122 protein-coding genes and 1 tRNA gene (1 of these 123 only partly in view) are annotated in these 114325 nt (G+C 34.9%); 107 read left to right on the forward strand and 16 right to left on the reverse strand.

Going from position 1 to position 114325, the window contains the following annotated elements; translation table 11 throughout:
• Together HYQ40_10535 and mgtE are read left to right on the forward strand one after the other, a co-directional pair.
• A protein-coding gene (locus HYQ40_10535; GenBank protein MBZ6528199.1) for an RluA family pseudouridine synthase crosses the window boundary here: on the forward strand, positions 1-331 show its 3' end. 566 nt of this gene lie to the left of the window's left edge; the window shows 331 of its 897 coding nt (coding positions 567-897); the start codon falls outside the window, past its left edge; it ends in the stop codon at positions 329-331.
• Between the two features lie 4 nt (positions 332-335).
• Positions 336-1700 carry a magnesium transporter gene (mgtE, locus tag HYQ40_10540; GenBank protein ID MBZ6528200.1) on the forward strand — a complete coding sequence of 455 codons (1365 nt, stop codon included), beginning with the start codon at positions 336-338 and terminating at the stop codon, positions 1698-1700.
• A 58-nt stretch (positions 1701-1758) separates the two neighbouring features.
• On the opposite strand, the gene HYQ40_10545 is transcribed toward mgtE, so the two are convergent.
• Entirely contained in the window at positions 1759-2205 is a 447-nt protein-coding gene (locus HYQ40_10545) for a GNAT family N-acetyltransferase (GenBank protein MBZ6528201.1), read from the reverse strand.
• A gap of 103 nt (positions 2206-2308) precedes the next feature.
• Here HYQ40_10545 and HYQ40_10550 point away from each other — a divergent pair, with 103 nt between their 5' ends.
• The 29 genes from HYQ40_10550 (at position 2309) to HYQ40_10690 (ending at position 31223) form a co-directional block, all read left to right on the forward strand.
• Positions 2309-3367, forward strand: a complete 1059-nt coding sequence (locus HYQ40_10550) for a M42 family metallopeptidase (GenBank protein ID MBZ6528202.1) — start codon at positions 2309-2311, stop codon at positions 3365-3367.
• A gap of 96 nt (positions 3368-3463) precedes the next feature.
• Positions 3464-4114, forward strand: coding sequence for a DivIVA domain-containing protein (locus HYQ40_10555; protein MBZ6528203.1), 651 nt, complete (start codon positions 3464-3466; stop codon positions 4112-4114).
• Positions 4115-4206: 92 nt separating this feature from the next.
• A complete protein-coding gene (locus tag HYQ40_10560) occupies positions 4207-5790 on the forward strand; it encodes a peptide chain release factor 3 (protein MBZ6528204.1) in 1584 nt (527 codons plus the stop codon).
• A gap of 176 nt (positions 5791-5966) precedes the next feature.
• Positions 5967-6233: a phosphocarrier protein HPr gene (locus HYQ40_10565; GenBank protein ID MBZ6528205.1), complete on the forward strand. Its 267-nt coding sequence runs from the start codon at positions 5967-5969 to the stop codon at positions 6231-6233.
• Positions 6233-7957: a phosphoenolpyruvate--protein phosphotransferase gene (gene ptsP, locus HYQ40_10570; GenBank protein MBZ6528206.1), complete on the forward strand. Its 1725-nt coding sequence runs from the start codon at positions 6233-6235 to the stop codon at positions 7955-7957. Before HYQ40_10565 ends, ptsP begins: the two co-directional genes overlap by 1 nt.
• Positions 7958-8055: 98 nt before the next feature.
• Positions 8056-9060, forward strand: coding sequence for a biotin--[acetyl-CoA-carboxylase] ligase (locus tag HYQ40_10575; GenBank protein MBZ6528207.1), 1005 nt, complete (start codon positions 8056-8058; stop codon positions 9058-9060).
• The gene (locus HYQ40_10580; protein MBZ6528208.1) at positions 9060-9593 is read left to right on the forward strand and encodes a biotin transporter BioY; all 534 of its coding nucleotides are present in this window, start codon (positions 9060-9062) and stop codon (positions 9591-9593) included. The genes HYQ40_10575 and HYQ40_10580 overlap by 1 nt, the downstream gene beginning before the upstream one ends.
• Before the next feature lie 100 nt (positions 9594-9693).
• A complete protein-coding gene (locus tag HYQ40_10585) occupies positions 9694-10890 on the forward strand; it encodes a glycosyltransferase family 4 protein (GenBank protein MBZ6528209.1) in 1197 nt (398 codons plus the stop codon).
• A gap of 194 nt (positions 10891-11084) precedes the next feature.
• Positions 11085-11315, forward strand: a complete 231-nt coding sequence (locus tag HYQ40_10590) for a YkuJ family protein (GenBank protein ID MBZ6528210.1) — start codon at positions 11085-11087, stop codon at positions 11313-11315.
• A gap of 217 nt (positions 11316-11532) precedes the next feature.
• Complete coding sequence (locus HYQ40_10595) at positions 11533-12057, forward strand: YqeG family HAD IIIA-type phosphatase (GenBank protein ID MBZ6528211.1); 525 nt, start codon at positions 11533-11535, stop codon at positions 12055-12057.
• On the forward strand, positions 12029-13171 hold the full coding sequence (gene yqeH / locus HYQ40_10600) for a ribosome biogenesis GTPase YqeH (protein ID MBZ6528212.1): 1143 nt from the start codon (positions 12029-12031) through the stop codon (positions 13169-13171). Before HYQ40_10595 ends, yqeH begins: the two co-directional genes overlap by 29 nt.
• Before the next feature lie 15 nt (positions 13172-13186).
• Entirely contained in the window at positions 13187-13504 is a 318-nt protein-coding gene (gene yhbY, locus HYQ40_10605) for a ribosome assembly RNA-binding protein YhbY (GenBank protein ID MBZ6528213.1), read from the forward strand.
• Positions 13505-13556: 52 nt separating this feature from the next.
• Positions 13557-14201 carry a nicotinate-nucleotide adenylyltransferase gene (locus tag HYQ40_10610; GenBank protein MBZ6528214.1) on the forward strand — a complete coding sequence of 215 codons (645 nt, stop codon included), beginning with the start codon at positions 13557-13559 and terminating at the stop codon, positions 14199-14201.
• 29 nt (positions 14202-14230) lie between these two features.
• Entirely contained in the window at positions 14231-14827 is a 597-nt protein-coding gene (gene yqeK / locus HYQ40_10615; protein ID MBZ6528215.1) for a bis(5'-nucleosyl)-tetraphosphatase (symmetrical) YqeK, read from the forward strand.
• On the forward strand, positions 14827-15189 hold the full coding sequence (gene rsfS, locus HYQ40_10620; GenBank protein MBZ6528216.1) for a ribosome silencing factor: 363 nt from the start codon (positions 14827-14829) through the stop codon (positions 15187-15189). Before yqeK ends, rsfS begins: the two co-directional genes overlap by 1 nt.
• Entirely contained in the window at positions 15189-15938 is a 750-nt protein-coding gene (locus tag HYQ40_10625) for a class I SAM-dependent methyltransferase (protein ID MBZ6528217.1), read from the forward strand. The genes rsfS and HYQ40_10625 overlap by 1 nt, the downstream gene beginning before the upstream one ends.
• Positions 15939-15958: 20 nt before the next feature.
• Positions 15959-17131, forward strand: a complete 1173-nt coding sequence (locus HYQ40_10630; GenBank protein MBZ6528218.1) for a nucleotidyltransferase family protein — start codon at positions 15959-15961, stop codon at positions 17129-17131.
• 91 nt (positions 17132-17222) lie between these two features.
• On the forward strand, positions 17223-17774 hold the full coding sequence (locus HYQ40_10635) for a DUF177 domain-containing protein (GenBank protein MBZ6528219.1): 552 nt from the start codon (positions 17223-17225) through the stop codon (positions 17772-17774).
• A 29-nt stretch (positions 17775-17803) separates the two neighbouring features.
• Entirely contained in the window at positions 17804-17986 is a 183-nt protein-coding gene (gene rpmF, locus HYQ40_10640) for a 50S ribosomal protein L32 (GenBank protein MBZ6528220.1), read from the forward strand.
• A 189-nt stretch (positions 17987-18175) separates the two neighbouring features.
• Entirely contained in the window at positions 18176-20089 is a 1914-nt protein-coding gene (locus HYQ40_10645) for a metallophosphoesterase family protein (protein ID MBZ6528221.1), read from the forward strand.
• A gap of 292 nt (positions 20090-20381) precedes the next feature.
• A complete protein-coding gene (clpP, locus tag HYQ40_10650) occupies positions 20382-20981 on the forward strand; it encodes an ATP-dependent Clp endopeptidase proteolytic subunit ClpP (GenBank protein MBZ6528222.1) in 600 nt (199 codons plus the stop codon).
• Between the two features lie 321 nt (positions 20982-21302).
• The gene (locus tag HYQ40_10655) at positions 21303-22349 is read left to right on the forward strand and encodes a SorC family transcriptional regulator (protein ID MBZ6528223.1); all 1047 of its coding nucleotides are present in this window, start codon (positions 21303-21305) and stop codon (positions 22347-22349) included.
• Positions 22350-22377: 28 nt separating this feature from the next.
• Positions 22378-23382: a type I glyceraldehyde-3-phosphate dehydrogenase gene (gap, locus tag HYQ40_10660; protein ID MBZ6528224.1), complete on the forward strand. Its 1005-nt coding sequence runs from the start codon at positions 22378-22380 to the stop codon at positions 23380-23382.
• Positions 23383-23484: 102 nt separating this feature from the next.
• Positions 23485-24675 carry a phosphoglycerate kinase gene (locus tag HYQ40_10665; GenBank protein ID MBZ6528225.1) on the forward strand — a complete coding sequence of 397 codons (1191 nt, stop codon included), beginning with the start codon at positions 23485-23487 and terminating at the stop codon, positions 24673-24675.
• A gap of 33 nt (positions 24676-24708) precedes the next feature.
• On the forward strand, positions 24709-25467 hold the full coding sequence (locus tag HYQ40_10670) for a triose-phosphate isomerase (protein MBZ6528226.1): 759 nt from the start codon (positions 24709-24711) through the stop codon (positions 25465-25467).
• Positions 25467-26996 (forward strand): 2,3-bisphosphoglycerate-independent phosphoglycerate mutase, encoded by a 1530-nt coding sequence (locus HYQ40_10675; protein ID MBZ6528227.1) that lies wholly within the window; start codon positions 25467-25469, stop codon positions 26994-26996. The genes HYQ40_10670 and HYQ40_10675 overlap by 1 nt, the downstream gene beginning before the upstream one ends.
• A gap of 105 nt (positions 26997-27101) precedes the next feature.
• Entirely contained in the window at positions 27102-28403 is a 1302-nt protein-coding gene (gene eno, locus HYQ40_10680; protein MBZ6528228.1) for a phosphopyruvate hydratase, read from the forward strand.
• 227 nt (positions 28404-28630) lie between these two features.
• A complete protein-coding gene (locus HYQ40_10685) occupies positions 28631-30064 on the forward strand; it encodes an LPXTG cell wall anchor domain-containing protein (protein ID MBZ6528229.1) in 1434 nt (477 codons plus the stop codon).
• A 373-nt stretch (positions 30065-30437) separates the two neighbouring features.
• Complete coding sequence (locus HYQ40_10690) at positions 30438-31223, forward strand: hypothetical protein (protein MBZ6528230.1); 786 nt, start codon at positions 30438-30440, stop codon at positions 31221-31223.
• A 43-nt stretch (positions 31224-31266) separates the two neighbouring features.
• Here HYQ40_10690 and HYQ40_10695 read toward each other — a convergent pair whose 3' ends face one another.
• From HYQ40_10695 to HYQ40_10710, 4 genes are all read right to left on the reverse strand, one after another.
• Positions 31267-31881 carry an NUDIX hydrolase N-terminal domain-containing protein gene (locus HYQ40_10695; GenBank protein MBZ6528231.1) on the reverse strand — a complete coding sequence of 205 codons (615 nt, stop codon included), beginning with the start codon at positions 31879-31881 and terminating at the stop codon, positions 31267-31269.
• Between the two features lie 35 nt (positions 31882-31916).
• Complete coding sequence (locus HYQ40_10700; GenBank protein ID MBZ6528232.1) at positions 31917-32204, reverse strand: winged helix-turn-helix transcriptional regulator; 288 nt, start codon at positions 32202-32204, stop codon at positions 31917-31919.
• 131 nt (positions 32205-32335) lie between these two features.
• Complete coding sequence (locus HYQ40_10705) at positions 32336-33328, reverse strand: hypothetical protein (GenBank protein MBZ6528233.1); 993 nt, start codon at positions 33326-33328, stop codon at positions 32336-32338.
• A gap of 30 nt (positions 33329-33358) precedes the next feature.
• Positions 33359-34825: a DUF1538 domain-containing protein gene (locus HYQ40_10710; GenBank protein MBZ6528234.1), complete on the reverse strand. Its 1467-nt coding sequence runs from the start codon at positions 34823-34825 to the stop codon at positions 33359-33361.
• A gap of 443 nt (positions 34826-35268) precedes the next feature.
• Between HYQ40_10710 and HYQ40_10715 the strand changes: the two genes are divergently transcribed.
• The 5 genes from HYQ40_10715 (at position 35269) to smpB (ending at position 40369) form a co-directional block, all read left to right on the forward strand.
• Positions 35269-36138 (forward strand): AraC family transcriptional regulator, encoded by an 870-nt coding sequence (locus tag HYQ40_10715; GenBank protein MBZ6528235.1) that lies wholly within the window; start codon positions 35269-35271, stop codon positions 36136-36138.
• A gap of 235 nt (positions 36139-36373) precedes the next feature.
• A complete protein-coding gene (gene secG, locus HYQ40_10720) occupies positions 36374-36604 on the forward strand; it encodes a preprotein translocase subunit SecG (protein MBZ6528236.1) in 231 nt (76 codons plus the stop codon).
• Between the two features lie 149 nt (positions 36605-36753).
• On the forward strand, positions 36754-37503 hold the full coding sequence (locus HYQ40_10725) for an alpha/beta hydrolase (GenBank protein ID MBZ6528237.1): 750 nt from the start codon (positions 36754-36756) through the stop codon (positions 37501-37503).
• Positions 37504-37537: 34 nt separating this feature from the next.
• The gene (gene rnr, locus HYQ40_10730) at positions 37538-39886 is read left to right on the forward strand and encodes a ribonuclease R (protein MBZ6528238.1); all 2349 of its coding nucleotides are present in this window, start codon (positions 37538-37540) and stop codon (positions 39884-39886) included.
• 24 nt (positions 39887-39910) lie between these two features.
• Positions 39911-40369 (forward strand): SsrA-binding protein SmpB, encoded by a 459-nt coding sequence (smpB, locus tag HYQ40_10735; protein MBZ6528239.1) that lies wholly within the window; start codon positions 39911-39913, stop codon positions 40367-40369.
• Between the two features lie 59 nt (positions 40370-40428).
• Here the strand turns inward: smpB and HYQ40_10740 are convergent, their stop codons facing one another.
• The 3 genes from HYQ40_10740 to HYQ40_10750 form a co-directional block, all read right to left on the reverse strand.
• Positions 40429-41370 (reverse strand): 2-keto-3-deoxygluconate permease, encoded by a 942-nt coding sequence (locus HYQ40_10740; GenBank protein MBZ6528240.1) that lies wholly within the window; start codon positions 41368-41370, stop codon positions 40429-40431.
• A gap of 112 nt (positions 41371-41482) precedes the next feature.
• Positions 41483-43192 (reverse strand): ribonuclease J, encoded by a 1710-nt coding sequence (locus HYQ40_10745; protein MBZ6528241.1) that lies wholly within the window; start codon positions 43190-43192, stop codon positions 41483-41485.
• Positions 43193-43408, reverse strand: a complete 216-nt coding sequence (locus HYQ40_10750) for a DNA-dependent RNA polymerase auxiliary subunit epsilon family protein (protein ID MBZ6528242.1) — start codon at positions 43406-43408, stop codon at positions 43193-43195.
• 348 nt (positions 43409-43756) lie between these two features.
• Here HYQ40_10750 and tadA point away from each other — a divergent pair, with 348 nt between their 5' ends.
• The 47 genes from tadA to atpC all read left to right on the forward strand — a co-directional run bounded on the left by tadA (position 43757) and on the right by atpC (position 85933).
• A complete protein-coding gene (gene tadA / locus HYQ40_10755; protein ID MBZ6528243.1) occupies positions 43757-44806 on the forward strand; it encodes a Flp pilus assembly complex ATPase component TadA in 1050 nt (349 codons plus the stop codon).
• Positions 44772-45827, forward strand: a complete 1056-nt coding sequence (locus HYQ40_10760) for a type II secretion system F family protein (protein MBZ6528244.1) — start codon at positions 44772-44774, stop codon at positions 45825-45827. The genes tadA and HYQ40_10760 overlap by 35 nt, the downstream gene beginning before the upstream one ends.
• Before the next feature lie 16 nt (positions 45828-45843).
• Complete coding sequence (locus HYQ40_10765) at positions 45844-46149, forward strand: prepilin-type N-terminal cleavage/methylation domain-containing protein (GenBank protein ID MBZ6528245.1); 306 nt, start codon at positions 45844-45846, stop codon at positions 46147-46149.
• Positions 46150-46160: 11 nt separating this feature from the next.
• Entirely contained in the window at positions 46161-46592 is a 432-nt protein-coding gene (locus tag HYQ40_10770) for a prepilin-type N-terminal cleavage/methylation domain-containing protein (protein ID MBZ6528246.1), read from the forward strand.
• A 13-nt stretch (positions 46593-46605) separates the two neighbouring features.
• Positions 46606-46929, forward strand: coding sequence for a hypothetical protein (locus HYQ40_10775; GenBank protein MBZ6528247.1), 324 nt, complete (start codon positions 46606-46608; stop codon positions 46927-46929).
• Entirely contained in the window at positions 46901-47341 is a 441-nt protein-coding gene (locus HYQ40_10780) for a prepilin-type N-terminal cleavage/methylation domain-containing protein (protein ID MBZ6528248.1), read from the forward strand. Before HYQ40_10775 ends, HYQ40_10780 begins: the two co-directional genes overlap by 29 nt.
• A gap of 4 nt (positions 47342-47345) precedes the next feature.
• Entirely contained in the window at positions 47346-48131 is a 786-nt protein-coding gene (locus HYQ40_10785; protein MBZ6528249.1) for a hypothetical protein, read from the forward strand.
• A gap of 173 nt (positions 48132-48304) precedes the next feature.
• The gene (locus HYQ40_10790) at positions 48305-49369 is read left to right on the forward strand and encodes an aminopeptidase P family protein (protein ID MBZ6528250.1); all 1065 of its coding nucleotides are present in this window, start codon (positions 48305-48307) and stop codon (positions 49367-49369) included.
• A gap of 73 nt (positions 49370-49442) precedes the next feature.
• Complete coding sequence (locus HYQ40_10795; protein ID MBZ6528251.1) at positions 49443-49871, forward strand: Asp23/Gls24 family envelope stress response protein; 429 nt, start codon at positions 49443-49445, stop codon at positions 49869-49871.
• A 55-nt stretch (positions 49872-49926) separates the two neighbouring features.
• Positions 49927-50319 carry a transcription antitermination factor NusB gene (nusB, locus tag HYQ40_10800; GenBank protein MBZ6528252.1) on the forward strand — a complete coding sequence of 131 codons (393 nt, stop codon included), beginning with the start codon at positions 49927-49929 and terminating at the stop codon, positions 50317-50319.
• Between the two features lie 176 nt (positions 50320-50495).
• Positions 50496-52232 (forward strand): DUF1002 domain-containing protein, encoded by a 1737-nt coding sequence (locus HYQ40_10805; GenBank protein MBZ6528253.1) that lies wholly within the window; start codon positions 50496-50498, stop codon positions 52230-52232.
• A gap of 286 nt (positions 52233-52518) precedes the next feature.
• The gene (locus HYQ40_10810; GenBank protein ID MBZ6528254.1) at positions 52519-53409 is read left to right on the forward strand and encodes a bifunctional 5,10-methylenetetrahydrofolate dehydrogenase/5,10-methenyltetrahydrofolate cyclohydrolase; all 891 of its coding nucleotides are present in this window, start codon (positions 52519-52521) and stop codon (positions 53407-53409) included.
• A complete protein-coding gene (locus tag HYQ40_10815) occupies positions 53406-54788 on the forward strand; it encodes an exodeoxyribonuclease VII large subunit (protein MBZ6528255.1) in 1383 nt (460 codons plus the stop codon). The genes HYQ40_10810 and HYQ40_10815 overlap by 4 nt, the downstream gene beginning before the upstream one ends.
• 3 nt (positions 54789-54791) lie before the next feature.
• A complete protein-coding gene (locus HYQ40_10820) occupies positions 54792-55028 on the forward strand; it encodes an exodeoxyribonuclease VII small subunit (GenBank protein MBZ6528256.1) in 237 nt (78 codons plus the stop codon).
• The gene (locus tag HYQ40_10825) at positions 55021-55905 is read left to right on the forward strand and encodes a polyprenyl synthetase family protein (GenBank protein ID MBZ6528257.1); all 885 of its coding nucleotides are present in this window, start codon (positions 55021-55023) and stop codon (positions 55903-55905) included. Before HYQ40_10820 ends, HYQ40_10825 begins: the two co-directional genes overlap by 8 nt.
• Positions 55906-55913: 8 nt before the next feature.
• A complete protein-coding gene (locus HYQ40_10830; protein MBZ6528258.1) occupies positions 55914-56726 on the forward strand; it encodes a TlyA family RNA methyltransferase in 813 nt (270 codons plus the stop codon).
• 18 nt (positions 56727-56744) lie between these two features.
• Entirely contained in the window at positions 56745-58475 is a 1731-nt protein-coding gene (recN, locus tag HYQ40_10835; GenBank protein ID MBZ6528259.1) for a DNA repair protein RecN, read from the forward strand.
• Positions 58476-58496: 21 nt separating this feature from the next.
• Positions 58497-59444, forward strand: a complete 948-nt coding sequence (miaA, locus tag HYQ40_10840; protein ID MBZ6528260.1) for a tRNA (adenosine(37)-N6)-dimethylallyltransferase MiaA — start codon at positions 58497-58499, stop codon at positions 59442-59444.
• A 17-nt stretch (positions 59445-59461) separates the two neighbouring features.
• Positions 59462-60706: a GTPase HflX gene (hflX, locus tag HYQ40_10845; protein MBZ6528261.1), complete on the forward strand. Its 1245-nt coding sequence runs from the start codon at positions 59462-59464 to the stop codon at positions 60704-60706.
• A gap of 1 nt (position 60707) precedes the next feature.
• The gene (locus HYQ40_10850; protein MBZ6528262.1) at positions 60708-61274 is read left to right on the forward strand and encodes a peptide deformylase; all 567 of its coding nucleotides are present in this window, start codon (positions 60708-60710) and stop codon (positions 61272-61274) included.
• A gap of 89 nt (positions 61275-61363) precedes the next feature.
• Positions 61364-61437 (forward strand) — tRNA-Arg (locus HYQ40_10855).
• Between the two features lie 158 nt (positions 61438-61595).
• Entirely contained in the window at positions 61596-62129 is a 534-nt protein-coding gene (locus HYQ40_10860; GenBank protein ID MBZ6528263.1) for a GNAT family N-acetyltransferase, read from the forward strand.
• Between the two features lie 79 nt (positions 62130-62208).
• The gene (gdhA, locus tag HYQ40_10865) at positions 62209-63549 is read left to right on the forward strand and encodes an NADP-specific glutamate dehydrogenase (GenBank protein ID MBZ6528264.1); all 1341 of its coding nucleotides are present in this window, start codon (positions 62209-62211) and stop codon (positions 63547-63549) included.
• A 342-nt stretch (positions 63550-63891) separates the two neighbouring features.
• The gene (locus HYQ40_10870) at positions 63892-64344 is read left to right on the forward strand and encodes a winged helix-turn-helix transcriptional regulator (protein MBZ6528265.1); all 453 of its coding nucleotides are present in this window, start codon (positions 63892-63894) and stop codon (positions 64342-64344) included.
• 14 nt (positions 64345-64358) lie between these two features.
• Complete coding sequence (locus HYQ40_10875; GenBank protein ID MBZ6528266.1) at positions 64359-65303, forward strand: beta-ketoacyl-ACP synthase 3; 945 nt, start codon at positions 64359-64361, stop codon at positions 65301-65303.
• Positions 65304-65331: 28 nt separating this feature from the next.
• On the forward strand, positions 65332-65553 hold the full coding sequence (locus HYQ40_10880) for an acyl carrier protein (GenBank protein MBZ6528267.1): 222 nt from the start codon (positions 65332-65334) through the stop codon (positions 65551-65553).
• 29 nt (positions 65554-65582) lie between these two features.
• Positions 65583-66542, forward strand: a complete 960-nt coding sequence (gene fabK, locus HYQ40_10885; GenBank protein ID MBZ6528268.1) for an enoyl-[acyl-carrier-protein] reductase FabK — start codon at positions 65583-65585, stop codon at positions 66540-66542.
• 18 nt (positions 66543-66560) lie between these two features.
• Positions 66561-67511 carry an ACP S-malonyltransferase gene (locus HYQ40_10890; GenBank protein MBZ6528269.1) on the forward strand — a complete coding sequence of 317 codons (951 nt, stop codon included), beginning with the start codon at positions 66561-66563 and terminating at the stop codon, positions 67509-67511.
• A complete protein-coding gene (gene fabG / locus HYQ40_10895; GenBank protein MBZ6528270.1) occupies positions 67511-68233 on the forward strand; it encodes a 3-oxoacyl-[acyl-carrier-protein] reductase in 723 nt (240 codons plus the stop codon). Before HYQ40_10890 ends, fabG begins: the two co-directional genes overlap by 1 nt.
• A 10-nt stretch (positions 68234-68243) precedes the next feature.
• The gene (gene fabF, locus HYQ40_10900) at positions 68244-69479 is read left to right on the forward strand and encodes a beta-ketoacyl-ACP synthase II (protein MBZ6528271.1); all 1236 of its coding nucleotides are present in this window, start codon (positions 68244-68246) and stop codon (positions 69477-69479) included.
• A 20-nt stretch (positions 69480-69499) separates the two neighbouring features.
• Positions 69500-69955 carry an acetyl-CoA carboxylase biotin carboxyl carrier protein gene (accB, locus tag HYQ40_10905; protein ID MBZ6528272.1) on the forward strand — a complete coding sequence of 152 codons (456 nt, stop codon included), beginning with the start codon at positions 69500-69502 and terminating at the stop codon, positions 69953-69955.
• A gap of 7 nt (positions 69956-69962) precedes the next feature.
• Positions 69963-70400 (forward strand): 3-hydroxyacyl-ACP dehydratase FabZ, encoded by a 438-nt coding sequence (fabZ, locus tag HYQ40_10910; GenBank protein MBZ6528273.1) that lies wholly within the window; start codon positions 69963-69965, stop codon positions 70398-70400.
• Between the two features lies 1 nt (position 70401).
• A complete protein-coding gene (gene accC / locus HYQ40_10915; protein ID MBZ6528274.1) occupies positions 70402-71781 on the forward strand; it encodes an acetyl-CoA carboxylase biotin carboxylase subunit in 1380 nt (459 codons plus the stop codon).
• Positions 71782-71792: 11 nt separating this feature from the next.
• On the forward strand, positions 71793-72656 hold the full coding sequence (gene accD / locus HYQ40_10920; protein MBZ6528275.1) for an acetyl-CoA carboxylase, carboxyltransferase subunit beta: 864 nt from the start codon (positions 71793-71795) through the stop codon (positions 72654-72656).
• A 2-nt stretch (positions 72657-72658) separates the two neighbouring features.
• Complete coding sequence (locus HYQ40_10925; protein MBZ6528276.1) at positions 72659-73441, forward strand: acetyl-CoA carboxylase carboxyl transferase subunit alpha; 783 nt, start codon at positions 72659-72661, stop codon at positions 73439-73441.
• Positions 73442-73986: 545 nt separating this feature from the next.
• The gene (gene pdhA / locus HYQ40_10930; GenBank protein MBZ6528277.1) at positions 73987-75096 is read left to right on the forward strand and encodes a pyruvate dehydrogenase (acetyl-transferring) E1 component subunit alpha; all 1110 of its coding nucleotides are present in this window, start codon (positions 73987-73989) and stop codon (positions 75094-75096) included.
• Positions 75097-75098: 2 nt separating this feature from the next.
• Complete coding sequence (locus HYQ40_10935) at positions 75099-76076, forward strand: alpha-ketoacid dehydrogenase subunit beta (protein MBZ6528278.1); 978 nt, start codon at positions 75099-75101, stop codon at positions 76074-76076.
• An 84-nt stretch (positions 76077-76160) separates the two neighbouring features.
• Positions 76161-77798, forward strand: coding sequence for a dihydrolipoyllysine-residue acetyltransferase (locus HYQ40_10940; protein ID MBZ6528279.1), 1638 nt, complete (start codon positions 76161-76163; stop codon positions 77796-77798).
• A 13-nt stretch (positions 77799-77811) separates the two neighbouring features.
• Positions 77812-79218: a dihydrolipoyl dehydrogenase gene (gene lpdA / locus HYQ40_10945; GenBank protein MBZ6528280.1), complete on the forward strand. Its 1407-nt coding sequence runs from the start codon at positions 77812-77814 to the stop codon at positions 79216-79218.
• 480 nt (positions 79219-79698) lie between these two features.
• The gene (atpB, locus tag HYQ40_10950; GenBank protein ID MBZ6528281.1) at positions 79699-80415 is read left to right on the forward strand and encodes a F0F1 ATP synthase subunit A; all 717 of its coding nucleotides are present in this window, start codon (positions 79699-79701) and stop codon (positions 80413-80415) included.
• A 27-nt stretch (positions 80416-80442) separates the two neighbouring features.
• Entirely contained in the window at positions 80443-80661 is a 219-nt protein-coding gene (gene atpE / locus HYQ40_10955; GenBank protein ID MBZ6528282.1) for an ATP synthase F0 subunit C, read from the forward strand.
• Positions 80662-80691: 30 nt separating this feature from the next.
• Positions 80692-81204, forward strand: coding sequence for a F0F1 ATP synthase subunit B (atpF, locus tag HYQ40_10960; GenBank protein MBZ6528283.1), 513 nt, complete (start codon positions 80692-80694; stop codon positions 81202-81204).
• Positions 81191-81547 (forward strand): F0F1 ATP synthase subunit delta, encoded by a 357-nt coding sequence (locus tag HYQ40_10965; protein ID MBZ6528284.1) that lies wholly within the window; start codon positions 81191-81193, stop codon positions 81545-81547. Before atpF ends, HYQ40_10965 begins: the two co-directional genes overlap by 14 nt.
• Positions 81548-81579: 32 nt before the next feature.
• Positions 81580-83070 carry a F0F1 ATP synthase subunit alpha gene (locus HYQ40_10970; protein ID MBZ6528285.1) on the forward strand — a complete coding sequence of 497 codons (1491 nt, stop codon included), beginning with the start codon at positions 81580-81582 and terminating at the stop codon, positions 83068-83070.
• A gap of 15 nt (positions 83071-83085) precedes the next feature.
• Complete coding sequence (gene atpG, locus HYQ40_10975) at positions 83086-83991, forward strand: ATP synthase F1 subunit gamma (GenBank protein MBZ6528286.1); 906 nt, start codon at positions 83086-83088, stop codon at positions 83989-83991.
• A 20-nt stretch (positions 83992-84011) separates the two neighbouring features.
• On the forward strand, positions 84012-85466 hold the full coding sequence (gene atpD, locus HYQ40_10980) for a F0F1 ATP synthase subunit beta (GenBank protein MBZ6528287.1): 1455 nt from the start codon (positions 84012-84014) through the stop codon (positions 85464-85466).
• Between the two features lie 32 nt (positions 85467-85498).
• Positions 85499-85933, forward strand: a complete 435-nt coding sequence (atpC, locus tag HYQ40_10985; GenBank protein MBZ6528288.1) for an ATP synthase F1 subunit epsilon — start codon at positions 85499-85501, stop codon at positions 85931-85933.
• Between the two features lie 52 nt (positions 85934-85985).
• Here the strand turns inward: atpC and HYQ40_10990 are convergent, their stop codons facing one another.
• A complete protein-coding gene (locus HYQ40_10990; GenBank protein ID MBZ6528289.1) occupies positions 85986-86333 on the reverse strand; it encodes a hypothetical protein in 348 nt (115 codons plus the stop codon).
• Positions 86334-86422: 89 nt separating this feature from the next.
• On the opposite strand from HYQ40_10990, the gene HYQ40_10995 reads away from it, so the two are divergent.
• On the forward strand, positions 86423-86908 hold the full coding sequence (locus HYQ40_10995) for a cupin domain-containing protein (protein ID MBZ6528290.1): 486 nt from the start codon (positions 86423-86425) through the stop codon (positions 86906-86908).
• Between the two features lie 83 nt (positions 86909-86991).
• On the opposite strand, the gene HYQ40_11000 is transcribed toward HYQ40_10995, so the two are convergent.
• From HYQ40_11000 to HYQ40_11010, 3 genes are read right to left on the reverse strand one after another with little or no spacing between them, the layout of a single operon-like run.
• Complete coding sequence (locus HYQ40_11000) at positions 86992-88101, reverse strand: alpha-hydroxy-acid oxidizing protein (protein MBZ6528291.1); 1110 nt, start codon at positions 88099-88101, stop codon at positions 86992-86994.
• 22 nt (positions 88102-88123) lie between these two features.
• Positions 88124-88828 (reverse strand): LrgB family protein, encoded by a 705-nt coding sequence (locus tag HYQ40_11005; protein MBZ6528292.1) that lies wholly within the window; start codon positions 88826-88828, stop codon positions 88124-88126.
• The gene (locus HYQ40_11010; GenBank protein MBZ6528293.1) at positions 88825-89199 is read right to left on the reverse strand and encodes a CidA/LrgA family protein; all 375 of its coding nucleotides are present in this window, start codon (positions 89197-89199) and stop codon (positions 88825-88827) included. Before HYQ40_11010 ends, HYQ40_11005 begins: the two co-directional genes overlap by 4 nt.
• 156 nt (positions 89200-89355) lie before the next feature.
• Here HYQ40_11010 and HYQ40_11015 point away from each other — a divergent pair, with 156 nt between their 5' ends.
• The 15 genes from HYQ40_11015 (at position 89356) to HYQ40_11085 (ending at position 103836) form a co-directional block, all read left to right on the forward strand.
• Positions 89356-90249: a LysR family transcriptional regulator gene (locus HYQ40_11015; GenBank protein ID MBZ6528294.1), complete on the forward strand. Its 894-nt coding sequence runs from the start codon at positions 89356-89358 to the stop codon at positions 90247-90249.
• A 30-nt stretch (positions 90250-90279) separates the two neighbouring features.
• The gene (locus tag HYQ40_11020; protein MBZ6528295.1) at positions 90280-90594 is read left to right on the forward strand and encodes a UPF0223 family protein; all 315 of its coding nucleotides are present in this window, start codon (positions 90280-90282) and stop codon (positions 90592-90594) included.
• Positions 90595-91368, forward strand: a complete 774-nt coding sequence (locus HYQ40_11025; protein MBZ6528296.1) for an inositol monophosphatase family protein — start codon at positions 90595-90597, stop codon at positions 91366-91368.
• A 19-nt stretch (positions 91369-91387) separates the two neighbouring features.
• Positions 91388-93220 carry a translational GTPase TypA gene (typA, locus tag HYQ40_11030; protein MBZ6528297.1) on the forward strand — a complete coding sequence of 611 codons (1833 nt, stop codon included), beginning with the start codon at positions 91388-91390 and terminating at the stop codon, positions 93218-93220.
• A gap of 103 nt (positions 93221-93323) precedes the next feature.
• Positions 93324-93926 (forward strand): superoxide dismutase, encoded by a 603-nt coding sequence (locus HYQ40_11035; protein MBZ6528298.1) that lies wholly within the window; start codon positions 93324-93326, stop codon positions 93924-93926.
• A gap of 189 nt (positions 93927-94115) precedes the next feature.
• The gene (locus tag HYQ40_11040; protein ID MBZ6528299.1) at positions 94116-95372 is read left to right on the forward strand and encodes an FtsW/RodA/SpoVE family cell cycle protein; all 1257 of its coding nucleotides are present in this window, start codon (positions 94116-94118) and stop codon (positions 95370-95372) included.
• A 1-nt stretch (position 95373) separates the two neighbouring features.
• A complete protein-coding gene (locus tag HYQ40_11045) occupies positions 95374-95730 on the forward strand; it encodes a YlbG family protein (GenBank protein ID MBZ6528300.1) in 357 nt (118 codons plus the stop codon).
• A 13-nt stretch (positions 95731-95743) separates the two neighbouring features.
• Positions 95744-96316, forward strand: coding sequence for a 16S rRNA (guanine(966)-N(2))-methyltransferase RsmD (rsmD, locus tag HYQ40_11050; protein MBZ6528301.1), 573 nt, complete (start codon positions 95744-95746; stop codon positions 96314-96316).
• Entirely contained in the window at positions 96264-96809 is a 546-nt protein-coding gene (gene coaD, locus HYQ40_11055) for a pantetheine-phosphate adenylyltransferase (protein ID MBZ6528302.1), read from the forward strand. Before rsmD ends, coaD begins: the two co-directional genes overlap by 53 nt.
• Before the next feature lie 107 nt (positions 96810-96916).
• Positions 96917-97651, forward strand: a complete 735-nt coding sequence (locus tag HYQ40_11060) for a helix-hairpin-helix domain-containing protein (GenBank protein ID MBZ6528303.1) — start codon at positions 96917-96919, stop codon at positions 97649-97651.
• The gene (locus HYQ40_11065) at positions 97648-100002 is read left to right on the forward strand and encodes a DNA internalization-related competence protein ComEC/Rec2 (protein MBZ6528304.1); all 2355 of its coding nucleotides are present in this window, start codon (positions 97648-97650) and stop codon (positions 100000-100002) included. Before HYQ40_11060 ends, HYQ40_11065 begins: the two co-directional genes overlap by 4 nt.
• A gap of 138 nt (positions 100003-100140) precedes the next feature.
• Positions 100141-100704 (forward strand): N-acetyltransferase family protein, encoded by a 564-nt coding sequence (locus HYQ40_11070; GenBank protein MBZ6528305.1) that lies wholly within the window; start codon positions 100141-100143, stop codon positions 100702-100704.
• A gap of 164 nt (positions 100705-100868) precedes the next feature.
• Complete coding sequence (locus tag HYQ40_11075; GenBank protein ID MBZ6528306.1) at positions 100869-101729, forward strand: polysaccharide deacetylase family protein; 861 nt, start codon at positions 100869-100871, stop codon at positions 101727-101729.
• Between the two features lie 175 nt (positions 101730-101904).
• A complete protein-coding gene (locus HYQ40_11080; protein ID MBZ6528307.1) occupies positions 101905-102690 on the forward strand; it encodes a hypothetical protein in 786 nt (261 codons plus the stop codon).
• Positions 102691-103836 carry an alpha/beta fold hydrolase gene (locus HYQ40_11085; GenBank protein MBZ6528308.1) on the forward strand — a complete coding sequence of 382 codons (1146 nt, stop codon included), beginning with the start codon at positions 102691-102693 and terminating at the stop codon, positions 103834-103836.
• Between the two features lie 98 nt (positions 103837-103934).
• Here HYQ40_11085 and HYQ40_11090 read toward each other — a convergent pair whose 3' ends face one another.
• Complete coding sequence (locus HYQ40_11090; GenBank protein ID MBZ6528309.1) at positions 103935-104783, reverse strand: DegV family protein; 849 nt, start codon at positions 104781-104783, stop codon at positions 103935-103937.
• 177 nt (positions 104784-104960) lie between these two features.
• On the opposite strand from HYQ40_11090, the gene HYQ40_11095 reads away from it, so the two are divergent.
• The 5 genes from HYQ40_11095 (at position 104961) to HYQ40_11115 (ending at position 109137) form a co-directional block, all read left to right on the forward strand.
• Positions 104961-105593 carry a hypothetical protein gene (locus HYQ40_11095; GenBank protein MBZ6528310.1) on the forward strand — a complete coding sequence of 211 codons (633 nt, stop codon included), beginning with the start codon at positions 104961-104963 and terminating at the stop codon, positions 105591-105593.
• Between the two features lie 97 nt (positions 105594-105690).
• Positions 105691-107079, forward strand: coding sequence for a bifunctional metallophosphatase/5'-nucleotidase (locus HYQ40_11100; protein MBZ6528311.1), 1389 nt, complete (start codon positions 105691-105693; stop codon positions 107077-107079).
• A gap of 1 nt (position 107080) precedes the next feature.
• The gene (locus tag HYQ40_11105) at positions 107081-107740 is read left to right on the forward strand and encodes a YutD family protein (GenBank protein MBZ6528312.1); all 660 of its coding nucleotides are present in this window, start codon (positions 107081-107083) and stop codon (positions 107738-107740) included.
• Positions 107740-108510: a TIGR01457 family HAD-type hydrolase gene (locus HYQ40_11110; protein ID MBZ6528313.1), complete on the forward strand. Its 771-nt coding sequence runs from the start codon at positions 107740-107742 to the stop codon at positions 108508-108510. Before HYQ40_11105 ends, HYQ40_11110 begins: the two co-directional genes overlap by 1 nt.
• A gap of 3 nt (positions 108511-108513) precedes the next feature.
• Complete coding sequence (locus HYQ40_11115) at positions 108514-109137, forward strand: TIGR01906 family membrane protein (protein MBZ6528314.1); 624 nt, start codon at positions 108514-108516, stop codon at positions 109135-109137.
• A 34-nt stretch (positions 109138-109171) separates the two neighbouring features.
• On the opposite strand, the gene HYQ40_11120 is transcribed toward HYQ40_11115, so the two are convergent.
• From HYQ40_11120 to HYQ40_11130, 3 genes are read right to left on the reverse strand one after another with little or no spacing between them, the layout of a single operon-like run.
• Entirely contained in the window at positions 109172-109735 is a 564-nt protein-coding gene (locus HYQ40_11120; protein ID MBZ6528315.1) for a phosphatidylglycerophosphatase A, read from the reverse strand.
• 11 nt (positions 109736-109746) lie between these two features.
• Positions 109747-110751: an NAD(P)/FAD-dependent oxidoreductase gene (locus tag HYQ40_11125; GenBank protein MBZ6528316.1), complete on the reverse strand. Its 1005-nt coding sequence runs from the start codon at positions 110749-110751 to the stop codon at positions 109747-109749.
• A 21-nt stretch (positions 110752-110772) separates the two neighbouring features.
• Complete coding sequence (locus HYQ40_11130; GenBank protein ID MBZ6528317.1) at positions 110773-111279, reverse strand: divergent PAP2 family protein; 507 nt, start codon at positions 111277-111279, stop codon at positions 110773-110775.
• A 229-nt stretch (positions 111280-111508) separates the two neighbouring features.
• Here HYQ40_11130 and HYQ40_11135 point away from each other — a divergent pair, with 229 nt between their 5' ends.
• The 3 genes from HYQ40_11135 to HYQ40_11145 are packed head-to-tail and all read left to right on the forward strand — an operon-like array spanning position 111509 to position 113882.
• Entirely contained in the window at positions 111509-112096 is a 588-nt protein-coding gene (locus HYQ40_11135) for a peptidylprolyl isomerase (protein MBZ6528318.1), read from the forward strand.
• 29 nt (positions 112097-112125) lie between these two features.
• Positions 112126-112539, forward strand: coding sequence for a S1 RNA-binding domain-containing protein (locus HYQ40_11140; GenBank protein MBZ6528319.1), 414 nt, complete (start codon positions 112126-112128; stop codon positions 112537-112539).
• Positions 112539-113882, forward strand: coding sequence for a glucose-6-phosphate isomerase (locus HYQ40_11145; GenBank protein MBZ6528320.1), 1344 nt, complete (start codon positions 112539-112541; stop codon positions 113880-113882). Before HYQ40_11140 ends, HYQ40_11145 begins: the two co-directional genes overlap by 1 nt.
• Positions 113883-114325: the final 443 nt, after the last annotated feature.

Raw genomic sequence — 114325 nt, forward strand, 5'->3', positions numbered from 1 at the left:
GGAATCCATTATTAGTAGAATTGTTGATGTTAATGGTCAAGCAGCCTTAACTGAATATTGGGTAGAGGATAGAGTAGATCAGGCTAGTCTATTAAGAATACAGCTTCATACAGGTCGTACTCACCAAATCAGAGTACATTTATCTCATCATGGAGGTCCATTAGTGGGAGATGATTTATATGGAGGTGTTAAAGACTCTGATTTATCAAGACAAGCTTTGCATTGTGGAGAACTACAGTTCGAACATCCTTTTACAGGTGAACAAATTCATATAAAACAACCTATTCCTGAGGATATGCAAGGTTGGTTAAATATCAGAAAAGGGGAATAATGGCATGGAGATATTTGAAAGATCTTTTGAAGAAAGTATTGTAACCTTTAAAAATTTACTGAATGAAAATCGGATGACTCGATTTAGAACAGAGTATTTGGCCCTGCATAATTATGAACAAAGTAAAATATTCGCAACATTAGATCAAGAAGATCGCGAGAAGATTTATCAATATTTATCACCAACTGAATTAGCGGATGTATTTGATTTACTTGAATCAGAAGATGAATCCATAGATGTCTACTTTGAAGAAATGTCACACCCATACGCTGCGACAGTATTAGGCGAGATGTACGCAGATAATGCGGTAGATGTGTTGAATGATTTAAAAGACCGTGATCGTGTGAATATATATATGAACCTTATGCCGGCTGAAAGAGCACGCGAAATTAGCTCACTGATTAATTACCTAGATGAAACAGCTGGATCGATTATGACAACGGAGTTTATCTCGGTGAAGGAAGAATCGACATTAGGAGTAGCTTACCGCAGACTTAGAGAGCAAGCGATTAAAGCAGAAACAATCTATTATGTATATGTTGTTGACGAGAATGATCGTTTAGTCGGGGTAATCTCATTAAGAGATTTGATTGTTAACGACGAAGACAAGTTGATTCACGATGTGATGAATACGCGTGTTATCTCTGTACAAGTTAACGATAATCAAGAAGAAGTTGCTAAGATGGTTCAAGATTATGACCTACTTGCTTTACCTGTGGTTGGGTTTGACCGCGAGCTTTTAGGCGTTATTACCGTTGATGATATCTTGGATGTTATGCAAGATGAAGCGGATAGCGACTACTCTGGTTTAGCCGCGGTAGATGTTAGTGAAACCCATGATACACCATTATCAGCCGCAAAAAGTCGATTACCTTGGTTGGTGACTTTATTATTCTTAGGAATGGGGACTGCGACATTAATCAGTCAATATGATGCGCTGATTGCAGAAGCGAGTGTACTGTCTGCTTTTGTGACTTTGATTACCGGTACTGCGGGTAACGCAGGTACACAATCATTAGCCGTAGCTGTAAGAAAATTAACCAATAAATCTGAGGACGATGATTTTTTTAGTTCATTAACTTTCGAATTAATTACAGGAGTCATTACAGGTGTGATAGTCGGACTGACTGTGATGTTGATTGTTCTAGTTTGGAAGCAGAATCTAATATTAGGTATTGTGATTGGTGTAGCGATGATGGCAGCTATAATAGTTGCAAATATCGCTGGTTCATTCATACCTAAAGTAATGGATAAGTTAGGGTTTGACCCGGCTGTTGCCAGTGGACCATTTATCTCAACATTAAGTGACTTAACGTCTGTATTTATTTATTTTAGTATTGCACAATTATTTTTGTCAGCAATTATTTAACTTTCTAAATTAAACAATCGCCCTTAGACATGCAAATAATGTCTAAGGGCGATTATTTTTATTTTAATCTTTTTTCCATATCGTGATGAGGGATATTGGCGTCTAAGTATCCTTGTTCGTTTGTAATTGTATAATTTAGTTTCTCATAGAAGGGGATGGCAGTATCTTGAGCGGATAATGTAAGTACTTCAATTGTAGGGTATGTCTCTTTTGCCCAACGTTCAATTTCTTCCATTAGTTTATGACCGACGTGATTCCCACGTTGTTCTTTTACTACAGCAACACGTTGTATTTTTGCATTTGTCTTTTCATCTTTGAGATCGATTCGAGCAGTTGCAACCGCGATGTTGTCGATGTATCCAATAAGATGAATGAGTTGTTGATCAAGACCATCTAACTCTAATCCTGGATCTACGTTTTGTTCATTGATAAATACTTTTCTTCGAATATCGAATGCGTCTCTTATTTTTGTAGAATCTCCATCAAGTACCCAATTAAATTTCATTTAAAACCCTCCACGATTTCATGTATAATAAGTCACGTTGAAACTATAAACGTTATTTTACTATATTATAATATATAAATACAATCAATAAAGGATGATTTTTATGACAGAATTAAAAGAAGTATCAAAGAATAGATTAGAGAATGTAAAAAACTTAACAACTATTCCTTCACCAACTGGATTCACTGCAAATATTATTGAATATATTGGGGATCTTTTTGATGAGATGGGCGTAACCTATGAAGTGACTCCAAAGGGTGGCTTACTTGTGAGTATGGAAGGTAAGGATAATGACAGTCACCGTTTTGTAACAGCGCACGTAGATACATTAGGCGCAATGGTCCGTGGAATTAAACCAAGTGGAAGGTTAAAAATCGATCTTATTGGCGGATTCACTTACAACGCAATTGAAGGTGAGTATTGTACGATTCACTCAAGCTTGATGGATAAAAAGTTCAGTGGAACAATATTAATGCACCAAACAAGCGTCCATGTATATAAAGATGCACGTACAGCCGAACGTAATCAAGATAATATGGAAATACGTTTAGATCACATGGTTAAGTCTAAAGAAGACGTGGAAAAATTAGGTATTCAAGTTGGAGACTTTATTTCATTTGACCCAAGAGCTGTGGTAACCGATGAAGGATACATTAAATCACGTCATTTGGATGATAAAGTGAGTGTCGCTTTATTAATTGAATTAGTAGAAAATATTCAAAAGAACCAAATTGACCTAGCTCATACGACTCATTTTTATATCTCTACTAACGAAGAGATTGGCTACGGAGGAAATTCAAATATTGCTTCAGAAGTAAAAGAGTATCTAGCGGTTGATATGGGAGCAATGGGAGATGACCAACAAACAGATGAGTATAGTGTGTCAATCTGTGCAAAAGATGGATCAGGACCATATCATTTAGGCTTACGTAATCAGTTTGTGAATTTATGTAAAGATAATGAAATCGATTATCGATTAGATATTTATCCATTTTATTCGAGTGATGCGTCAGCAGCAATGAGGGCTGGAGCGGATGTTCGTCATGGATTAATTGGCGCAGGTATTGATTCAAGTCACGCTTATGAACGTACTCACTATCAATCGATTGATGCAACTTATAATTTAATTGAACGCTATTTGGAAGCAGTAATGATAGATTAAATTTATATTCAAAAATAACGTGTAATACGTCTAGGAATTTGCTACTATATTAAGTACATAACAGAGATAGACATAGAATATAGAGGAGTGACATGAGTGGTAGATATATCAAAAAGTTTATTTGGATATAATACAAGTCAAGTAGATTCTATTATGAGTCAGCAGACGAATAGAATTGATGAATTAGAAAAGAAAATTGAAAGCTTAGAGAGCCAACTTTCAACATATATTGAATTAGAGTCAGCATTAAAAGAAGGAATTGTTGATGCAAGACAAAAAGGTTCACAAATCATTGAAGAATCAGCAGGTCAAGCTGAACTAATTATTAGTAAAGCCAATGAACAAGTAACTCAAATCAAAGAGAATACAGTGATTCGTGGGAATGATTTATTAAATAGCGGGAATGCTTTAAGAGATCGCTTAACGTTCATGAAAGATGAAATGCGCGAAATGGTTGATCAAGTCTCTGAATTTATTGACGGAACAGACTTCGAAACTATCTTCCCGAAAAGTGAAATAGATGAATACACAATGAAAATCAATGAATTCTCGGATGGTCAAGCTGAAACAATCAAATCAGACGACGAGAACTCAACTTCTGAAAGCACATTAACTGATGAAGAGAAGCGCGAATTAGAGAAGTTGATTCACGAAGTTATCGCTAATGACGCAGCTGCAAAGGAAACTCAAGGTCCTGAAAAAAATATTGAGAAGAAATTAATTGAGTTAAGAACACTTAACGGATAATTTTTTATGATTTTGAACAATGCAATGATGAGCACTATCACATTGTATTGTTCCATTTTTTTGAATAGGGCAATATGAAAGGAAGTAAGTATTTGGTAAATAATCTAGAACAAGAAGTAAAAAGAAGACGTACATTTGCAATAATATCCCATCCGGATGCGGGTAAAACAACAATTACGGAAGCTATGCTGTTATATAGTGGAGCCATTCGAGAAGCAGGGACGGTTAAAGCAAAGGGGAAAAAATCAAACAAATTTGCGAAGTCTGACTGGATGGAAATTGAAAAGCAAAGAGGGATTTCTGTAACGAGTTCGGTAATGCAAGTTGATTATGATGGGCATCAAGTTAACATTGTGGATACGCCAGGACATGAGGACTTTTCAGAGGATACTTATCGTACATTAATGGCCGTAGATGCGGCAGTCATGGTAATCGATTCTGGTAAAGGGATCGAGCCACAGACTAAGCGATTATTCGAAGTTGTAAGTCATCGTGGCATTCCAGTCTTTACGTTCATTAACAAATTAGACCGTGATGGGCGTGAGCCATTAGAGCTAGTTGCTGAATTAGAAGATGTCTTAGGAATTGATGCATATCCAATGAATTGGCCGATGGGTATGGGACGCAATTTAATCGGTTTATATGATTTATACAATGAGCGCGTAGAGTTAAGAGGTAATGATGAGGAAGAGGAAGATATATTTATTCCTTTAGATGAGGATGGGGAAGTTCAAGGAGAACATACCTTCAAGTCATCTTCAATATATTCACAAGCTTTAGAAGATGCTCAATTATTACATGAGGCTGGAAACGAATTTGATTTAGATAAGATTGCTAATGGTAAGTTGTCACCCGTCTTTTTTGGATCAGCTTTAACAGGTTTTGGTGTTCAAACGTTTTTAGATGCATTCGTTGAATTAGCACCGTCACCAGGTGCCATTGCACTTGAAGGCGAGGGCGAAGTAGATCCAGTAAGTGATGAATTCACAGGATTTATCTTTAAGATTCAAGCGAACATGAACCCAGCTCACCGAGATCGCATTGCTTTTATTCGTATTGCATCTGGTCAGTTTGAACCTGGAATGAATGTGATTTTAAATCGTACACAAAAGAAAATGCGTATGGCTCATACAACACAGTTCATGGCAGATACACGTGAAGAAGTGAGTACAGCGGTCGCTGGTGATATTATTGGATTATATGATACAGGAAACCTTCAAATTGGTGATACTATTTATAGTGGTAAAAAACCAGTTGAGTTTCCTTCTTTACCTCAATTTACACCCGAAATGTTTATGAAGGTAAGTCCGAAGAATGTTATGAAGCAAAAATCATTCCATAAAGGGATTGAACAATTAGTACAAGAAGGTGCCATTCAATTGTACAAAACATACCATACTGAAGAATATATAATTGGTGCTGTTGGACAGCTTCAATTCGAAGTGTTCCAATATCGTTTACTGAACGAGTATAATGCAGAAGTAGATATGACACCAATGGGAAGCAAAATAGCTCGCTGGATTAAATCAGAAGATTTAGACCCGAATATGTCATCTAGTCGGAACTTACTTGTACGTGACCGCTTCGGCTCACCAGTATTCTTATTTGAGAATCAGTTTGCTGAACGTTGGTTTAAAGATAAGTATCCAGATATTGAATTAGAGCAACTATTATAATAATATTATAAAGCAAATAAATGGTGGTATTAAGCTAGGAAGTTGACTTTGTATATCAATCAAAATAAAAATAGAGTTTTATATTGTTGAAACTCAAAATAAATGGTATTCTTATAGAAGTAAGGGTTTTATTTTAAACTCATATTAAAATTTCATTTATAAAGGAGATTTTTCGAATGGAAAAGAAAGAATTTAACGTAGTAGCTGAGACAGGGATTCACGCACGTCCCGCGACTTTATTGGTACAAACTGCAAGCAAATTTGCATCAGACATTAACTTAGAGTATAAAGGTAAGTCAGTTAACCTTAAGTCTATTATGGGAGTTATGTCTTTAGGTGTTGGTCAAGGTGCTGATGTAGTTATCACTGCAGAAGGTGACGACGAGAAAGAAGCGATCGAAGCAATTGCTGAAACAATGAAAAACGAAGGATTATCTGCATAATGGCAAAATTCGAAGTAACTGGAATTGCAGCTAGTGATGGTATAGCAATTGCGCCAGTCTATCTATTGACAGAGCCAGATTTAACTTTTGAACGTACGACTGTAGCAGACGCTGCTGCTGAAGCAATTCGCTTAGATAAAGCGGTTGAACAAGCAACAGCTGAAATTACACAAATTCGCTCAATTGCTGCAGAATCGTTAGGTGAGGAAGAAGCACAAGTTTTCGATGCTCACTTAATGTTCTTATCGGATCCAGAATTTACTGGTCAAGTAAGAGAAAAAGTATCGAATGAAGGCTTAAATGCTGAAGCCGCATTAAATGATGTGAGTGAAATGTTCATTCAAATGTTTAGTGCAATGGAAGATAACGCTTATATGCAAGAACGTGCAGCGGATGTTAAAGACGTTTCAACACGTGTACTTGCAGCTTTATTAGGCGTTAAATTACCTAGCCCAGCAACGATTAGTGAAGAAGTTGTAATTATAGCACATGATTTAACACCAAGTGATACTGCTCAATTAAACAAGCAGTTTGTTAAAGCATTCGTTACCAATATTGGTGGACGTACTTCTCACTCGGCAATCATGGCTCGTTCTTTAGAGATACCTGCAATTGTTGGTACCAAAACGATTGTTTCTGATGTTAAAGATGGTGACTTAGTTATCGTTGATGCAATGGAAGGAACAATTATTGTTGATCCTACTGAAGAACAAATCGTACAATACCAAGAAAAAGCAAAAGCTTTCGAAGACCAAAAAGCAGAGTGGGCAAAACTTGTAGATGCACCATCAGAAACTAAAGATGGTCATGCAGTTGAACTTGCTGCGAATATTGGTACGCCTAAAGATGTTGCTGCTGTACTTGAAAATGGTGCTGAAGCAATCGGTTTATACCGTACTGAATTCTTATATATGGATTCTGCTGACTTCCCAACTGAAGATGAACAATACAATGCTTACCGTGAAGTGCTAGAAGCAATGAATGATAAGCCAGTGGTTGTTCGTACGATGGATATTGGTGGAGATAAAGAATTACCATACTTAGAACTACCAGAGGAAATGAACCCATTCTTAGGTTACCGTGCTATCCGTATCTCATTAGATAAAAAGGATATGTTCAAGACACAATTACGTGCATTACTACGTGCTTCTGTACATGGTAAATTACGTATTATGTTCCCAATGATTGCTACTTTACAAGAATTCCGTGAAGCAAAAGCATTCTTACTTGAAGTTAAAGAAGAATTACTTTCTGAAGGTGTTGAAGTTTCAGAAGAAATTCAAATTGGTATTATGGTTGAGATTCCAGCTGCAGCAATGTTAGCTGATCAATTTGCCAAGGAAGTTGACTTCTTTAGTATCGGAACAAACGACTTGATTCAATATTCTATGGCAGCAGACCGTATGAACGAACGCGTATCTTACTTATACCAACCATATAACCCATCAATTCTACGCTTAATCAAAAACGTTATTGATGCTTCACACGCTGAAGGAAAATGGACAGGTATGTGTGGTGAGATGGCTGGAGATCAAACAGCTGTACCATTATTACTAGGATTAGGTTTAGACGAGTTCTCTATGAGTGCTTCAAGTGTTTTAAAAACACGTAGTTTAATTAGTCGCTTAAACTTAACTGATATGCAAGACTTAGCTGCTAAAGCAGTTAATGAATGTACATCGGCTGACGAAGTTGTAGCATTAGTTGAAGAAGCAACAAAATAATTTTTATAATGAACCTAGGTTATTAATTTAGCCTAGGTTTTATTTTAAATCCAACGTCAACCATAATTTTTATATTGGTTGACCAAAGAGGTGTAAAAATGACTTTAAAAAATAAATTATTAAAACGATTTACTGAAGGAAAGAATATGACACTATCTGGCCAACAATTGGCAACTGAATTTGGTGTAACTCGAAGTGCAATTTGGAAAGCCATTGAAGAATTACGTGAACAAGGTTATGTTATTCAAAGTGTTCCAAGAAAAGGATACCAATATGTCCAAAGTTCGAAAGATATTGATGCGCAGCAAATATCTTTATTATTGGATGAAAACTTGAAAGATTTAACGATTCAATTTTATGATGATGTGACATCCACTAATGATGTGGCAAAAATCTATGCGGTGAATCACCCAAATGAAAAAAACTATGTCATCGCTAGAAAACAAACGAAAGGTCGAGGCCGTTACGGAAAAGTATTTCACTCAATGATTAAAAATGGTATTTATTCATCGCTAATAGTACCTGTGAATAAAACACAGCCTGAACATATACCACTCTTTACGATAGCGACTGCCACAGCTATGTCACAAGCTATTGAGGAAGTTTGTGGTAAGAGAATAGATATAAAATGGGTCAATGATTTATTCTTTAATGGCAAAAAAATTAGTGGGATTCTTTGTGAAGCAATCAGTGATATTGAAAGTGGACAGATAACATCTGTAGTCATAGGTGTGGGGCTTAACTTAGCAGGGAAATTTGATGATACTGATGACCTTACAAGAAGTGTTGCTGGAACGCTCTATGAGGGTGATATTCCAGGTGAATTGAACCTAAATGAATTATTAGCTCGCTATTTAAACTTACTAAATGGCTATATTGAGCAGATTGAAAAGAAAGAATTTATTCAATATTACTCGGATCATTTATTAGGGATTAATAAAACAGTGACTTATAAAGTAAAAGATAAAGATAGAAAAGGAATCATTCGAGGTATTAATGAAGATGGACATCTATTAGTTGAATTACCTACAGGGGATATGGATGAACTGTTTGGTCAAGAGATACACTTATCTAGTACACAATTTGCTGAGGAGGCTGAATAATGAATACACGAATTCTGACTAAAATGGCTTTAATGCTTGCATTATTAATCATTTGTTCTCAACTAACAGTGCCTTTTGGTCCTGTCCCTTTAACTTTGCAGACTTTTGCTGTATTGATGATAGGCTTAGTTCTTCCTCCAAGTTATGCAGTAATGACAACAATTATGTATTTGGCTATCGGACTAGTGGGACTCCCAGTTTTTAGTGGGGGAACGGGTGGTTTTGGATCATTTTTATCACCATCATTTGGGTTCGTTATCGGATTTATTCCGGCTAGCTTTACGTTAAGTTATTTAAATCAAAATTTAAAAAGTGAAAAGAACCTAAAACTTAGCATGAGTATTTTAATAAGTACCGTTATTTTATATATTATCGGTTTAAGTTATATGTATATTATATTTAGAAATGTCTTGAATATTGATACTGGTTTCACTCATGTTTTACAATTAGGTTTCTTTCCATTTATTCTAGGAGATATATTTAAATCTCTTTTAGCAATCATAATTTATAAGAGGCTTAAAATTATCTTATAGAACTGCATCTACAAATTGAAATATCCTTGTGATACAATAGGTCTACATTTTAAAAAGTACTTTAACAGTATAGACAAATTATAGTTGAGAGGGGTATTTGATGCGAATTGGCATGTTTACTGACACATATTTTCCACAAGTTAGTGGAGTATCGACATCAATTAAGATACTTTGTGATCAGTTAAGAAAAGTTGGCCATGAAGTCATAATATTTACAACATCCGATCCGGATGCACGACCAGAGAATGGGGTAGTGAGATTACCAAGTATACCTTTTGCGAGTTTTGAAGATCGTCGGATTGCCTATGGTGGTTTAGATCGGTGTTTAAAGATATCAAGAGAATATGACTTAGATATAATTCATACACATACAGAATTTAGTTTAGGATTAGCGGGAAAGTATGTAGCAAGTAGACTGAAAATACCTACAGTCCATACTTATCATACAATGTATGAAAACTATACACATTATATATGGAATGGACGCTTAATTAAGCGACAACATGTCCGTTGGTTTTCAAAGGCGTTTTGCGGACAAGCAGACGGTGTTATTACGCCAAGCGAATTAACATATGCAACTCTAAAAGATTATGGAGTTGAAGCACCTATGCGAATTATTCCGACAGGTGTTTTACTACCAAAGTTTAATGAGAACTACCGTTCATTAATTCGCCAGAGGCTTAATATTCCAATGGATGCGCCTGTTCTGTTGTCATTATCACGTTTATCTAAAGAAAAGTCTTTAGATGAAGTTTTGATGGCTTTCCCATCAGTTCAAGAAGCGTATCCTTCGACACATCTCGTTATTGTAGGGGATGGACCATACCGTGAGACGTTAGAGACAATTGCTAAGGGATATGAATTGAAAAACGTACACTTTATTGGTGAAATTTTGCATAATGAAGTCAATCAATATTACCAAATGGCAGATTTGTATATTAATGCAAGTGAGTCCGAATCACAAGGTCTAACCTACTTGGAGTCAATTGCTAATCGACTGCCTTTAGTGGCTAAAGAAAATGATTATCTAAATTTAATAATACAATCGGGAGAATTCGGACAACTATACGCACCTAATGGTTCTTTAGATAAAGCAATCATTAACTATTTAGATAAAAAGTATGGCGGAGAAATTGAAAGTATTAATCTTGATTTATTGGATAGTATTTCAGCTGAACGATTTGCTGATAATGTCTATTTCTTCTATGAAGAATTGATTGAAAATTCAGATCATACACGTTCAAATTTCTTTGAAAGGATGTTAGGTGAAGTTAAAGAGTCATGGAGTAACTCTTAATTTTAGACTCATATTTAAAATAATAACGCATTCATTGCGAAAGTTGAAAATTAATTGTGTTTTTATTGAATTTAGTACATGAAGCTTCTTGCATTTTTAAAGCATTTTGTTAACATATACTATATTGAAAAACTAATTTTATTAGTTTTTGCTGCTCACCCAATGAGCAATTCTGTTAACGAAAGGAATCAAATATGAAAACTTCAGTTTTGACAGGTATTATCCAACGCTTAGAGGCAATGGTAAATGCTAATAATAGCGAGCCAGAAGTTCGCCGTTTCGAATTAGATGGTGTTGAAAAGTGCCAAGTAACTTATCATGCAGATGATAAAGCATTTGAATTATCAGACAGTCAACGTGGAACAACTTACCGTTTTGACGATATCGATTTAGTTGCTATTGAAATTTACGAATTATTAGGTTAATTAACTATACTTTATAAATAATCTCAATAAATTATTCATTGTTATAAACTTATAACATGACTTAATAATTTATTGAGATTATTTTTTTGTGATAATTGATACAAACTGTAATTAAGCAAAAAAAGTGAAAATAATCGTGATATGATATGTTATTATAGAATGTTGGGAGAATATGTTATAATATCAAAGACAATATTAGAATTTAAAAGGGGACTATATGAAAAAATTATTGACTCCAACTTGGACCATCAATTCAATCTATGCAATCAAACCAGAAGATTTATTACAACATGATATTAAAGCAATTATTTGTGATTTAGATAATACTTTAATTGCGTGGAATCAGTGGGAGCATACTGAAGAAATGGCCGAATGGTTAACTAAATTTAAAGAAGCAGGGATAGGGATTTATCTCTTATCAAATAACAATTATAATCGTGTACTTAAAGTCGCAGAACCATTAGAACTTAGGTTCACATCTAGTGCTTTAAAGCCACGACGAAAACATTTTGTGCTTGCTATTGAAGATTTACAAGTACCTGATCATAATGTAGCCGTTATAGGGGACCAAGTTATGACAGATGTTATTGGTGCAAATCGTAACAATTTAAAAAGCATTTTAGTAAAACCAATCGCTCCAAATGATAATATCTTTACACTGATTAATCGTACGTTAGAGCGATTCGCGTTTAAATTAGTTGGAATTGAAAGAAATGGAGATTGGGGGAATACACTTGACTGAAAAAGAAGATTTTCAATGTATCGGTTGTGGAGCAACGATTCAAACAGAACGACCTGAAGAAATTGGCTACTTACCACAATCAGCACTGAATAAAGGTATTGAAAAAGGTGAATTTTATTGTCAGCGTTGTTTTAAACTGAGACATTATAATCAATTACAAGATCTAGATATTGATGATGATGTATTTTTAAACAAACTGAGTGAAATTGCGAATGATGATGCATTTGTAGTATTAGTTGTAGATATCTTTGATGTAGAGGGTAGTATGATATCTGGATTGCAACGATTTATCGGGAACCAACCATTCATTATTGCAGCGAATAAGTTTGACTTGCTACCAAAAGTCACTAGACAAACTAAAGTAAAAGATTGGATTAGACAAACTGTAAATAGACATGGTCTGTATCCAGAAAACATTGTATTAAGTTATGGAACAAAAAAAGCTGGTATTTATGATTTAGCAGAAGAGATTGAAGCGGTTATTAATGATCGTAATGTTTATATCGTTGGAGTAACCAACGTTGGTAAATCAACTATAATTAACCAGTTAATTGGATACTATGGTGGAGATAAAGAAGTTATCACAACGTCTAACCATCCAGGTACGACATTAGATTTAATTCAAATTCCATTAACAGATGACCATGCCATTATAGATACGCCTGGTATCATTCGACGCTCACAACTAGCACACCACTTGACGCGTTCGGATATCGAAACTGTGCTGCCAAGTAAGCCGATAAAGCCAAAAACATTCCAGTTAAATGAAGATCAAACGATTTTCTTAGCCGGTGTTGGTCGAGTGGATTTAATTCAATCGGAAGCAGAAAAAACAGCAATGACTTTTTATGTTTCGAATGATTTATACTTACATCGAACTAAAACTGAAAATGCTGATGATATATATGAGAAGCATTTAGGCGACATGTTAGCACCACCCAGTAAAGATTATGCACACGAATTTCCAAAACTTGTTGAGCAAACATTCACATTGGATGAAACTCAAGATATTAGTATATCTGGTTTAGGTTGGTTGACAGTTAATGCAAAAGTGGAAATAAAAGTATGGCTACCTAAAGAAATTAATATTTCAAAACGTACTGCCATTATATAAATGAAAGGAGATAATATGATTACATTAAATAAAGCACAAATTAAATTTTTACGTAAATACTCACATAACTTAAAACCATTATTTCAAATGGGGAAAAACGGATTAACAGACGTATTTATTGAACAAGTTGATAACGCGATTGAAAAACGAGAACTAATAAAATTTGTTATTTTACAAAATAGTGATGAGGATTTAGACGACGTTGCTAACAAAATAGCCGATGAAATTGATGGCGTAATTATTCAAACTATCGGAAGTACAGCCATCTTATACCGTCCATCATCAAAAGAAAAATATCAAGAAATTAGTCAACAAGTTCAACGATTAAACTAAGGGGACATGTATAATGGATCATTCAAATGGCACAGTAAAAACAAAAGAATTTATGTCAATTGAAGAAGCACTCGAACCTATTATTCTTAGTCAGCTCACTCCGAAATCGCCGGTTGAGGGTAGACATCGTATCGGTATTTTAGGTGGGACGTTTAACCCACCACACCTTGGACATTTACTTATGGCTGAGCAAGTTGGGAATCAGTTAGAATTAGATGAAGTGTGGTTTATGCCAACAGCAAAGCCACCGCACGCACCAGGAAAGACAACAATCGCTTCGCAACACCGTCTTAAGATGTTACAGCTTGCGACTTTAAACAATCCATTGTTTAAAGTCCAACCGTATGAAATTCATCGAGGTGGTGTTAATTATACGGTTGATACGATGAGACATTTTGTTGAAACATATCCAGAATCAGAATTTTATTTTATTATTGGATCAGATAGTGCCAATGATTTGTCAACATGGAGAAATATCGAAGAATTAATTCAATTGGTTCAATTTGTTGGTGTTAGACGACCCGGTGAATATCCATATCAAGGGCAATACCCAATTCTTTGGGTAGATTCACCACTCATTGAATTAAGTTCAACTGAGATTCGACTAAGGGTATACTTAGAGCAATCAATCCGTTATCAAGTACCAAGTAAAGTGGAGGATTATATCCATAAGCACAAACTTTATGAGATGGATTAAAGAAAGAAGGAAAGATTTTGGTAGCAAATATTCTATACACTAATGATTATATCAACGTGACTAGGGATGAATTGCTTAGTAATCTTCAAAAAGAATTAAAACCAAAAAGATTTAAACATGTTCTGCGTGTAGAAGAAACAGCTTTAAACTTAGCTGAAAGATATGGTTATACTAATCTACAAAAAGTTAGTATAGCTGCTTTAATGCATGATCATTGTAAGGATTACGAAAAAGATAAGATGTACCAACTGGCATCGATGTACGCTCCTTACGAACCGCTTAAATTCGCGAATGAAGCAATCTGGCATGGACTAGCTGCGGCTGAATTAGCACGCGCGAAATATAACGTGCTGGATGATGAGATTAGCAATGCTATAGCTGAGCATACAATTGGGGAAAAAAAGATGAGTTTATTAAGTAAAATTCTCTTTGTTGCTGATTATATTGAGCCAGGACGAGATTTTCCTGGTGTCGATAAAGCTAGGGAATTAGCAGATAAAGCAATTGATAAAGTGGTGTTTTATAAGATGCGAGAGACAGTCATGCATCTAGTTGAAACAAATAAAAAAGTGTATGTTGAAAGTGTTGTAATTTACAACCATTGGACAAAAAAACAGGAGGATTAATTATTATAAATACAATAGAAAAATTAGAAGTCATTGTTCGAGCAGCTGATGATCGTTTAGCACAAGACATAATGGCGTTAGATGTTGCACAATTAACACCATTAGCAGATTACTTTGTAGTAATGGATGCGAAAAATGATCGTCAATTAGCAGCCATTGTTGATGAAATTACTACCGTTGCGCACAAAAATAATTTCGACCTTAAAAATGTTGAAGGTAAAAGTGGCGGTAAATGGGTATTGATTGATATGAATGATATCATTGTACATGTATTCCACTATTCTGAACGCGCTAATTATAATTTAGAAAAAATCTGGCAAGACGCACCTTTAGTGGACGTTAAAGATTGGGTTACTGAGTAATGAGTTTCAGTAAGATAGCAGATGTATATGATCGTTTTAATGATCTGTCTGTTTATGAATATTGGGTTGATTACACATTAAATAGCTTAGAGAGTAAACCTAAAAAGATGTTAGATGTCGCTTGTGGTACCGGATGGTTTACTCAATTAATGATTCCTTTTGTTGATTCAATAACTGGGATTGATATTGATGAAGATATGTTAGATATTGCTCGTAAAGAAGTAGTGAATCTGCCAAATATTGAATTCAAATATGGTGACATGACAAATTTATCAAACGATTTAACAAACTTTGATTTGATTACTTGTTATTTAGATTCACTTTGTTTTCTAAACGATTACGAAGCGGTTAAGCAATCTTTTACAGGGATGTATCAAGCATTATCGGATAATGGAACATTGCTATTTGATGTTTGGACACCGTATCAAATGACAGATGTTTTTTCGGAATTTGAATACTTTGACCAAGATGAAACTGCTACATTAATTTGGGAGAGTGCAAGCGATCCAAAGTCACTAAGTGTGGAGCATTATCTAACAGTGTATCGGCAGATGGATGGAATGCAATTTGAACGAGTTGATGTTGAATTGGCAGAGCAAACGTATCAATTAGAAAAATACTTAGATGCTTTAAATCAAGCAGGTTTTGAAGCAAATAAGATAGAAGTTTTTGTAGATTACGGAAAAAAGTATTATAACAAGAAGATTGATAAAAAGGCTGATCGTTGGTTTTTTAGATGTACTAAGTAGGTTATAGGGAGTGTGATAAGATGAAGATAGCTTCGGTTATTGCAGAATATAATCCATTCCATCTAGGCCACAAGTACCAATTAGAGCAAATAAAACAAATCACTCACGCAGATGCTGTGGTTGTTTTGATGAGCGGTAATGTTGTTCAACGGGGAGAATTTGCTATAATAGACAAATGGCATCGAGCTGAGCTTGCTTTAGAATATGGAGCAGATCTCGTTTTAGAGCTCCCACTCTTAGCCAGTTTACAATCGGCTGACTATTTTGCATCTTGGTCGGTTAAGACTTTAGAGCTTTTAGGTGCTGATTATCTTGTGTTTGGTACAGAATCAGCCACAACTGTAGAGTTAACTACTTATGTTGACTGGTTAGAAAAGAACGAACATGCTATTGATACTCGTGTTAAATCATTTTTAAAAGAAGGGTATTCTTATGCTGCAAGTTACCAATTTGCAGTTGATTCAATATCGAATCATTCTACCTATTCTAATTTACTTGAGAACTCACCAAATCATTTGTTGGGGATTCAATATATTAAGTCTCTTTATAAGATGGATTCAACGATGGAAATCATAGCATTACCTCGGATTACTAAAGACGATAGAAATCACAAAATCTTGAGTGGAAGTCAAATTAGAGCGTTGTATTATCAAGATTTAAATGACTCGGAGAAAGTACCACCGATGACTTATCACAAGTTACAAAGCAATCCAATAATACAAATGGCTAATTATTATGATTTATTAAAGTATCAAGTGTTAAGCCAAGGCTCAGATAGATTAACGAATTACAATAGTATAGATCATGGTATTGAAAGTTATATCTATCAGCAAATGAACGAAACACATAGTTTCGAAGAATTAATTGACGCACTTACTTCCAAAAGATGGACTAAAGCTTCAATACAAAGAAAGCTAATGATGATACTATTAAATATAACGTCTAATGAATGGCAAGATAGCATTGAATTAAACAACGATCAATTAGCTATTCGAATATTGGGCTATACGGATGCTGGAAGGCAAATAATTAAAACTAAGCGAAACAATGAAAAGTTGAATTTATTTAGTAATATGACGCAAAAGAATGCAAAAAATTACGACTTAAATTTACGCGCTGATAGGGTATTTTCATTGAATCCAAAGAAAAAAATTACAAATCAAAACACTGGAAGATTTCCAATTCGATTTTAATCGAAAAGGAATCGTGTTAATATCAAAATAATCTTGACAAGAATTGTAAACTTCAATATAATAAATCTTGTCGTTTTAGAGGTGATAATAGATGAAATGGACAATCCGCCAACTGAAAGACCATCCAGATGATATAATTCAATTTGAAGAGTCTTTAGATATTAAAGATCTCCTTATGGAGCGTAATTCTTCGATTATAGATGTGGAATCGGTTATTGTAAACGGATATTTCGTACCTTCTAATGAAGATATCATTCTTCATGGTCAAATCGATACTCGTCTGACAGTACCGTCTTCGAGATCATTAGAACCAGTACCATTGCACTTAAACATTCCAATAAGTGAACGCTATGTGTATGAGGAATATGATGGAAACGTCGGGGAATATGAAGAGACTACGATTGTACTCGAGTACGACTATATTGATCTAGGTGCAGCAGTTACTGATGTCATCGCAATTAATATACCTATGAGAGTATTAAAACCAGGAGAAGAAGACAGCGAAATGCCGTCTGGTAATCATTGGACAGTCGTCACCGAAGAAGAATACGAGCTAAAAAAAGCGCAAGAGAAAGCCGAAACGGTTGATCCTCGCTTTGCAGCCTTAAAAACGCTATTAGATAACGAAGATGAGGAACAATAACCTCAAACATCAACTAGGAGGTGTAGAGAATGGCAGTACCTAAACGTAAAACATCAAAAGCAAAGAAAAGATCACGTCGTACACACTACAAGTTACAAGTACCAGGAATGAATACTTGTGCTAACTGTGGAGAATTAAAATTAAGCCACCGTGTATGTTCATCATGTGGACACTACGATGGAAAAGAAGTTGTATCTAATACAGCTGAATAATTTTGTTGAGCTAATCTAAGGATTGGCTCTATTTTTTTGCACAAAAATATGTTTAATGACTTTTAAACGTAAATTTGAAAATTTACATATAATTTACAAAGAATTTACATTCTATTTACACTCGCTTGTTAAGATGTATTTATAAGCGTTCTAGCTCAGCTTATAAAATTATGAGGAGGATTTAAAAGAATGAAAAATTTAAGTCTTAAGAAATTAATCACAGGATCTTTACTAGCAGCTCAATTACTGTCACCAGTAGCAACCATGGCTCAAGATATAGAATTAAGTGAAGAAAAACCAACGGTAGCAGAAGTTGCACCCAACAATACGCCTAACCGTCTAATCACAACGTTTAATGGCGATACTAGTAAGCAAATGGGATTCAACTGGTATACAACTGAATTAGCAGAAGATGCTAAAGTATGGGTTTCGACTAATGAAGATTTAAGTGATGCCTTAGAATTTGAAGCGACTGCAGAAGAAGTTGTGAGTACTTACGGTGAGCGTGATGAAGATGGCTATTACATCTTTGCTGACATTGCTTATGATGAAGAAGGCGAAGTTATAACAGATGATAGTGGTGAGCCACAAGTAAATGGATATTATACAGATGAGCAAGTATCTGGACCAGAATGGACATCAGGTTCAGCTGTAGGTTCGATGGATTTAATTGAGGTGACTGAATACTCATATAAAGCTATCGCTGAGGGCTTAGAAGCTAACACTACGTATTACTATCAAGTTGGTAGTGAAGCAGGGGAAACAAGTGAAACTGGGACATTTACGACAGCTGGTGAAGCTGGAGAAGAGTTTACTTTCGTACAATATACAGATACACAAAATGCTTATTGGAATGAACATGTTTATAATGAAGCAGCATTTGGAGCTGATACAGTAGCTACAGCGTTAGAAGAGACAGAAGCTGATTTTGTTTTACATACAGGCGATGTGGTTGAGGTAGCTGAAGTTGAAGATGAGTGGGTAGATATTTTAGAGCAATCTAAAGAGTCGCTATTACAAGTTCCATTCGCTGTTGCGCCAGGAAATCACGATGAATATTCATTGGTATATGGTGATCCTCAATTAACTACTAAATTTAACGAACATATTAACGTACCAACAGAAAATGATGCTGTAAATGGTGGTTCTTATTATTCATTCGATTACAACGGTGTTCACTTTGTTGTAGCAAATACGAACGATAATAAAGAATCAGAAGATAACCCTGAAGGGAAAGCTTTAGGGCAAGAGCAGATTGATTGGATTAAACAAGATGTAGAAGAAGCACGTGCTAACGGTGCTGAATGGGTAGTGTTATCTTATCATAAACCACTATACTCTAAGTCTTATCACTCATTACAAGATACGGATGTTCAATTAGTTCGTGAAGAATTCATGGAATTAATTGATGAATTAGATGTTGATTTAGCACTACAAGGTCATGATCATGTTATTTCACGTACTAAACCATTGAATTACGTACCAACTGATGAGAACTTCTCAAACGGTGTTGTAGATGAAGCTGAAACTACGACAGAAGGCGACGTAGAATACTACGTAAATCCACAAGGTACAATCTTTGTCTTACCGAATACGGGTGGAACAAAAGAGTATGACGATGTTTACTCTAAAGGGGTAGAGCATTTACATGCTGTTCGTCCTAATTTAGATTGGATGACTCAAGAAGATGTGGATTACTATAACAACTTATTCGCGTTTGGTGATCAACCTCAAGAATCAGACGCGTTTGAAACAAGCCATTCAAACAATCGGGATTCTGCTGTGCAAAACTTTGCAGCATATACTGTAAGTGGAGATGAATTAAGGGTAGATATTTACCAAATCGAAGGTAACTTACATGAAGGTGAAGAACGTACTGTAACTCTAATTCACTCATTTGGAATTACTAAAGGTGGAGAAGCTACTACAGAAGAAGACTCAGAAGAAGCTGTTACAGAAGAGTCAGAGGAATCAACTACGGAAGAATCATCTGAAGAGAGCTCAGTAGAAAGTTCTGAAGAAACTACAACAGAAGAAGAATCATCTGAGGAAGAAACAACTGAAGAAAGTTCGGAAGAGTCGTCTGAAGAGTCTGCTGAATAATTTTGACATAATGACATTAACGGAGAAGCTGAGTATTATGCTCAGCTTCTCTTTTTGTTTAACTTGTAATTGAGGACCGATTAAATTAAAGTGAACATTAAATGTATGGAATGGTATGAATTATATTCAATCCTGAAAGAGTAGTGATTGATATTCATGCCGATATCACACAAATAAAGCCAACAACGACAGACGTATCTATCTGAGTATAATTATTGACCTTTATTGACCTATGAGTTATACTTGGTTAGAAAGTTGTTTAACAGCTTTAAATTCATGAAGGAGGAATACTATGAATTTAGTACCTACAGTAATAGAACAAACATCACGTGGAGAACGTGCTTATGATATTTATTCACGTTTATTAAAAGACAGAATCATTATGTTAAGTGGACCAATTGATGATAACGTGGCTAACTCAGTGATTGCACAGTTATTATTCTTGGATGCACAAGATCCAGAAAAAGATATCTTCTTATATATCAACTCACCAGGTGGTAGTGTAACATCAGGTATGGCGATGTACGATACGATGAACTTCATAAACGCTGATGTCCAAACAATTGTAATCGGAATGGCAGCTTCAATGGCTTCTGTATTATTAGCAGCTGGAACTAAAGGGAAGCGTTGGGCTTTACCAAATGCCGAAGTAATGATTCATCAACCTTTAGGTGGAGCTCAAGGACAAGCAACAGAGATTGAAATTGCTGCACGTCATATTTTAAAAACGCGTGAGCGTCTAAACAAAATCTTAAGTGACAAAACTGGGCAACCTATTGAAGTTATTGAAAAAGATACAGATCGAGACAATTTCAAGACAGCTGAAGAAGCACTTGAATATGGATTAATTGATGGAGTTATGGAAAGCACGAAGGCTTTAAATAATAAGTAATCAGATTATTCAACATAAAACATTAAAAAGTACGCCTATTCAATGGTTATTACTCGCAAAATCAAAGTGATTTATGCGATAATATCATTGTATGGGCGTGTTTTTTTATCTTTACGTCCACTGTTTGAGGAATATCATAACTATGATGGACGTCTATTGACCCGCCAAGAGAATTGATAGTGACTAATTGACTCTTTTGAGTTGCATAATCACCTAAGTCATGGTATTATAACTTCATGGTGTGAGACTCATTTGGATATTTTTGAGTGAGTTAGAACTCTATATGTATTGGTCGCTACTTGACCATCGAGGAGGGAATTAATGGCCGATATATTCTCAATTATTCAGTCAGTTGTTCCTGAAGTAAGTGACTTGTTAGCTGAAAGGTTAGCAGCCTTACGAGTTTTGGATAATGAAAACAAACGTGTAGGTCGCAAGTTTATTTCACAACAGACTAATTTTTCTGAACGAACTGTTCGAACGATATTAGAGATGTTAAAAAGTAATTCATTAGTATCGGTTAATCGAAGTGGAGTAAAATTGACTCAACAAGGTAGTGACTTAGTTGTGATGATCGATGAGCATTTGCTTAATCAGAAACAACATAAGTTTTACGAACTTGAAGAAGCTGTTAAGAGAAAGCTTAATATAGATCATTGTCGAATTGTACCGGGTGATGCGGACATAGATTCGTCTGTGTACCAATTCATGGGACAAGTTGCACAAATGGTTTTAGACAAACATTTACCTAAAGGCGATAATGTTATTGCTGTAACAGGTGGATCCACACTGTCAAAAGTTGGGGATTCATTCACTCCAGAATTATCAGATGGTAGAAGTATTACATTTGTTCCTTCACGAGGCGGATTGGGTAATTCAATTAATATTCAATCTAACAGTGTAGGTAGTTTAATGGCTCAACGAACAAATTCTAATTATATTCCGTTGTTTATTCCTGAGAATTTGGGGAAAGAAACATCAGAAATATTGCTCAAAGACCCGCTGATTAAAGGGGTTATTGATATGAGTAAGAGTGCAAATTGTTTGTTATTAAGCATTGGAACTGCTAATGTAATGGCAGAACGTAGAGATATTACTAGTGAACAACAAGAAATAATAGAAAATGGTCACGCCGTTGGGGAAGCATTTGGTATATTTTTCGATACTTACGGAGAAACGGTATTACGTTATCCTAGGATAGGTTTGAAATTGAAAGATTTAACAAATATACCTTTGTTACTTACAATAGTGGGAGGATCTTCTAAGGCGAAAGCTGTAGAAGCGTTCTTTCAAAAAGCACCTAATCACGGATGGTTAATTTGTGATGAAGGTTTAGCAAATATGGTTTTAAATGGGGAGACCCTTTGAAATAAAATCCTTAAGGAGGAATTTTTTTATGGCAGTAAAAGTTGGTATTAATGGTTTTGGACGTATCGGACGTTTAGTATTCCGTCGTATCTTAGAAACTAATTCAGATTTAGAGGTAGTTGCAGTTAACGATTTAACTGATAACGATAACTTAGCATATTTATTAAAATATGATACAGCTCACGGACGTTTTGACCATGATGTTGAATTACAAGGTGAAAGTTTAGTTGTAGATGGTAAAGAAATTAAAGTATTTGCAGAAAAAGATGCAAACAACTTACCATGGGGAGACCTAGGTGTTGACATCGTAATCGAAAGTACTGGATTCTATACTTCAGCAGAAAAATCACAAGCACATATCAATGCAGGTGCTAAACGTGTTGTTATCTCTGCTCCAGCTAAAGATGCTGATACTAAAACAGTTGTATTCGGTGTTAACGAAGATATCTTAACTTCAGAAGACGTTATCGTATCTGCTGCATCTTGTACAACTAACTCATTAGCTCCAGTAGTTAATGTTTTACATAACGAATACGGAATTAAAGCTGGTAACATGGTTACAGTTCATGCTTACACTGCTACACAAGTATTACAAGATAGCCCAAGCGGAAGCTTCCGTGATGGACGTGCAGCTGCACAAAACATCATCCCATCATCTACTGGTGCTGCTAAAGCAATCGGTAAAGTAATCCCAGAAGTTAACGGATTATTAGATGGTTCAGCTTTACGTGTACCAACAATCACTGGTTCACATACAATCTTCTATACTTTATTAGAGAAAAACACAACTGTTGAAGAAATCAACGCAGCTATGAAAAAAGCTTCAAACGACTCATTTGCATACAATGAAGATGAAATCGTTTCTGCTGACATTATTTCGACACATGCAGGATCAATCTTTGATGCTACATTAACTGAAATTCAAGAAGCTAAAGATGGATCTCAATTAGTTAAGACTGTTGCTTGGTATGATAACGAAGCTGGTTTCGTAGGAAACATGGTTCGTACTTTAGAATACTTCGCTAATTTATAATTAATTGCATAGCGTTTATACCTAAGCGTCTATCCAAAATAGCGGGGAGGCTGACGCTTCCCCGCTATTATTTTTTAAGTACTTTATATAGGAGGATATATAATGGCAAAGAAAACTTTAAATGATATTCAAGTGAATGGTAAGACAGTCTTAGTCCGCGTTGATTTTAACGTACCTATGGCTGACGGAAAGATTACTAACGATAACCGTATCGAAGCAGCTTTACCAACAATCAACTTCTTATTAGAAAACAATGCAAAAGTTGTATTATTTTCTCACTTAGGACGTATTAAAACTGAGGAAGATAAAGCTAACAATAGTTTAGAAGCAGTTGCTAAGCGTTTAAGCGAGTTATTAAATAAAGATGTTCTTTTCTCAGACAAAACACGTGGAGAAGAACTTGAACAAGCTGTAGCTAACTTATCTGAAGGCGGCGTTTTATTAGTTCAAAACACACGCTACGAAGATTTAGAAGGTAAGAAAGAGTCTGGAAATGATCCTGAATTAGGTAAATACTGGGCGTCATTAGGTGACTTATTCGTTAACGATGCATTTGGAACGACTCACCGTGCTCACGCTTCTAACGTAGGAATTGCATCAAACTTAGAATCAGCAGTAGGATTCTTAGTAGAAAAAGAATTGAAATTCTTAGGTGAAGCTGTTGATAAACCAGTTCGCCCGTTTGTAGCAATCTTAGGTGGTGCGAAAGTATCTGATAAGATTAAAGTAATTGAATCTTTATTAGAAAAAGCTGATAAAGTAATTATCGGTGGAGGAATGGCTTATACATTCTTAAAAGCACAAGGAAAAGAAGTTGGTACATCTTTATTAGAAGAAGACCGTATTCCTTTAGCTAAAGCATTGTTAGAAACTGCTGGAGATAAGATTGTTTTACCAGTAGATGTTGTTATTGCTGATGACTTCTCTAACGAAGCTAACACTGATGTTGTTTCAGTTGATGATATTCCTGCTGACTGGCAAGGATTAGACTGCGGACCAGAATCAGTTAAAGTATTTGAAGATGTATTAAAAGATGCTAAGACAGTAGTATGGAACGGACCAATGGGTGTATTCGAGATGGAATCTTTCGCTCAAGGTACAATTGGTGTTTGTGAAGCTATTGCTAACCTTGAAGACGCTACTACAATCGTTGGTGGTGGAGATTCAGCAACAGCTGTTGCTCAATTAGGTTATGAAGATAAATTCTCACACATCTCAACAGGTGGAGGAGCTTCATTAAACTATCTTGAAGGAACTGAATTACCTGGTGTTACAGCCATTGATGAAAAATAACTAATAGTCTTTAAATTAAGGAGAATATAATTTATGTCACGTAAACCAATTATTGCTGGTAACTGGAAAATGAACAAAACTGCTCAAGAAGCTGCTGATTTTGTTGAAGCTGTTAAAGGAAGAATTCCTTCTGCAGATGCTGTTGATTCAGTAGTAGGTGCACCAGCACTGTTTTTAGAAACAATTAAACGCTTAAGCGAAGGTACAGAGTTAAGAACTGCTGCTCAAAACAGCTACTTCGAAGATGAAGGTGCTTTTACTGGTGAAACAAGTCCTAAAGCTCTTGCTGATTTAGGTGTTGAATATGTAATTATCGGACACTCTGAACGTAGAGAATACTTTGGAGAAACTGATCAAGACATTAACAAAAAAGCAAAAGCAATTTTACGTAACGGTATGTTACCAATCATTTGTTGTGGTGAAACACTAGAACAACGTGAAGCTGGAGAAACTGCTGAGTTCGTATCTGGTCAAGTTAAAGCAGCTTTAGAAGGTTTAACTGAAGAGCAAATCGCTTCATCAGTTGTTGCTTACGAGCCTATCTGGGCAATCGGAACTGGTAAATCATCATCTGCTGAATTAGCAAACGAAACTTGTGGAGTAGTACGTAAAGCAATTGCTGAAGTAACTTCAGAAGCAACTGCTGAAAAAGTACGTATTCAATACGGTGGATCTGTTAAGCCAAACAATATCGCTGAATATATGGCACAAGAACATATTGACGGTGCATTAGTTGGTGGAGCAAGTTTAGAAGCTGATTCATTCATCGATTTATTGGAGGCTGTAAAATAATGAGTAAAGTCCCATATGCCTTAATTATCTTAGACGGATTCGCGATTCGCGATGAAGTTAGTGGTAATGCGGTAAAAGCAGCGAAAAAACCTAACTTTGATCGTTATTGGAATCAGTTTCCACATAACCAATTAAAAGCATCAGGGCATGACGTAGGCTTACCTGATGGTCAAATGGGGAACTCTGAAGTTGGTCACTTGAACATTGGTGCAGGTCGTATCGTGTATCAATCTTTAACTCGTATTAACTTAGCGATTGAAGACGAATCATTTTACGAAGTCCCAGAATTAGTTAAAGCAGTTGAAGAAGCGAAAGCTAAAGGGACTGCATTACACTTGATGGGGTTATTATCTGATGGTGGTGTCCACTCTCATTATGAGCATTTAATTGCTCTAGTTAAATTAGCTAAAAAACACGGTTTAGAAAAAGTATATGTTCATGGATTCTTAGATGGACGTGATGTTGGACCGAAAACATCATTGAAATACATTGAAGATTCAGAGAAAGCATTTAAAGAAATTGGAGTAGGGCAATTCGCTACAATTTCAGGTCGTTACTATGCAATGGATCGTGATAACCGTTGGGAACGCGTTCAGTTAGCATATGACGCAATTGTGCATGGTGAAGGTAGAAATGCTTCTTCAGCTAAAGAAGGCGTTGAGCGTTCTTATGACGAGCAAGTTGCTGATGAATTCGTAGTGCCTTTTACTATCGAAGATGAGAACAATAAACCTGTTGGGACACTGAATGATGGAGACTCTGTTGTCTTCTTTAACTTTAGACCTGACCGCGCGATTCAATTAGCTACTGCATTATCAAATCCTGGATTTAATGAATTTGATCGTGGAGAAACAACTAAAGACAATTACATGACTTCATTTACGCCATATAGTGATACTGTTTTAGCTGAAGTTGCTTTCAAGAAAGATGACTTAGTTAATACTGTCGGAGAAGTTTTAGCGGATGCAGGTAAGACTCAGTTAAGAATTGCTGAGACTGAAAAATACCCTCACGTAACATTCTTTATGAGTGGTGGACGTCATGAAGAATACGCAGGTGAAGAACGTATTTTAATCCCTTCTCCTAAAGTTGCTACTTACGACTTAAAACCAGAAATGTCAGCTTACGAAGTTAAAGAAGCTTTAGTGAATAAGATCAATGAAGATAAGATAGATGCTATCATCTTAAACTTTGCTAACCCTGATATGGTTGGACATAGTGGTATGTTAGAGCCTACTATAAAAGCAATTGAAGCAGTAGACGAATGTTTAGGGGCAGTTGTTGATTTAATTATTGAAAAAGGTGGAGCTGCGATTATTACAGCTGACCACGGTAACTCTGACGAAGTTGTAGATATCGAAGGAAACCCAATGACAGCTCACACAACGAACCCAGTACCAGTTATTGTTACAAAGAAAGATGCAGAATTACGTGATGGTGGTCGCTTGGCAGACTTAGCACCAACATTACTTGATATGCTTGATGTAGCTAAACCTGAGGATATGACAGGTACTAGTTTAATTAAATAGGCAAAACACCTAATATGTTTTGCTTTTTGAATGAATAATTTATAGAATAGAATAGTAGGGTTTTGATTAAGTTCATGCCTAACAAATTAAAGAGGAGAATTTTATATGCCATTTATTACAGATGTATATGCAAGAGAAGTTTTAGACTCACGTGGGAACCCAACTGTTGAGGTAGAAGTTTACACAGAGAGCGGTGCTTTTGGTCGCGGAATCGTACCTTCTGGTGCGTCAACTGGTGAACACGAAGCTGTTGAGTTACGTGATGGAGACAAAGATCGTTACTTAGGTAAAGGTGTACTTAAAGCTGTAGATAACGTTAATAACGTAATTGCTGATGCATTATTAGGTTACGATGTTTTAGAACAACAAGCAATTGACAAATTAATGATCGATTTAGATGGTACTCCAAACAAAGGTAAATTAGGAGCTAACGCTATCTTAGGTGTATCTATTGCTGTTGCTCGTGCAGCTGCTGACTACTTAAATGTACCTTTATACCAATACTTAGGTGGATTCAACACTAAATTATTACCAACTCCAATGATGAACATCATCAATGGTGGATCTCACTCGGATGCTCCAATCGCATTCCAAGAGTTCATGATTATTCCAACAGGAGCTGAAACATTCAAAGAAGCTTTACGTTGGGGTGCTGAAATTTTCCACGCACTTAAATCATTATTAAGCGCACGTGGTTTAGAAACATCTGTTGGTGATGAAGGTGGATTCGCACCTCGCTTCGAAGGAACGGAAGACGGTGTTGAAACAATCTTAGAAGCTATCAAAAAAGCTGGTTTAGAACCAGGTAAAGATGTTTACCTAGGATTTGACTGTGCTTCATCTGAATTCTACGAAGACGGCGTATACAACTATGCTAAATTCGAAGGTGAAAATGGTGCTAAACGTTCTGCTAAAGAACAAGTTGACTACTTAGAAGAATTAGTTAACAAATACCCAATCATCTCTATCGAAGATGGTATGGATGAAAACGACTGGGACGGATGGAAATTACTTACTGAACGTTTAGGGGAAAAAGTTCAATTAGTAGGTGACGATTTATTCGTTACTAACACTGAAGTTTTAGCACGTGGAATCAACGAAAAAGTTGGTAACTCAATCTTAATCAAGATCAACCAAATTGGTACATTAACTGAAACGTTTGATGCTATTGAAATGGCTAAAAAAGCTGGTTATACTTCAGTAATTTCTCACCGTTCAGGTGAAACAGAAGATACGACTATTTCTGATATTGCTGTTGCAACTAATGCTGGACAAATCAAAACTGGTTCTTTATCACGTACGGACCGTGTTGCTAAATACAACCAATTATTACGTATCGAAGACATGTTAGCAGATTCTGCTGCATACGACGGAATTGATGTATTCTACAATTTAGATAACAAATAATTATCTAATTATTTAATAAGAAGAGGCGACTAGTAAAGCTAGTTGCCTCTTTTTTTTATAAATTATTATATTTCAAGATATTAGAGCATTTACAGAGAAATTCATATAATTTATGCTAAAAACACGTTGAATTTTAAGTGATTTTTCATGGAATAATCAAACTTATGAAGGATAATGTAATTGTAGAGAAGTATAAAAGTATATCTACTTTAAGGAGGATATCTAAAATGAAAATCAATACGAAATTCAATAAGAAACTTCTCGCCGTTATGTCTATTGCTACACTGGCAAATATTGCACCTTTAGTACCATCTAATGGGATAGCAAGTAATTTGGCTCTTGTAGAGGTACAAGCCTCAAGTGAAACCAATGAAAATGATATAGAAGCAATCAAACAATCAATGTTGGATGCGACACCGATAATTGAAAGTCAATTTATGCAAATACCAGAAGAAGCTTGGTTGGAATATTCAGATCGAGTGAGTAATGAGGGTGGAGACCCAAGTACAGTTTATAATTGGGCATTAGAAGATTATCCAATCGCTTTTGAACCAGCAATTGCACACTATCGAAACTCAATGGTTGAAAGTTATAATCTTGATGAAGAGAGTCTGAATACTGTAAGTCATCGTGATTTATTATGGTTAGAATACCAGACTTGGTTGAATGCAGGTGGTCAAGAAGACTTATCTGCCTTGGCAACTGGATTAGTTGAAGAGTATGGTGTTGAATATGCAGACGAAAGTGAAGATGATCGTTTAGCTAATTTAAAAGAAACAATGATAGGAGCTACTCCAGTTACATCTGAACAATTCGATGCTATACCAGCAGAAGATTGGTTGGCATATGCGGATGAAGTCAATGAAAGTGGCGGAGATCCAAGTACTGTTTATAATAGAGCAGTTGAAGATTTTCCAGAAGTATTTGAAGAAACTTTAAACAATATACGAGGAACTTTAGTTTCAGAATATAGTTTAAATGAAGAATCATTAAATGAAGTATCAGATATCGACTTACTGTGGTTAGAATACTCAGTGTGGATTGAATCAGGTAATACTGAAGACTTTACAAGGTTAACAGAGCGATTAATCGATGAGCATGGAGTTATTTTAGATGAAGAAGCACCTGGTGAAACTGATCTTGAAAGAATTAGAACAGTGATGATTGAAACAACGCCAATTACACCAGAACAATTTGATGCTATATCTGAAACAACATGGATTGCCTATACGGATCAAATTAATGAAGAAGGTGGAGACCCAAGTACTGCTTTTAACTGGGCATTACGAGATTATCCAGAAGTATTCCAAGATACGATAGCTTATATTCGTGGAGAGTTAATTAATCGATATAACTTAGAGGAAGCTTCATTAACTGAACGTGTAACTGATCAAGAATTATTATGGGAAGAGTATTCGGTTTGGTTACAAAATGGTGAAGAGAATTTAGAGGAATTGAGTTATGTTTTGGTACAAGAATATGGAGTACGTACAACATCTAGTTCGATTCCAGATGATAATGAAGAAGATCCAGCACCGACTTTACCAAATACTGGTGAGAGTAGAACGAGTTATAGCTCATACATTATAGTTGCTGTTGTAGGACTATTAGGGGCAGTAATCTTATTACGAGATTACTTTGTAAATAAAAAAGATGCTTAACAGTGTATTGATCCGCTAGTTTCGGCTAGCGGATTTTTTAATTTTGGCAGAATTTGGAGCGTAGTTGAATAGTGTGTTAAAGTATAAAATACTTATTGCAGTGAGATCGTTTCACCCAGTTCACTCTTTCGTACGTTTAGTTTGATAGTATAAAACAAATTATGAAATATTAAGTACTTTCTCCTGGGCATAATGAATTCCCCTCTTACCTGGAAATATGCGAATCACTTCCGCATTTACATATATAATTCAGCATTCTTAACATAAAACACGACAATAAGCATCAACTTGGAACGAGATGGACGAGTTCTATATAATGAAGAGGAATTAAACATTGACGTGACTTAGAGTATTTAGATGAAAAGGAGCTCCTATGCAATATTATGACCAACATTTACACACATATTTTTCTCCCGATTCAAAAGAAACGTTTGAGCGTTATTTATCCCAGAGTAATCTACCCGTAGTAACAACAGAACATATTGATTTGTTCAGCCCTCATCAATCAAATGATGACGTTATCCCAGATTACGATGGCTACGCCCAAGTGATTGAAGCATTGAATAAAAAGTATGATAATCGTTTACTTAAAGGGATTGAAATTGGATTTACATATGCTGACCGAAAGAAAATTGAGACGTTTTTGGAAGGGAAAGAGTATGATATTAAACTATTAAGTATTCATCATAATGGCAGACATGGTTTTATGACTTTAAACCACGATGTGAAGGACTTAACGACTCACTTAGAGGAATACTTTGGCTTGATGTTAGACGCTGTTAAACACGCTCCATACGCGAATGTATTAGCGCATTTTGATTTTGGGTTAAGAGGGTATGATAATGTCAGTGTCGAAGATTTATATTCAAGTGAAGAAGTATTAACGAATATATTTAAAGTAATGGTGGAAAATAACCAAGCATTGGAATTGAATACGCGTAGTATGTATCGTTATGATAATGATCATCTGTATGACTATGCGATTGATTTATTCAAAAGCGTCGGCGGAGAGATGTTTACGGTGAGTTCAGATGCACATGTTGCAGAAGATTATCAATTACGATTCGATGATGCGTTTAATAAACTGAGAAATCACGGCGTATCTAAGCTTGTTGTGTTTAAAAAAGGACAAGCCCATTTTGTCGATTTACCAAACTAAAAAATAACCATTCTTGCGACGGCAAGGATGGTTATTTTAAAACTTAATCAAATTCTATCTCAAAGGAGTCATTAGAATGAGCTTTCCAGCACATTTGAATCTGTTCGTATGACGTCTTTCCTTCGTTTAAAGTAGGTAATTGGTCTATCTCGAAATATGCCATCCCAATCGTTTCATTGTTCGGTAAGTAATCACCACTAATATATGAGCATTCCATAAATATTTTAATAATAGTAAAAACATGATTAACAGCGTTATGGCGGTGATGATCATGAATTGCGATGACTCTTTGAGCTTTACCGACAACGCCAGCTTCTTCGAATAATTCTTTTTCAGCATTTGTTGAGACAGTTTCCGTAATATCCATCCATCCACCTGGAAGGGCCCAGCGTTCGTCATTTTCTTGTACTAAAAGAATTCGATCATCTCTCCATACGACCGCACGTGTATCAACTTTAGGCGTTTGATAGCCACTTTCGTTGTGGAATAATGCTTTAATATCGTCAAAATTACTTTCATTGAGACTAGCTAGCATTTGCCAACTGATTTCTCTAATTCTTTGGAAACGTTCCTCATCATAGACATCCTTTGTATAATGAAGTCCCGTTTGCGAAAGAGCTTGTAATTCTTTAGCCCATTCAAACCATTCTTTTGTCATATCGATTCATTCCTTCCAAAGTGAGAGGGATTATATTATTTTTCTTGAACGTGACTGACGATTTGATGAAGAATCGTAAAGACATGGTCGTCATCTAATTCATAAATCATTGATTTACCACTTCTTTTTGCTTTAACAAGGCGAGAGTCTCTTAATATTTTCAATTGATGAGACACAGCAGATTGTTCAAGTTGTAGGCTATCGACTATTTCTGAGACTGACCGCTTTTGTTCTTTAAGCAAGTAAAGGATCGATAGGCGATTATAATCACTGAGTATTTTAAAATATCGGCTCACTGCTAATATATTCTCTTCATTTTGCATAAGTTTACTCCATTCATTGTCGGTAATAATAATTTATCACGTATTAATTTAGGATGTCAAACAATTATTCTTACAAAAAAAAGCTAATAATATTACGCTTTAACATAATATTATTAGCTTATATATATCATTTAATCTTGATTGTATAGTCCATAAGCTTCAACTAGGGGTAGGGTAAAGTAGACACCTACATGCTCAGACATCAGCTTGTCATTCTCAAGAATATTCAAGTATGCTTGATTTATTTTCTCGGTTTTATCTACCGTAAATAAAATATTTTTTTGAGGGGTGACATTAATATTAAAAATTTTCTCAATTTTCTCTGGAGAAATTGAACCAAAACCACGTATACTTGTTCCGCCGTTCATGTTAAATTTCTTCATAATATGACTATATTCCTCTTCTAAATCATTACTTACAATAGATATTAACATAGATAACTCTGATGTATTATTCACTGCTTTTGGATTGACAGATTCACTAAAGGAATTCACATCCATTGATAATAGCTTCATACCTTTTGTATTTGTTACATGGAAATGATCTTCAAAACCAGAATAAATATTTGGTAAACGGTCAGTTTCAACGACACTCAGCATGACATCTTTTTGTGGAGATACATTTAACCCCAATATCTTTTGACGTTCGTTTACGAAATCTCCCTTACTAGTAAAGAATGTTCCACCAGTATAGCCAAGAGTTTTAAAAGAATCCAGAATTTCCTTGTTACGTCCATGTTTATAGGTCATAAACAATAATTGATGAGTATTAGAAACAGAGTTCCAATGATTATCCTCGAGAGCATACTCACGATTCATAGAGAAATTAATTTCTAATATGAATATTATTCCGTGATTGGGCCGATTCATATTGTATTTTTTCACCAATGATTTTACAGCAGGTCTTAAGATACTTTCTTTTTCAAAGAAAATGGCAACATCACGCTTACGGTGACGAATAGATAGTAGATTCAAAATATCAGAACCAATTAATCCCGTAGCCGGCGTAATTAAACCACCTTGTAGACCTTGCTTTATACCCTCATTAATAAAACCTTGGCCCATATCATCGTTTAAAACAGCAAATGCTATCAGCAAAGGATCTTTTTTTATGTTTGAAGTCAAAATTTTCACCTCTAATTAAGTAATCTATAGTTAATCTTCTTGTTTCCGTTCTACTATTAAGTACACTAGCCCAAGTATTTCAATAAACAAAATCGGAACCATGGCAACTAATGCTATCATACCAAAAGCATCAATGACAGGATTTGCGGTTGGCGAAGCAATTGCAATACCCTGAATAAAGGCAAATATAAAAGTTCCTGTCATAGGCCCGCTCGCTACACCACCAGAGTCAAACCCCATTCCCACAAATAATTTAGGAACGACCCATGATAATCCTAAGGTTATTAGATAACCAGGTAATAAAATATGCCATAATCTTAAATCCGGAGTAACAACACGATATACGGTGATAGCAATAGCTAAGCCAACACCTAAGGCGATAGTTGCTAAGACGATTTTTTTAGAAATCGCGCCCCCGGTAATATCTTCGATTTGATTGATTAAGACGTATATTGCTGGTTCAGCTAGAATCGCAACAACCCCTAATATGAAACCAATCAATATTACCCAAAACGTCGAGTAATTTGCAAATAATTCTGCTCCTAAGTATTGACTGATGGGCATAAAGCCAATAGAAACTCCAGCTAGAAATATAATAAGTCCAATGGATAAATAGCTAAGTCCAAAAGAAATATCTTTTAATATTTGTTTTGATTGTTTTTCAAAAACAAAGTGATATAAAAAGAATATAATAACAATAGGAATAACTCCAACAATAACTTGCCAAATACTAGAATTTAATTCTTGAATAACGATATTTAATATTGGAATATTTGTAATGTTCTCAGGTACAAAATTTCCAGATAGGTTACCATCAAAGAAAACACCTAGAATTAGCATTGCTACAATAGGACCCACTGATGAAATTCCTACTAAGCCAAAGTTGTATTCTTCAGAATCTGTTCCAGAACCAAGAGCAGCCATTCCTGAACTCAAAGCTAGGATAAACGGAACAGTTAAGGCTCCAGTTGTAGCTCCACTCGAATCGAATGCAAATGATATGATTGCTTCTTCTACAAAGAAACTCATAATAAATATAGCACCATAAAAAAGTGTCATAATTAATGAAATATTCCATCTAAAAGCAATTCTTAACATTCCTATCGCAAGAAAAACTGCTACTCCTATAGAGACGACTATAATTACTTGCATTTGGCCAAAAACTGCTTGTGACATTTCTTCAATTTGTCCACCTAGAATTGTCAAAGAAGGTTCAGCAATCGAAACAATAAAACCAATGATAAGTCCACCGGCGATTAAAAGCAATATATTTTTTCGTTTAGTCAATCCTTGACCTAATATATATCCCATTTGGTTAATTGAAACATCGACACCTAGAAGAAAAATCGCAAGTCCGAACAAAACAAACACTGCTCCGATAGCAAATAAACTAAGCTGTTCCCCAGATAGAGGTACAAAAAAGAAATGTAGGATTAACACAATGAGTGATATTGGAAGTACTGCTTGTAAAACTTCTTTAATTTTATCTTGTAACATATCTTATCTCCTTTCAGTAAATATGAATTTATTCAACAATAAAAATATATCAATGAAAAATAAGTATTTTTATAAAAATTTACTTATTAAACAAAAAAAATATATATTGTAAGTTAATTATATCATAAAAATATTTTCAATTAAGAGCTAATTGCTTGATCTTCACTATGAAAAAGATAAGCAACCAAATTTAAATAAATCATAGTTTATTCTAAAAATGCCGACAATATTGATATTGTCACTTTTACACTAATTTACTCATACCCATTAGAAGGGGGTTATGATTGACGAGTTTATGTTTTTTACATTTTTTAAGAAAAATAGTTTAAACCTTCCAATCCTAAAATCTAAAAATATGCTTTCATTCGATAATTTTGCTTATAAAATTATCGAGTTTCCTAAAATGTCCTTTGCTATACTCTATTTATGAAAGGAGTGAAACGATGTTAAAAGAACTAAATCAAGTGGTGGATTATATTGAAGATCACTTAACCGAAGAACTTACTCTTGAAGAGATATCAAAATATGCAGGTGTTTCAGATTATCATTTTCGAAAGATCTTTTATTATTTATCGGGTTTTTCATTGAGTGAATACATAAGAAATAGAAAACTTTCAGAAGCAAACAAAGATTTATTAAATAAAGAGAGAGTCACTGATGTGGCATTCAAGTATGGGTATGAATCAATGGATGGTTTTACTCGAGCGTTTAAATCTTGGAGTGGATTTTTGCCTTCAGAAGTCTTGAAAACGGGTGTAAACAAGTCGTTTCCAAAACTATCATTCTTTATTGATGTCAAAGGAGGAGAAAGTATGGATTATAAAATTGTAGAGATGCCTGCCTTTAAATTTGCAGGAGTAAGCAAACGAGTCCCTATGCAATTTGAAGGTGTAAATCATACGATTGTTGAATTGGCTCAAAGCATTACCCAAGAGCAAAAAGAAATGATGCACCAATTACAAAATCTTGAACCTTGTGAAATTGTAAATGTGTCTTATGAACACGAACATGATTTTATGAAAGATGAGGGAGAGCTGACACACTTAATTGGTGTGGTAACGACGGAGGAAAATGTGAGTGAACTTCTAGATGTTATTGATGTTCCGGCTTATACTTGGGCAGTATTTCCAAATCAAGGTCCATTCCCAGAAACGTTACAAGAGACTTATGCAAAAACTTATTCAGAATGGTTGCCTGTTTCTGATTATGAAGTAATACAAGCACCAGGTTTTTCGTTTACAAGAATGAATGAGGAAAAAGAAAATTATGCGTATAGTGAAGTATGGATGCCTGTGCGAAAGAAAACGCAGTAGAAAAGATTTAAAGCAGACCTCAAAGTATGTATCAAAACTTTGGAGGTCTCTTTTTATTGGGCTTATTCTTTTACTCATAGGATTAATTGACTACAAATCAAAAGATATATAAATTATACAGTTGATTGTTAATTAGGATTTACAGTATAATGAAAGTTAGTAGGAACATTAATTGATAATATATATAAGAAATGATATTATGAGTAATGGATATTTTATGGAGGAGGTAAGACCTTTGTATCAAGTTTTACTTACAGCTTTGATTATTGTCGCAATTTTAATGATTATTTTTGTTGTTATGCAACCATCTAAGAGTAATGCAGCAAGTATGTTAGGTGGAGGCGATGACGGACAACCGAAAACTCGAGCAAGAGGATTCGAAGTGTTTTTGATTCGTGCAACAACAATACTAGGAATCTTATTCTTTGTATTAACAATTACATTGGCTTATTTATCAAGTAAATAAGTTTTATATTAATTAATCAGAACAATGTTCAAAGTAATTCATCCTTGATGTATTACTATTTGGACTTGTTCTTTTTTTAATCTAATTAGTTTAACTATTGATCAATATCATGTAGACTTTACTTATAAAGTATTGGGGAGGGTTCATACTTGAAATTAAACGCGTTTAAAGACGGAAAGTATTATGAAGGTGAGAGCAAAGAGGTTGGGGTTGTATTATTCCACGCTTATACGGGTTCGCCAAATGATGTAAATTTATTAGCCAGAGAATTAAATCGACAAGGATTTGGAGTCTTATGTCCAAAATTTGATGGACACGGAACTAAAGATGTTAATGATATTTTGAATGCAGATATATCTACTTGGAAGCAAGAAGCAGTAGATGCTGTTGAAGTAATGCAAAGTGAGTATTCTAACATTTTAGTTTTTGGCTTATCATTAGGTGGAATTTTCGCCACTTGGTTGATGACACAATCTGAATTGAATGTTCAAGGTGGAGGCGTGTTTAACTCACCTGTCTTTACTGAAAAGCCAGTTGACGTTGAAGTTCATTTTATTGCTTATGTCAAAGCAATCTATAAACGTTTCGCTTCAAAAGAAAGCTATGATAATGATATAGATGAAATTCTATTAAAACATAGAGAACAAATTAAACAACTCGAAAACTTTAAACAAGAATTCAAGGGACAACTTCATAACATTCATCAACCGTACTTTATTGCACAGTCAGGTAAAGATGAGATGATTGACAATACAGATGCAGAAAAATTACAAAATGAGTTAGTAAATGCGAAAGTAGACTTTAACTGGTTTCCGGATAACACACATGTTATTACTGTGAATCGTAATCGAAAAGAGTTCGAAGTCGCGCTATTCAATTTTATTAATTCGTTAAAATAGTCGTACGATAGAGAACGTACAGAAGGAGGGCACAATGAGTTTATCAAGATTAGAAGAACGTATATTAGAATTTTTACAAAAAAACCCAGATACTCAATACCAAACAAATGAAATCGCCCAACATTTTAATTATCAGGGAAGTAAAAATTTCAAGAAATTAGTAAAAGCTCTAGCTTTTTTAGAGCGTATAAATGAATTAGAAGTGACAGAAAACGGTAGATTTAGAGCCAAGAATACCCGAGAAGAAAAAGCAGTGGGTACATTCCGTGGAAATGACCGTGGATTTGGTTTTATTGATTATGATCCTGATCGCCCAGATTTATTCGTACCACCAGGACAAGTTGGGAATGCAATGGATGGAGATACAGTTGAAGCAACAATTTTAAAACATGTAAATCCGTCAACAGGTAAAGGATCAGAAGCTCGAGTTGATACGATCATAGAAAGAGCATCGTCTCAAATAGTCGGTGAATTTGTAGCCTACGACAAAGAGATGCGAGATTCAACAGGGTTCATAGGATTTGTTATACCTCAAGGTAAATTTAGCGATGATTTAAAAGTTGAAGTCTTACCAGATGGTTTGAAGCCAGTTAACCATGCGATTGTTATTGTGAAGATTAAAGATTATCCTACGATGGATCAACCAAATACTTTAACAGGATTAGTAGCTAAAGAGATTGGACATAAAGACGCACCTGGTGTGGATATATTAGCTATATTATATCAATTCAATATTCCGTCAGAGTTTCCTGATACTGTCTTAGAGGAAGCACAAGCAATCGGACACGAAGTCAATCCCAAAGATATTGAAGGTCGACGTGATTTAAGGGATCGAATGATTATTACGATTGACGGCGCAGATGCTAAAGACTTAGATGATGCGATTTCATTAGAAAAACTTGATAATGGGCATTATCGATTAGGCGTACATATTGCGGATGTTTCACATTATGTGACTGAAAACTCTGCTATAGATACAGAAGCGTTAGAGAGAGGGACATCAGTTTATTTGACTGATCGAGTTGTTCCAATGTTACCTCAGCGTCTTTCTAATGGGATTTGTTCATTGTTACCAGAAGAAGACCGGTTAACAGTGTCATGTGAGATGACAATTGATTCAAATGGTAGAACCATTGATAAAGATATTTACTTGAGTGTCATCAATTCTTCGTATCGAATGACTTATACGGATGTTAACACAATTCTTGCAGGGGACACTGACTTAAGAAAAGAGTATCATGAGATTACTGAGATGCTTGATCAGATGAGTGAATTACACTTTATTCTAGAAGGTATGCGCGAAAGTCGTGGTGCTTTAAGCTTTGAAACACCGGAAGCTCAAATTATCGTAGACGAAGACGGCAAACCGATAGATATTGTTCACCGTCATAGAGGTGTAGGAGAACGATTAATTGAATCATTTATGTTAGCTGCGAATGAGACGATAGCTCGTACTTATACTGAAAAAGATTGGCCGATGATTTATCGTGTCCATGAACAACCAGACGAGGACCGTATGCAACGTTTTGCTGAATTTATTACAGCTTTTGGTGTAATTTTAAGAGGACAAGCTGAATCGATTAAGCCAAAGCAGTTACAAGAAGCACTAAATCAATTAAGCGATACGCCTTATGAAGAGGTTGTATCAATGATGATGTTAAGAAGTATGCAACAAGCTCGTTATACTGATGAACCATTTGGACATTATGGATTAGCTGCTAAAGATTATACACACTTTACGTCACCGATACGTCGTTATCCGGATTTAATTGTGCATCGCTTGATTCATAAATATATTGAGTCTACTCCTAGTGCTGAGGAGAAGAGAAATCTTGCTCAAAAATTACCTAACATAGCAGAGCATTCTTCGAAGATGGAGCGTCGGGCTGTTGAGGCAGAACGTGAGACAGATTCATTGAAGAAAGCTGAGTATATGGTAGATAAAGTCGGTGAGCAATTTGAAGGAACTATTAGTTCAGTTACTTCATTTGGAATGTTCATTCAATTAGAAAATACGGTTGAAGGACTCATCTCATTACAAGAATTAAAAGATGATTACTACCGATACGATCAACAGCATTTAATCCTTATTGGAGAAAATACAAATAATGTATATCGTATTGGGCAAAGAGTACTCATAGAAGTTGAGCGCGTGAGTATTGAAGATCGAGAAATTGATTTCAAATTGATCGAGACGTATCCAACGGATAATAGCGATTTAGAACATGTAATTTCTGATAATAAGAATAGAAATAACAAAAAAGGTCGTAAGCCAAAATCACAAAGTAATAATAGACAAACCTTTAAGAAAGTTGCAACACAACCGTCTAAAGGTGATAATAATAAAGGTAAAAAATTCCAAATTAGAAAACGGAAAAAATAACCTTGATGTAAATGAGGGATGACTATGGTACAACAGAAAGATAAACCATTAGCACAAAATAGAAAAGCGAGACATGATTATGAAATACTTGAGACAGTCGAGGCTGGTATGGTATTACAAGGTACTGAAATCAAAGCAATCCGCCAAGGTAAGATAAATTTAAAGGATGGCTTTATTTCAATACGTCAAGGCGAAGCTTTTTTGAAAAATGTTCATATAAGCCCTTATGAACAAGGGAATATATTCAATCATGAACCGTTAAGAAATCGAAAGTTACTACTTCATAAAAAAGAAATACAAAAATTAGAACGAGAAGTAAAACAGAATCGGGTCACAATTATTCCTTTGAAAGTTTATATTGTTAGAGGGAGAGCAAAAGTGTTAATTGGCTTAGCTCAAGGTAAAAATAGATACGATAAACGACATTCATTGAAAGAACAACAAATGAAACGTGATATTGATCGAGCCTTAAAACTTAGATAAAAAAAGTGCTTAAGTATTTTCGTAAAGAAGATACTTAAGCACTTTTTTATTGAGTGGACTTATTTTACATCAGGATGAGTATGTTTAAATTCCCAACGCGCTAAAATGGGTGTAATAATACTTGAGATGACAACACCTAAAGCTATTTGCGCAGTAGCACTTTCGACATACACCGCAAATTCAGGTGCAGAGTTTGCAATTAATGCTGGAACAGATACTGACATACCAGCAATAGAAGAGATTGCAAGGGAGGATACGCCATCTTCATGTAAGATACGATGTTCAAACATAATCAAAATGGGTACTAATAATGCATAGAATACAATTGTTAGAATAATTCCTTGTAGACCTGATTGAATGGCATCAAATAGATTGATTCCAGCACCGAAGACCCAACCCATAAAAGGAGTTAAGACAACGACACCCGGTGCTAGGTACTCGGCCATTTTCTTATCTAGATTACCAACAATCATCCCAAAGATAATAGGCACGAGAGTTGATAAGATAGGAGTCCAATCAACTGGCGTTGATTGTGCAATACTGAAAACTAACATTGGATAGGCAGGAACACAGAATAGACCAACTAGTCCAAAAGCATTCATGTCATCTTGTGTACCATAATCTTGTTCTAATGCTAAGTATAAAGAAGGGTTCGTACTGCAAATAGCCGTGATTAAAGCGATAGCACTAATACCAAAGAGTCCACCCATGCCAAAAAACTTAATGTAAAGAAAACCGACAATTAAACAAATGACTGTTTTAACTAATAATATTAAGCCTTGTTTCTTAAAGACAATGGAAAGACGTTTGATATCTATCCCTGCGCCAGAGCAAAAACAAGCTGCACCAATAACATAGTTTAATCCACTTGTTGTAAACAAAGCTTCACTGACGCCACCTAAGTTAGTGAAGACGTTTGGTAGAAACGTGTTCATAAGAGCGGCTAGCAACATAGGAATCAATAAGAGACCACCAGGGATTTTGCGCATAAAATCATACATGATGTATAACCTTCTTTCTATAAAGTTGACATTATTTTATACTATTACATAACATTAGGCAATTAAAGCTATAAAAAAAAGCACCAATGTTTATCATTGGTGCTTTAATCATCTACTTACTTCGGCGTTTACGAACACCCTTATTTACATCTAATAATACTGGAAGAATCATTGGAGAACGTTGTGTACGCTCAAATAATATTGGTTTAATTTGATCGAAGATAATATCACGAATTAACTTTTCGTTGACATTATTTCCATTCTCATTCAAGCCACGATTTATTGCTGATTTCATCGCTTGTTGAATCTCTTGAATTAAATCAACCGATTCTCTCATGTAAATAAATCCACGTGACATGATGTCTGGACCACTTATTAATTGTTTGTTTTCATAATCGATAGTTGCTGTAACAATAACAAGTCCATCTTCAGAAAGACTCTTACGATCACGTAATACAATATTACCAACATCACCAATACCACTTCCGTCTACATAGACGTCTTGAGCATTAAAGAAACCGGCTATGCGTGCACTATTTTTTGTTAGCGCAAGCATATCACCATTTTTCATGATGAATGTATTCTCGCGGGGTACACCTGTTAACTCTGCAAGCTTAGCTTGAATACTTAACATACGATATTCCCCGTGCACTGGCATGAAGTACTTTGGTTTCATTAAGCGAAGCATAAGTAATTGTTCTTGTTGACTACCATGACCTGAGGTATGAATGTTATTAACTTTTCCATGAATAACATTCGCTCCAGTTTCTACAAGTTGGTTAATTACACGGTTAACACTTAATGTGTTACCAGGAATTGGTGAACTTGAGAAAATCACTGTATCGTTATGCTGAATCGAAATTTGACGGTGTGTACCGTTAGCAATACGACTTAAAGCAGCCATCGGCTCACCTTGAGATCCCGTACATATGATAATCATTTCGCTGGCAGGGTATTGGTCTAATTGACGACTATCAACAAATAAGTCTAAGCCATAATCATCAATGTATCCTAGTTCAATACCTGTTTTAATTGAGTTTTCCATACTTCGACCAAAGACAGCAATTTTACGATTTGTTTTGATTGCTGTTTCAACAATTTGTTGAAGACGAGAAACATTTGATGCAAACGTCGCAAAGATAACACGACCATCAACACCTTGAATAATGTTATGAATGGATTGCCCAACGACACGCTCTGAAAGTGTGAAAGTTGGAACTTCAGCATTTGTACTATCACCTAAAAGTAATAAGACACCTTCAGTACCAATTTCAGCCATACGGTGAATATTAGCAGGTTCACCAACTGGCGTAAAATCAAATTTATAATCTCCAGTGAAGACAATGTTTCCTTCAGGTGTTTTTACAACAATTCCGTGTGCTTCTGGAATTGAGTGAACTGTTCGGTAGAAGCTAATAGATAATTTACGGAAATTAACGACTGTATCTTCGTTATACTCAGTAATTTGAGCATCACGTAATAGACCGCTCTCTTGTAGTTTATCGCGAATTAACGCAGCAGCAAGTGGGTCAGCATAAATCGGTACGTTAATTTGTTGTAAAAGATAACTAATACCACCAATATGGTCTAAATGGCCATGACTAATAAAAAGGCCCTTAACTTTATGACGGTTTTCTAAAAGGTATTGATAGTCATTAATAACGTAATCGATACCTAATAATTCATCTTCTGGGAAGAGAATACCGCAGTCTAAAATAACAATTTCATCTTGGAATTGGACACCATACATGTTTTTTCCAATTTCACCTAATCCACCAATGGCGAATACGCCGACTTCATTGTTTCTAAGATTTACTGCCATCTAAGGTTTCACAACCTCGAAGTCAGGATTCTGTTCTTTTTCGTATTCCAAAAACTCTCCTGATATTTCAGTGATGTGTTCGATCATGTATGGTGTGTTTTCAGTTAAGTACTCACGAACTTCACTAATTGCATTTGCTTCCACGAACATTGAATGTGTGGCTTCACGACGAGGTGCTTCCTTTTTTGATTCTTGATAAAAAACTTTAAATATCATTTAAATTGCTCCTTTTCATTGATTTGTTTTCAAACGAGTAGTGAATATATTGAATTCACAGCTATTACCATTTTATCACATTCATTATTTCAAGTATATCCCAATTTAGTTTCTTTCACATAGAAAAGAAAGTTCAAAGCAATTGAGAAAACTGTTTTAATGCGGAGTGGGGTAATTTTTTATTGGAAAACTGATCTTGTTAATCTAATACTTCATATTAACCATTCTAGACATAAATAGTCAAATATTTGAGAGCAAAATAATTATTTTTATTAAAGTGAAAATAAATTAATGGAAACGAGCATTTTTTACGTATATATATATAGGCTAGTTTAAAGGAGTGAGAAAATGATTGAAGGTGATGCAAAACGATTAATACAAGCGGCTGTGAATCAAGAAGTATCTGATATTCATATTTTACCAACCAAAAAGGCATATGCAATTCATTTTAGAACGAATGGGCGCTTGTCTTTATATGAGGAGAAATCCATCGACTGGGGTAAACGATTGATTAGTCATTTTAAGTATTTGGCTAATATGGATGTAGGTGAAAAGAGAAGGCCACAATCAGGGTCAACAGCCTTAATGATTGAGGAAGAAAATGTAGAACTAAGATTTTCAACAATTACGAATGTGCTTTTGTACGAATCAATTGTCATTAGAGTGCTTAAAGCTCAAAAACGTAGTAATAATCAAGTCATAACATATTTTCCTGAAGATATTGATTTATTAAGAACGTTAACCCAACGAAAAAGTGGTTTGATCTTATTCTCTGGGCCAGTAGGTTCAGGAAAAACTACAACTATTTATCAATTGTTACGTGAGTTAATTCAACAAGAATCTCTACAAATAATAACAATGGAAGACCCAGTGGAGATATTCGAGGAGCAATTTTTGCAGACTGAAGTGAATGAAAAAGCAGGCATTACATATGATTTATTAATTAAATCTTCGCTTCGCCATCACCCCGATGTATTAATGATCGGTGAGATTCGCGATGAAGAGACAGCTAGGATGGCTGTAAGAGGCGCATTAACAGGACACTTAATGATAGCCACGATTCATGCCAAAAACACGCTAGGTGTCATCGCAAGGTTACAGGAGTTGAGTATTAGCGATGAACAACTTCGTCAAACTTTAATTGGTGTCATATCACAACGATTGGTACCTAGATATTGTTATCAATGTCAATCAGCATGTCGATTAGATTGTCAGGATAAGAAGCAAAATCAAAAGAGAGCAGCAATATTTGAAATATTAGCTAAAGACTCATTGAACAGCGTATTACATAATAATCACACTTATATTGAATACGATTCCTTAAATGACAAATTACGAAAGGCATGGGCATATGGATACATTGATGAAGCAACCTATACAAAATTCGAAATTATCTAAAGAGTTGAAAATACCTAAGAATTTACAGCCTTACTTGTTAAAAACATTGAGTGAGTTATTACAAGAAGGGTTTTCAATTCATCAAAGTTTGCACTTTATGCGAATCTTAATGAAGAAACAAACTAAAGCAATTGATTATATTATATCCCAATTGGAAAAAGGAATGTCACTTGAAAGTTCTTTAGAACCTCTAGGGTATTCCAACGCTCTCATCGCTCAATTGTTTTATGCTCAGCGTCAAGGTAGGTTTATTGATTCTCTATTAGATGCTAGCAACCAGCTACAAGAAGCTCAAAAATATAGACAAAAACTCATTAAAACATTAATCTATCCCATATTTCTAGGTATAGGATTAGTAGGAATGTTATTCGCAATGCGTTTGTTCCTACTTCCACAAGTCACAAGTTTTATCTCTCAAGAAGTGTATGATGAACAATTTTTTGTTCGTGTATTAGTTCGTTTCTTTACTTATCTACCTCAAATCTTTGGAATCTTACTAGCCATCGTGTTAATTATTTATGGTTGTGTCGATTTGTATTTGTTAAAACAAACAGAAATGAAACGCTACCAGATTTTGACACGAATTCCAGGACTAAAGAAATGGGTAAGGAGTTATAGTTCATATAAAGTTTCCAAAGAAATTGGTCATTTCTTTACTGGAGGGTATTCAATCCAACAAACAATTACAGTTTTAGTAGATTACCCAATCGATCCATTTTTGAGCGAAATAGCGAATGAGATAAAGAAAGGCATGTTAAAAGGGGAAGACTTAGCAGTCATCCTTGAAGACTTAGATATTTTTACCAAAGAATTACCTTTAGTGATATACCAAGGAGAATTAACGAGTCAAACTGCTCAAAAATGCAGCTTATACTCTCAAAAAGTGTACTCAGATTTGATGAATGATATTCAAGCCAAACTTACTTTAGTGCAACCGGTATTATTCATCATAATTGGCGTATTAGTGATGTCGATGTATTTACTTATGATGTTACCAATGTTAACGATGCAAGGAATATGAAAGGAAAATGATATCTATGAAAAAAATTGTGAAGTTGAATAAACGCGGTTTTACCTTAATAGAAATGTTAATTGTGTTGGTGGTAGTCAGTCTTCTAATGGCAATAATTATACCAAACGTAGCGGGGCAACGAGATAATATTGATGAACAAGCTCGCATCAACATTGCTGAAATAATTGAAACCCAATCTAGTACTTATCAGATTGTGAATGGTGGAGAAGTACCATCTTTAGAGGTGTTATTCGAGGAAGGTTACATCACTGCTCGACAATTAGATGAGGCTACAAAGTTATTAAATGAATCAACTACTGGTAATGAATAAGACTAAAAAGAATGAACAAAAAAGGGTATACACTTATTGAATCGTTAATTGTTCTAGTAATCATCTCAGGAATGAGTCTCATTCTTATGATTCAGCCGGACGTAAATATAACAAAACAGATAGAAAGTCGCATGTTTTTCGATGAAGTCATGAGTCATTTAAAACGTGCACAACAATTAGCTATACTTCAAAGAACAATTATTTCAGTCGAATTTCATGCTAGTTTAAATCAATTAAGAATTAGAGATATTTATAGTCAAGAAAGGATAGCTACCATCGATGCTCCGGATCATATTGAGTTTTTAACGCCGTTTATGTTTTGGTATTTACAAAGTGGGAGTGTTGATTATTTTAGAACAGTGAGCTTTTATGACTCAAATATTGAAGAACGTATTTACTTAGTATTTCAGTTAGGGAATGGTCAATTTGAATTACAAAGATAAAGGTGGGTTTTCAATGATTGAAACAATTATAGGCTTTTTCTTATTTAGCTCAATGATGATTCTATATTTACCCGCTTTTCATAATGAATTGAAACGAATGGATGACGTATCTCAAATAAGTCAAACGTGGCGATTGTTTTCGGAACTTGTGGATGTAAGTTTAGATGAAGAAATGAATGAAAAAGCGAAACAAGCTGTGAATGAGCAATTAATCTTAACTTGGGAAGAATTTAATGATGAAGTGGTTACTAATTTTGAATGTGATTTAAGTTACTGCTATATATCTTTGGAAGGTGGAAGTGAGTTGTATGTTGAAATTCACGAGATTACGTTTTAAAAAAGGCTTTACTCTGATCGAAGTTTTAATTAGTCTCTTCATTCTTAGTCTGTTTATGCACTCACTCATGTTAATTTATGATAGTTATAACCGAGTAGAAACGGAAATTCGCACTGACCATAGTGCGGATTTCTTACATTTTATAACACTTATCGAGTTAGAATTAAATAATTACATTATTATCGAGATAGAACCAGAAATCATTCGGATAGAAAACAAGGGCACACATAAAGCAAGTCGAATAATAAAGCAAAACAATAAAATTTATATAGCACCTGGACATCAACCTTTATTGTATGACGTTTATGATTGGCAGTTGGTTCAGATTTTTGACAAGTTAAGCATGACTGTGACGTTTAATAATGGTCAGGTTTTTTCAGGGGTGATATCCCTTGAGAACATCGAGGAGTAAAGGGATGAAGCACAATAAACAAGGGATGGTCATGGTTTACGTTATTGTATTTATATTAATTAGCCAATTAGTGTATTGGGGTTTGTTGAGACTGAATCAATTAAATATAACCCGGTATTTAAATTTCGATGATCACTATACCGCTAGAATCCAAGAGGAGATGATAACGAATCTTCTCCCAGCAAAAAACCAGACGGATGCTTTAAATTTTGAAGACCAGCTTATGATGCGATTGAATGATCATTTAAATTTAAAAATGCCAAATAATATTCTTGAGTGGCTCGATACAACGGAGCAATTCGCAGTAGCGCAGTTAAATAACAACGATCAATATGAACAAGTGTATGTGTACACACAAAACGTATATATGCCTGAGGATGTACTTGAGTACTGTAGTCTATTTACAACAGTAAGTTGTAACGGCATCTTATTGGATACGAATCAGCCGGTGAAATTTGATTATCAAGACAACCAAATAGAGCAAAACACATACCAAGATTTGGAAGAGTTATTTGAAGTTGTAGAAAACTCTTTAAAAGAGCAATCTTTTAGGTTGATTAAAAATGATGGCTATCATCGTATCTATCAATGGATACCTGAAGATATTCATCCTATGAGTATGACGACTAATCACGGTGTAACAAGTTATTCCCGCTTGAATGGTTCTGAATCAATGTCGACTGAATTAAACCAAAGGGCTTTTAGTCGTAACGAACAAAGTGAAAGAGTCCGGTTAAATTATGCAATTCATTGGAACGGTTATCTTTTTGAAAGAGAAATCCAAGAGTAATCAATGAATAAATCGCTGTGTGAACGATTAACGAGTTACATATAAGACAGAAGTATGCGGATTACTCTCGTTTTTAGACAAGGATTTCTTCTTTAGCCGAATAAAGGCCTCTTGTTTAATATTTGAGTTATATTTGATATAATACAACTATTGATGTAGAAAGAGGGCATAGTATGAAGAATAGAATTAGTGAATTAAGAGAAGAAATGAACAATCTTAACGTAGATGCATTTTTAGTAACAACACCAAAAAATGTACGCTACTTATCAACATTTACAGGATCAGCAGGTTTAATCTTAATTACTCCTGAACATAATTATTTTATAACTGACTTTCGTTATACAGACCAAGCTCAGGAGCAAGCTAAAGGCTTCGATATCATTATCCATAAAGGTAAGATGTACAATGAAATAAATGAATTACTTAATGCAGAAGAAGTACAATCAATGGGGATTGAAGCGAATGACATGAATGTTTCTACTTACTCTCATTTAAGTGAATTATTTGAGCCCATGTTAGTTCAAACAGAAGGGGTTATCGAAACGATTCGTGAAGTAAAAGATGAAGCCGAAATAGCAATAATACGCGAAGCATGTGAGATCACTGACCAAGCATTTGAGCATATCTTAACATTTATCAAGCCAGGAATAACTGAAATTGAAGTTGCGAATGAACTTGACCGATATCTTAAAGGTAAAGGTGCATCTGGTATGTCATTTGATACAATTGTTGCGAGTGGCGTAAGATCATCGATGCCTCATGGAGTAGCAAGTGATAAAGTCATTGAACATGGTGATTTTGTTACACTTGATTTTGGATGCTATTTTAAAGGATATACGTCTGACATGACACGTACGATTGCCGTAGGTGAAGTTGATCCAAAGTTAGAAGAAATATATAACATCGTTTTAGAAGCTCATAATCGTGTAATTGCTAGTACCAAAGCAGGCATGACTGGAAAAGAAGTAGATGCTTTAGCACGAGACTATATTTCTGAAAAGGGATATGGACCAAACTTTGGACATACGACTGGTCATGGAATTGGTTTAGATGTTCATGAAGGGCCAGCTATAGCAGGAAGAAACGAAAAACCTCTGGTTGTAAACAACATTATTACGAATGAACCTGGTATTTATGTATCAGGACTTGGTGGTGTTCGTATTGAAGATGATCTTATTGTTAAAGAAGACGGAGTAGAAAGTTTAAATCGTAGTCCTAAAAATTTAATAATTGTATAGCACTTTCTTAAGAATTCCGCTACAATAAGAAAAATACGTACATTAATGAGTAAAGTATAGAAGGAGGGCTATTATGGCTAAAATAACCGAAGTACCATTTGAAACACAAGCTACAGAAAATTTAGGCGAAATTAAAATTACTACAGGTGTCTTAGAATCAATCGCAGCTCAAGCGGCAAGTGAGATTGAAGGGGTTGTATCTAAAGTGACTGGCTTCCAAAAAGAAGTAGGGAACTTTTTAGGTATGGACCGTGACCGTATCAACACAAAAATTACAACAGAAAGCGATGCGATTATTGTTGATGTAGAAATTCGTGTTCTTTATGGATTCTCAGTTCCTGACATTGCCATTGCAATTCAAGATAAAGTGAAAGAACAAATTTTATTTATGACAGATTTAGCGGTTCAGGAAGTAAATGTTCATGTCTTATCTGTTGAAACAGAGCCAGCAGAGTACATGTCAGATGAGCAAGTAGAAGAATTTGGTGAAGACTTTGAGTAAGAAAGTTGTTAAACGTCGTGAAGTTCGACAAATTGTTGTTCAGACACTTTATCAAATGATTTCTGCTCATAAGAACTTAGATATCAACGAAGCAGTTGATTATGCATTAGAAGCAGGAGTTTTCCCAGAAGAAGGTTATGATGGGATAAATAATGATTATTTCTATGAATTAATAGAAGGAGTTCGCTCTAAAGAAGCTGAAATTGATAAACTTATTGAGCCATATTTAACTGGTTGGAGTTTAAATCGTATTGCTCGAATTGATTTAATCATTTTACGTATTGCTTTCTTTGAGATATTTTTCATCTCAGAAGAGGAAGTTCCTAATAACGTAGCAGCCGACGAGGCAATAGAATTGAGTAAATTCTTTAGTGATGATAAATCACGTCAATTCATTAGTGGGGTTGTCGCAAAAGTTCTTGAGGATCAGAAAACTGAAAAAGATTAAATGAAAAAACGCTATCTATTTTTGGATAAGCGTTTTTTATTCTGAACAATATAAGAGGGTTAATTCAAATTTGCGAATAAAGTATGAATAATATTTGTTAAAATGTCGCGTAACAAGACAAAGTATTATTCTGTGATATAATCAATGTACATAAAACTTATAAATGGGGTATATATATGAAAAAAAGATTACTTTTATCAGCAATGGTTGCATTAGTAGGTGCACCATTAGCTCAACCTGTACTAAATTTTAATACGGGTAGTATCCAACAAGTTCAAGCACAAGAATCACAATTAGTTGCCTTAGGTGGGTCATTAGATCAAACTCAAGCACAACAAACATTACAGTTACTTGGTGCTAATGCAATTGACCCAAGCAGCATTCTTTATGTCGATGGAACAGTTATTAATCAATATTTACAAGACGGGTCAGGACCAGGAACGGTTGTTTACTCGAGTGCTTATATCCAAACGATGAATGAAGGTTATGGGGTACAAGTCCAAATCGTTACACCACAAAACATTACGGGAGTATCGGCAACAACTTACCAAAACGCAGCAATTACTGCTGGTGCACGAAATGCTCAAATACGTATCGCTACAGTATCACCAGTAACAGGTGAGGGAGCTTTAGCAGGTGTATACGCACTATTAGAACAACAAGGTGTGGCTCTAAATCCTCAAGATGTTCAAGTGGCTCAAAATGAGATTACTTTAGTGAACGAAATCATTCAAAATGAACAAGTAGTGATTACTGATTCTCAAGTTAACCAAATGATTTCAGAAATCAAACAAGAAGTCGTTAACACAAATATCAACGCAGAAAACTCAAACGTTGAAGTCGATAATAGTGAAGAAACGAACACAAACATCAATAATATCGTGAATAATATTACGAATAATTATGGTGTAACAGATGAGCAGTTACAACAAGAATTAGAAGCATTCGCTCAAGAATTCGCTAATACTGATGCAGCTCAATCCGAAGATACAATTGGACAACTTGAACAAAGTATTCAGGAAAACTGGTCAGATGTTTTAGCAGGATTAGAGGGTGCTGTTTCTGCAGAGAATCTTCTTGCAGCGGAGCGTGTAGATTTCACTGATGCCAACACATATCACCCAATCATCCAAGCATTTTCTGATGAAATGTATCGTGTAATTGAAACTGGAGAAGCTGTAGATGGTGTTTATAGTGATACATTTGTCTTTGAAGCGATGACACCAGAATTAACGTCAGAAGAAAAGTCTGCTTTGAATCACTTAAGAACAATTATGTACCAATATGCGGCTAATCAAGATGAATTTATTGCTTCAGGAGAGTATCAACCTGGTTATGCTAATATTAAAGAGAACTGGATAAATAAATTGAATGCGTTTGAAAGCATGAAAGTTTCAGATCCGGTATTAGCAGAAATTATTTCACGTTTAGCTGTTGCAACAGGACGTGCACCGCAAGTTTATAACTATGTGAATCCAACTCAAGAAGGATCAGTTATCTCATTAGAGAATGTATGGGATAACCCAGCAGGAAACACTGCTGATTTTAACATCTATACTTTTGATGTTGCTACAGATGAGATGAGTCAATTAGATGTCGTTTCTAATGAGATGATTCCTTTACAAGGAGCGTATGACTTTAGCAATATTTATGGCGTTTCTGTAGAGAACAATTATCAAGCCCAAGTAGAAATACCAGCAGAGTATACTATTGCTGGCTTTGTTCCAACTGAATCAGAAGAAGAAATCAGTTCTGAGGAAGAGACCAGTGAAGAAGTACCAGCAGAAGAAGCTCCCTCTGAGGAAGTTCCTTCAGAAGAAGAGTCTGTTGAAGAAACTCCAGTAGAAGAAACAACGGAAGAAGTTCCTGCTGAAGAAACATTAGAGGAACCAACTGATTCGGTAGAAGGCTAGTCATTCAGTAAGAATGAGAAGAACAGTTAAATAAATAATAATCGAACTTTAAATATTATTGACTCTGCATTTTATGTAAGTCTAATATTTAAAGTTCATTTTTGTGTATAATTCATTTAGTACACTAAAAGACCAACTCGATAAGTGAATATTACCAATTAATCTAGTCAGTTAGCTAGGATTGTTAGATTATATAAATTCGGTTATACTTAGCTTACGAACAAACGAGAACGATAAAGTGTCGGGATATAGAATATAAAATAATCTGTAGAAAGAAGGCGATATAATGTCTAAAACTCAAATCTTAGATGGAAAACAATTATCGTTACAATTACGTGATGAGTATAAGAATGCAGTTGAAAAATTAAAGCAACAAAATGTCACACCGAAGTTAGTCGTAATAACTGTTGGGGAAGATCCAGCTAGTAAAGTATACGTCGGACAAAAAGAAAAAATGGCACAATATATCGGCTTTGAATTTGATTGGTTAACATTAGATGAAACCATCAGTCAAAAAGAACTTCATGAAACAATTGAAGCACTAAATAATGATTCAAACGTATCCGGTATGATTGTCCAATTCCCACTTCCAGACCACTTAGACCAAATTGCTGTGACGGAAGTAATTCGACCAGATAAAGATGTCGACGGCTTTCATCCATATAATATGGGAAAGATTGTTGAAGGAACAGGAGAGCTTTATCCGTGTACACCAAGAGGGATACTAAGATTATTAAACCGATATGACATTGAAATCCAGGGAAAAGACGTTACGGTCGTTGGATACAGCCAGATCGTGGGAAAACCTTTATCGATTTTACTAGGGAACTTAGGTAGCACAGTTACGATTACACACTTATTAACTAAGGATTTACATCGACACTTGATAAATGCCGACGTAGTCATGGTAGCAGCAGGGTCACCTCACTTAGTTAAAGCAGAAGATTTAAAAGAAGGTGCCATTGTTATAGATGTAGGGATTAATCGATTAGATAATGGGAAATTAGTCGGAGACGTTGATTATGAGGGTGTTTTTGAAAAAGTAAGTGCAATCACGCCAGTACCAGGTGGAGTAGGTCCTATGACAGTAGCTATGTTAATGGAACAAACAATCTTATGTGCTTGTCTTCAACACCAGCTAAACATTGCTGATTATATAGATGGAGTTAATTTATGAGTGAAAGTAAACAAGAATATTTAACCGTTCAAGCGTTAACAAAATATATTAAAAGAAAATTTGATGTCGATCCACATTTACAACGAGTCTTTGTTGTAGGAGAGGTATCAAATTTTCGCTTAAGACCTAATTCACACCAATACTTTAGCTTAAAGGATGAAGGTGCGAGAATAAGTGCAGTGATGTATCGCTCTGCATTTCAGCGCGTGAAGTTTAATATCGAAGAAGGAATGAAAGTATTTGTTACCGGGAAGATTACATTATATGAACCAACGGGTGCATATCAAATCGTAATTGATAGTATTCAACCTGATGGTATCGGTGCACTCTATCAACAACTAGAACAGTTAAAGCAAAAATTTAAAGAAGCAGGCCATTTTGATCAACCAAAACTGCCTATCCCACGTTTTCCTAAAAAAATTGCTGTGATTACAAGTCCAACTGGAGCAGTTATTCGTGATATAATAACAACGATTAATAGACGCTATCCAATCGTAGAGATAACTGTCGTACCAACACGAGTGCAAGGAAAAGAAGCAGCAAGCGAAATTGTTGAAGCTTTTAATAAAGTGAGTCAAAGACAGGATGAATTCGACACCGTCATTGTTGCTCGTGGTGGTGGATCAATCGAAGACTTATGGTGCTTTAATGATGAGCAAGTTGCAATGGCAATTCTTAATTGTCCATTACCTGTTATTTCTTCAATTGGTCACGAAACAGATACGACAATGGCAGATTTAGTTGCGGATGTGAGAGCAGCTACACCAACGGCAGCAGCTGAAATAGCGGCCCCAGTTTTACAAGAAGTTTTGGCATATTTAACTCAGATGCAGGAACGTGTGTTTTATTCAATGAATCAGCGAATTCAGTACATGCGTAAATATTATGACCGTTTTGCTCAGTCCTATGTTATGACTCAACCAGAGCGATTATATCAACCATATATGCAACAATTGGATTTAGCAGTTGAGAAATTAACTAATAATAAAGATAATTATTTTACTGAACACAAAAATAACATTAAAGTATTAAAGCAAAGACTAGCAGTTCAACAACCTCAAGGTTTAATTAATCAATATCAAAAGGATTTGTCTATATCTACCAATCAACTATTCCGTAATATGAATCAATATCAACACAATAAGAGTGTTGAATTTGGTAATATGATGCAATTACTTGATGCATACAGTCCACTAAAAAGTGTTCAAAGAGGTTATGCTGTAGTGACGTCTGATGAGGATATTGTAAAACATATCACTCAAGTTGAAAAAGATGATATGATAAAAGTGAATTTAAGCGATGGTTTAATAGAAGCTCAAGTTACACGAACAACGAAAGAAAATATATTTAAGCAGTTTTCTGATTTAGAGAAGGAGTAAACAATGGCAAAAATGAATGGACCACAAAATTTTGAAGAAGCTTTACAAGAATTAGAACTAATCGTATCTCAACTTGAAAAAGGTGATTTACCTCTAGAAAAAGCATTAGAATCTTTTCAAAGAGGTGTTGAGTTAAGTCAGTACTGTCAAAAATCATTAACTAATGCAGAAAGTACAGTAGCAAAAATGATGACTGATAAAGGTGACGTGGAATTAGATGGAGAGGTTATTAATGAATAAACAAGAATTAAATGATTTAAGAAATGTTTTTGAAGTGGAGTTAGACGATCATATTCGTCTACTTAATACACCAATCGAAATGTTAAAACCGATGATTTATTCATTAAAAGGTGGCGGAAAACGTCTTCGACCTTTGTTACTTTTAGCAATCTTAAATGCTGAATCGGATAAGAATTTGAAAAAGGGAAGTTCAACTGCAGTCGCATTAGAATTTATTCATACTTATTCATTAATACACGATGATTTACCAGCGATGGATAATGACGATTTAAGACGTGGTCAGCCTACTGCGCATATTAAGTTTGATGAAGCAACCGCTATTCTTGCAGGTGATGCTTTATTAACAGATGCCTTTGGATTAATTGCTGAAGATGCAAAATTAAAAAGCAAACAAAAAGTTAAATTAATATCGCTATTAAGTTCTGCTGCAGGATCACATGGAATGGTTTCAGGACAACTAGGTGATATGCAATCAGAAGATAAAGAAATAAGTTTAGAGAAATTAAACAAAATACATGAGTATAAAACCGGTAAATTATTCACATTTGCTACACAAGCTGCCGCAATAATAGGTGAATACAGTTCTGAAGTTGAAGAGTTATTAGTGAAGTTTGGTGAAACATTTGGCGTTCTTTACCAAATTCATAATGACTTGTTAGATGTCATTGATGATAGCAACCAATCTGGTAAAGGGCATTCGAGTGATGAGAACAATAACAAATCTACTTACCCTAACTTAATCGGTTTAGATGCATCAATACAAGCTTTAAGTGATGAACGAGAAAAAGCCGTAGACATCATCGAAAAAGTCACAAAATTAAGCGGAAATGATTATAGTATCTTAAATACGTTTTTATCATTTACCGATTTGGACTGAGGAATCTTATGAAAAAAGAGCGATTAGATAAATTAGTAGTCCAATCTGGACTAACTGATACACGTGAACAAGCAAAACGGTTAATTATGGCAGGCCAAATTTATGATGCAAATAATCAACGCTATGATAAGCCAGGTGAAAAGATTGATATGACGAAAGAACTTCATATCAAAGGTAAAAAAATACCATATGTAAGTCGTGGAGGTCTCAAGTTAGAGAAAGCGATTAAACATTTCGGTATAGATATGACTGATCAAATATTATTAGATATTGGTGCATCTACAGGTGGGTTTACGGATGCTGCGCTTCAAAATGGGGCAAAACTAAGCTATGCTTTAGATGTAGGATATAATCAATTAGCATATAAATTACGACAAGATGATCGAGTTGTTGTTATGGAACGACAAAACTTCCGTCATTCAGTACCAGACGACTTTACAGAAGGTACACCGACAATTGCGAGTATTGATGTATCATTTATTTCGCTTGGTTTAATTTTACCACCACTGATTCCAATCTTAGAAGAAGGTGGTTCAGTCCTAGTGTTAATAAAACCACAATTTGAGGCTGGTCCAGATAGAATAGGTAAAAAAGGAATCATCAAAGATATGAAAGTGCATAAGGATGTCGTTCATGAAGTCATTGATATGATGTGTAGAATCGGATATGAATTAGAAAACTTAACTTACTCACCAATTACGGGTGGAGAAGGAAATATTGAGTTTTTAGCACATATTATTAACTCAAAACAATTAAACAATAATAGTAAAGAAAAGATAAATATAGATGAGGTAGTGCAATCCGCACACGATAATTTATAAAACCAATGGGGTGAAGTCATGCTACAAAGTTTAACGATTGAAAATTTTGCGATAATAGAAGAAGTGAATATTGATTTTACCGAGGGAATGACTGTTTTATCAGGTGAGACTGGAGCAGGTAAATCAATCATTATTGATGCATTAGGTATTCTTTGTGGAGGGCGTGGATCAAGCGAGTACATTCGACACGGGGATGATAAGTTGTTAATAGAAGGTTTATTTACGTTTGATAACTTACCAGATGGATTAGAATCATCGCTTTTAAATTTTGGCTTGAATATTGATATTATGATGGATGGACTAATTATTCGACGCGAAATCAATAAATCAGGTAAAAACACCATTAGAATTAATGGTCAACTAGCTAACGTCACTCTATTGAAAGACATTGGTAACTATCTTGTTGATATTCATGGACAAAATGAACATCAAGAACTACTAGATAGAACGAAGCATTTATCTTTGCTAGATAATTATGGAAATAAACGAATTAATGAAGCATTATCAGAGTATCAAGAAGCATACTATTCGTATAATAAATTAAGAAAAGAATGGTTAGAAGCGCAACAATCAGATTCTAATGACCGACAACGGGTAAATTTCTTAGAATTTCAAATTGAAGAGATTGAAGCAGCTGAGCTAGTTATTGGTGAGGATGAAGAATTAGAGACGATAAGTAAGAAGTTGCAACATGCTCAACAAATTAATCAGAATATGAGCATGATGACTAACATCTTAAGTGAATCTGATCAAAGTATAATCACCCAGCTAGACCAAGTGTTGGTATTATTAGACGAAATTAAAGATTATCAACCTGAGATAGCAGCAATACAAGAGGGAATGACTACCACTAGATTCGATATAGAAGAATATGCACATCAATTAGCTTCTCTTGATTATGAACTAGATAATGAGAATCAGACAATTGATCAAGTAGAGAATCGATTGGGTGAATTAAGTCGCTTGAAGCGTAAGTATGGTATGGAACTGGCAGAGATATTAGATTACTACAACGAAATATCAGAAGAAGTATATCAAATTCTACACAGAGAAAGTTATTTGGAAGAATTAGAAGAACAGCTAACTGAAGCTTATTCGAGTGTGTTAGAAAAAGCGAATCAACTGAATGATAAACGAAAAGTGATTGCTGAAGATTTGGTATTGGCAATCGAATTGGAATTGAAAGACTTGTATATGGAAAATAGTCGTTTCACCGTTCGCTTTACTGAACCAGTCGTTGATACAGAATTGAAATTAATGAATGTAAAAGAATTAGTCAGATTTACGCCTAATGGATTTAATCTGATTGAGTTTTATGTGGCAACTAATGTGGGGGAAGGCCAAAAGCCACTTGTTCAAGTTGCGAGTGGTGGAGAATTATCTCGGTTTATGCTCGCATTAAAAACAGTTTTCAGTCGGGAAACCTCTCCAAAGGTAATGGTATTCGATGAGATAGATACGGGTGTATCTGGACGAGTAGGGCAAGCCATTGCTGAAAAAATACGTGAAGTATCTAATTCACATCAAGTGTTTTGTATTACACATCTTCCACAAGTTGCAGCAATATCGAATAAACAACTCTATATCTTTAAGCAAGTAGAAGATCAGAAAACCTCAACGAATGTCAAGCAATTATCATCTAATGAACGTATAGAAGCAATTGCATTAATGCTTTCCGGAAGAGAAATCACGCCAACGTCACTTCAAATGGCAGATGAACTTTTAAAAGAATATCATATAATTAAATAGAGATAATAAAGGATAATGAGAATGGACTTACAATCAATTTCAATACTAGTAATCGGTGGTCCTACAGGCGTAGGAAAAACTAATTTAAGTATTGAATTAGCTAAACAATTTAATGGAGAGATTATCAATGGAGATAGTCTACAAGTATATAAGCAATTAGATATTGGAACAGGTAAAATTATGACATCAGAGATGGATGGTATACCCCATCATATGTTAGATATACTTGATGTTTCAATGTCTTATAATGCAAGTCAGTTTAAATATGATGCGACTGAAAAAATTAAAGAGATTCATCGAAAAGGAAAACTCCCTATTATTGTTGGAGGGACGGGTCTTTATTTAGAAGGTTTACTTTATGATTTGGAATTTGGTAGAGAGAACAGCCAAGATACTCAGATACGTAGTCAACTTGAAAGCCAAGCTTTAGAGTTAGGAAATTTAGCTATGTGGAATCAACTCAATGAGATAGATCCAGAAGCTGCGAAAAAGATTCCCTACCAAAATGTTCAAAGAACAATTCGAGCAATGGAAGTCATTGCTATTACTGGAAAAACTTTTTCTGGTCAAACGAGTCATGATACAAAACAATCTGTATTTAATGAATGTTTAGTCATTTTAAATCGTAATCGTGAAGAATTATATGATAGAATAAATTCAAGAGTACATGACATGATCAGCAGAGGGTTGGAACAAGAAGCAAAGTGGTTATATGACCAATCTGAGGGAAAAGATTTTCAGAGCGTCAAAGGGATAGGCTACAAAGAATGGTGGCCATACTTTAATAACCGCATGGACAAAGATGAAGTCATAGAAACGATTCAACAAAACTCACGACGATATGCCAAACGGCAATTAACGTGGTTTAGAAATCGTATGAAGAACCCTCAGTGGATTGATATTTCGAATGAAGACGAAGCAATCAAGCAGGCCACACATATTGTGAAATCACATTTACAAGATAATTGAAAGGTAGATAAAAGTATATGATAGAGACTGAAAATCACCCCGAGAGGGTACTTATAGTCGGAGTACAAACAGAAAAAATTTCGGATTTAAAATTCGAAACATTGATGAAAGAAATGAAAGCACTCACTGAAACTGCAAATGGTTTACATGTTGGTGAAATCACTCAAAAATTAAAACGAATTAATCAAAAGTCAGTAGTTGGTAGTGGGAAGCTGATGGATGTTCGAGATATGGTTGTTAATTCAGATATTGATTTAGTTATCTTTTTGAATCGATTATCTCCCAACACGAACATGTACTTAGAAGAGAAGTTAGAAGTAAAGGTTATTGACCGGGTACAGTTAATCCTCGACATATTTGCTCAAAGAGCACGTAGCCAAGCGGGTAAACTACAAGTTGAACTTGCTCAATACCAGTACCTATTGCCAAGAGTGATTGGTCAGGGCGCTTCATTATCACGTTTAGCTGGTGGTATCGGTACACGTGGACCGGGTGAGACAAAGTTAGAACAAGATCGCCGTGTAATTCGTGGTCGTATTCATACGATTGAAAAAGAGTTAAAACAACTTGAAGAACACCGGGAAAGAACACGTACACGTCGACAATCCGGAAGAGAATTCAATATTGGTTTAGCTGGTTATACTAACGCAGGAAAATCAACCTTACTACGTGAATTAACTGAAAGTGATACATATGTCCAAGATCAATTATTCGCAACACTGGACCCATTGACTCGTAAGTTAGAAATAAATGGACAAGATGCCTTTACAATTACTGATACGGTAGGTTTTATTGATGAACTACCAACAGAACTGATTCATGCATTTAAATCAACTTTAGAAGAAATCAGATATGTTGATTTATTAATTCATGTGGTGGATGCATCTCATCCAGCAAGTAATATGCATGAAGATACTGTTGTGGAATTACTTAAAGAATTAGACATGGAACATATCCCAGTGCTAACTGTTTATAATAAAATTGACAAAGCAGAAGCAAGTTTTGAGCCGACATTACAACCGAGTGTGGCAATTTCGGCTTTAGATAAAAAAGGGATAAGTACTTTAAAACAAGCGATTTGGGACTTATGTATTTCAAATGCGGAAGAATTTGAGGTAGAAATTCAACCAGAAGAAGCAGATTTGCTTGCTTTATATAGACAAAAAACTTTGGTGAAATCCATTGAATTTAATGAAGAATACCAGTATTATATATTGTCGGGGTATCGCCGACGTTTAATGGATACTAGAAATGGGGAATAATATGATAACTATGAAAGATTTTGTTCCTGAAAAAGAACCAATCTTAAGAGAACAAGCTAAGGCAGTCGAGTTTCCAATCAATGAAGAATTGAAAGAAACAGCTTTGGCAATGAGACAATTTTTAATTAATAGTCAAGACCCAGACATGGCTGAGAAATATAACTTAAGACCGGGTGTAGGGGTAGCAGGACCACAAATTGGTGTTGATCAACAAATTTTTGCGGTTTACTTAATGGACTATGATGAAGATGGCAATGAAACGGAAGCAATCATTGACGAAATATTTGTTAATCCTAAGATCGTTAGCCATGCCGTTCAAAAAGTTGCTTTAAAAGAGGGTGAAGGATGCCTATCTGTTCCACGCGAAGTACCTGGAATCGTACCGAGACCAAAGAGAGTCACTGTAAAATACAATGATCTTGACGGTAATGAGAAGAAAATTCGTTTAACCGATTATGAAGCGGTTGTTGTACAGCATGAAATTGATCATCTAAAAGGTATTTTATTCTATGATCATATTGATGATAAAGCCCCATGGGAAGCGGATGAAGAGACTACTTTAATATAAAATTAAAAAAACTGACAACTCTTTTAGAATAGTTGTTGACAATTCAGTCAATCATGGGCTATAATATAAAAGTTGTCAGTTTTAAACACGGTCTAGTAGCTCAGCTGGATAGAGCATTCGCCTTCTAAGCGAACGGTCGCAGGTTCGAATCCTGCCTAGATCGTTAAAAATGGTTTGTTTTGACAAATCATTATAAATCTTTACAAACCTCTACAAGTGTTTATGTATTATACATATCATTTGTAGAGGTTTTTTTCTTTGTCAGAATATTTATAATGAGTATAAAAAAATAAATTATTAAAGAGGCTGGTGAAAGTTAAAATGGAATTTAAACTGATAACTGAAAATGAAAAAACAGATTTAAATATCCCAAATGAGCCATTTGAATTATATGGAAAATTAATTATTGATTTTAATGATGGACAATGGACTCATCGAGAAGAATTAAGTGAAGAAGTAGTGTTACAGACATTTCCTGATGAAAACTATTCATATGAAGAGATTAAAATCAAAGGATTTGCTATTGGTGCGTATAAAGAGACTATCTGTGTTGGCTTAGCAATCTTTGAACATCATTGGAATAAGTATATGTACTTGATGGATTTAAAAGTGTCTAAAGATTTTCGACGACTCGGTATTGCGCAAAATTTACTTAAAATGGGTTTAAAGCAAGCTATAGAGTTGGAATATGCTGGGATCTATACAATCGGTCAAAATAATAATTTATCAGCGTGTAAGTTTTATTTGAACAATGGATTTGAAATCGGAGGATATAATCATAGAGACTATGACTATACACGACAAGCAGGTAAATCTGATATATATTTCTATTTAGAAGGAAATATTAAAAAATAATGAGACTAAATTAAAAATATTTTCATGAAAAACGATGCTATGGTATAATGACATATACTAAAGTAAGGAGTGACGCATAATGGCAAACAATTATATTACACGCGTTTTTGAACAATTAAGTAAAACCTATGAGCATGAAACTGAATTTTTACAGGCTGTGAAAGATTTTTTAGATGCAGTTGAACCAGTTATTGAAAAACATCCAGAGTATGAGGACTTAGCAATCCTTGAAAGAATTACGGAACCAGAAAGAATTATTTCATTCCGTGTTCCTTGGGTAGATGATCAAGGTAAAGTTCAAGTTAACCGTGCTTACCGAGTACAATTTAATTCATTAAATGGGCCATATAAAGGCGGGATTCGCTTCCATCCATCAGTTAACCAGAGCATTATGAAATTCTTGGCATTTGAGCAAATTTTCAAAAATGACTTAACGGGTCTACCTATTGGTGGAGGTAAAGGTGGATCTGATTTTGATCCTAAGGGTAAATCAGATAATGAAGTGATGAATTTCACTCAAAGCTTTATGACTGAATTGCAGAAATATATTGGTGCTGACGAAGATGTTCCAGCGGGAGATATCGGAGTTGGTGCTCGAGAAATTGGTTACATGTTTGGACAATACAAACGATTAAACGCCAAAACACCAGGTGTTTTAACTGGTAAGCCAATTCCTGCAGGAGGAAGCCAAGGACGAACCGAAGCAACGGGTTATGGTCTTATCTACTTCTTATTAGAGATGCTAAAAGAAGTTAACGAATCATTAGCTGGTAAACGTATTATAATTTCAGGATCTGGAAATGTCGCTTACTATGCTGCTAAAAAAGCGACTGAATTAGGTGGAACTGTTGTATCGCTAAGCGATTCAGATGGTGCAATCTATGTAGAAAACGGAATTGATTTAGATATAATTAAAAACATCAAAATCGATAATCGTGGTAGAATCAAAGAATACAAAGACGCTCACCCTGAAGCTGAGTTCTTTGCAGGATCACTATGGGATCATGATATTGAAGCAGATATTGCATTACCATGTGCCACTCAAAACGAAATTGATGTCTCTCAAGCGCAACGTTTAGTTGATAACGGTATAAAATTTGTTGCAGAAGGAGCAAATATGCCTAGTCACTCTGATGCGATTAAAGTATATAAAGAAAATCAATTATACTACGGACCTGGTAAAGCAGCCAATGCAGGTGGAGTAGCAGTATCTGCATTAGAGATGAGTCAAAACTCGCAAAGACTAAGATGGACGACGGACGAAGTAGATGAGAAACTTAAACGCATTATGAAAGATATTTTCCAACAAGTTTTAAGCGCAAGCAATGATTATAATTTAGATCATGACTATGCGTCAGGAGCAGATATTGCTTCTTTCGAAAATATTGCACAATTAATGATCATGAATGGTGTCGTATAATATTTTAATTTTAAGCTATAGGATGAAAGTATACACTTTCAACCTATAGCTTTTTTATTTCTATTAAAATCGAACGTATAAATCATATTTGTGACTGACATCGCGAAAAACTTTAAGTATTTATATAACATAATATATATAACTATTATTTAAGTTATAACAATGTTTAAAGCGCTTGCAAAATATATTCCGTACAATTTTGTACAAACATAGTATAAATTGTCATTAAAGACCTTAAAAAAACTTTAATATTTTATAGTTTGACAATCAAACTATTATCGTTTAATATTTGATTATCAAATAGTTTGATTATCAAACGAAGTTGATGAGAGGTGATAATGAGTGGAAAATAGGACCGTAACACAGATTAATGAGTATCTGGTCCAAATATTTAATGAGGTACTGTTAATTGAAGAATATTCACTCAAACAAAGTGAGTTTTCTGATTTAACTATCAAAGAGATGCATACCATTGAAGCAATCGGTCTTGAAGGAGATTTAAGTTCATCACAAGTCGCAGAGAAATTATCTGTTACCAAAGGTACTTTGTCAGTTTCCATTCAGAATCTTGTGACAAAAGGCTATGTTGAACGGGTGCGTTTAGAAGAAGATCGTCGCGTTGTTAGACTAAAACTGTCTAATAAAGGCAAACTACTATTTCGCTTGCATCGCAAATTCCATCTGGATATGGTACGCGATACTATAGAAGGATTAGAAAAGGAAGAAGCGGAGATGTTAATAAAGGGATTAGGTAATTTGCATAATTTCTTAAACGACATTAAAGAGAAATTGTAATAGAGGAAGATGATATGAGTCGAATTATAGCTACTGGAGCTTATTTGCCAGAGAAGTCTGTTACAAATACAGAATTAATCGAAGCAAATCAGCTAGATTCATCCACAGAGTGGATTGAACAACGCACTGGTATAAAAGAACGTCGTTTTGCTAATGACAATGAAACAGTCGCGTCAATTGCAACGAATGCAGCATCAAATTTACTGAGTAAACTGGATGATGACATTCGAAATGAGATAAAACTTATCATTGTAGCAACAATGTCTCAAAAAGAATACACACCATCTACTGCCAATAAAGTGCAATTAAATCTTAATTGTGAAAACGCATTGAGTTTTGATATTAATGCAGCATGTAGTGGTTTTGTATATGCACTTGATATTGCAGAGAAGATGTCAAAGTCATATCCATCTGGATATACACTTGTCATTGGTGCGGAGAAGATGAGTCAGATTTTAGATTTCAGTGATAGAGGTACATCAATTTTATTTGGAGACGGTGCTGGAGCAGTGCTTATTACCAATGATGGCAAAGGCCTACCAGATTACGATAGTAATTTATACTCTCGAGGAGATGAAGCACTATCGATTGCAGTCGAGCCAAATGATCAAAATGAAGTTTATCTAACAATGAAAGGACGAGAAGTGTTTAATTTCGTTCAAAGAACAGTGCTCCCTTCATTAGAGACATTTGTTCAAAAACAAGACAATGTTGATTATATTATAAGTCATCAAGCGAATTATCGCTTTATTAAAATGATGTCAAAAAAACTTAAGATGGATTTATCAAAAGTTCCATCAAATATTGAACGTGTCGGTAATGTGTCAGCGGGTAGTATCCCAATTTTATTAAATCAATTGGTTGAAACTAACCAACTAAAACTGGACGGAACACAATCTGTGATCATGACAGGCTTTGGTGCTGGACTTACGTGGGGCGAAATACATACAAAACTATAAAAATTAAAATTATTGGAGGAAATATATTATGTTTGAAAAAATTAAAGAAATTATCGTTGATCAATTAGGTGTAGAAGAAAGTGAAGTAAAATTAGAAACTAGCTTTGAAAGTGATTTAGAAGCAGATAGTTTAGATATCTTCCAAGTTATCAATGAAATTGAAGATGAATTCGATATTACAATTGATACAGATCAAGACTTAAAAACAGTTGGAGATTTAGTAACTTACGTAGAAGGATTAGAAAAATAATTTTCCCCGTTAGATAAAGGAAGGTACATATGAAGACAGCCATTACAGAATTATTAAACATTGAATATCCTATTGTTCAAGGTGCGATGGCATGGGTTGCTGATGCTGATTTAGCGAGCGCAGTATCAAATGCTGGTGGACTAGGTGTTATTGGGACAGGACATGACCCTGTAGAAATTGTTCGAGAAAAAGTTGAACTAATGAAATCAAAAACGGACAAACCTTTTGCAGTGAATGTTATGTTATTAAACTCGAATGCCGATGAAGTTGTTGATTACTTAATTGAATCTGGTATAAAAACCATCACAACGGGTGCAGGTAACCCTGCAAAATACATGAAGAGATTTCATGAAGCTGGAATAAGTGTTATTCCAGTTGTTGCTTCAGTTGCTCTTGCTAAACGCATGGAAAAAATTGGAGCCTCAGCCGTAGTTGTTGAAGGTATGGAAGCTGGAGGACACATTGGTAAACTAACAAGTCTGGCACTTCTCGCTCAAGTAACTGAAGTTGTATCAATTCCAGTTATCGCTGCAGGAGGGTTTGGAGACGGTCGCGGATTAGCAGCAGCATTAATGCTTGGAGCTGATGGTATCCAAGTTGGTACCCGTTTCGTTGTTGCAGATGAATCTAATGCTCACGATAACTTTAAAAATGCAATTCTAAAAGCAAGTGATATTGATACAGTAGTAACGGGGCAAATTACTGGGCATCCAGTACGTGTATTACGTAACCGACTAACCAAAGAATATTTGCAAGTCGAAAAAGAAATCACGAGTCATCCAGAACCAAACTTTTCACGCCTTGAAGAATTAGCAGCAGGTGCTTTGAAAAAAGCTGTAGTGGATGGGGATACAGTAGGTGGATCGATGATGGCTGGACAAGTAGCCGGTTTAATTAAAGAGAGACAAACTGTTAAAGAGATTATTGAAGACTACATTCATGTAGCTAAAGAAACTTATAAAGAGAAAGCAAACTATTTTGAAGTTTAATTGAAAGGATGTTTTTATATGAATTTGGCTGTTATATTCAATGGTCAAGGTGCACATTATGAAGGAATGGGAATAGATTTTGTGGATGAATTTGCTAAAGCTAAGCAAGTTTTTACAGATGCAGAAGCCGTTACTCAATTACCAATTCAGACGTGGATAAATTCAGATATCAACCAATTGGCTTTAACAAAACATGCTCAACCATCTATAGTTGCAACAAGTTTAGCTATATTTGAGTCTATTAAAACTAAACTCCCAGCCATAAGCTATATGGCTGGGTTAAGTTTAGGTGAGTATAGCTCTTTAATTGCCAGTGGAATGTTAGGATTTGAAGAAGGTCTCGAATTAATAAAAAAACGTGGAGATTTAATGTCTGCGTATTGTCAACAGATTGAAGAAGAAGCGTCTTATCAGATGGCAGCAGTAATCAATATGCCAATTGATGAAATCAAGACACTTGTTCAGAGTATTCACACTGAAGATGCTCCTATTTATATTGCGAATTATAACTCACCAACTCAAATTGTAGTGGCGGGTAGCAAAGATGCAATTGGTGCTTTTAGAAAAGAAGCTAAAAGCTTAGGGTATAGAAAAGTCATTCCATTAAAAGTAGAAGGGCCTTTCCATACACCGATTATGAGTGGTATGAAGAATGAATTTGAAGAAGTTTTAGTTAATACTAAATTTCAAGAAGGACATATTCCTGTAATTAGTAATGTTACAGTGGATAACCATTCAACTGATTCTATAAGAACGCTATTGAATGATCATTTGGTTAACCCAGTAAAATGGTATCAAACCATCCATCGTTTAAAAGAAGAAGGAATCACACATATTGTCCAAATTGGCCCGGGGAATACCCTTGCTAAATTAATGGCAAATGATGATAAGGCACCAGAAGTCATTGTAATTGATAAATTAGAAGATATTGAAGGTTTGAATAATTGGTTAAATAGTGGAGGGAAATAATGACATTAACATGTTTAATAAGCGGTAGCTCAAGAGGTATTGGGTTAGGCATCGCTAAACATTTAGCAGAAGCTGGGCATCAAGTAATTTTAAATAGTCGTAAACCAATAGTAGATGAAATACTACAAGAATTTTCTGAGTATGAGTTGGAAGTTGGGCAAGCGATTGGTGATATCAGTAACTTTAATGAAGCAAAAGAGCTCGTTGAGGAAGTCCGTGAAAAATACGGAAGAATCGATGTATTAATTAATAATGCTGGTATTACAAGCGATGGGTTATTCCTACGTATGACAGAAGAAGATTTTGATAATGTAATTAACACGAATCTAAAAGGAACGTTCAATCTAACAAGATTTGTATCACCAATTATGTTAAAGCAAAAATCTGGGACAATCATTAATATGTCAAGTGTTGTAGGTGTAATGGGGAATCCAGGGCAAGCAAATTATGCTGCAAGTAAAGCAGGGGTAATCGGTTTAACTAAGTCTTTAGCGAAAGAATTAGGAAGTCGTTCTATAACAGTTAATGCCATTGCACCAGGTTATATCGAAACAGATATGACTGAGGCCTTGAGTGATAAAGTAAAGAAAACAATGTTGGGTCATATTCCATTAAAACGTTTCGGACAAGTTGAAGAGATTAGTTCTGTTGTAGATTTCTTGATTAACAATAGATATATTACAGGTCAAGTCATTGAAGTTAACGGTGGATTACATATTTAAGGAGGATTCTATGAGAAGAGTCGTAATAACAGGTCTAGGAACTGTATCACCAATTGGTAATAGTGTTGATGCATTCTGGGAGAGTGTGTTAGAAAATAAATCAGGTATAGCTCCAATTGCTGGCTTTGATGCTTCTGAAACAGGTGTAACAGTTGCCGCGGAAGTGAAAGATTTCAATGCTAAAGAAGTATTAGGTAGAAAAGATAGCCAAAGAATGGATAAATTCTCACAGTTTGGTGTAGCAGCAAGTAAAGAAGCTGTTGAAATGAGTGGGTATGATATTTCGAGTAATCCATTTAATGTGGGTGTTATGGTAGGTTCTGGAATTGGTGGATTACATGCTATCCAAAACGGAATTTTAAAAATGAAGGATAAGGGACCAAAAAGAGTTCCACCATTGTTTGTTCCATTAACAATCGGAAACATGGCTGCAGGTAATATTTCTATGCAATTTGGTGCACGTGGAATCAGTTTAGACATCGTAACTGCATGTGCCAGTGCTACAAATGCTATTGGTGAAGCGTTTATTAAGATTCAAAACGGTCTTTTAGACGCATGTATTGCCGGCGGTGCTGAATCTACAATCAATGAGATTGGAATCGCAGGATTTGCAGCCTTAACTGCATTATCAACAAATGAGGATCCAGCTAAAGCATCACGTCCATTCGATAAGGATCGGGATGGATTTGTTATGGGTGAGGGAGCAGGAATTGTATTCTTAGAATCATTAGAATCTGCCCAAGCACGTAATGCGACTATCTATGGTGAGGTAGTTGGTTATGGATCAAATTCAGATGCATATCATATGACTGCACCTTTACCAGATGGTAGTGGAGCAGGTGAAGCAATGCTTCAAGCTATTAAGATGGCAGGTATTCAACCAGAAGACGTTGATTATATTAATGCACACGGTACGAGTACACCAACGAATGACTCTGGTGAGACAACTGCTATAAAATACGCACTTGGTGATTATGCTCATAAAGTAGCTATTTCAAGCTCTAAAGGTCATTTTGGACATCTATTGGGAGCGGCTGGTGGAGTGGAATCAATCATGGCAATCAAAGCATTGCAAGATGGATTTATCCCACCAACACTAGGTTTAGAAAATGCTGATGAAGCATGTGATTTAGACTATGTACCTGGTGATGGACGTAAACAAGATATTAAATATGTTCTATCAAATTCATTAGGTTTTGGTGGACACAATGCAGTGCTATGCTTTAAACGTTGGGATGGTGCGTAATATTGAATCAAGAACAATTAATTAACTTAATCGATAAACTAGACAATTCGTCATTAGCTTTTCTAAATTATGAGACTGATGATGTCAAAGTCGTATTATCAAAAGAAATGCCAAGTGAAACGCCAGTTTACTACACTCAGAATGAAGAAAGTAAACCAGCACAAATTCCCCAAGTTGAACAAGTGTTAACACCAACACAATTAGAAGTTACATCACCAAGTACTGATGCAGAAGCAGAAGAAGGTGTATTTATAACTTCGCCAATGGTGGGGGTTGTCTATTTACAACCTAATCCTGATAGTGACTCATTCGTTAAAGTGGGTGACACAGTCGCTGAAGGAGATACAGTTGTAATTATCGAAGCAATGAAATTGATGAATGAAATACAATCGAACCATTCAGGTACAGTTGTTGAGATTCTTGTAGAGAATGAAACTGTCGTTGAATATGGTCAACCAATCATGAGAATTAAGTAGGAGGAAAATTATGACACTATTAACAGCAACTCAAGTTATGGAAATTATTCCAAATCGTTACCCAATCTTCTTTATCGATGCGGTGGATGAATTAATCCCTGGTGAAAAAGTTGTTGCACGTAAAAATGTAACAATTAATGAAGAAGTATTCCAAGGACACTTCCCAGGAGAACCAGTATTTCCAGGTGTTCTAATCGTAGAATCATTAGCACAAGCAGGATCGATTCCGTTATTATCATTAGATGGATTTGATGGGAAAACTGCCTATTTAGGTGGATTGAACAAAGTTAAGTTCCGTCGAAAAGTAGTTCCAGGAGACGTATTACGTCTAGAAGTAGATATTAAAAAACTGAAAAGTAATGCTGGAATCGGTATCGGTAAAGCATACGTTGGAGACAAAGTTGTATGTGAATGTGAAATGACATTCATCATAGGAGCGAAATAAGATGTTTAAAAAAGTTCTCGTGGCAAACCGTGGAGAAATCGCGGTTAGAATTATACGTGCTCTCCGCGAGATGGATATTACTTCCGTTGCTATATACAGTGAAGCTGACCGTAATGCATTACATACTGAGCTAGCAGATGAAGCAATTTGTATTGGCCCAGCAAAATCGCTGGATTCTTATGCGAATCCAGTCGCGGTTATTAGTGCAGCACTTGCAACAGGAGTAGACGCAATCCACCCGGGTTACGGTTTCTTATCAGAGCGGAGTGACTTCGTGACACTTTGTGAAGATGTAGGAATTGAATTTATAGGACCAAACAGTCATATCATTGATGTGATGGGACATAAGCAACATGCACGAGATACAATGCGTAAGTCTGGAATCCCCATAACACCAGGTAGTGCAGGATTAATCTATTCTATTGAAGAAGCACGAGATATTGCGAACGACATAGGATTTCCATTAATGATTAAAGCTGCCGATGGTGGTGGTGGTAAAGGAATGCGCCGTGTTGAAGATGAAACTCAGTTAGAGGTGATGTTTAGTCAGGCACAAATTGAGACAGAGTCTATTTATGGCAACAAGGATCTGTATATTGAGCGTATTATTTCACCAGCTAAACATATTGAAGTTCAACTTTTAGGAGACAAATACGGTAATGTGATCCATCTAGGAGAAAGAGATTGTTCGTTCCAACGTAACAATCAAAAAGTTCTAGAAATTTCGCCAGCAGTAAGTCTTCCTTTAGAAGTAAGAAAAAACATTTGCGAAACTGCTGTAAAAGCAGCTGAATCCATTGGATATCAAAACGCCGGAACGATTGAGTTTTTAGTTGATAAAGATAATAATTACTTCTTTATGGAGATGAATACACGTCTACAAGTCGAACATCCGGTAACAGAAATGGTAACAGGTGTCGACATTGTTAAAGAACAAATACGAGTTGCGATGGGTGAGCCATTAACGTATAAACAAGAAGATATTCACATTCAAGGATTTGCTGTTGAAGTACGATTAAACGCAGAAGACCCTAGAGAAGGATTTAGACCATCAGCTGGTCAAATTACTCAACTAATGTTCCCAGCAGGCGGCTTAGGTTTACGTGTAGAATCTGCCCTTTACCCTGATTACACATTACCACCATTTTATGATTCAATGGTAGCGAAAGTGATTACTCACTCGAATACATTAGAAGAAGCGTTAAAAATAATGGAACGAGCATTATACGAAGTGACAGTGGAAGGTGTTCAAACGAACATCGACTTACTTGAAGCACTTGTTAGTGATGAGTATATTGATTGGGATAGAGTTCATACAAAATGGTTAGAAACGCACTATATGCCAAAATGGTTAGAAATAGAAGAAAATACTGAAGAATAAGAGGTGATGTTTTGGCTTTATTTAGGCGAAAGAAAACAATAAGAATCAATCCAATTAGTCCCGCTGAAGTAGCCACTCAAAGATCATCTATTCCAGATAATATTGCAGAACAATGTCCGCATTGTAATCGGATTATATTACAAAATCAAATTACAGAAGATTATTGCTGCCCACATTGCAGCGAACATCTACATTTTCCAGCTTATGAACGAATTAATTGGCTCGTAGATGAAGGGTCATTTGTTGAATGGGATAGTGATATTGAATCGGATAACCCATTAAATTTCCCAGGCTATAGCGACAAATTGGAGAAATCAAAAAAGATGACACAATTAAAAGAAGCTGTAGTGACAGGGAGAGCAACACTTGATGGGGTGAAAATATCTATCGGTGTCATGGATAAACGATTCGTAATGGCAAGTATGGGTACTGTTGTTGGTGAGAAAATCACTCGATTATTTGAACATGCAACGGAAGAGAAATTGCCAGTCATACTTTATATTGCATCAGGTGGAGCAAGAATGCATGAAGGAATTTTGTCATTAATGCAAATGGCTAAAATTTCTCAAGTAGTTGCTAAGCATCAAGAAGCTGGCTTATTCTACTGTGCCGTCCTGACTCACCCGACAACTGGTGGGGTTACTGCAAGTTTTGCTATGCAGGGAGATATAACACTTGCTGAGCCACGAGCAATCGTAGGATTTGCAGGGAAGCGTGTTATTGAACAAACGATAAAAAGTAAACTAACGAAAGACTTCCAGCAAGCTGAATGGGTGTTTGATAATGGGTTTATCGACTCAATTGTACCTAGAGCAAGTCAGAGACAAATCATTAGCCAATTAGTACAAGCTCATTCATTTGAAAGTGGTGTATAATCATGAGTCAAGCATACGAAAAAGTCTTAAAGGCAAGAGATTTAAAAAGAATTTCAACGATTGATATCATTGAGGGTCTTACTGATTGGTTTGTAGAATTGCACGGTGACCGTTATATGGAAGACGATAAATCAATTATTGGTGGAATTGGGATGTATGACAATCAACCAGTAACTATTATTGGAATTCAAAAAGGTCTAACGACTCGGGAAAATATTGAACGCAATTTTGGTTCAGTAGGACCAGGGGGATATCGAAAAGCAATTCGCCTCGTAGAGCAAGCTAATAAGTTTAACCGTCCAGTACTGACTTTAATCAATACTGCTGGAGCACATGCTTCCCCAGAATCTGAAGAAACTGGGATTGGTGAAGCCATTGCAGAATCACTCCTTACTTTTGCCAAAGCAGAAGTTCCGACCTTGTCAATTATTTTAGGAGAAGGTGGGAGTGGTGGGGCTCTTGGTTTGGCATTAACCGATGAGGTATGGATGTTTGAAAATAGTGTGTATTCGATTCTATCCCCAGAAGGGTTTGCTTCCATATTATGGAAAGATGCAAAGTTAGCACCAAAAGCAGCTGAATTAATGAAACTTACAGCGGAAGATTTACTCGATTTGAAGGTTGTCGAAAAAATCATACCAGAGATGAATCACGGTGTACCATTAAATAAAGAAATTATAATTAAACGGACTGTTAATGATATTAAAGAGAAGTTTAAAGAGTTAAGCCAAGTAGATGTTCATACACGTCAAGCAAAACGTGATAAACGCTTTAGATCATTTTAAATCATATTTAATAAGTGTTAGTGAATTAGTTCACTGACACTTATTTTTTTAGTAAATATAAATAATGATACCGATGAGCAGATTTGTTGATTCAAAGACTATTTTTCATGAAAATAAGAAAAGTAAGTAAAATAATGATGCTAAAAAAGTGAGATAAAGGATGAAAAGCGATCATAAATAATCAATTTAATAAAAAAGTGGCTATATTACAGAATAAAATAAATAAAATTAATATAACATAATTATTTAAAATATCTAATATGATTATAATTAATGTTACAGCAAAATTTTGTACTACAACAGAGTTTCCTTATTGAAACACATTTTCACTGAAAATATAACACACATCTAAACATTAAAATTCATAATAAAGTTTGGATAAAAATTCACAATCAGCTTGAAATCAAGATTTGTAACCGTTTTTTAATATCTTTAACACTTGCAATTATTCATTAAGCGTGATAAATTAGTAATAACTGAATAGTACAGTTTATTGTGCTTTGTATTATTCTAAATTATTTTTTAAGAGAGGAATGTGTAATAGCATGGCAAATAAAAAAGCTCCTGCAAAAATGGAAGATCTGCTAAGAGCAGATAACTTTGATTTTAGCACAGTTCAAATATTAGATAATGATGGAAAGGTAGTTAATGAGGAATTAATGCCTGAACTTTCAGACGAAGAATTAGTGACGTTTATGGAAGATATGGTTTTCTACCGCGAGTGGTATAACCGTACTCAAGCATTGAGTCGTCAAGGACGTTTAGGATTCGTAGCTCCGACTACTGGACAAGAGGCGTCTCAATTAGGAACTATCGCTGCAACAACGAAAGATGATATTATCTTCCCAGGTTACCGTGATATCCCTCAATTAATGCAACATGGTCTACCAAGTTACAAAGCATACTTATGGTCTAAAGGACACGTTGAAGGTAGTACTTACCCTGAAGATTTCCGCGCTTACCCACCACAAATTATTATTGGTGCTCAATATGTACAAACAGCTGGTGCAGCTTTAGGGATCAAGAAAAATGGTCGTAAAGCAGTAGCAATGACTTGGACAGGTGATGGTGGTTCTTCTCAAGGTGATGTTTATGAAGGAATGAACTTTGCAGGAGCTTACAAAGCACCAGCAATCTTTGTTATCCAAAACAACGGTTGGGCAATCTCAACGCCTCGTGAATTACAAACTGCTGCACCAACGCTAGCTCAAAAAGCTGTTGCTGTAGGTATTCCAGGTATTCAAGTTGACGGTATGGATATTTTAGCTGTATACGCTGTAACCAAAGCTGCTCGTGAGTATGCTATTGCAGGTAATGGACCAGTTCTAATTGAAACACTATGTTACCGTTTCGGACCTCACTCGCTATCAGGTGATGATCCAAAACGTTACCAACCAGAAGGTGCTCAAGAAGAATGGCGTGAACGTGATCCATTAAACCGTTACCGTAAATTCTTAACTGAAAAAGGACTTTGGACAGAAGAGAAAGAAAACGAAGTGATTGAAAACACTAAAGAAGCTGCTAAAGAAGCAATTAAAGAAGCAGAATCTGCACCAAAACAAAAAGTTTCAGACTTCCTGAAAAACATGTTCGAAACACCTGATCAAGTTACTCAAGAACAAATTGAATACTACGAAGCAAAGGAGAATAAATAATCATGGCTCAAATGACATTGATTCAAGCGATCACAAACGCTTTAGATATTGAACTTGGCAAAGATGACCGTACTTTAATCTTCGGTGAAGATGTAGGGGCTAACGGTGGGGTATTCCGTGCCACTGAAGGTTTACAAGATAAATACGGAGAGGATCGTGTTTTTAACACACCATTAGCAGAATCTGGTATTGGTGGTTTAGCAGTAGGTTTAACTTTTGAAGATTTCCGTCCAATTATGGAAATCCAATTCTTTGGATTCGTTTTTGAAGTAATGGATTCAATCGTTGGTCAAGCTGCACGTACTCGTTACCGTATGGGTGGATCACGTAATATGCCAATTACTATCCGTTCACCATTTGGTGGTGGGGTAGCAACACCTGAGATGCACGCGGACTCATTAGAAGGTCTGATTGCACAATCACCAGGTATTAAAATTGTAATCCCATCTAACCCATATGATGCAAAAGGATTATTAATTTCTGCAATTCGTGATAACGACCCAGTTGTATATTTAGAACATATGAAACTATACCGTTCATTCCGTGAGGAAGTTCCAGAAGAAGAATATACAATTCCATTAGGTAAAGCTAATGTTGTAAAAGAAGGTACTGATGTTTCTATCATTACTTACGGAGCAATGGTTCGTGAAGCAATTACTGCTGCTGAAGCCCTTGAAAAAGATGGCGTATCAGTTGAAATTGTTGACTTACGTACTGTTCATCCATTAGATATTGAAACAATCGTTGCTTCAGCTGAAAAAACTGGACGTGTTGTTGTTGTTCAAGAAGCACAACGTCAAGCGGGTGTTGGTGAGAAAGTAATTTCTGAAATTTCACAACGTTCTATTCTTTCATTGAAAGCTCCAATTGGATTTGTAGCAGCTCCTAATACAGTCTTCTCATTCGGTATGGCCGAAAAAGACTGGTTACCAAATGCTGATGATATCGTTGCAAAAGTAAAAGAAGCTAACGATTTCTAATATATTTAATACATAGGGTAGTTTTTACTACCCTTTGGTTTTTTGTTAAACATATCTTAAAACGAGAAAGGATGTACAAACCAAATGGCATTTAAATTTAAATTACCTGAACTAGGTGAAGGTATCGTTGAAGGTGAAGTTGTATCTTGGTTAGTTGCTGAAGGCGACCAAGTTAATGAAGACGATATTTTAGTAGAAATTCAAAATGATAAAGCGGTAGAAGAATTACCATCTCCAGTTACAGGAACAGTTTCGAAAATTGTAGCTCAAGAAGGTGAAGTAACCGTTGTTGGTCAAGTATTAATCGAAATTGACGCACCGGGTTACGAAGATGAAGCTGAAGATGAAGTTGCACCAGCAGTTGAAACAGCTCCAACCCCAGCTCCAGCAGCAGGTGGTTCTAACTTTATGTTCCGTTTACCTGAATTAGGTGAAGGAATTATGGAAGGTGAAGTTGTATCTTGGTTAGTAGCAGAAGGCGATGCAGTTGAAGAAGACCAAATCGTTGTAGAAATTCAAAACGATAAAGCAGTAGAGGAATTACCATCTCCATATGCTGGTAAAGTTGTGAAAATTCATGCTACAGAAGGTACTGTTGCAAACGTGGGCGATATCTTAATCGAAATTGACGCACCAGCTTACGAAGGTTCTGGCGATGATACTCAATCTACACCAGCATCTCCAGCAGCTGAAACGGGTGAGGATCCAGCACAACAAACTGCTGATTCAAATGCTCAACCAGCAGCATCTACTGGAACTGCAGGAGCTAACAACGCAGCAGGGCGCGTATTAGCAATGCCTTCAGTTCGTAAATTAGCACGCGACAAAGGTATTGATATTGCATCTGTTACGCCAACTGGTAATGGTGGTCGTGTAACACATGATGATGTTAACAACTTTGATCCAAATAAAACTGTCACTGCTGAAGCGACACAAGAAGTTGCTTCAACTGAAAAAGCTACAGAATCTAAAGCAGCACCAGCTAAAAAAGCAGCTGTTTCATCTGTACCAGTTTCTGAACGTCAAACTCGTGAGCCAATGACTGGTATGCGTAAAGCAATCGCTCGTGCTATGGTTAACTCTAAGCATACTGCACCTCATGTTACTTTACATGACGAAATTGAAGTTTCTAAATTATGGGATCACCGTAAGAAATTCAAGAATGTTGCTTCTGAACGTGAGACTAAGTTAACATTCTTACCATACGTTGTTAAAGCATTAGTTGCTGCAGTTAAGAAATATCCAGTATTAAACTCATCAATTGATGATTCAACTAACGAAATTGTTTACAAAAACTACTTTAATATCGGTATTGCAACTGATACTGATCGTGGATTATTCGTACCAAACATTAAAGATGCTAACGCATTAAGCATGTTTGATATTGCTGATGCAATTACTGATTTATCTGGAAAAGCACATGAAGGTAAATTAACTGCTGACGAAATGGGAGACGGTACTGTTACTATCTCTAATATAGGTTCAGCAGGTGGTAAATGGTTTACACCAGTTATTAACCACCCTGAAGTTGCGATTTTAGGATTCGGTTCAATTGTTCAACAACCAGTAGTTAATGACGAAGGTGAATTAGCTGTTGGACGTGTTGTTAAATTATCACTAAGTTTCGACCACCGTGTAGTAGACGGCGCAACAGCTCAGAAAGCTATGAACGAAGTTAAACGTTACTTAGCAGATCCAGAATTATTATTAATGGAAGGTTAAGGTGAATAGATAAATGGTAGTTGGAGATTTCGCAGTAGAATTAGATACAGTCGTTATCGGTTCAGGACCTGGTGGTTATGTTGCGGCAATTCGTGCAGCTCAATTAGGTCAAAAAGTTGCCATCATTGAACGCGAATACATTGGTGGAGTTTGTTTAAACGTTGGATGTATTCCATCTAAAGCATTAATTAGTGCTGGACATGCTTACCACAACGCTCATAACAGTGAAGTATTTGGTGTAACAACTAGTGATGTAAAATTAGATTTCAAACGCACACAAGAATGGAAAAATGACGAAGTTGTTTCTAAATTAACTGGTGGAGTTGGAATGTTACTTAAAAAGAATAAAGTAGAAATCATTAAGGGAGAAGCATTCTTCCAAGATGATCATCACCTACGTGTTATTCATGAAGATGGAGCAGAAAGTTACTCTTACAAAAATGCTATCGTCGCAACTGGTTCACGCCCAATTGAAATCCCAGGATTTAAATTTGGTGGACGTGTTATCGATTCAACGGGTGCTTTAAACTTAACAGAAGTTCCTAAGAAATTAGTTGTTATCGGTGGTGGGGTTATTGGTTCTGAATTAGGTATGGCTTACGCTAACTTAGGTTCTGAAGTAACTGTTCTTGAAGGATCTCCACAATTATTACCAACGTTTGAAAAAGACATGGTAAGAATTGTTGAGAAAGAAATGAAGAGCCGTAATATGACTGTTCATACAAGTGCTATGGCTAAAGAAGCAGTTGATAATGGAGACTCAGTTACTGTTAAATTTGAAGTTAACGGTAAAGAAGATGAAGTAACTGCTGATTACGTATTAGTATCAGTTGGACGCCGTCCAAACACAGATGAGATGGGCTTAGAGTTAGCTGGAGTTAAAATGACTGATCGTGGTCTAGTAGAAGTAGACAACCAAGGTCGTACTAACTTACCTAACATCTATGCAATTGGTGATATTGTTGCTGGAGCTGCATTAGCTCATAAAGCATCATACGAAGCAAAAGTAGCAGCTGCTGCAATCAGTGGTAAAGCTGATACAGTAGACTACGTTGCAATGCCAGCTGTTGCCTTTACTGATCCAGAATTGGCAGTTGTTGGTCATACTGAAAAAACAGCTAAAGAAGCTGGTTTATCAGTAAAATCATCTAAATTCCCATTCGGTGGAAATGGCCGTGCCATTTCATTAAACCAGACTGAAGGATTTGTTCGTTTAGTTACAACTAAAGAAGATAATGTTATTGTTGGTGCTCAGGTAGCTGGACCAAATGCCTCTGAAGTTTTAACAGAATTAATCTTAGCGGTAGAAGGTGGCTTAAATGCAGACGATTTAGCATTAACTGTTCACTCTCACCCATCATTAGGTGAAGTAGCAATGGATGCTGCTGAATTAGCTTTAGGACAACCAATTCACTTATAATATTTAATAAAAAAGAGCCAGTAAGTAAAAAAACTTACTGGCTCTTTTTTCGTGTATTTTAAAATATAGAATGTAATGAAGTTTTATAGTGTTTAAGAAAGTAGGACTGTATTTTCAAAGTAAAATAGAGTATTTTTTCAATATAAAATTAGACTTAAGTGCTGTATTGACAAACTTCATGCGAATATAACTACTTATTATATAAATATAGTATCACGAAAAAATTAAAATGATTTTTTTTTTGATAATATTCGGTCAAAATATAGGGTTGAAATCAAAGAGTATAATATAAATTATATACCAGGTCAATATAATGCTATAAGTATATAACCTAGAAATACTGTTAAGTTAGTATTTGTATTACTTTGATTTAGGTGGTACAATTAAAAATGTTGAATTAATATTTAACGACTTATTGTTTGATGTGATACAAACTATAAAAAGTTTGTCGCAATATTTTAAAAGAAAGAGGGGCCGCTTTTGAGTGAGACAAAATTAGTTAATATATTCGGTATACATGTAGGTTTTAATACACTAATTGCAATGATAGCTACACTCGTTATTGTTTTTATTGTATCAGTATTTTTCACTAGAAAACTAAAGGTTGAAAAACCTGAAAGAACTCAAACTATATTTGAATATTTAATATCATTTATTAAAGGAATAGTCGAGGAATCATTTGGAGACCAAATACAACCTATCTATGTTGTATTAGCTCTTACATTATTCCTATTCGTTTTCGTGTCAAATGTGTTAGGTTTACCATTTTTAGTGGAAGCTCATGAGATTTCATATTGGAAAAGTCCGACGGCTGATCCAATCGTTTGCATTGCTTTAGCATTAACTATGAATTTCATATCACATGTTCTTGGTATTAAAAAATTTGGTTTGGGTGGTTACTTTAAAAAGAACTATGCATCACCAAATGTGGCCGTTTTTCCAGTCAAAATCGCAGATGAGCTTATTTCAATTGCGACATTGTCATTAAGGTTATTCGGAAATATCTTTGCAGGTGAAATATTATTAGTATTAATTGCTCAATTAGGAAGTAGTTTTGGACTTGTCACATGGTTAGCTGGAATACCGTTACAAATGGTATGGCAAGGCTTTTCACTATTTATTGGAGCATTACAGGCTTATATCTTTGTGACATTATCAATGGTTTACTTATCACATAAAGTTGTTACTAATCATTAAAATCAAATTTAAAAATAAAGGGGAAATATAATTATGAACGGAATCGGTGCTGCTATAGCGATTGCATTCGCTGCTTTAGGATCTGCAATTGGGAACGGTATGGTAATTTCAAAGGCTATTGAATCAATGGCTCGTCAACCAGAAATGGAAAGTAAAATTAGAGGGACTATGTTTATCGGTGTAGGTATGATTGAGGCAATTCCGATTATGGCTGCTGTTATTGCCTTTATGTTACTGTTTATGTAATGACAAACTATAGAAAATGGAGTGATTATAATGCTTGAGTCAATACTTCAAACAGGAGTAGGTCATTTCTTAATGACCATTATTTCCTTTGTTATTCTCTTATTTATAGTTTCAAAATTTGCATGGGATCCAATATCAAAGATTTTGGAAGAACGTGAAGAAATCATTGATAGCAATATCAATGGTGCTAAACTAGCAAAAGAAGACGCTGAAATAGTGAAAGATGAAGCAAGAGAAATTTTAGCTAAAGCTCGTACAGACGCAAATAAATTAATTCAAGATACCAAATGGCAAGTGTCAAAAATGAAAACGGAACAAGTTGATCAAGCTAACGAAGAAATTGAAGTGATGCGAAACCAAGCTGAAGAATCAATTCAACGTGAGCGTCGTCAAATGCTTGAGTCTATGGAAGATCAGATTGGGAAATTATCAATCGAGATTGCTGAACAAGTATTGAGACGAGAAGTGAATTCTCAAGATCATCAACAATTAATCTCAGAGCTAGTATTAGAAATGGATGCGAGTGTTAATGAAAATAGATAAAATAAACGCTTCTATAACTGAAGATCAATTATTACATCAACTGGCTTCATCTTCTATTGATCGAAAACCAAAATATGAAGCGAGTCAAAATGATGAGCAGCGTTCTAATGAGAAAGTTAGAATTACAAGTGCTCAACAATTAACAGAAGAAGAACGAAATGAAGTTATCGATGCTGTTAGTCACGTTATTCCATTCGACAATGGTAAAGTCGATTTTCGAGTGGATCCTTCGATGATAGCAGGCATTAGAGTTCAAAGCAGAACTTATTTTTATGATAACAGTTTAAAACGTAAACTAAATGATTTAAATGGATATTTACACAAACATATTAATATGAAATAGAGGTGAAATAATTGGAAACTGAAAAATTAGCTATGCGATTACGTCAACAAATTCAACAATTTGATGCATCGCATCACCTTGAAGAAATTGGAATCATCTCCTTTGTTGGGGACGGAATAGCAAGAGTAACTGGATTAGATAATGCGATGAATGGTGAAATGATTGAATTCGCTAACGGTACTATTGGAATGGTACAGAATTTAGAATCAAAAGATATTGGGGTTATTATCCTTGGTGAGTATGTTGATATTGACGAAGGAGACTTGGTTCGTCGAACGAATCAAGTGATGCAAGTTCCAGTGGGAGAAGCACTATTAGGAAGAGTTGTGAATCCGCTTGGAGAACCGATTGATGGTAATGGACAAATTATCACTAAGAAAAACCGTCCCATTGAAGCAGAAGCACCCGGTATTATGGACAGAGAAAGTGTTGCTCAACCATTACAAACAGGTATTAAAGCTATTGATACATTAGTTCCAATTGGACGAGGACAACGTGAATTAATTATTGGTGATAGAAAAACGGGTAAAACTACTTTAGCAGTTGATGCCATTATTAATCAAAAGAATAAAGATGTTATTTGTATCTATGTAGCAATTGGTCAAAAAGAATCAACCGTTAAGAATTTAGTGACAACATTAGAGCGTCATGGAGCGATGGATTATACGATTGTTGTTTCTGCTAGTGCATCGACAATGTCGAGTTTATTATATTTAGCACCGTATGCTGCAACAGCGATGGGTGAAGAGTTCATGTATAATGGGCGTCACGTATTGATTATTTACGATGATTTATCAAAACAGGCTGCAGCTTATCGTGAGATGAGTTTATTACTTAAAAGACCACCAGGACGTGAAGCATATCCTGGAGATGTGTTCTATTTACATTCACGCTTGCTTGAACGTTCCGCTAAGTTAAATCAAGAAATGGGAAGCGGCTCGATGACAGCTTTACCGATTGTTGAAACTCAAGCGGGAGATATTTCTGCGTATATTCCAACAAACGTTATATCTATCACTGATGGACAAATATTCTTAGATCAAAATTTATTCTTTTCAGGGGTAAGACCGGCGATAGATGCGGGACTTTCAGTGTCACGTGTTGGTGGTTCAGCGCAATTGAAAGCAATGAAGAAAGTGGCTGGAACGCTACGTGTGAATCTAGCGAGTTACCGTGAGTTAGAAGCCTTCTCTCAATTTGGAGCAGACTTAGATGAGTCTACACAAAGAAGATTGGATCAAGGTAAGATGACTGTGGAAGTACTAAAACAGCCATCACACTCACCTATATCAGTATCTAATCAAGTCATTATGTTATTTGCTTTAACTCATGGTTACTTAGAAAACATACCAGTTGAACAAGTAAAATTCTATGAAGAGCAATTATATGATTATATCGAAGCGACTCACTCTGATGTCTTAAAGGTTATAAGAAATACTGGCGATTTACCTGATCAAGATGATTTAGATAATTTATTAAGTAACTTTGGAGAAATGTTCCGTACAATGCAAACAGTAGATTAATCGAGGTGATATATATTGGCATTAGAAGAAATTAGAAGGAAAATTGATTCAATCAATAAGACATCTCAAATTACTAAAGCAATGAGTTTAGTATCTACGACAAAGTACAACCGAATTGTTAACATATCAAGTAATTATGAAATATATGCAACAAAAATTAGACAAACGGTTGCGAACTTAATGCGCCAAGTGGGTGATATTAGTAACGCTGGTTATGTTACGAATAGTGATTTAACAAGTATTGTCGATTTTCATGATTTATTGATTAATCGACCAGTTAAGAAATCAGGTTACTTAGTGATTACTTCGGACAAAGGATTAGCTGGAGGTTACAACTCAACGATATTGAAAGAATTTAAAGCATTATTGGACGAAAGAAATCAAGGTGCAGAAGATATCGTTGTGATGGCTGTCGGTGAACCTATTATGAAATTATGTCGAAAAGAAAATTTTCATGTTGCACACGAGTTGCATCATTTACCTGACTTTCCGACATTTACACAAGTTCAAAGTTTAATCCAAAAATGTGTTGAGTTATTTAAAAACGAGACTTTCGATGAATTATATCTAGTTTATAATCACTCAATTAACGCATTACAGAATGAATTTCGTTGTGAGCAATTATTACCTTTGTCAGATCTTCCAACTGAAGAAAAAGCAGATGTTGACTACGCTATTGAACCTGATGTTCCAGATGTGTTAGATATACTGCTTTCTCAATATGCAGAAAGTATGATTTATGGAACAATCTTAGATGCAAAAACAGCAGAGCAAGCAAGTCGTATGCAAGCAATGACTCAAGCAACGGATAATGCAAGTGATTTAATTAAGAATTTACAATATGTCTATAATCAACAAAGACAAAAACGCGTAACGAATGAAATCATCGAGATTACGAGTGGTGCGAATGCACAAAATTAAAGGAAAGAAGGCAAGATAACATGAGAATTGGAAAAGTAGAACAAGTTATCGGCCCAGTCGTCGATGTTCGATTTCCTAAAGACGATGGTGTCCCTCATATTCAGAATGCTTTAGTGATTATTCCAAATGTCACTGAAGAAACTGTAACCGAAGAGGATTTAAATCGTGATGATGTAACAGTCGTCGAAGTATCATTGGACTTAGGTGAAGGAACTGTTAGAACAATTGCTATGAATGCGACTGAAGGATTAAGTCGTGATATGGTAGTGGTTGATACAGGTTCAACTATCCAAGTTCCTGTTGGAAAAGAAGTTTTAGGACGAGTATTTAATGTGCTTGGTCAGACAATCGATCGCCGTGGTCCATTAGAAACTGGCTATGAGCTGAAAAGTATTTATAATGATGCTCCGAAGTATGAAGATTTAGAAAGTAACTTTGAAGTGTTAGAAACTGGGATTAAAGTTATCGATTTACTTGCACCTTATTTACGAGGTGGGAAAGTCGGACTCTTTGGTGGTGCTGGGGTCGGTAAGACAGTACTTATTCAAGAATTAATCCACAATATCGCACAAGAACGGGACGGGATCTCCGTCTTTGCTGGTGTTGGAGAACGTTCTCGTGAAGGGAATGACTTAATTCAAGAGATGGCTGAGAGTGGTGTTGATAAGAATACTGCCTTAGTGTTTGGTCAAATGAATGAGCCACCTGGAGCCAGAATGAGAACTGTATTAACTGGTTTAACGATGGCAGAATATTTCAGAGATACAATGAAACAAGATGTACTACTATTCGTTGATAATATTTATCGTTTCACTCAAGCGGGTTCTGAGGTATCTGCACTATTAGGACGTATGCCGTCTGCTGTAGGTTACCAACCGACATTAGCAAGTGAAATGGGTGCAATGCAAGAACGTATTGCTTCTACAGTTGATGGTGCGATTACATCGATTCAAGCTGTATATGTGCCAGCGGATGACTATACTGACCCGGCGCCAGCAACTACGTTCGCCCATCTGGATTCAACAACAAACTTAGACCGTAAGTTAACGTCACAAGGTATTTATCCAGCGGTGAACCCATTAGAATCAACATCGATTGCTTTATCTGAAGATATCGTTGGGAATAGACATTATCATATCGCCACACAAGTTCAACAAACATTGCAAAGATATAATGAATTGCAAGATATTATCGCAATTCTTGGTATTGAAGAATTGAGTGATGAAGAGAAAGTGACAGTGACACGTGCACGTCGTATTCAATTATTCTTATCACAAAACTTCCATGTGGCTGAACAGTTTACTGGCGTTCCAGGTTCATTTGTAACCGTTGAGGAAACGTTAGATGGCTTTGAAGGTATCTTAGAAGGTAAATATGACTCTCTACCTGAAGAAGCGTTTAGAAACGTGGGTGCGATTAATCAAGTGATTGATAAAGCAGAAGAATTAGGTATTGATGTTTCCCAATATAAATAAATAATCCGATTCAGGAAGTGAGGTAAGTAACATTGGCTAAAAAACACGAACTATTACAAGTTAATATTTATGCTCCTGAAGGATTAATTTATACTCACTACTCACGAGGTGTTGTAGTGAAGACAACAGACGGAGAGATGACGATACTTCCCAATCATATTCCAGTGATCACTTCGTTAACTGTTGGTTCAATTAAAGTGAGCCGACGTGAGGAATCGATGGCGGATAACTATATTGCGATTAATGGTGGTATTCTCGAAATGCATGATAATGTCGTTGAAATTACTGCGACGTATGCGATTCGTTCTAGAGATATTGACGAAGGAAAAGCACTCATTGAGAAGCAACAAGCCGAGGCAGAATTAGAAACCGCCTTATCAAATAATGATACGGTTGCTCACCGTCGTGCTCGAATTGCTTTAAGTCGAGCAATTAATAAGATTAACGTCGGTGCTAAAAAGTTCTAAAAAACATCCAGAAACTACTTTTTCGAAAGTAAGATCTGGATGTTTTATTGTTTTAATTAATTAATTGGTGAAGTTTTTTGTATGCTCTGCTTAATACGTCATAAAGTTCACTTGTTTTGGGTGTCTCAGGTAGCGTGTCTGAAAGATTATGTATAGTTGTGATATAGTTAAACGTTAAGTTTTCAGCTTGTTCAGAAGGTGTATCTTTGAACTGTTGTGATTCATGCATTATTATATCTCGTAGAAGCGTATAATTACGTCGTGCCGAGGGTTCTTTTTTCTCGTCAAGTAAAGTCATGCTATCATCAGCTAAACGCCTCAAATCGCGAATATGTCTCGTTACAATAGTGTCATCTGCTTTTAGAAGTGAGTCATTGTTAGTCCATGCTTGAATGTCCATTTAACTGTGCCCCTTTTCATAATTGATACATTCATTGTAACAATATATACTTAGAAGAACGATTATTCTACCTTGAAAGGGAGTAAATTATGAAAACAAAGCAAACATGGATTGATTACTATAATATGGAAGCTCATCCTGAAGGAGGGTATTTTCATCAAGTATTAAAGTCAGAAGAAACCATTGATCGAAAGAATCAGTTGCCTAGAGCCTTATATACGAGCATATATTTTTTATTAACGGATTCTAATCCATCGAGATTTCATCGTTTAACTGCAGATGAGGTGTGGTATTACCATTATGGAAATCCACTTACCATTCATATGATTACATCGGAAGGAGAGTATCAACAGGTCGCTTTAGGTACGGATGTAGAAAAGGGTGAAGTACTTCAGGCAGTTGTACCTAAGGATACAATATTTGGTTCTACGGTTGAAGAAAAAGATGGGTACTCATTAGTAGGCTGTATGGTTAGTCCTGGATTTGAATTTGAAGACTTTGAATTGTTTGAAAGAAGTACACTTTTGAATCAATATCCCCAACACGAAGCGATTATATCTCGATTAACGAAATAATAATGAATATGTAAAAGTCATAAAATTAAATGTAAAAAAGAATCCCTAGACTCAATGTCTTAGGGATTCTTTTTTGCATTTAATTATTTTAAGTCTTTTAAACGAGCATTTTTAACATCAGTAATTGTTTGAGTACCAGCTAATTGCATAACACGTTTTAAATCTTTTTCGAAGTATTCGAATACGCTCTTAACGCCTTTCCATCCACCTAAAGCTAAACTGAATAGAACAGGGCGACCGATTGCTACAATGTCAGCACCAGAAGCTAATGCTTTAAAGATATGTTCTCCACGACGAATACCACTATCGAATACAATTGGTACACGACCAGCAACTACTTCAGAAATTTCTTCCAATACTTCAAATGAAGCAGGAGCTCCGTCTAATTGACGACCACCATGGTTAGAAATCCAAATACCATCTACACCAACTGCGATTGCAGCCATAGCATCCTCAGGCGTTTGAACACCTTTTAAGAATACTGGTAGACCAGAGTATTGTTTGATGAATTGGATGTCTTTTAAGTCAATTTTTTGTTTAGATTGACCGTAAATGTTATTTAGAGACATATTAGCACCTGAACCTGTAAGGTAGCGAGATACAATTGGCATACCAAACGGATATACGAATTTGTTATGCGTATCACGATCACGGTTACCACTTACTGTTGAGTCTGCAGTTAAGATAATTGCTGAAGCACCATCAGCTTTAGCTTCATCTAAGATGTTTTTGTTTAATTCGTCATCTTTACTCATATAAATTTGGAACCAACGAGGGTTACCATTTAAGCCTTCGTCAATTTCTTTGAAAGAAGCACCAGAATAAGCACTAATTGACATAATCGTTCCACCAAATTCGCTAATACCTTTAGCTGTACCAGCTTCTTTTGACTCATGAGCTAAACCATGTGCTGCGATAGGTGCCATGATAAATGGAACTTTCAAATCATGTCCAAAAATCTTTGTTTGTGTATCTGGGAACTCAACATCAGCGGCAACGCGAGGTAAAATACCTTTTTGGTTGAATGCAGAAACGTTACGACGTAATGTAAATTCATCACCAGATCCACCAGCCATATAGTCAAAACCACCAGCAGGAACGATTTCTTTAGCAAAATCTTCTAATTCAATTGTATTAACGATATCTAATTCTTTTACCTCTTGAGGTGCATTATATTTATTTTCTTCAGTCATAATATGTATTCTCCTTTTTTAATTAAAATAATAATTGTAATATTTGTGCACCAATTGGTGCGAAGACAACAACAACAATACCAGTAACGACAATAGCTAAACCAGACATTGCTCCTTGAACTTCTCCAACCTCAATTGCTTTAGATGTTCCCATAGCGTGTGCACTAGAACCATAAGCAATCCCTTGAGCAACTGGGTTTGTAATCTTAGCGAATTTGAATAAAGCAGGTCCAATTAATGCACCCACTACACCAGTGAATACTACGATTGCAACTGTAAGTGGTACAAGTCCACCAACAGATTCTGATATACCAATAGCAATGGCTGTAGTTACCGGTTTAGGTAAGAACGTAGCAGCTAAAGGATAATCAAATCTGAATAGCAAGCTAAACATTATAATTAATGCGGTATGGAATGCAACACCGGCTACTATCCCAGTTAAAATAGCTGGATAGCTTTCCTTTAGATACTTGAAGTTCTTTTCAAGTTTTATAGCTAAAGCAACGGTTGCCGGAGTAACCCAGATACCAATATATCTTCCTCCTTCATTATAAGTTTCATACGATACATCTGTTAATAATAAAAAGATAATAACGCATATAATTGCGAATACTAAAGGATTAAATAAAGGGAACTTAATTCGTTTATATAGGAAACTACCTAATATAAAGAACCCGATTGAAATCATAAACCCGAAAAACGGGGTAGCAACTAAAGTACTCATCATTTCTTAACCTCCTTTTTTTCACGTTTGTTAATCATTTTTTGAACAATCGTACCCACACACCACATCATGAGGGCAGTTGTTACAAACATTATAGTTAGAAGTTGCCACCAAACATTACCACCTAATACCTCAAACTGAGTCATTAAACCAACACCAGCTGGTACAAACAAGAAGGCCATGTTATCAGTCAGCCATGTTCCAACGTCATCTACTTTTTCAATAGGTAAAATATTGAAGTGTAGAGCTAAGAACAGAATAACCATTCCAATCACACTACCAGGTATTGCGACAAATGATGATATGACTAATGATATTACTTCTCCAATAAAGGAGAATAATAAGATCCAAAATAACTGTTTTAACTTATCCATGTATGTCATCCTTTTCAATTATGATATAATCAATATGGAGCAAAATCCAATTGATATGAAAGCGTTTCATAAACATATGATAACACAAAGCTATAAAAAAAATAAATACCGATTTTTTATCAAGCATAAATATAATTTATTAAGTGAGGGGTCATTATGAATATTAGAGATTTAAAATATTTTATTCATTTAGCGGAAAGTCTAAGTTTTACTAAGACAGCAGAAGCATTCTATGTTTCACAGCCGTCAATTTCTATTGCTTTAAAACGTTTGGAAGAAAACTTTGAAACAACTTTAATTCAACGTAATCGAGCCGTTCAAAATGTTCAACTAACAGAATCAGGTGAGATCTTATATAGATCTGCTCATGAAATACTACAAACACTTGATCGAACAAAACAAGAAATCATAAATTCAAAGGCCGAGACTGTGTCATTTGGATTCTTACCTACTATAGGAGGGTATTACTTACCTAAGATATTGCCAGATTTGGCTGAATATAGTATGCTACTTAACTTTATCGAAGAAGAAAGTTCTGAAGTGATGTTTGAGATGATACGTAATAATCAAGTGTCATTAGCGATATTATCGAGTGGCAAGCAAATATTCGAAGAGAAGTGGCTAACTCAAGTCCCGATGGAAGAACATGACTTTGCAATTTATGTGAGCCAAGCCCATAGTTTCTCCGATCGTAAAAGTATTACAATAGAGGAACTTGAAGAACTTGACTTTATTACATTAGGGAATGGTTATACACATAATACAATATTCAATCAATGGGTTAATGATCTAGACCGAAAGTTTAAGAAAGTACGCTACTCAAATGAAATCCAAACAATTAATTCTATGATTGATTCAGGCGTTTATGCTGGTTTTATGACTGATATTATTATTAGAAATCAAACTAACTTAGTAAAGATAACAGTTGAAGGAGCGCCAAAAGTTTATACGAGCCTAATTATAAATAATGAAACACCAATAACGGCGATTCAAAGTAACTTTAACAATGAAGTTTTAGCTATTGTCAAAAAAATATATGCCAGTGAATAATGATAGGCATTTAAAGTAAGGAGATACTATTTGAAAAATTACAACTATCCAATTGATACCGATTGGACTAATGACGAGATTGTTATTGTAATCACTTTTTTAAATGCAGTTGAATTAGCTTATGAAAAAGGTATTCATATTGAGGAATATCAAAAAGCATATAAACGATTTAAAGAAGTTGTTCCAAGTAAGAGCGAAGAAAAGCAAATTGGAAATAAGTTTGAAGAATTAAGTGGGTATTCACTATACCGGACAGTTCAATTAATGAGATCAAAGTTAAAAGAAACGAGTCTGAACAAAAAGGCTCAAATTATGAGAATGGATATCGATAAAAGGAGGGCCTAAGTGGATTATCAATTACATCATCGTATTTTAGTTTGGATGCAACAAGCTGCAGAGACACTCAAATATTCTTTGAACCGCGAATTACAAGTTGAAGAGAAGAAAAGTTCAAGTGATTTAGTTACTGAGATGGATAAAGCGACAGAACAGTTTTTTATCAATAAGATTCGTGAATATTATCCTACACATAAGGTTATTGGTGAAGAAGGCCAAGGAGATAATGTTGAAGATACAAAAGGGACTATTTGGATTATTGATCCCATTGATGGGACATTAAACTTTGTTAAAGCCAAAAACCATTTTGGAATAATGATAGGTATTTTTGAAGATGGAATGCCAGTAGCTGGTTACATATATGATGTAATGAATAGTGATTTATACTATGGAATTGTCGGTGAAGACGTTTACTTAAACAATCATCCCTTAGAACCACTTGAAATAACACAATTAAATCAATCTTTAGTGCTCGGAAATGTAGAATCTTTCTCCAACAACGTGTATAATATGAAAGCCATACTAAATGCTTCACTCGGCGCTAGATCTTATGGATCTGCTGCGATAGAAATCATTGGCTTAATTAGAGGCGAAGCGGCACTTTATTTTTCGGCCGGATTACGACCGTGGGATTTTGCTGCAGGATATGCTATCTGTGAGTCAATGGGATATAAAGTAACTACAATTGATGGAAGTCGACCAGATATACTAACCCGGTCACCAATATTATTTGCACATCCGAATGTGCATGAAGAGGCATTAGAATTGCTAAGTCATAAATAGATAAGGATTGAATATAACAATGGAATTACGTAATGATATAAGAAACATCGCAATAATCGCTCACGTTGACCACGGTAAAACATCGTTGGTTAATGAACTATTAATACAATCAGATACTTTAGACGGACATACTCAACTTGATGATCGTGCGATGGATAACAATGATATTGAAAGAGAACGTGGAATTACAATCTTAGCTAAAAATACAGCTGTAGATTACAAAGGTACGCGCGTTAATATCATGGATACACCAGGACATGCGGACTTTGGTGGAGAAGTAGAGCGTATTATGAAAATGGTTGATGGTGTTGTACTTGTAGTAGATGCATACGAAGGAACAATGCCACAAACACGTTTTGTATTAAAACGTGCTTTAGATGAAGGTTTAGTTCCAGTAGTCGTAGTAAACAAAATTGACAAACCATCAGCAAGACCAGAAGAAGTTATTGATGAAGTATTAGAATTATTCATCGAACTTGGTGCTGATGATGATCAAATTGAATTCCCAGTAATTTATGCATCAGCATTAAACGGAACGTCAAGCACATCAAGTGACGTTGCGGATCAAGAACCAAATATGGATGCTATTTTTGATGCAGTGCTAGAACATGTTCCAGCTCCAGTTGATAACCGTACTGAACCGTTACAATTCCAAGTGTCAATGTTGGATTATAGCGATTATGTTGGGCGTATCGGAATCGGACGAGTTTTCCAAGGTACAATCAAAGTAGGAGACAGCGTAACATTAATGAAAACAGATGGAAGTACTAAAAACTTCCGTGTAACAAAAATGTTTGGATTCTTCGGGCTAGCAAGAGTAGAAATTGATGAAGCAGTTGGTGGAGACTTAATTGCATTATCAGGAATGGATGACATCTTTGTAGGGGAAACTGTTGCAAGTAGTACAGATCCTATTGCTATGCCTTTATTACACGTTGACGAACCTACTTTACAAATGAAGTTCTTAACGAATAACTCTCCATTTGCAGGTAGAGAAGGTAAGTATGTAACAGCTCGTAACTTGGATGATAGATTAGCACGTGAATTACAAACAGACGTGTCTTTAAATGTTGAAGCTACGGATTCACCAGATGCTTTTATTGTATCTGGACGTGGAGAATTACATTTATCTATTCTAATTGAGAACATGAGACGTGAAGGATATGAATTCCAAGTATCAAGACCACAAGTAATTATTCGTGAGATTGATGGCGTTGCTAGCGAGCCGTTTGAACGATTACAAATTGACACACCAGAAGAGTATATGGGATCAATCATTGAAGCTTTAGGAACACGAAAAGCTGAAATGGCAGATATGATTAACCCGGGTAACGGACAAGTTCGTTTAATCTTCTTAGTTCCAGCTCGTGGTTTAATTGGATTCTCAACAGAATTTATGTCATTAACACGTGGTTACGGTATTATGAACCATACGTTTGATGAGTACAGACCTGCTGTAGGTGGATCAATTGGTCGTCGTCGTAATGGTGCTCTAGTATCATTAGACTCTGGTCAAGCTACAACTTATAGTATTATGAATATCGAAGAACGTGGACAAATTTATATTTCGCCAGGTACTGAAGTATATGGTGGAATGATTATTGGAGAGCATAATCGTGAGAATGATTTAACTGTTAATATCACGAAAGCTAAACAACAAACTAACGTTCGTTCAGCGAATAAAGATCAAACTAATGTTATTAAACAACCAAAAATATTAACTTTAGAAGAATCATTACAGTTTATGGATGAGGACGAGTATTGTGAGATTACTCCAGAAAGCATCCGTTTACGTAAACAAATCTTAGATAAGAGTGCTCGTGAAAAAGCATCAAAAAAAGATAAAAAGTAATAATTAGTAAAACGCTCACTTAAAGTGAGCGTTTTATTATGCTATTTATTTAATAGATGGTAATATTGTAATATAAAGATAAATATATAGGAGGAATTTTATTATGGCTTTTACTTTACCAAACTTACCATATGCAAGTGATGCTTTAGAACCAGTTATCGACAAAGAAACAATGGAGATACATCACGGTAAACATCATAATGCTTATGTTACTAAATTAAATGATGCATTAGAAGGAACTGAGTTCGCAGAAAAATCAATCGAAGATGTGATTGCAAACTTAAACGATATTCCAGAAGAGAAACGTACAGCAGTACGTAATAATGGTGGAGGACACTTAAACCACACATTATTCTGGGAGTCATTACAAGCTCCTTCAGATAATAATGAAGTTCCAGCTGACCTAGCTAAAAAATTAGAAGATGCATTTGGATCTGTAGATGCATTTAAAGAAAAATTTGAAGCTGCTGGAGCAGGACAATTTGGTTCTGGTTGGGCATGGTTAGTAGATAACAATGGAACATTAGAAGTTGTTGGAACACCTAACCAAGATAACCCTATTACTGATGGTAAAAAACCATTATTAGGTGTAGACGTATGGGAACATGCTTACTACTTAAAATATCAAAATCGTCGTCCAGAATACTTATCAGCTTTCTGGAAAGTTGTTAAATGGTCTAAAGTTGCTGAACGTTTAGACGCGTAAATCAGACTATTATTGAATATAAACCACTTACTTTAGTAGAGTAAGTGGTTTTTTGTTCAAGAAAATACCATATTCAATATTCATTTACATGTTATAATAGTTTATATGATTACAAAAGCTTATACTATTCAATACTATTTTTGTTAGTGTTATAATAAGTGTAATTATCTATAAATGAGGAGGCGTTTGATGGTAAACGAAAAGGAACATCATGATGCTCCAAAAAATCTGAAGCTCAAAAAGATATTAAATAAACTATTTTCAAAAGATGAAATGGTAAAAAACTTTAAGCATATTGATAAATCAGTCATACTTATTACAACTATTTTGGTTGTGATAGGATTATTATCAGTCTTTAGTGCTTCTATGTATATTAATCCAAGTGGTTTTATTACAACGCAAATTATTTCTGTCATTATCGGAATATTAATCATATTGTTAATGATTGTTATACCATATGAATTTTTTGAAAACATTTGGTTTATAATGAGTGTTATGGGGCTATTAGTTGTTATTTTAATATATGTGTTGTTAACACAAGATAGTATATTTGGAGCGGCAAGTTGGCTTGGGGTATTTGGATTTAGTTTTCAACCAAGTGAATTCGTTAAAGTTGTGAGTATTTTAGTTGTCAGTTGGCTTATAAAATATTCAGAAAGAGAGTTAATTCTTTCAAAACAGAATTTACCTTCTTGGATTAATAAATTAGCGATTGGTTTATTAATCAGTTCAGTTGGGTTAATTATTCTGCAACCTGATATTGGAATGGTTATTATCATAGGGGGAACATGGGGTTTAATCTTTTTACTCACAAAAGGATCATTAAAAATGAATATTATTGCGTACAGCACATTATTAATAGGCTATTTGTTACTGACGATAGTTGGACGGCAATTTGGTGATTGGTTAGTCTCTCAAGACTTTCACATGTTTGAGCGACTTGCATCATTTATTGATCCATTCAGATATTCATCAGATTCCGGCTACCAAATCATACAAGGTTTAATGGCATTTAGTCGAGGCGGATTGTTTGGAATGGGACTTGGCCAAGGAGTTTCAAAACAAGGCATATTACCGGTTATTGAATCGGATTATATTTTGGCAAATATTGGAGAAGAACTTGGTTTGTTAGGTGTGTTAGTTGTCATTAGTTTATTATTTAGTTTAATAGTCATTCTATATCAGCGAGCAGCATCAAGTTCAGATATTTATCGAAAATCAATACTTATTGGAGTAGCATCTTTACTACTCATTCAGTCATTAATTAATATTGGTGGAGTCGTAAGTGTTCTACCATTAACGGGAGTTACTTTACCATTTATCAGTTATGGTGGTACAAGTATGATTGCTATGTTAAGTTCAATCGGACTCGCACTAAGAATGATTATTGAAGACAGAAAAGAACCGAATATAAATTTAGTATATTCTAAGCAGAAAGGGGAGTAATATGGAATTTAATATGATTGAAAGGCAATCACTGACCATTTGGCTTTATTCCGCCAAACAAATTAAAGAGTTGAGAAAACACGGTTACATTCATTATTTTAGTAGAAAAATGAAATATGCTATTATGTATGTGAATAAATCAGATGCTGAGGAAATAAAAAAAGTTATCAATGATTACTTTTTTGTGAGACAAGTAGAGTATTCATATCGAGACGATATTGATATGACTTTTGCTAACTCAATAGAGCCTTCAAGTGATAATTCTTTATCTCATCCTTTTTCTGTTGCGAATGAAGAAGAGTCTTTAATTGAATCGATAGCAGAATCAATCCGTAATAAAAAAATTAATAATGGATGAACGGAGGTAGTATATGCGAGTAGTATCAGGGAAATATGGTAGTAGAAGATTGAAGGCTGTACCTGGTCAAAATACACGTCCAACAACAGACAAAATTAAAGAAAGTATGTTTAATTTAATCGGTGGTTTTTTTGATGGTGGTGGATGTCTTGATTTATATGCTGGGAGCGGAGCGTTAGCTATTGAAGCTGTTTCAAGAGGGATGGATTTCGCAGTGCTATGTGAAAAGTATCGACCAGCAGTAGATACTATCAACGAAAATATTCAGATGACTAAAGAAGAAGAGCGGTTTACTTTATTAAAAGGAGATAATCATAAGAGCTTGCGTAATTATGCGACTAACCAAATGACAGAACCTTTTAGTCTAATCTTTTTAGATCCGCCTTATAATAAACAACAGATTGAAAAAGACATATCGTGGCTGAGTGAATTACAAATGATTAATCATCAATCAACTATTGTATGTGAAACTGATTCAGATGTGGAGCTTCCAATTGTAATAGATGGATTTGAGTTAATTAAAGTAAAAGATTATGGTGCTACCCGTATTTATATTTACGAAGGTGAGGAGAATAGTGTTGAGTAACCGACCTAAAATTGGAATTTTTGCTGGAACTTTTGATCCATTAACTAAAGGGCATTTAAATTTAATTGAGCGAAGCAGTAAATTGTTTGACGAAGTGATTGTAGTCATTGCAATTAATACAAGTAAAAGAACTTTATTTACAGTTGAAGAACGAATAAAGCTCATAGAAGATAGTGTTAAACACATAAATAATGTAAGAGTAGATACATTGCAAGATGGACTCATTGCACATTATTATGAAGAAAAAAATGCGACAGCTCTGATCAGAGGATTACGTAATACGACGGATGTGGATTACGAATATGCTATAGCATCAGCAAATGCTAGACAAGTTGAAGGATTAGAGACAGTGATATTATATGCTGCGGATCAATATCGTTATTTAAGTTCTACAATTATTAAAGAAATAGCGTTTTTCAATGGTGATATCAGTGACATGGTTCCGACTAACGTTGAAAAAGCTATGCATGAAAAAATTCAATTGAACCAATAAGTTGAATCTAAGTATGTAATATAAAATAATTAAGTCTATTTTCATTTTTAAAAATGGAAATGGGCTTTTTTTTTGTATATATATATATAAGAATTAGGAGGGGAATTATGAACTATCAAAATTCGAAAATAAAAACCGTTATGAACTATATTCAACAGAATATCTTTAAAATATTGTTATTAACATTTCTAGTCGCAGTACTCTTATACGTAATTGTTCCAAAGCGACAATCGTCCACGGATTATGTCAAACTATTTGAAAGTAGTTTACCGTTAACATCGGAATCAACTGAAGAACCTGATATCAATACGGATCTAGCTATTGTACCAGGATTAGAAAGTATAGAAGAAGTCAAAGAAAACCAAGTTATTTATGTAGATATAAAAGGAGCGGTCGAACACCCAGACATGTATTCACTACCTTTAGGAAGCAGAGTCTATGATGCAATAGAGATGGCAGGAGGAGTGACAATGGATGCTGCAACAGAACATTTGAATCAAGCAAAATTACTCGAAGATCAAATGTTAATTTATATCCAAACGTACGAAGAGTTAGAAAATGAAGAAATGACAGGTGAATCTCAGACTTTGGAAAATAATCAAGGCATCATACTAGAAACAAACCTGTTAGAGAATAATAATTCTGGAGTGATAGATATTAATTCTGCCACAGCGGACGAATTAATGACATTACCCAATATTGGACCTAAAAAAGCAGCGGCAATTGTTCAATTCAGACAGGATAACGGGAGTTTTATAGTCATTGAAGATATTATGGCTATTTCAGGGATAGGTGAAAAAACGTTTGAAAGCCTTAAAGAGCTTATTACTGTATCGCCATGATAAAAAAGTATTTATTCAATATCCAATATGAATGGCCAATTATTTTTCTATTCATTTACATTGGCTTACAAGCTTACTATCATTTTAATTTGTGGGTATTATTACCTGTTATTGTTTTAGGATTTAGATTGTTTTCTTTAAACAACAAAAAGACTATCATTACAACAATCATATTAATTATCACTATTTTTAGTCATGCGCAGATTCAAACAGCTCGCTTTCAAGCAATTGAAAATTTTCCCATCGAAAATCAGGAGATACAAGCCTTTTTATATACCGATCCATTTGATGTACAACTTGATAATAGTTCTATTCGAGGTGAAGGTAAGCTGCAGATTATACATAATAAAGAAGTGATGCATTTTAACGTGAACTTTATTAAATGGTTAGAGGAAGACGAAACTGTAAATCATCGGGTTACAGAAGAAGCGAGTATTTGGCATCTCAATGGTAAGTTACAAATACCGAATCAAGCTAGGAATTTTGATGTCTTTGATTACAAAACATACTTGGCAACACAAGAAATAGCTTGGGCGTTAGAAATTGACGGCATAAAAAGTATAGGGGAAAATGATTCCTTCTTTGGGCGTCTATTAGGCTTAAGGTATGATTTGTTGAATAAATTTATTCAATTGAATTATCATGAGTGGATTGCAGTACATAATAAGTTATTGCTAAATATCGACTCTGAAATTTATAGTGATTACCAAGAAAACTTTACTGCACTTGGTATAGCACATTTCTTTGCAATATCGGGGTTTCATATATATTTTATAAAACGATTATTAAATTATATATTATTACGATTGGGTATGCGGATAGAATATGCAAATAAAGTGATTTTTATATTTTTATGTATCTATACTTGGCTAATTAGATGGCCGGTAGGTGTCATTCGTGTTTTACTTATGAGTAGTTTAAGTTCAATAAAATCTAGATATCAATTACCTTTAACGCGTTTAGATATACTCTCAGTCATTGGTATTCTACTCCTCTTGGTTAACCCATTAAATGTTTTATCACTTGGATATACTTTGAGTTTCATAATGACATTTGTGGTCATCTTATATAATCAAACTAGTCCTTTAAAACATAGTGGCATTCAAAGTATTGAAATGACTTTTGCGTGTCTACTTGTATCATGGCCAATAATAATGCAGTCATCTTTTGAGTGGAATATAATTCAAGTTCTTATTGTAGTGATGTTTACAATTTTCTTTAATAAAGTTATAATGCCTACTGTTTTTTTGACGACACTTTGGATATTACTGTCATTACTAGGACTTCATGAGATTACGTCAAAACTGAACCAAATGATGACTTTTTTTGATGAGGTTATGACTCAATCAGAATTATTCGATTCATTTAATATGATTGTTGGAAAACAGTCACTTATGATATTATACGTGCTAATTTTAGTGGGGCTTTTTTTTATTGGCTTCATTCATATTCGACCTTACCTTAGTTATAGCGTATTTCTAATTATGTACTTATTAATAATAATTGGTTTGCCATATACCAATCAATCTATGAAGCTAACAATGATTGATGTCGGGCAAGGTGATGCGACGTTATTACAAATGAGCCATAATCAAGGTAACTGGTTGATTGATACTGGTGGAAGAAGACTTTGGGAGCAAGTTGAAGGTTCAAGTATTGATCATAGCTATGGAGATAAGAATTTAATACCGGCATTAAAAGCTTTAGGTGTAAATAAATTAGATGGGGTCATTATTACCCATCCAGATATAGATCACATTGGGAATTTAGTGTCTTTATCTCAAGAGATATTTATTGAAGAATTATGGGTAAGTGAGTATACGTTAAATAGCGACATTTGGGCTGAAATTTCTAAAGAAATAAATACTAACACGATTATCGAACTAAATCTTGGACAGCGTTATAAGCTTGCTAAAGTTCCGATAACTATATACAGTGCTAATCACTCTGATATTAAATATTCGGATAGTGAATCGAATGAATCATCCTTAATTGTTCAAATTGAATTGGAGGGATTAACGATACTTGCGCTTGGAGATGTTACTAAAAAAATTGAAGCAAAGATAGTTGCTACCTATCCAGAGATAAGAGGGGACATACTTAAAATTGCTCACCATGGTAGTGATACAAGTACATCAGAAGAACTGTTATCACATACAAGACCCTATTTAGCTTTAATCTCAGCAGGAGTGGATAATCAATATGGTCATCCGCATAAAGAAGTCACTGATAAGCTAAGACAATTTAATACCCCGTATTTAAGCACTGATTCAGTCGGGGCAGTCCAGATAACCTATCATCCCGCTTATGGTTATGATATAAAGACAGCAATTGAACCTGGATCTGAATAGAAAAGTATCGAAATACTCGGCAAAATTAAGTGAATAATAAGCAAAAAAACTTTACAAAAAACGGCTAAAAAGTGATTGATTATTTTAAAAAATTAGCTATAATTATTTTGTTTTGAAAAAGTATACAAGGAGGTTAGCATGGAATTTCAGTCACAGCAAATATTTATTCGTCCAGCACAGATAAATGATGCAGCACACATTCAAAAGATTTACACGCCATATATATTAAATACAGTATTTAACTTAGAGGAAACGGTTGGAACCATTACGTATTACCAACAGACAATTATAGAATCTATGAATCATTTTCCCTTTTTAGTTGCTGAATACGCAGGAGCAGTTGTTGGATTTGTTTATGTGAGTGAAATTTCATTTATGTTGAACTTAACTAACACATGCGCTTTGAGTATTTATGTATCTGAGGACACACCTGTTCGTGGAGTGGGACAAAAGTTATTCACAGCCTTAGAATTAGCCCTGAGTAGGCAAGGGATAACTCAAGTTATAGCCAATATCGTAGCTTCTAATGAACGAAGCATTCGGTTTCATGAAAAAAATGGCTTTCAATTACTTAGCACATTCCCACAAGCTGGATACAAATTTGGTCAGTGGCATGATGTAAAATGGTATGGCAAAAAAATAAATACTGAAACACCTTTAACTCAGACTGTTCCAGTAGAAAATTTCTCTTACTCGGTTTAAATAAGTCAATATATCTAGCTGTATTTATAAGTTTCTTTCTTTTAAATTCAAAGTGATTACGGTAAAATGAATTTATAGAGATATAAATTTTTTAGATTAAGATATATGTATTTAAATCAGTAGGAGGAAGTATAGAAGTGGGTAAAACGATTTATAAGATTATAATGGGTATGGTGTTGCTTGGGAATATGACAACTAATTTATGGATACAAGCAGAGGAAATACCAGATGATATACCACAAATTGAGATTTCAGAAGTAGCAGTGCAAGGTAGTGGTGATATCGTGAAAGCCGACAATATTCGTTCTGCTTGGACAAATTATAGTCACTATGCACAGCCAAATGAAGAAGGTTATGCGTATTATATTCATGAAGATCCTGATGTTTCATCAGAGATACTTCCGCTTGATGGGAATTCATCTGAGGATGTTTTGTTATTTACCTTTGATGATGCACCACAAGAACCAGATAGCTATGCATTAGAGATGGCACATGTCATGAAAGAAAAAGATGTGAATGCTATTTTCTTGGTTAATGGTATGTACTTGGAGTCGCAGTGGGGAAAAGATATAACGAAGGCGATTCATGATATGGGGTTCGAAATTGGAAATCATACTCATACACATCCGAATATGAGAGAGTTAAGCTACGAAGAGCAATACAATGAACTGTTAAGTACGAACCAATTGATCGAAGAAATTACTGGCGCACCAGTAAGATGGTTTAGACCTCCCTTTGGATTTTTTAATATGGATACAATTTTAATTTGTAATGAATTAGGGATGCAATTGATGACATGGTCATTTGGATATGACTGGATGGATGAATATCTATCTGGACCAGAATTAGCACAAGTATCACTGAACAATGAATATATTCGTCCAGGCGCTAATATTTTAATGCATGATCGTTATTGGACATTAGAGGCACTACCAACAATTATTGATGGTTACCACGAAATGGGATATCATATTGTTGATCCGTATTTGATTCAACATTCAGAAAATTCTACCGAACCATTATAAGAATTCACCAAAAGACTTAAATTAGATTTTACAATCTAATTTAAGTCTTTTATTTTTTGAAGAAAATAATTTTGTCATTAAAGATAATAGAACTGCTTAATATTTAGATTAGAGTTTTAATAAAGTGAAAGATTCTGATATGATAAGTATGTTAAAAGAACGATAGGAGAGAGTCATGACTAATAAACTTCCAGTGAGTTTTTATTTCAAATTAACCTTTATCATATTTTTTTTATTGTTAGGGTATTTTAAACATCAAAATTTTATTGAAGCAACATTAATGGATGAGACTTTAAATATGAATGAATCGTTTACCCTGATTATGAAAGAAATGATAAATTTACCAAAAGATGCAGAGAATGAACAGAATATAACTGAATCTATATCAGAATATGCAGGGCCAGGAAATCAACAGCCTTATCAAATAAATGAAGATATTTTATACGATGATCATTACGCTACTGCAGAACAATCTGCGAATGAATTTAATGCATCTTTGAATAGCTTAGCTTTAAATGATGCATTTATAAAACAGGTAAACCATATGCGTGGAACCAAAGGATGGGAACCCATTATAATAGGTCATCATCTCGAAGAAGGTGGAAGATATAGAGTTGAAGAGATGGGACAGTATCATTATTTAAGTAATCTAACAGTAGAAGGAACAGATTTTAGATCACACTTTCCAGCCATTGATGATGCGGAGTACAGGCTAGGTGAGAATTTGTATGAATTATATATATCAGCAGGTGATGTACATTTAACTACGTGGGCAAATCCGAAGATACTAGCAGATTATTTGTTTGATGTATATGCAGATGCCATTTCCTTATCTAATTATGATATCTATCAAAGTCAATATATCTCAATATATGCAGAACCTACAGATTACAATATTGATGAAGTGCCTTATGTTCGTCTAGTCGTTTCCTTAGTTATGGACACAGAAGGGAGAAGCTAATTGGTAAATAAACAAACAGCGTTAAAATTACTTAAATTAGTTGCTAAAGGTAGCATAAGTTTATTAGCTTATGACTTAATTTATCGTCTAAAGCATCCACTAAAACAAACAAGTGCTAAAGAAGTAGATATAAGAACACTTGAGATTCCACTTTATCCAAACTTAAAGTGGGTGGATGAATTAGATTACGAGAGTCAAATGAATAACTTTGCTAAACCATTCATTCAGCAATATGAATACACTGGACAGATTCCAGTTAATGGTATGTCACTATCGTATTCATTTTATTTAAAGGATAAACATTTACCTACTATGTTTATTGCCCATGGCTTTAATGAATATAAGGAAAAATATCAGGAAATGGTATATTATTTCTTGCAGTTAAACTATAACGTGCTCGTTTATGATGCGAGAGGGCATGGTGGATCTAGAATTAATCCGAGTAAAACGCTCATTGATATAAGTGAGTTCGATGATTATGTAGAAGATTTAAGGATGGTTATTGAATCGGTTAAAAAAACATATGGAGTTGAAGGTCCACTGTACTTATTTGGTCATTCAATGGGTGGCGCAGTCAGTACCATGTTTCTAAGAAAGTATCCTGAAGTATTCAAAGCAGCTATACTTTCATCGCCTATGTTAAGCGTTGATACACATCCGTATCCAAGATCAGTGACACATGCCTTAGCAAGAGGAGCACAATTTTTTAATATGGGTCAAAAACCAATCCCTTCACAAGGAAGTAATGATGTGGTAGAAGCATCAACAAGGTCATCAACTTATCGACCCAATCCTAATCTGACTAAAAGTCAATATAGAGAAAAGTACTACTTTCAAGTAAGGAAAGCAGCCATTACTCATCCTACTTCGGGTGGAACATTGAATTGGTTAAACGCATCGATGTCTGGGTTAAAAAACACGACTCAAAAATCTGTATTACAGAATATCAATACTCCAATTTTAATGTTTCGCTCAGTGGAGGATATCATTGTTCGAGCAGATGGTATCTATACGGGTGCAACATACTTACCACGTATTGAACTTATTTCAATTCCAAACGCAGGGCATGAAATTTATCAAGAGCATGATGAAGTACTTAGACCTTATTTTAGTTTGATTGGTTATTATTTAGACCAATTTAATTAGTAAGGGAAAGAGTAAAATAGGGTATAGCTACTTAATACTACTTTTTTGGAACAAAAAAGAGGTTAATCATATAGATTAGCCTCTTTTTAAATTGTGAATTAATTTGTTTCAAAACCAACAATCATTCCATTATGTTCTGCGTAGTAGCTACATAATGCACTTGTAACGCGTGTAGAAATTTCAGCGGTAGGATACTCTTTGAGAATTTCTTCTTTAAAAGCTTCTGCAATGTCTAAGTTAAGAACATGAGACGTTTCGATTTTACCACCATTATATCCTTTTGATTTTAACTCGTTAATTAAAGTCTTTAAAGCTCTTTTTTGACCTTTAGACTTATGAGCAAGTTGAATGGTACCTTCTGGAGTACGATTACCTATTAAACGAATACCTAGTAAACCAATCATTTGTCCAACAATTTTAGACACACGACCATTTTTTACCAAGTTGTCTACTGATTCTAATAAGAATGCAATATCCACATTGTCGTGATAAGAATTCATTTCACTTACCATATTATCGAATGAAATATCATTTTTTGCTAATTCAAAAGCTTTCTTTGCTAGCAAGTCCATCTCAGCACCAGCTGAACGACTGTTGAATATATGAATATTTAAATCTGAATTTCTTTCCAATGCAAGGTCCTTACCAATTGAGGCACTATTATAACTTCCTGATAGTTCAGAAGAGATAGTAAAGCAGATAATATTCTCTGCACCATCAAATCGATTTGCATAAACTTCTGGAGAAGGGCATGCACTTGAGGTTGCTTGTTTAGTTTCTTTTAATTTAGTTAAAAAATCTGCGATATCAATGTCTTCAGTATCGACATAAACATCATTTCCAATATTAATCATTAAAGGAACAATTTCAAAACCAACATTTTTATTCGTTGAATCTAGTTCACGAATTGACGACCCTGAGTCGACAATAATTTTCCATTTTTTCATATTGATCACCTCTTATATGCGTTAAAATAAGTATATAGGAATATCAAAGCATTTTCAATTGTGAGAGTTGAAGATTGGTTGCCATCAACCAAATATTAAACAGTATTAATTGTAAATGAACTCATAAATAGGTACAATAATAATAACGATTACATTTAGAGTGAAAGGGTGTGTCATATGTTCTTAGGTAAAATTAATCAATCAAATGCTTTAACACTTTTCAGTTTATTTTTTGGAGCTGTTGGAGTAGGGTTTTCAATGATTGGAGAATCACAATATACAATCATCTCACTAATTATTGCTTCAGTCGGTTATGTATTTAGTTATCGTTTTACAGCGATGTTTGATAGAGAAGATGCTCAAATTTCATTTGACTTGGAATTTGATGTATTAAGTAAAGCTGTTGTTTATGCACTATTACCAGCGTCATTATTAATAGGTTTATCATTTGGTTCAGTATTATCAGTAATTGTTGCAGCACTTTATATTCTAGCTGTTATAACTCGCCTTGCTCATTTCAATCAAGCCATTGAATTTCAAGGGGAACAATTAGATGGTAAAACGTTAGGGATACCATTAGAAGCAAGTGCTATACTAATACCTATTATTTCACTATTAGGTTATGTTATCCCATTGAATATATTCCAATATATATTAGCTGTGGTTTACATAATAATAGGTCTTAGCTTTATAGTGAAGTATCCAATTCCAAAACTACCTGAAAAATGGTTGGTTTATGTTTTAATTGCAGCATTAGTGTTAGTTGTCGCTTTTATTTTCTTAGGTTCACTCACACCAGCAATTGTATAATTCAAATAATTCCGAAGATCAGTCCTTTCAGGATTGATGTTCGGTCTTTTTTTGTATTATAATCTATAAGAAATGTATAATGAAAGAGGTGTACACATTGCGTCTAAAAATACTACATACCAATGACCTACATGGGCACTTAGAACATTGGCCATTAATATCCAAGTTTATTGAGGAAAATCAAGCACTTGCAACAGCAAAAGGAGAGGCTTTATTAACGATTGATGTTGGTGATGCTATGGATTCAGTACACCCTTTAGTTGAAGCAACTTATGGAAAAGTTATAGTTGATTTATTCAATCAAGCTAGGTACGATGTAGTGACTGTCGGGAATAATGAAGGGTTAAACTTTTCAAAAGAGAGATTGACAGAGTTGTATTCAAGGGCTAATTTTTCAGTGACTGTTGCAAATTTATTTGACAATGAAACTCAGGAAGTTCCATCATATGCAAAAAATATTGTATATAAGGACATTGATGGTCTCAAGGTTGCTTTTATTGGCCTAACTGCGCCGTATAAAACTTATGACTTAAACGGATATATAATTGAGAACCCGATTGATAGTTTGCAATATACACTTCAGCAAGTAAACCAAGAAGAAACTGACTTGATTATATTATTATCCCATCTTGGAATAGAAACGGATAGGTATATAGCAAATCTTTTTCCAGAAATTCAACTTATCATAGGTGCACATACACATCATGTACTTATTGAAGGTGATTGGGAGAACCAGAGTTTTTTATGTGCAGCAGGGAAATATGGTAACTTCGTTGGAACAATCGATTTATATTTTGACAGAACAACAAAAACGTGGCAGATGACAGCAGAGGTACTATCTATCCATCAGCTAAGTCAAAGATATAATCAATCAGAGGAATCAGATTACTACAAACAAAAAGGTATAGAACAACTTGAAGAAAGATTAGTAGCTGAAATACCAGAAACATTTCAAGCTTTGGATTCATACGGACCGCAATCATTTATTCAAATGGCTCTGGATTCTATGACTGAAGCAACTGATGTTGAAAATGCTCTTTTAAGTACGGGGTTATTCTTGAGTGATCTACCAAGAGGGAAAATCACAGAACACCATTTGCATGAAGCACTACCACACCCAATGCATCTGGCAGTAGTTGAAATGAAAGGTGAAAAACTGACAGAGATGCTGAATGAAATGAGAAATCAAAGGGAAGACTTGAGATATAAATTAATTAATGGACTTGGCTTTCGTGGTAAAATATTTGGAGAGATAGTCTATAAAGGCTTTTACTATAATGAAAGTAATCATCAATGGGAAGTTAATGGGCAATCAATAAATAATGAACACGACTACAAATTTGTGACAGTTGATCATATTTGGTTTCTACCATTCTTTCCAACAATCAATAATCACGGGAATCCACAATTAATTTTTCCAGACTTTTTACGACATACAGTAAGAAACTATTTAAATAAATCATACCCATTAGAAGGAGGCGAGTGATTTGGGAACTAAAAAAACAATGACAAATCAACTTGAATCTATATTAGATGATATTATACAAGGTGAAAATATCGACGATAAACAAATTCATCTGATTAATGATGAAACAGTTCAAATTAGTACACAAGAATATCGCATTTTAGTGAATTACCGTGAAGGATTTGAACAAGATGCATTCTCTAATCGCTATCAAACGTTTTTTGAGAAATTTGATTTTATTGTCGGTGACTGGGGACATGACCAATTACGCTTAAGAGGGTTTTATCAACTAGGAAAACGTAAAGTACCTAGAGACCAGCAGATAGATTTTTTAGATGACTATATCAAAGAATATTGTAATTTTGGCGCTGCTTATTTTGTCTTGGGTAAGGTTGAAGCAGTAGAGAAATTTAACCAGCTCGAAAAGAAAGAATCGAGAAACAAAAAGGTAACTAGAAAGCCTAGTAAGCAAAGACCTAAAACAACTCATTTAACGACCACAAAAGATAATGAAAAATTAGAAAATGATGTATTAAAACCAAGGAATACTCGTAGAAAAAGAACATTTAAGAAAAATCAAAGCACTAGTGAAGTGCATAAACCACATAAGATAATCGAAAAAACGAGTGAGAAAATAACCAATGATAAAAAGTTTGTGATCAAGAAGGTGAAAAAGAACTAATGACAAAGTATGAGGGTTATTTAATTGATTTAGATGGAACAACTTATAGAGGTAAGGAGCGTATTCCTGAAGCTGAGGTCTTTATTCGTAACTTGTTAAAGAATGAATTTCCATTTAAATTAGTTACAAATAATGCAACTAAAACAGTAGATGAAATTGTACATAATTTAAATACATATTATGAAATACCAATTGATGAGTCCCATGTATATACGTCAATTATTGCATTAGGAGACTATATAGAATTGAACCATCCTGGCGCGAATGTTTATGTGTTAGGTGAATCAGCTTTAATGAATCAAGTAATTGATAGAGGTTTTACAGTCGATTCAAATAAAAAAGTCGATGTTGTTGTACAAGGATTAAAACGAGATGTCACATATGATGAATTGACAGTAGCAGTTCAAGCTATTCTTTCGGGGGCGGAATATGTTGTCACGAATACAGACCGTTTGATACCAACTGAAACAGGACTGAATCCAAGTTCGGGAGCAATTACATCATTTATTCAATTTGCAACAAGAAAAAAACCAATCATTATTGGTAAACCGAATAAACCAATTATGGAAGGTGCACTTGCTCAACTGGGTATCAGTAAAGATAAAGTGCTAATGATTGGCGATAATTATGATACTGATATTATGGCAGGAATGAATATGGGAATGGATACATTGCTTGTATTAACTGGGATTACGATTAGAGATGACTTGAAAGTCATACCAGAACAACCAACATATATCGTAGAATCACTCTCAGAATGGGAGCGATAATCAATGGATATTCTCAAACGAGGCGTTAGTAGTCTGGTTATCTTTTTATTCGCAATATCCACGTCAATCACGACGGTCATATTCACATCACCGTTTGTCTATTCATTATGCATTGGTTGGTTTAATTTATCATCAATATCGGGTTTAACTCAGGAACAATTGATGATAAATTATGAAGCTATTTTGAAGTATTTAATTAACCCAACCATTCATGAATTGAATATGCCTTATTTTAGTATGTCACAAGGTGGAGCACAGCATTTTGATGAAGTTAAAGTATTATTTTTTGTTAATTTCATAATCTTCGTCATTTTATTATTATTAACAATTTGTGCCATTGTATTAATTAAGAAGAATAATTGGCAAATACTGATGGTTCCACATTTTACGTTTAAATTGTCATTCCCATTAATCTTTTTATTTTTCATAGTGATTGCTTTTGACAGGGTCTTTATTATTTTTCATCAGTTACTATTTAATAATGATTTATGGCTATTCAATCCACTTGAGGATCCAGTTATTACAGTATTGCCTCAAGAGTTTTTTATGTTATTATTCATAATTGTTTTATTGGCATACGAAGCAGTCGTACTAGCAATTCGCAAAATTATATATTGGCGTAAATAAAAAAGTGATGAGTCAAATTGACTCATCACTTTTTTTAATTTTCATGTGCATCTTCGTAAGATTCTTCTGGAGTTGGATTTGCATTCACTTCATCGGTTTGAGGCTGTGAATGAGCAATTCTACTTGCTGCTGCTGCAGCAAGTGCTCCTACGATATCATCAATAAACGTATTACAATGTTCATCTTTACTATCATTCAGTTCACCGATAATGCCAGGTTTTAGTTTGTCTACATAACCAAAGTTAGTTAATCCAATCGAACCATAAACATTAACAATTGATAATACTAATACCTCATCAATTCCATATAATCCTTCATCACGCATAAGTAAATCATTCAAGACCGGAGAAAACTGTTTGCGTTCTGCAGCAATATCAATTTCAATTCCAGTAATTACTGCGTTTTGTACTTCACGTTTTTTCATAACAGCAATAACATTCTCTAAACAATAATCCATTGTTAAATCTTCAACATAATCTTTTTGTAAATCATACACAATCTCAGCGATATCTGTTAACTTAACGCCTCGATCATTCAATAAATAATGAGCTTGATCTTCAAGGCGACTTTGTTTAATATATTGTTCGTTTTTTGTCATTGTATCTCTCCTTAAAATAAATCTGAACTGTGAATAGGCGGATTAACATTTGTAGGATCAATCTTTAATAGAGCATGATTAACAGCTTGAGGAGCTTCCCCAAAACCAGTTGCAATGATTCTTACTTTACCTTCATAATGAGCGATGTCTCCAACAGCATATATGCCGGGTATATTTGTTTCGTATTGTGAATTCACTTCAATAGTATTTCGGTTTAAATTGAATCCCCATTTACGAATCTCGCCTATACTAGAAGTAAAGCCATAACTTACAATAAAGTTATCAATCTCTAGTGACATTGTCTCATCAGATTTTACTTTCTTCAAATTAATTGACTGGATATGATTGTTATCTCCGTTAATTGAATCTGGGATATATGGAGTAAGAAGTTCTACGGTAGAATTTTCTAACTGCATAACACTACTTTCAACGGCTCTGAATTTATCACGGCGATGAATTAAGTACACTTTATTAGCTAAAGGTTCGAGAGCTAAGGCCCAATCAACGGCAGAATCACCACCACCACATATAGCAACAGTTCTTCCAGTAAATTGTTCAATGTTATTAACATAGTAATGAAGATTACTGTCTTCATACATCTCCGCATCTGGGAGACTTAATTTTCTGGGAGAAAATGCTCCGTTACCAATTGCTAGAATGACGGTACGTGAATAATGAATTTGTTCATTCGTTATAATCTCAAAATATTCAAATCCTTCGTCAGCAATCTTCTTATTAACGTGCAAGACTTCCTCGCCAAGTTGAATAGTTATATCAAAGCGAGAAAGTTGTCGAATTAAATTACGTTCTAATTCATCACCTTTAACAGCAGGGTAGCCTGGAATGTCGTAAATGTTTTTTTCAGCATAAAGGTGAGCCGGTTGACCGCCTAAAGATTCAAGACTTTCAATAATCTTAGTTTTAGCATTACGTAATCCTGCATAAAATGCTGTGAATAAACCAACTGGACCCCCTCCAACAATTGTAATATCAAACAAGGACTCTTTAAAACTCAAAGTATCACACTTTCTATAATATTATAATAAAACTAATCTTAGGAAAACGGCAATAAATCCACCAGTTAAAGTGCCAACAATAACTTCACTAGGTTTGTGACCTAGATAACGGTTTATTATCATTCTTTCGTATTCTTCTATATTGTAGCTAAGTATTAAAGGATTATCTTCATCCTCATTATAACTTATCTCATCTGCTACATAATCTAATTCTGCCAGATGTTTACGTGCTAGAATGTCTAACACTATACCTTGCTCTCCACTCTGACGGCGCACTCCCATAGAGTCGAACATAATGATTACTGCAAAGACTGTAGATATCGCAACGTAAGGAGAACTAAAACCATGTTCTAAAATTAAAGCAGTAGTCAAACTACTCACAGCTGCTGAGTGAGAACTTGGCATACCACCCGTTGAAGCAATTAAATTAATTTTTGCACTTTTCCGATTGGTTAAATAAGCAATTGGATATTTAATTAATTGTGCAAACATAATTGAAACTAATGACGCAACTAAAGGGAAATTCATAAATAAACCAACCTTCTTGTATTTTAATAGTAACTCAACAAACTTAATCAAGAAAAACTTACTAAATTAAGCTAAAAACTTTTTTATCTATCAAAAATCAAACCTTTAATGATTCTTATTCAATAATATCAAAAATTATTTGATATAACTATTAAAACATTTGTTAAACATAACAAAGTGAATTAGTATATAATGTATACAGAAAAAATAATAGGAGGAATGAATAAAATTGAAAAATTTTCCGCAATTAAAAAAAGATGAACTGAAAGTGGATATTACACTACATACTACTAAAGGTGATATTGATTTAGCACTTTTCCCTGAGGCAGCTCCAAAGACTGTTGAAAACTTTGTAAAGTTATCTAAAAAAGGCTATTACGATGGGGTTATTTTCCACCGTATTATTAAAGATTTTATGATTCAAGGTGGAGACCCAACTGGAACTGGTATGGGTGGAGAAAGCGTTTATGGAGAAGCATTTGAAGATGAATTCTCAGCCGAAGTTTTTAATTTATATGGAGCATTATCAATGGCTAATGCTGGACCAAATACAAATGGAAGTCAATTCTTTATTGTTACAGCACCAACTGTACCAGCACAAATGTTAGGTCAATTAACAGAAGCCGGATTCCCAGAAGAAATTATTGAAGAATATGCTGCTAAAGGTGGAACTCCTTGGTTAGACCATCGTCATACAGTCTTTGGGCATGTTGTTAACGGTATGGATGTTGTACTTGATATGCAAGCACAAGAAACTGGAGCACAAGACAAACCAGTAGAAGATATTGTGATTACTAGCGTTACTGTTAATGAGTAGTCTACTTTAAAGTAAGGAGTGGATATACATTGACAAAAGAATTTCGAATTGGGGATGTAATCCAAGGGGAAGTAACTGGTATTCAAAATTATGGTGTCTTTGTAAAATTATCGGATACAGAACAAGGATTGGTACATATTTCTGAATGTAAACATGGGTACGTTACTGTATTAGATGATTTTATCGAAATTGGCGACAAAGTTAAAGTCAAAATTATCGATATTGATGAGTATACTAAAAAGATAAGTTTATCTTTTAGAGCGTTACAGTATTTAAATACGCCACCATTTCCAGCAAAGCTAAAAAGATATCCAAAAAGATATTTACCAAAAATTGGTTTCAAGACATTAGGGCGAGTTATGCCTACAATTATTGAAGATGGTTTGAAACAAATAGATGAAGATCAAACAAATATTCTAAGAAATAATGAGGAGAGATATTAATGACAAATTTAAAATTTGATTATTCTAAAGCTTTATCATTCTTTAAAGAACATGAACTAACACAAATTAAACCATATATCGAATTGGCGCATAAGCAACTTCATGATAAATCTGGTGCTGGAAATGAGTATTTAGACTGGGTTGAATGGCCAGAAACATATGATAAAGAAGAGTATGCACGAATTAAAACAGCTTCTGAAAAAATTAAAGCTGATTCGGATATACTCATTGTAATTGGTATTGGTGGATCATATTTAGGTGCTAAAGCAGCAATCGAATTCTTAAATGATTCTTTCTATAATATAAAAGCAGGTCGAAAAGGGAATCCTCAAGTAATTTTTGCAGGGAATAGTATCAGTTCTACATACCTACATGATTTAGTTGACTTAGTTGGAGAACGTGACTTTTCAGTAAATATCATCTCTAAATCTGGTACAACAACTGAACCTTCAATTGCATTCCGTGTATTTAAAGAACTACTTGATAAAAAGTACGGACACGAAGAAGCAGTTAAACGTATTTATGCAACAACAGATAAAGAGCGAGGAGCTTTAAAGTCAGAAGCTAATGCTGAAGGTTATGAAACATTTATTATTCCAGATGGTATTGGTGGCCGCTTTACAGTGTTAACTGCGGTTGGATTATTACCGATTGCAGTTGCTGGTGGGGATATCGATGCCTTAATGGCTGGAGCACGTGAAGGAATGGAAGAGTACAGTAATCCAGATATTATGGAGAATAGTGCTTATCAATACGCTGCAATTCGCAATTTCTTCTACAAAAAAGGTAAAAATATTGAAATACTAGCAAATTACGAACCTGGTATGCAATACTTCTCAGAATGGTGGAAACAATTATTTGGAGAGTCAGAAGGTAAAGACCAAAAAGGAATTTATCCAGCGAGTGCGAATTTCTCAACGGATTTACATTCTATTGGACAAACAATTCAAGATGGTCAACGTAATATCTTCGAAACAGTTTTAAAAGTTGAATCACCAAGACATGATATTGATATTCCTAAGGCTGAGGAAGACCTAGATGGCTTAGGCTATTTAGAAGGTAAAACAATTGATTTTGTAAATACAAAAGCATTTGAGGGAACACTACTTGCTCATACTGATGGTAATGTACCAAACTTATTAGTAACTATCCCAGCAATGGATGAGAAATCATTAGGACATCTAATTTACTTCTTTGAAAAAGCTGTAGGGATCTCAGGTTACTTAAATGGAGTAAATCCATTTGACCAACCAGGAGTAGAAGACTATAAACGTAATATGTTTGCTTTATTAGGTAAACCAGGATTTGAGGATTTAGCTAAAGAGCTAAATGAGCGACTATAATTAATTCAAAACCACCTTTCGAGGGTGGTTTTTTATTTACAAATATATTCGAGTGGTATTCTATAGTAAGAAAAAAATAAGTATGTGAATATCAAAAAGGAAACTAGCTAGAAGACCGAATTAGAATAATCAACAGAATGATGATCTATATATAGAAGAAACAGGTCCAATTGAAGAATAAAATAACACCATTTATATAAAGACATTAGAAAAGACATTACGTAACGGTAGGTATAAGTGAATAAATGCATACTAATAAGAAACCTTAAAATTAAATTTATAAAAAGAGAATAAGTTGTTGACTCATTACTACACTCCATGGTATATTATCTCTTGTCGTCACAAGACGTTGTTACAATGTCTGGCGATACCGAATATGGTTTACAGTAAATTTACATAAAATTTACAAAAAAAGCAAAAAAGTGTTGACGAAATCAATCGTC

The organism is Aerococcaceae bacterium DSM 111021, from assembly GCA_020112395.1.
GTDB lineage: Bacteria > Bacillota > Bacilli > Lactobacillales > Aerococcaceae > Ruoffia.

Bases quoted from the DNA above. Each gene is read 5' to 3' on its own strand.
- HYQ40_10585 (MBZ6528209.1), top strand. From the start codon at position 9,694: ATGCGAATTGGCATGTTTACTGACACATATTTTCCACAAGTTAGTGGA.
- HYQ40_11010 (MBZ6528293.1), bottom strand. From the start codon at position 89,199: ATGGATAAGTTAAAACAGTTATTTTGGATCTTATTATTCTCCTTTATT.
- HYQ40_11095 (MBZ6528310.1), top strand. From the start codon at position 104,961: ATGTTCTTAGGTAAAATTAATCAATCAAATGCTTTAACACTTTTCAGT.
- HYQ40_10825 (MBZ6528257.1), top strand. From the start codon at position 55,021: ATGAATAAACAAGAATTAAATGATTTAAGAAATGTTTTTGAAGTGGAG.
- atpF (MBZ6528283.1), top strand. From the start codon at position 80,692: ATGCTTGAGTCAATACTTCAAACAGGAGTAGGTCATTTCTTAATGACC.
- HYQ40_10690 (MBZ6528230.1), top strand. From the start codon at position 30,438: ATGCAATATTATGACCAACATTTACACACATATTTTTCTCCCGATTCA.
- recN (MBZ6528259.1), top strand. From the start codon at position 56,745: ATGCTACAAAGTTTAACGATTGAAAATTTTGCGATAATAGAAGAAGTG.
- HYQ40_11045 (MBZ6528300.1), top strand. From the start codon at position 95,374: ATGGAATTTAATATGATTGAAAGGCAATCACTGACCATTTGGCTTTAT.
- nusB (MBZ6528252.1), top strand. From the start codon at position 49,927: ATGATTTCTGCTCATAAGAACTTAGATATCAACGAAGCAGTTGATTAT.
- HYQ40_10775 (MBZ6528247.1), top strand. From the start codon at position 46,606: ATGATTGAAACAATTATAGGCTTTTTCTTATTTAGCTCAATGATGATT.
- HYQ40_11090 (MBZ6528309.1), bottom strand. From the start codon at position 104,783: ATGAAAAAATGGAAAATTATTGTCGACTCAGGGTCGTCAATTCGTGAA.
- HYQ40_11000 (MBZ6528291.1), bottom strand. From the start codon at position 88,101: ATGACTGAAGAAAATAAATATAATGCACCTCAAGAGGTAAAAGAATTA.
- gap (MBZ6528224.1), top strand. From the start codon at position 22,378: ATGGCAGTAAAAGTTGGTATTAATGGTTTTGGACGTATCGGACGTTTA.
- HYQ40_10590 (MBZ6528210.1), top strand. From the start codon at position 11,085: ATGAAAACTTCAGTTTTGACAGGTATTATCCAACGCTTAGAGGCAATG.
- atpD (MBZ6528287.1), top strand. From the start codon at position 84,012: ATGAGAATTGGAAAAGTAGAACAAGTTATCGGCCCAGTCGTCGATGTT.
- HYQ40_10575 (MBZ6528207.1), top strand. From the start codon at position 8,056: ATGACTTTAAAAAATAAATTATTAAAACGATTTACTGAAGGAAAGAAT.
- HYQ40_10780 (MBZ6528248.1), top strand. From the start codon at position 46,901: ATGTTGAAATTCACGAGATTACGTTTTAAAAAAGGCTTTACTCTGATC.
- HYQ40_11060 (MBZ6528303.1), top strand. From the start codon at position 96,917: ATGAACTATCAAAATTCGAAAATAAAAACCGTTATGAACTATATTCAA.
- HYQ40_10685 (MBZ6528229.1), top strand. From the start codon at position 28,631: ATGAAAATCAATACGAAATTCAATAAGAAACTTCTCGCCGTTATGTCT.
- HYQ40_11075 (MBZ6528306.1), top strand. From the start codon at position 100,869: ATGGGTATGGTGTTGCTTGGGAATATGACAACTAATTTATGGATACAA.
- yqeH (MBZ6528212.1), top strand. From the start codon at position 12,029: ATGGAGATTGGGGGAATACACTTGACTGAAAAAGAAGATTTTCAATGT.
- HYQ40_10630 (MBZ6528218.1), top strand. From the start codon at position 15,959: ATGAAGATAGCTTCGGTTATTGCAGAATATAATCCATTCCATCTAGGC.
- HYQ40_10970 (MBZ6528285.1), top strand. From the start codon at position 81,580: ATGCGATTACGTCAACAAATTCAACAATTTGATGCATCGCATCACCTT.
- HYQ40_10750 (MBZ6528242.1), bottom strand. From the start codon at position 43,408: ATGATATTTAAAGTTTTTTATCAAGAATCAAAAAAGGAAGCACCTCGT.
- HYQ40_10795 (MBZ6528251.1), top strand. From the start codon at position 49,443: ATGGCTAAAATAACCGAAGTACCATTTGAAACACAAGCTACAGAAAAT.
- fabG (MBZ6528270.1), top strand. From the start codon at position 67,511: ATGACATTAACATGTTTAATAAGCGGTAGCTCAAGAGGTATTGGGTTA.
- mgtE (MBZ6528200.1), top strand. From the start codon at position 336: ATGGAGATATTTGAAAGATCTTTTGAAGAAAGTATTGTAACCTTTAAA.
- HYQ40_11120 (MBZ6528315.1), bottom strand. From the start codon at position 109,735: ATGACAAAAAACGAACAATATATTAAACAAAGTCGCCTTGAAGATCAA.
- HYQ40_10830 (MBZ6528258.1), top strand. From the start codon at position 55,914: ATGAAAAAAGAGCGATTAGATAAATTAGTAGTCCAATCTGGACTAACT.
- clpP (MBZ6528222.1), top strand. From the start codon at position 20,382: ATGAATTTAGTACCTACAGTAATAGAACAAACATCACGTGGAGAACGT.
- HYQ40_10850 (MBZ6528262.1), top strand. From the start codon at position 60,708: ATGATAACTATGAAAGATTTTGTTCCTGAAAAAGAACCAATCTTAAGA.
- HYQ40_10875 (MBZ6528266.1), top strand. From the start codon at position 64,359: ATGAGTCGAATTATAGCTACTGGAGCTTATTTGCCAGAGAAGTCTGTT.
- HYQ40_10790 (MBZ6528250.1), top strand. From the start codon at position 48,305: ATGAAGAATAGAATTAGTGAATTAAGAGAAGAAATGAACAATCTTAAC.
- HYQ40_11015 (MBZ6528294.1), top strand. From the start codon at position 89,356: ATGAATATTAGAGATTTAAAATATTTTATTCATTTAGCGGAAAGTCTA.
- fabK (MBZ6528268.1), top strand. From the start codon at position 65,583: ATGAAGACAGCCATTACAGAATTATTAAACATTGAATATCCTATTGTT.
- HYQ40_10580 (MBZ6528208.1), top strand. From the start codon at position 9,060: ATGAATACACGAATTCTGACTAAAATGGCTTTAATGCTTGCATTATTA.
- rsmD (MBZ6528301.1), top strand. From the start codon at position 95,744: ATGCGAGTAGTATCAGGGAAATATGGTAGTAGAAGATTGAAGGCTGTA.
- HYQ40_11005 (MBZ6528292.1), bottom strand. From the start codon at position 88,828: ATGATGAGTACTTTAGTTGCTACCCCGTTTTTCGGGTTTATGATTTCA.
- HYQ40_10645 (MBZ6528221.1), top strand. From the start codon at position 18,176: ATGAAAAATTTAAGTCTTAAGAAATTAATCACAGGATCTTTACTAGCA.
- HYQ40_10990 (MBZ6528289.1), bottom strand. From the start codon at position 86,333: ATGGACATTCAAGCATGGACTAACAATGACTCACTTCTAAAAGCAGAT.
- tadA (MBZ6528243.1), top strand. From the start codon at position 43,757: ATGATTGAAGGTGATGCAAAACGATTAATACAAGCGGCTGTGAATCAA.
- rnr (MBZ6528238.1), top strand. From the start codon at position 37,538: ATGAGTTTATCAAGATTAGAAGAACGTATATTAGAATTTTTACAAAAA.
- HYQ40_10785 (MBZ6528249.1), top strand. From the start codon at position 47,346: ATGAAGCACAATAAACAAGGGATGGTCATGGTTTACGTTATTGTATTT.
- hflX (MBZ6528261.1), top strand. From the start codon at position 59,462: ATGATAGAGACTGAAAATCACCCCGAGAGGGTACTTATAGTCGGAGTA.
- coaD (MBZ6528302.1), top strand. From the start codon at position 96,264: ATGGTGCTACCCGTATTTATATTTACGAAGGTGAGGAGAATAGTGTTG.
- miaA (MBZ6528260.1), top strand. From the start codon at position 58,497: ATGGACTTACAATCAATTTCAATACTAGTAATCGGTGGTCCTACAGGC.
- HYQ40_11115 (MBZ6528314.1), top strand. From the start codon at position 108,514: ATGGATATTCTCAAACGAGGCGTTAGTAGTCTGGTTATCTTTTTATTC.
- HYQ40_10860 (MBZ6528263.1), top strand. From the start codon at position 61,596: ATGGAATTTAAACTGATAACTGAAAATGAAAAAACAGATTTAAATATC.
- pdhA (MBZ6528277.1), top strand. From the start codon at position 73,987: ATGGCAAATAAAAAAGCTCCTGCAAAAATGGAAGATCTGCTAAGAGCA.
- HYQ40_10765 (MBZ6528245.1), top strand. From the start codon at position 45,844: ATGAAAAAAATTGTGAAGTTGAATAAACGCGGTTTTACCTTAATAGAA.
- HYQ40_10965 (MBZ6528284.1), top strand. From the start codon at position 81,191: ATGAAAATAGATAAAATAAACGCTTCTATAACTGAAGATCAATTATTA.
- gdhA (MBZ6528264.1), top strand. From the start codon at position 62,209: ATGGCAAACAATTATATTACACGCGTTTTTGAACAATTAAGTAAAACC.
- HYQ40_10715 (MBZ6528235.1), top strand. From the start codon at position 35,269: ATGTTAAAAGAACTAAATCAAGTGGTGGATTATATTGAAGATCACTTA.
- HYQ40_11035 (MBZ6528298.1), top strand. From the start codon at position 93,324: ATGGCTTTTACTTTACCAAACTTACCATATGCAAGTGATGCTTTAGAA.
- HYQ40_10610 (MBZ6528214.1), top strand. From the start codon at position 13,557: ATGTCAATTGAAGAAGCACTCGAACCTATTATTCTTAGTCAGCTCACT.
- HYQ40_10760 (MBZ6528244.1), top strand. From the start codon at position 44,772: ATGAAGCAACCTATACAAAATTCGAAATTATCTAAAGAGTTGAAAATA.
- HYQ40_10550 (MBZ6528202.1), top strand. From the start codon at position 2,309: ATGACAGAATTAAAAGAAGTATCAAAGAATAGATTAGAGAATGTAAAA.
- HYQ40_10940 (MBZ6528279.1), top strand. From the start codon at position 76,161: ATGGCATTTAAATTTAAATTACCTGAACTAGGTGAAGGTATCGTTGAA.
- HYQ40_10925 (MBZ6528276.1), top strand. From the start codon at position 72,659: ATGAGTCAAGCATACGAAAAAGTCTTAAAGGCAAGAGATTTAAAAAGA.
- HYQ40_10670 (MBZ6528226.1), top strand. From the start codon at position 24,709: ATGTCACGTAAACCAATTATTGCTGGTAACTGGAAAATGAACAAAACT.
- HYQ40_10665 (MBZ6528225.1), top strand. From the start codon at position 23,485: ATGGCAAAGAAAACTTTAAATGATATTCAAGTGAATGGTAAGACAGTC.
- HYQ40_11040 (MBZ6528299.1), top strand. From the start codon at position 94,116: ATGGTAAACGAAAAGGAACATCATGATGCTCCAAAAAATCTGAAGCTC.
- HYQ40_10820 (MBZ6528256.1), top strand. From the start codon at position 54,792: ATGGCAAAAATGAATGGACCACAAAATTTTGAAGAAGCTTTACAAGAA.
- HYQ40_11065 (MBZ6528304.1), top strand. From the start codon at position 97,648: ATGATAAAAAAGTATTTATTCAATATCCAATATGAATGGCCAATTATT.
- HYQ40_10565 (MBZ6528205.1), top strand. From the start codon at position 5,967: ATGGAAAAGAAAGAATTTAACGTAGTAGCTGAGACAGGGATTCACGCA.
- HYQ40_10595 (MBZ6528211.1), top strand. From the start codon at position 11,533: ATGAAAAAATTATTGACTCCAACTTGGACCATCAATTCAATCTATGCA.
- HYQ40_10635 (MBZ6528219.1), top strand. From the start codon at position 17,223: ATGAAATGGACAATCCGCCAACTGAAAGACCATCCAGATGATATAATT.
- HYQ40_10675 (MBZ6528227.1), top strand. From the start codon at position 25,467: ATGAGTAAAGTCCCATATGCCTTAATTATCTTAGACGGATTCGCGATT.
- HYQ40_10935 (MBZ6528278.1), top strand. From the start codon at position 75,099: ATGGCTCAAATGACATTGATTCAAGCGATCACAAACGCTTTAGATATT.
- ptsP (MBZ6528206.1), top strand. From the start codon at position 6,233: ATGGCAAAATTCGAAGTAACTGGAATTGCAGCTAGTGATGGTATAGCA.
- HYQ40_11080 (MBZ6528307.1), top strand. From the start codon at position 101,905: ATGACTAATAAACTTCCAGTGAGTTTTTATTTCAAATTAACCTTTATC.
- HYQ40_10700 (MBZ6528232.1), bottom strand. From the start codon at position 32,204: ATGCAAAATGAAGAGAATATATTAGCAGTGAGCCGATATTTTAAAATA.
- HYQ40_10810 (MBZ6528254.1), top strand. From the start codon at position 52,519: ATGTCTAAAACTCAAATCTTAGATGGAAAACAATTATCGTTACAATTA.
- HYQ40_10545 (MBZ6528201.1), bottom strand. From the start codon at position 2,205: ATGAAATTTAATTGGGTACTTGATGGAGATTCTACAAAAATAAGAGAC.
- HYQ40_10740 (MBZ6528240.1), bottom strand. From the start codon at position 41,370: ATGTATGATTTTATGCGCAAAATCCCTGGTGGTCTCTTATTGATTCCT.
- fabF (MBZ6528271.1), top strand. From the start codon at position 68,244: ATGAGAAGAGTCGTAATAACAGGTCTAGGAACTGTATCACCAATTGGT.
- smpB (MBZ6528239.1), top strand. From the start codon at position 39,911: ATGGTACAACAGAAAGATAAACCATTAGCACAAAATAGAAAAGCGAGA.
- HYQ40_10655 (MBZ6528223.1), top strand. From the start codon at position 21,303: ATGGCCGATATATTCTCAATTATTCAGTCAGTTGTTCCTGAAGTAAGT.
- HYQ40_11070 (MBZ6528305.1), top strand. From the start codon at position 100,141: ATGGAATTTCAGTCACAGCAAATATTTATTCGTCCAGCACAGATAAAT.
- HYQ40_11145 (MBZ6528320.1), top strand. From the start codon at position 112,539: ATGACAAATTTAAAATTTGATTATTCTAAAGCTTTATCATTCTTTAAA.
- HYQ40_10745 (MBZ6528241.1), bottom strand. From the start codon at position 43,192: ATGGCAGTAAATCTTAGAAACAATGAAGTCGGCGTATTCGCCATTGGT.
- HYQ40_10890 (MBZ6528269.1), top strand. From the start codon at position 66,561: ATGAATTTGGCTGTTATATTCAATGGTCAAGGTGCACATTATGAAGGA.
- HYQ40_10805 (MBZ6528253.1), top strand. From the start codon at position 50,496: ATGAAAAAAAGATTACTTTTATCAGCAATGGTTGCATTAGTAGGTGCA.
- HYQ40_10695 (MBZ6528231.1), bottom strand. From the start codon at position 31,881: ATGACAAAAGAATGGTTTGAATGGGCTAAAGAATTACAAGCTCTTTCG.
- HYQ40_10770 (MBZ6528246.1), top strand. From the start codon at position 46,161: ATGAACAAAAAAGGGTATACACTTATTGAATCGTTAATTGTTCTAGTA.
- yhbY (MBZ6528213.1), top strand. From the start codon at position 13,187: ATGATTACATTAAATAAAGCACAAATTAAATTTTTACGTAAATACTCA.
- HYQ40_10995 (MBZ6528290.1), top strand. From the start codon at position 86,423: ATGAAAACAAAGCAAACATGGATTGATTACTATAATATGGAAGCTCAT.
- typA (MBZ6528297.1), top strand. From the start codon at position 91,388: ATGGAATTACGTAATGATATAAGAAACATCGCAATAATCGCTCACGTT.
- rpmF (MBZ6528220.1), top strand. From the start codon at position 17,804: ATGGCAGTACCTAAACGTAAAACATCAAAAGCAAAGAAAAGATCACGT.
- HYQ40_11130 (MBZ6528317.1), bottom strand. From the start codon at position 111,279: ATGAATTTCCCTTTAGTTGCGTCATTAGTTTCAATTATGTTTGCACAA.
- eno (MBZ6528228.1), top strand. From the start codon at position 27,102: ATGCCATTTATTACAGATGTATATGCAAGAGAAGTTTTAGACTCACGT.
- HYQ40_11110 (MBZ6528313.1), top strand. From the start codon at position 107,740: ATGACAAAGTATGAGGGTTATTTAATTGATTTAGATGGAACAACTTAT.
- lpdA (MBZ6528280.1), top strand. From the start codon at position 77,812: ATGGTAGTTGGAGATTTCGCAGTAGAATTAGATACAGTCGTTATCGGT.
- HYQ40_10625 (MBZ6528217.1), top strand. From the start codon at position 15,189: ATGAGTTTCAGTAAGATAGCAGATGTATATGATCGTTTTAATGATCTG.
- HYQ40_10815 (MBZ6528255.1), top strand. From the start codon at position 53,406: ATGAGTGAAAGTAAACAAGAATATTTAACCGTTCAAGCGTTAACAAAA.
- HYQ40_10880 (MBZ6528267.1), top strand. From the start codon at position 65,332: ATGTTTGAAAAAATTAAAGAAATTATCGTTGATCAATTAGGTGTAGAA.
- HYQ40_10710 (MBZ6528234.1), bottom strand. From the start codon at position 34,825: ATGTTACAAGATAAAATTAAAGAAGTTTTACAAGCAGTACTTCCAATA.
- accC (MBZ6528274.1), top strand. From the start codon at position 70,402: ATGTTTAAAAAAGTTCTCGTGGCAAACCGTGGAGAAATCGCGGTTAGA.